Annotated in this window: 93 protein-coding genes and 24 pseudogenes (2 of these 117 only partly in view); 40 read left to right on the top strand and 77 right to left on the bottom strand. The window is 71.1% G+C overall.

What is annotated here, in order from left to right; genetic code table 11:
* From MTP03_RS00905 to MTP03_RS00895, 3 genes and pseudogenes are all read right to left on the bottom strand, one after another.
* Positions 1 to 278, bottom strand: a pseudogene (locus MTP03_RS00905) (Re/Si-specific NAD(P)(+) transhydrogenase subunit alpha) (it extends 1,247 nt beyond the left edge of the window).
* A 261-nt stretch (positions 279 to 539) separates the two neighbouring features.
* Positions 540 to 1,061: a MarR family winged helix-turn-helix transcriptional regulator gene (locus MTP03_RS00900; protein ID WP_248490176.1), complete on the bottom strand. Its 522-nt coding sequence runs from the start codon at positions 1,059 to 1,061 to the stop codon at positions 540 to 542.
* Position 1,062: 1 nt separating this feature from the next.
* Positions 1,063 to 1,976 (bottom strand): annotated as a pseudogene (locus tag MTP03_RS00895) (D-isomer specific 2-hydroxyacid dehydrogenase family protein).
* Positions 1,977 to 2,085: 109 nt separating this feature from the next.
* On the opposite strand from MTP03_RS00895, the gene MTP03_RS00890 reads away from it, so the two are divergent.
* Complete coding sequence (locus tag MTP03_RS00890) at positions 2,086 to 2,700, top strand: hypothetical protein (protein ID WP_248490175.1); 615 nt, start codon at positions 2,086 to 2,088, stop codon at positions 2,698 to 2,700.
* Here MTP03_RS00890 and MTP03_RS00885 read toward each other — a convergent pair.
* A complete protein-coding gene (locus MTP03_RS00885; RefSeq protein ID WP_248490174.1) occupies positions 2,676 to 2,987 on the bottom strand; it encodes a LuxR C-terminal-related transcriptional regulator in 312 nt (103 codons plus the stop codon). The two genes, MTP03_RS00890 and MTP03_RS00885, sit on opposite strands and share 25 nt — an antisense overlap.
* A gap of 185 nt (positions 2,988 to 3,172) precedes the next feature.
* Here MTP03_RS00885 and MTP03_RS00880 point away from each other — a divergent pair, with 185 nt between their 5' ends.
* Complete coding sequence (locus MTP03_RS00880) at positions 3,173 to 3,904, top strand: response regulator (protein ID WP_248490173.1); 732 nt, start codon at positions 3,173 to 3,175, stop codon at positions 3,902 to 3,904.
* An 87-nt stretch (positions 3,905 to 3,991) separates the two neighbouring features.
* On the opposite strand, the gene MTP03_RS00875 is transcribed toward MTP03_RS00880, so the two are convergent.
* The 4 genes and pseudogenes from MTP03_RS00875 to MTP03_RS00860 form a co-directional block, all read right to left on the bottom strand.
* Positions 3,992 to 4,249 (bottom strand): HPr family phosphocarrier protein, encoded by a 258-nt coding sequence (locus MTP03_RS00875; RefSeq protein WP_068523395.1) that lies wholly within the window; start codon positions 4,247 to 4,249, stop codon positions 3,992 to 3,994.
* Positions 4,250 to 4,320: 71 nt separating this feature from the next.
* Positions 4,321 to 6,388 (bottom strand): annotated as a pseudogene (locus MTP03_RS00870) (fructose-specific PTS transporter subunit EIIC).
* 45 nt (positions 6,389 to 6,433) lie between these two features.
* A pseudogene (locus MTP03_RS00865) lies at positions 6,434 to 7,374 on the bottom strand (1-phosphofructokinase family hexose kinase).
* Entirely contained in the window at positions 7,371 to 8,141 is a 771-nt protein-coding gene (locus MTP03_RS00860) for a DeoR/GlpR family DNA-binding transcription regulator (protein WP_248490172.1), read from the bottom strand. Before MTP03_RS00860 ends, MTP03_RS00865 begins: the two are co-directional and overlap by 4 nt.
* 102 nt (positions 8,142 to 8,243) lie before the next feature.
* Here MTP03_RS00860 and MTP03_RS00855 point away from each other — a divergent pair.
* From MTP03_RS00855 to MTP03_RS00845, 3 pseudogenes are all read left to right on the top strand, one after another.
* Positions 8,244 to 9,922 (top strand): annotated as a pseudogene (locus MTP03_RS00855) (phosphoenolpyruvate--protein phosphotransferase).
* Positions 9,923 to 9,996: 74 nt separating this feature from the next.
* Positions 9,997 to 10,364: pseudogene (locus MTP03_RS00850) on the top strand (VOC family protein).
* Positions 10,365 to 10,473: 109 nt separating this feature from the next.
* A pseudogene (locus MTP03_RS00845) lies at positions 10,474 to 11,009 on the top strand (YceI family protein).
* Between the two features lie 155 nt (positions 11,010 to 11,164).
* On the opposite strand, the gene MTP03_RS00840 reads toward MTP03_RS00845, so the two are convergent.
* The 4 genes from MTP03_RS00840 to MTP03_RS00830 form a co-directional block, all read right to left on the bottom strand.
* Complete coding sequence (locus MTP03_RS00840) at positions 11,165 to 12,097, bottom strand: CoA ester lyase (RefSeq protein ID WP_248490171.1); 933 nt, start codon at positions 12,095 to 12,097, stop codon at positions 11,165 to 11,167.
* Positions 12,098 to 12,211: 114 nt separating this feature from the next.
* Positions 12,212 to 12,481 (bottom strand): hypothetical protein, encoded by a 270-nt coding sequence (locus MTP03_RS22510; RefSeq protein WP_256465199.1) that lies wholly within the window; start codon positions 12,479 to 12,481, stop codon positions 12,212 to 12,214.
* The gene (locus tag MTP03_RS22505; RefSeq protein WP_256465198.1) at positions 12,463 to 13,173 is read right to left on the bottom strand and encodes an alpha/beta hydrolase family protein; all 711 of its coding nucleotides are present in this window, start codon (positions 13,171 to 13,173) and stop codon (positions 12,463 to 12,465) included. Before MTP03_RS22505 ends, MTP03_RS22510 begins: the two co-directional genes overlap by 19 nt.
* Before the next feature lie 298 nt (positions 13,174 to 13,471).
* The gene (locus MTP03_RS00830) at positions 13,472 to 14,347 is read right to left on the bottom strand and encodes an alpha/beta hydrolase family protein (RefSeq protein ID WP_248490170.1); all 876 of its coding nucleotides are present in this window, start codon (positions 14,345 to 14,347) and stop codon (positions 13,472 to 13,474) included.
* A 462-nt stretch (positions 14,348 to 14,809) separates the two neighbouring features.
* On the opposite strand from MTP03_RS00830, the gene MTP03_RS00825 reads away from it, so the two are divergent.
* Positions 14,810 to 15,298 (top strand): GAF domain-containing protein, encoded by a 489-nt coding sequence (locus MTP03_RS00825; RefSeq protein ID WP_248490169.1) that lies wholly within the window; start codon positions 14,810 to 14,812, stop codon positions 15,296 to 15,298.
* Here MTP03_RS00825 and MTP03_RS00820 read toward each other — a convergent pair.
* Positions 15,234 to 15,680 carry a nuclear transport factor 2 family protein gene (locus tag MTP03_RS00820; protein ID WP_248490168.1) on the bottom strand — a complete coding sequence of 149 codons (447 nt, stop codon included), beginning with the start codon at positions 15,678 to 15,680 and terminating at the stop codon, positions 15,234 to 15,236. The genes MTP03_RS00825 and MTP03_RS00820 overlap by 65 nt on opposite strands.
* Before the next feature lie 84 nt (positions 15,681 to 15,764).
* On the opposite strand from MTP03_RS00820, the gene MTP03_RS23045 reads away from it, so the two are divergent.
* From MTP03_RS23045 to MTP03_RS00805, 3 genes are all read left to right on the top strand, one after another.
* Positions 15,765 to 16,208, top strand: coding sequence for a TetR/AcrR family transcriptional regulator (locus MTP03_RS23045; protein ID WP_305852776.1), 444 nt, complete (start codon positions 15,765 to 15,767; stop codon positions 16,206 to 16,208).
* A gap of 84 nt (positions 16,209 to 16,292) precedes the next feature.
* The gene (locus tag MTP03_RS00810) at positions 16,293 to 16,445 is read left to right on the top strand and encodes a hypothetical protein (RefSeq protein WP_248490167.1); all 153 of its coding nucleotides are present in this window, start codon (positions 16,293 to 16,295) and stop codon (positions 16,443 to 16,445) included.
* A gap of 12 nt (positions 16,446 to 16,457) precedes the next feature.
* Positions 16,458 to 17,342: an LLM class flavin-dependent oxidoreductase gene (locus tag MTP03_RS00805; protein ID WP_248490166.1), complete on the top strand. Its 885-nt coding sequence runs from the start codon at positions 16,458 to 16,460 to the stop codon at positions 17,340 to 17,342.
* Positions 17,343 to 17,356: 14 nt separating this feature from the next.
* On the opposite strand, the gene MTP03_RS00800 is transcribed toward MTP03_RS00805, so the two are convergent.
* The 11 genes and pseudogenes from MTP03_RS00800 to MTP03_RS00750 all read right to left on the bottom strand — a co-directional run bounded on the left by MTP03_RS00800 (position 17,357) and on the right by MTP03_RS00750 (position 33,102).
* A complete protein-coding gene (locus MTP03_RS00800) occupies positions 17,357 to 18,706 on the bottom strand; it encodes an FAD-binding oxidoreductase (protein ID WP_248490165.1) in 1,350 nt (449 codons plus the stop codon).
* A 13-nt stretch (positions 18,707 to 18,719) separates the two neighbouring features.
* Positions 18,720 to 20,294, bottom strand: coding sequence for an acyl-CoA carboxylase subunit beta (locus MTP03_RS00795; RefSeq protein ID WP_248490164.1), 1,575 nt, complete (start codon positions 20,292 to 20,294; stop codon positions 18,720 to 18,722).
* Between the two features lie 19 nt (positions 20,295 to 20,313).
* Positions 20,314 to 25,512: pseudogene (pks13, locus tag MTP03_RS00790) on the bottom strand (polyketide synthase Pks13).
* Between the two features lie 83 nt (positions 25,513 to 25,595).
* Positions 25,596 to 27,505: pseudogene (gene fadD32, locus MTP03_RS00785) on the bottom strand (long-chain-fatty-acid--AMP ligase FadD32).
* Positions 27,506 to 27,732: 227 nt separating this feature from the next.
* Positions 27,733 to 28,713, bottom strand: a complete 981-nt coding sequence (locus MTP03_RS00780) for a TIGR03621 family F420-dependent LLM class oxidoreductase (RefSeq protein ID WP_248490163.1) — start codon at positions 28,711 to 28,713, stop codon at positions 27,733 to 27,735.
* 267 nt (positions 28,714 to 28,980) lie between these two features.
* Positions 28,981 to 29,754: a cutinase family protein gene (locus MTP03_RS00775; RefSeq protein ID WP_248490162.1), complete on the bottom strand. Its 774-nt coding sequence runs from the start codon at positions 29,752 to 29,754 to the stop codon at positions 28,981 to 28,983.
* A complete protein-coding gene (locus MTP03_RS00770; RefSeq protein WP_248490161.1) occupies positions 29,745 to 29,933 on the bottom strand; it encodes a hypothetical protein in 189 nt (62 codons plus the stop codon). The genes MTP03_RS00775 and MTP03_RS00770 overlap by 10 nt, the downstream gene beginning before the upstream one ends.
* Positions 29,934 to 29,952: 19 nt before the next feature.
* Entirely contained in the window at positions 29,953 to 30,963 is a 1,011-nt protein-coding gene (locus MTP03_RS00765; protein ID WP_248490160.1) for a cutinase family protein, read from the bottom strand.
* Between the two features lie 3 nt (positions 30,964 to 30,966).
* A complete protein-coding gene (locus tag MTP03_RS00760; protein ID WP_248490159.1) occupies positions 30,967 to 31,443 on the bottom strand; it encodes a DUF732 domain-containing protein in 477 nt (158 codons plus the stop codon).
* Positions 31,444 to 31,567: 124 nt separating this feature from the next.
* Positions 31,568 to 31,927: an LGFP repeat-containing protein gene (locus MTP03_RS00755; RefSeq protein ID WP_248492343.1), complete on the bottom strand. Its 360-nt coding sequence runs from the start codon at positions 31,925 to 31,927 to the stop codon at positions 31,568 to 31,570.
* On the bottom strand, positions 31,813 to 33,102 hold the full coding sequence (locus MTP03_RS00750; RefSeq protein WP_248490158.1) for an alpha/beta hydrolase-fold protein: 1,290 nt from the start codon (positions 33,100 to 33,102) through the stop codon (positions 31,813 to 31,815). Before MTP03_RS00750 ends, MTP03_RS00755 begins: the two co-directional genes overlap by 115 nt.
* A gap of 171 nt (positions 33,103 to 33,273) precedes the next feature.
* On the opposite strand from MTP03_RS00750, the gene MTP03_RS00745 reads away from it, so the two are divergent.
* Entirely contained in the window at positions 33,274 to 34,149 is an 876-nt protein-coding gene (locus MTP03_RS00745; protein ID WP_248490157.1) for an alpha/beta fold hydrolase, read from the top strand.
* A gap of 18 nt (positions 34,150 to 34,167) precedes the next feature.
* Here MTP03_RS00745 and zomB read toward each other — a convergent pair whose 3' ends face one another.
* The 8 genes and pseudogenes from zomB to MTP03_RS00705 all read right to left on the bottom strand — a co-directional run bounded on the left by zomB (position 34,168) and on the right by MTP03_RS00705 (position 45,248).
* Entirely contained in the window at positions 34,168 to 36,174 is a 2,007-nt protein-coding gene (gene zomB, locus MTP03_RS00740; RefSeq protein WP_305852775.1) for a flagellar motor control protein ZomB, read from the bottom strand.
* Positions 36,152 to 37,072 (bottom strand): decaprenyl-phosphate phosphoribosyltransferase, encoded by a 921-nt coding sequence (locus MTP03_RS00735; RefSeq protein ID WP_248490155.1) that lies wholly within the window; start codon positions 37,070 to 37,072, stop codon positions 36,152 to 36,154. Before MTP03_RS00735 ends, zomB begins: the two co-directional genes overlap by 23 nt.
* Positions 37,072 to 37,626: a phosphatase PAP2 family protein gene (locus MTP03_RS00730; protein ID WP_248492342.1), complete on the bottom strand. Its 555-nt coding sequence runs from the start codon at positions 37,624 to 37,626 to the stop codon at positions 37,072 to 37,074. The genes MTP03_RS00735 and MTP03_RS00730 overlap by 1 nt, the downstream gene beginning before the upstream one ends.
* 38 nt (positions 37,627 to 37,664) lie before the next feature.
* Positions 37,665 to 39,662, bottom strand: coding sequence for a glycosyltransferase (locus tag MTP03_RS00725; RefSeq protein ID WP_248490154.1), 1,998 nt, complete (start codon positions 39,660 to 39,662; stop codon positions 37,665 to 37,667).
* Positions 39,659 to 40,864, bottom strand: a complete 1,206-nt coding sequence (gene glf / locus MTP03_RS00720; protein WP_371821010.1) for a UDP-galactopyranose mutase — start codon at positions 40,862 to 40,864, stop codon at positions 39,659 to 39,661. Before glf ends, MTP03_RS00725 begins: the two co-directional genes overlap by 4 nt.
* Before the next feature lie 61 nt (positions 40,865 to 40,925).
* Positions 40,926 to 42,464, bottom strand: a complete 1,539-nt coding sequence (locus MTP03_RS00715) for a SpoIID/LytB domain-containing protein (RefSeq protein ID WP_248490152.1) — start codon at positions 42,462 to 42,464, stop codon at positions 40,926 to 40,928.
* Between the two features lie 1,074 nt (positions 42,465 to 43,538).
* Positions 43,539 to 44,360 carry an HAD family hydrolase gene (locus MTP03_RS00710; protein WP_248492341.1) on the bottom strand — a complete coding sequence of 274 codons (822 nt, stop codon included), beginning with the start codon at positions 44,358 to 44,360 and terminating at the stop codon, positions 43,539 to 43,541.
* Between the two features lie 124 nt (positions 44,361 to 44,484).
* Positions 44,485 to 45,248: pseudogene (locus tag MTP03_RS00705) on the bottom strand (lysophospholipid acyltransferase family protein).
* Positions 45,249 to 45,339: 91 nt separating this feature from the next.
* On the opposite strand from MTP03_RS00705, the pseudogene MTP03_RS00700 reads away from it, so the two are divergent.
* The 3 genes and pseudogenes from MTP03_RS00700 to MTP03_RS00690 all read left to right on the top strand — a co-directional run bounded on the left by MTP03_RS00700 (position 45,340) and on the right by MTP03_RS00690 (position 48,762).
* Positions 45,340 to 46,927 (top strand): annotated as a pseudogene (locus MTP03_RS00700) (Rieske 2Fe-2S domain-containing protein).
* A gap of 121 nt (positions 46,928 to 47,048) precedes the next feature.
* Complete coding sequence (locus MTP03_RS00695; RefSeq protein WP_248490151.1) at positions 47,049 to 48,167, top strand: hypothetical protein; 1,119 nt, start codon at positions 47,049 to 47,051, stop codon at positions 48,165 to 48,167.
* A gap of 34 nt (positions 48,168 to 48,201) precedes the next feature.
* On the top strand, positions 48,202 to 48,762 hold the full coding sequence (locus MTP03_RS00690; RefSeq protein ID WP_248490150.1) for a hypothetical protein: 561 nt from the start codon (positions 48,202 to 48,204) through the stop codon (positions 48,760 to 48,762).
* 55 nt (positions 48,763 to 48,817) lie between these two features.
* Here the strand turns inward: MTP03_RS00690 and serS are convergent, their stop codons facing one another.
* Positions 48,818 to 50,071, bottom strand: a complete 1,254-nt coding sequence (gene serS, locus MTP03_RS00685) for a serine--tRNA ligase (RefSeq protein WP_248490149.1) — start codon at positions 50,069 to 50,071, stop codon at positions 48,818 to 48,820.
* Between the two features lie 88 nt (positions 50,072 to 50,159).
* Here serS and MTP03_RS00680 point away from each other — a divergent pair.
* The 3 genes and pseudogenes from MTP03_RS00680 to MTP03_RS00670 all read left to right on the top strand — a co-directional run bounded on the left by MTP03_RS00680 (position 50,160) and on the right by MTP03_RS00670 (position 52,343).
* A pseudogene (locus tag MTP03_RS00680) lies at positions 50,160 to 51,277 on the top strand (septum formation family protein).
* 2 nt (positions 51,278 to 51,279) lie between these two features.
* On the top strand, positions 51,280 to 51,624 hold the full coding sequence (locus tag MTP03_RS00675; protein ID WP_248490147.1) for a metallopeptidase family protein: 345 nt from the start codon (positions 51,280 to 51,282) through the stop codon (positions 51,622 to 51,624).
* Between the two features lie 147 nt (positions 51,625 to 51,771).
* Positions 51,772 to 52,343, top strand: a pseudogene (locus MTP03_RS00670) (purine-nucleoside phosphorylase).
* Here MTP03_RS00670 and MTP03_RS00665 read toward each other — a convergent pair.
* Together MTP03_RS00665 and MTP03_RS00660 are read right to left on the bottom strand one after the other, a co-directional pair.
* A complete protein-coding gene (locus MTP03_RS00665) occupies positions 52,336 to 53,310 on the bottom strand; it encodes an alpha/beta fold hydrolase (protein WP_248490146.1) in 975 nt (324 codons plus the stop codon). The pseudogene MTP03_RS00670 and the gene MTP03_RS00665 sit on opposite strands and share 8 nt — an antisense overlap.
* Positions 53,311 to 53,363: 53 nt before the next feature.
* Positions 53,364 to 53,954: a TetR/AcrR family transcriptional regulator gene (locus tag MTP03_RS00660; RefSeq protein ID WP_248490145.1), complete on the bottom strand. Its 591-nt coding sequence runs from the start codon at positions 53,952 to 53,954 to the stop codon at positions 53,364 to 53,366.
* 30 nt (positions 53,955 to 53,984) lie between these two features.
* On the opposite strand from MTP03_RS00660, the gene MTP03_RS00655 reads away from it, so the two are divergent.
* The gene (locus MTP03_RS00655) at positions 53,985 to 54,557 is read left to right on the top strand and encodes a hypothetical protein (RefSeq protein ID WP_248490144.1); all 573 of its coding nucleotides are present in this window, start codon (positions 53,985 to 53,987) and stop codon (positions 54,555 to 54,557) included.
* Here MTP03_RS00655 and MTP03_RS00650 read toward each other — a convergent pair.
* Positions 54,554 to 55,177 (bottom strand): histidine phosphatase family protein, encoded by a 624-nt coding sequence (locus MTP03_RS00650; RefSeq protein WP_248490143.1) that lies wholly within the window; start codon positions 55,175 to 55,177, stop codon positions 54,554 to 54,556. The genes MTP03_RS00655 and MTP03_RS00650 overlap by 4 nt on opposite strands.
* Positions 55,174 to 56,106, bottom strand: a complete 933-nt coding sequence (pheA, locus tag MTP03_RS00645) for a prephenate dehydratase (protein ID WP_248490142.1) — start codon at positions 56,104 to 56,106, stop codon at positions 55,174 to 55,176. Before pheA ends, MTP03_RS00650 begins: the two co-directional genes overlap by 4 nt.
* Positions 56,107 to 56,192: 86 nt before the next feature.
* Here pheA and MTP03_RS00640 point away from each other — a divergent pair, with 86 nt between their 5' ends.
* The gene (locus tag MTP03_RS00640; RefSeq protein ID WP_248490141.1) at positions 56,193 to 57,164 is read left to right on the top strand and encodes a hypothetical protein; all 972 of its coding nucleotides are present in this window, start codon (positions 56,193 to 56,195) and stop codon (positions 57,162 to 57,164) included.
* Here MTP03_RS00640 and MTP03_RS00635 read toward each other — a convergent pair.
* A complete protein-coding gene (locus tag MTP03_RS00635; protein WP_248490140.1) occupies positions 57,161 to 57,556 on the bottom strand; it encodes a hypothetical protein in 396 nt (131 codons plus the stop codon). The genes MTP03_RS00640 and MTP03_RS00635 overlap by 4 nt on opposite strands.
* Positions 57,557 to 57,650: 94 nt before the next feature.
* On the opposite strand from MTP03_RS00635, the gene MTP03_RS00630 reads away from it, so the two are divergent.
* Positions 57,651 to 58,385 (top strand): DUF2470 domain-containing protein, encoded by a 735-nt coding sequence (locus MTP03_RS00630; RefSeq protein ID WP_248490139.1) that lies wholly within the window; start codon positions 57,651 to 57,653, stop codon positions 58,383 to 58,385.
* A gap of 229 nt (positions 58,386 to 58,614) precedes the next feature.
* On the opposite strand, the gene MTP03_RS00625 is transcribed toward MTP03_RS00630, so the two are convergent.
* Together MTP03_RS00625 and MTP03_RS00620 are read right to left on the bottom strand one after the other, a co-directional pair.
* Complete coding sequence (locus tag MTP03_RS00625) at positions 58,615 to 60,138, bottom strand: MFS transporter (protein ID WP_248490138.1); 1,524 nt, start codon at positions 60,136 to 60,138, stop codon at positions 58,615 to 58,617.
* The gene (locus tag MTP03_RS00620; protein ID WP_248490137.1) at positions 60,135 to 60,686 is read right to left on the bottom strand and encodes a TetR/AcrR family transcriptional regulator; all 552 of its coding nucleotides are present in this window, start codon (positions 60,684 to 60,686) and stop codon (positions 60,135 to 60,137) included. The genes MTP03_RS00625 and MTP03_RS00620 overlap by 4 nt, the downstream gene beginning before the upstream one ends.
* Positions 60,687 to 60,764: 78 nt before the next feature.
* Between MTP03_RS00620 and MTP03_RS00615 the strand changes: the two genes are divergently transcribed.
* A complete protein-coding gene (locus MTP03_RS00615; RefSeq protein WP_248490136.1) occupies positions 60,765 to 61,433 on the top strand; it encodes a hypothetical protein in 669 nt (222 codons plus the stop codon).
* 39 nt (positions 61,434 to 61,472) lie between these two features.
* Here MTP03_RS00615 and MTP03_RS00610 read toward each other — a convergent pair whose 3' ends face one another.
* On the bottom strand, positions 61,473 to 62,957 hold the full coding sequence (locus tag MTP03_RS00610) for an NCS2 family permease (protein ID WP_371821009.1): 1,485 nt from the start codon (positions 62,955 to 62,957) through the stop codon (positions 61,473 to 61,475).
* A 39-nt stretch (positions 62,958 to 62,996) separates the two neighbouring features.
* On the opposite strand from MTP03_RS00610, the gene MTP03_RS00605 reads away from it, so the two are divergent.
* The 3 genes from MTP03_RS00605 to MTP03_RS00595 all read left to right on the top strand — a co-directional run bounded on the left by MTP03_RS00605 (position 62,997) and on the right by MTP03_RS00595 (position 66,033).
* Positions 62,997 to 63,776, top strand: coding sequence for a CPBP family intramembrane glutamic endopeptidase (locus tag MTP03_RS00605; protein ID WP_248490134.1), 780 nt, complete (start codon positions 62,997 to 62,999; stop codon positions 63,774 to 63,776).
* 508 nt (positions 63,777 to 64,284) lie between these two features.
* Positions 64,285 to 65,364, top strand: coding sequence for an LCP family protein (locus MTP03_RS00600; RefSeq protein ID WP_248490133.1), 1,080 nt, complete (start codon positions 64,285 to 64,287; stop codon positions 65,362 to 65,364).
* A gap of 9 nt (positions 65,365 to 65,373) precedes the next feature.
* The gene (locus MTP03_RS00595) at positions 65,374 to 66,033 is read left to right on the top strand and encodes a TetR/AcrR family transcriptional regulator (RefSeq protein WP_248490132.1); all 660 of its coding nucleotides are present in this window, start codon (positions 65,374 to 65,376) and stop codon (positions 66,031 to 66,033) included.
* On the opposite strand, the pseudogene MTP03_RS00590 reads toward MTP03_RS00595, so the two are convergent.
* The 8 genes and pseudogenes from MTP03_RS00590 to MTP03_RS00560 form a co-directional block, all read right to left on the bottom strand.
* Positions 66,034 to 66,929: pseudogene (locus MTP03_RS00590) on the bottom strand (DUF5926 family protein).
* A 65-nt stretch (positions 66,930 to 66,994) separates the two neighbouring features.
* Positions 66,995 to 67,751 (bottom strand): annotated as a pseudogene (locus MTP03_RS00585) (glycerophosphodiester phosphodiesterase).
* 6 nt (positions 67,752 to 67,757) lie between these two features.
* Positions 67,758 to 67,922 (bottom strand): hypothetical protein, encoded by a 165-nt coding sequence (locus MTP03_RS22500; protein ID WP_256465197.1) that lies wholly within the window; start codon positions 67,920 to 67,922, stop codon positions 67,758 to 67,760.
* A gap of 11 nt (positions 67,923 to 67,933) precedes the next feature.
* A complete protein-coding gene (locus MTP03_RS22495; protein ID WP_256465196.1) occupies positions 67,934 to 68,563 on the bottom strand; it encodes a DUF4328 domain-containing protein in 630 nt (209 codons plus the stop codon).
* Positions 68,563 to 68,901, bottom strand: coding sequence for a rhodanese-like domain-containing protein (locus MTP03_RS00575; protein WP_248490131.1), 339 nt, complete (start codon positions 68,899 to 68,901; stop codon positions 68,563 to 68,565). Before MTP03_RS00575 ends, MTP03_RS22495 begins: the two co-directional genes overlap by 1 nt.
* A 131-nt stretch (positions 68,902 to 69,032) precedes the next feature.
* Positions 69,033 to 69,865: pseudogene (locus tag MTP03_RS00570) on the bottom strand (S49 family peptidase); the annotation flags it as partial.
* Positions 69,866 to 69,986: 121 nt separating this feature from the next.
* Complete coding sequence (locus MTP03_RS00565; RefSeq protein ID WP_248490129.1) at positions 69,987 to 70,406, bottom strand: DUF2752 domain-containing protein; 420 nt, start codon at positions 70,404 to 70,406, stop codon at positions 69,987 to 69,989.
* Positions 70,407 to 70,436: 30 nt separating this feature from the next.
* The gene (locus tag MTP03_RS00560; protein WP_248490128.1) at positions 70,437 to 70,835 is read right to left on the bottom strand and encodes a hypothetical protein; all 399 of its coding nucleotides are present in this window, start codon (positions 70,833 to 70,835) and stop codon (positions 70,437 to 70,439) included.
* Between the two features lie 298 nt (positions 70,836 to 71,133).
* On the opposite strand from MTP03_RS00560, the gene MTP03_RS00555 reads away from it, so the two are divergent.
* Both MTP03_RS00555 and MTP03_RS00550 read left to right on the top strand, forming a co-directional pair.
* On the top strand, positions 71,134 to 71,283 hold the full coding sequence (locus MTP03_RS00555) for a hypothetical protein (RefSeq protein WP_248490127.1): 150 nt from the start codon (positions 71,134 to 71,136) through the stop codon (positions 71,281 to 71,283).
* 135 nt (positions 71,284 to 71,418) lie between these two features.
* A complete protein-coding gene (locus MTP03_RS00550; RefSeq protein ID WP_248490126.1) occupies positions 71,419 to 72,021 on the top strand; it encodes a superoxide dismutase in 603 nt (200 codons plus the stop codon).
* A 126-nt stretch (positions 72,022 to 72,147) separates the two neighbouring features.
* On the opposite strand, the gene MTP03_RS00545 is transcribed toward MTP03_RS00550, so the two are convergent.
* Positions 72,148 to 72,747, bottom strand: a complete 600-nt coding sequence (locus MTP03_RS00545; RefSeq protein WP_248490125.1) for a hypothetical protein — start codon at positions 72,745 to 72,747, stop codon at positions 72,148 to 72,150.
* On the opposite strand from MTP03_RS00545, the pseudogene MTP03_RS00540 reads away from it, so the two are divergent.
* Positions 72,629 to 73,240, top strand: a pseudogene (locus MTP03_RS00540) (TMEM165/GDT1 family protein); the annotation flags it as partial. The gene MTP03_RS00545 and the pseudogene MTP03_RS00540 sit on opposite strands and share 119 nt — an antisense overlap.
* Positions 73,241 to 73,406: 166 nt before the next feature.
* Complete coding sequence (locus MTP03_RS00535; protein WP_248490124.1) at positions 73,407 to 74,165, top strand: SDR family NAD(P)-dependent oxidoreductase; 759 nt, start codon at positions 73,407 to 73,409, stop codon at positions 74,163 to 74,165.
* 3 nt (positions 74,166 to 74,168) lie between these two features.
* On the opposite strand, the pseudogene MTP03_RS23210 reads toward MTP03_RS00535, so the two are convergent.
* From MTP03_RS23210 to MTP03_RS00505, 5 genes and pseudogenes are all read right to left on the bottom strand, one after another.
* Positions 74,169 to 75,217, bottom strand: a pseudogene (locus MTP03_RS23210) (MAB_1171c family putative transporter).
* 53 nt (positions 75,218 to 75,270) lie between these two features.
* Positions 75,271 to 75,783 carry a hypothetical protein gene (locus MTP03_RS00520; protein WP_248490121.1) on the bottom strand — a complete coding sequence of 171 codons (513 nt, stop codon included), beginning with the start codon at positions 75,781 to 75,783 and terminating at the stop codon, positions 75,271 to 75,273.
* Positions 75,784 to 75,827: 44 nt separating this feature from the next.
* Positions 75,828 to 76,310: an XRE family transcriptional regulator gene (locus tag MTP03_RS00515; RefSeq protein WP_248490120.1), complete on the bottom strand. Its 483-nt coding sequence runs from the start codon at positions 76,308 to 76,310 to the stop codon at positions 75,828 to 75,830.
* Positions 76,311 to 76,399: 89 nt separating this feature from the next.
* Entirely contained in the window at positions 76,400 to 77,362 is a 963-nt protein-coding gene (locus MTP03_RS00510) for a hypothetical protein (protein ID WP_248490119.1), read from the bottom strand.
* Between the two features lie 157 nt (positions 77,363 to 77,519).
* A pseudogene (locus MTP03_RS00505) lies at positions 77,520 to 79,065 on the bottom strand (TM0106 family RecB-like putative nuclease).
* A 97-nt stretch (positions 79,066 to 79,162) separates the two neighbouring features.
* On the opposite strand from MTP03_RS00505, the gene MTP03_RS00500 reads away from it, so the two are divergent.
* Entirely contained in the window at positions 79,163 to 79,858 is a 696-nt protein-coding gene (locus tag MTP03_RS00500) for a DUF6474 family protein (protein ID WP_248490118.1), read from the top strand.
* Positions 79,859 to 79,877: 19 nt separating this feature from the next.
* Here the strand turns inward: MTP03_RS00500 and MTP03_RS00495 are convergent, their stop codons facing one another.
* The 3 genes from MTP03_RS00495 to MTP03_RS00485 all read right to left on the bottom strand — a co-directional run bounded on the left by MTP03_RS00495 (position 79,878) and on the right by MTP03_RS00485 (position 82,699).
* Positions 79,878 to 80,051, bottom strand: a complete 174-nt coding sequence (locus tag MTP03_RS00495) for a hypothetical protein (RefSeq protein WP_248490117.1) — start codon at positions 80,049 to 80,051, stop codon at positions 79,878 to 79,880.
* Positions 80,048 to 80,914 (bottom strand): D-alanyl-D-alanine carboxypeptidase family protein, encoded by an 867-nt coding sequence (locus MTP03_RS00490; RefSeq protein WP_248490116.1) that lies wholly within the window; start codon positions 80,912 to 80,914, stop codon positions 80,048 to 80,050. Before MTP03_RS00490 ends, MTP03_RS00495 begins: the two co-directional genes overlap by 4 nt.
* A 234-nt stretch (positions 80,915 to 81,148) precedes the next feature.
* On the bottom strand, positions 81,149 to 82,699 hold the full coding sequence (locus tag MTP03_RS00485) for a succinic semialdehyde dehydrogenase (protein WP_248490115.1): 1,551 nt from the start codon (positions 82,697 to 82,699) through the stop codon (positions 81,149 to 81,151).
* 139 nt (positions 82,700 to 82,838) lie between these two features.
* On the opposite strand from MTP03_RS00485, the gene rraA reads away from it, so the two are divergent.
* On the top strand, positions 82,839 to 83,330 hold the full coding sequence (gene rraA, locus MTP03_RS00480; RefSeq protein ID WP_248490114.1) for a ribonuclease E activity regulator RraA: 492 nt from the start codon (positions 82,839 to 82,841) through the stop codon (positions 83,328 to 83,330).
* Here the strand turns inward: rraA and MTP03_RS00475 are convergent.
* Positions 83,327 to 83,545, bottom strand: coding sequence for an RNA-binding S4 domain-containing protein (locus tag MTP03_RS00475; RefSeq protein WP_248490113.1), 219 nt, complete (start codon positions 83,543 to 83,545; stop codon positions 83,327 to 83,329). The genes rraA and MTP03_RS00475 overlap by 4 nt on opposite strands.
* Between MTP03_RS00475 and MTP03_RS23205 the strand changes: the two are divergent.
* From MTP03_RS23205 to MTP03_RS00465, 3 genes and pseudogenes are all read left to right on the top strand, one after another.
* A pseudogene (locus MTP03_RS23205) lies at positions 83,520 to 83,948 on the top strand (alpha/beta fold hydrolase); the annotation flags it as partial. The gene MTP03_RS00475 and the pseudogene MTP03_RS23205 sit on opposite strands and share 26 nt — an antisense overlap.
* A 37-nt stretch (positions 83,949 to 83,985) precedes the next feature.
* Positions 83,986 to 84,423: an alpha/beta fold hydrolase gene (locus tag MTP03_RS00470; RefSeq protein WP_248490112.1), complete on the top strand. Its 438-nt coding sequence runs from the start codon at positions 83,986 to 83,988 to the stop codon at positions 84,421 to 84,423.
* A 302-nt stretch (positions 84,424 to 84,725) separates the two neighbouring features.
* On the top strand, positions 84,726 to 85,247 hold the full coding sequence (locus MTP03_RS00465) for a DUF937 domain-containing protein (protein WP_248490111.1): 522 nt from the start codon (positions 84,726 to 84,728) through the stop codon (positions 85,245 to 85,247).
* 91 nt (positions 85,248 to 85,338) lie between these two features.
* On the opposite strand, the gene MTP03_RS00460 is transcribed toward MTP03_RS00465, so the two are convergent.
* Both MTP03_RS00460 and gltB read right to left on the bottom strand, forming a co-directional pair.
* Positions 85,339 to 86,805: a glutamate synthase subunit beta gene (locus tag MTP03_RS00460; RefSeq protein ID WP_248490110.1), complete on the bottom strand. Its 1,467-nt coding sequence runs from the start codon at positions 86,803 to 86,805 to the stop codon at positions 85,339 to 85,341.
* Complete coding sequence (gene gltB, locus MTP03_RS00455) at positions 86,798 to 91,432, bottom strand: glutamate synthase large subunit (protein ID WP_248490109.1); 4,635 nt, start codon at positions 91,430 to 91,432, stop codon at positions 86,798 to 86,800. Before gltB ends, MTP03_RS00460 begins: the two co-directional genes overlap by 8 nt.
* 199 nt (positions 91,433 to 91,631) lie before the next feature.
* Between gltB and MTP03_RS00450 the strand changes: the two are divergent.
* Positions 91,632 to 92,410 (top strand): annotated as a pseudogene (locus MTP03_RS00450) (ABC transporter permease).
* 77 nt (positions 92,411 to 92,487) lie between these two features.
* Here MTP03_RS00450 and MTP03_RS00445 read toward each other — a convergent pair.
* The 5 genes and pseudogenes from MTP03_RS00445 to MTP03_RS00425 all read right to left on the bottom strand — a co-directional run bounded on the left by MTP03_RS00445 (position 92,488) and on the right by MTP03_RS00425 (position 97,282).
* A pseudogene (locus MTP03_RS00445) lies at positions 92,488 to 93,359 on the bottom strand (aldo/keto reductase family oxidoreductase).
* Between the two features lie 58 nt (positions 93,360 to 93,417).
* On the bottom strand, positions 93,418 to 94,716 hold the full coding sequence (locus tag MTP03_RS00440; RefSeq protein WP_248490108.1) for an FAD-dependent oxidoreductase: 1,299 nt from the start codon (positions 94,714 to 94,716) through the stop codon (positions 93,418 to 93,420).
* Positions 94,713 to 96,062, bottom strand: a complete 1,350-nt coding sequence (locus tag MTP03_RS00435) for a flavin monoamine oxidase family protein (protein ID WP_248490107.1) — start codon at positions 96,060 to 96,062, stop codon at positions 94,713 to 94,715. Before MTP03_RS00435 ends, MTP03_RS00440 begins: the two co-directional genes overlap by 4 nt.
* Before the next feature lie 96 nt (positions 96,063 to 96,158).
* A complete protein-coding gene (locus tag MTP03_RS00430; protein WP_248490106.1) occupies positions 96,159 to 96,761 on the bottom strand; it encodes a TetR/AcrR family transcriptional regulator in 603 nt (200 codons plus the stop codon).
* Between the two features lie 59 nt (positions 96,762 to 96,820).
* Positions 96,821 to 97,282: a GbsR/MarR family transcriptional regulator gene (locus MTP03_RS00425; protein WP_248490105.1), complete on the bottom strand. Its 462-nt coding sequence runs from the start codon at positions 97,280 to 97,282 to the stop codon at positions 96,821 to 96,823.
* Positions 97,283 to 97,347: 65 nt separating this feature from the next.
* Between MTP03_RS00425 and MTP03_RS00420 the strand changes: the two genes are divergently transcribed.
* A complete protein-coding gene (locus MTP03_RS00420) occupies positions 97,348 to 98,235 on the top strand; it encodes an ABC transporter ATP-binding protein (RefSeq protein WP_248490104.1) in 888 nt (295 codons plus the stop codon).
* Positions 98,232 to 99,812: an ABC transporter permease gene (locus MTP03_RS00415; protein ID WP_248490103.1), complete on the top strand. Its 1,581-nt coding sequence runs from the start codon at positions 98,232 to 98,234 to the stop codon at positions 99,810 to 99,812. The genes MTP03_RS00420 and MTP03_RS00415 overlap by 4 nt, the downstream gene beginning before the upstream one ends.
* Before the next feature lie 408 nt (positions 99,813 to 100,220).
* On the opposite strand, the gene MTP03_RS00410 is transcribed toward MTP03_RS00415, so the two are convergent.
* The 5 genes from MTP03_RS00410 to MTP03_RS00390 are packed head-to-tail and all read right to left on the bottom strand — an operon-like array spanning position 100,221 to position 103,767.
* Positions 100,221 to 101,021: a glutamate racemase gene (locus tag MTP03_RS00410; protein WP_248490102.1), complete on the bottom strand. Its 801-nt coding sequence runs from the start codon at positions 101,019 to 101,021 to the stop codon at positions 100,221 to 100,223.
* Positions 101,006 to 101,494, bottom strand: a complete 489-nt coding sequence (locus tag MTP03_RS00405) for a sensor histidine kinase KdpD (protein ID WP_248490101.1) — start codon at positions 101,492 to 101,494, stop codon at positions 101,006 to 101,008. Before MTP03_RS00405 ends, MTP03_RS00410 begins: the two co-directional genes overlap by 16 nt.
* The gene (locus tag MTP03_RS00400; RefSeq protein ID WP_248490100.1) at positions 101,491 to 102,447 is read right to left on the bottom strand and encodes a HAMP domain-containing protein; all 957 of its coding nucleotides are present in this window, start codon (positions 102,445 to 102,447) and stop codon (positions 101,491 to 101,493) included. The genes MTP03_RS00405 and MTP03_RS00400 overlap by 4 nt, the downstream gene beginning before the upstream one ends.
* Entirely contained in the window at positions 102,444 to 103,145 is a 702-nt protein-coding gene (locus MTP03_RS00395; RefSeq protein ID WP_248490099.1) for a response regulator transcription factor, read from the bottom strand. Before MTP03_RS00395 ends, MTP03_RS00400 begins: the two co-directional genes overlap by 4 nt.
* Positions 103,117 to 103,767 carry a phosphatase PAP2 family protein gene (locus tag MTP03_RS00390; protein ID WP_248490098.1) on the bottom strand — a complete coding sequence of 217 codons (651 nt, stop codon included), beginning with the start codon at positions 103,765 to 103,767 and terminating at the stop codon, positions 103,117 to 103,119. Before MTP03_RS00390 ends, MTP03_RS00395 begins: the two co-directional genes overlap by 29 nt.
* Before the next feature lie 143 nt (positions 103,768 to 103,910).
* Here MTP03_RS00390 and MTP03_RS00385 point away from each other — a divergent pair.
* Positions 103,911 to 104,677, top strand: a pseudogene (locus MTP03_RS00385) (DUF998 domain-containing protein).
* Here MTP03_RS00385 and MTP03_RS00380 read toward each other — a convergent pair.
* A complete protein-coding gene (locus MTP03_RS00380; protein WP_248490096.1) occupies positions 104,622 to 104,951 on the bottom strand; it encodes a helix-turn-helix transcriptional regulator in 330 nt (109 codons plus the stop codon). The pseudogene MTP03_RS00385 and the gene MTP03_RS00380 overlap by 56 nt on opposite strands.
* Positions 104,952 to 105,055: 104 nt before the next feature.
* Between MTP03_RS00380 and MTP03_RS00375 the strand changes: the two genes are divergently transcribed.
* Positions 105,056 to 106,276, top strand: a complete 1,221-nt coding sequence (locus MTP03_RS00375) for an MFS transporter (protein ID WP_248490095.1) — start codon at positions 105,056 to 105,058, stop codon at positions 106,274 to 106,276.
* A 319-nt stretch (positions 106,277 to 106,595) separates the two neighbouring features.
* Here MTP03_RS00375 and MTP03_RS00370 read toward each other — a convergent pair whose 3' ends face one another.
* Genes MTP03_RS00370 through MTP03_RS00355 form a run of 4 tightly spaced genes read right to left on the bottom strand, consistent with a single transcriptional unit; the run spans position 106,596 to position 109,738 of the window.
* A complete protein-coding gene (locus MTP03_RS00370; RefSeq protein WP_248490094.1) occupies positions 106,596 to 107,936 on the bottom strand; it encodes an Ig-like domain-containing protein in 1,341 nt (446 codons plus the stop codon).
* 31 nt (positions 107,937 to 107,967) lie between these two features.
* Complete coding sequence (gene bluB, locus MTP03_RS00365; protein WP_248490093.1) at positions 107,968 to 108,609, bottom strand: 5,6-dimethylbenzimidazole synthase; 642 nt, start codon at positions 108,607 to 108,609, stop codon at positions 107,968 to 107,970.
* Positions 108,609 to 109,127, bottom strand: a complete 519-nt coding sequence (locus tag MTP03_RS00360) for a GNAT family N-acetyltransferase (RefSeq protein ID WP_248490092.1) — start codon at positions 109,125 to 109,127, stop codon at positions 108,609 to 108,611. The genes bluB and MTP03_RS00360 overlap by 1 nt, the downstream gene beginning before the upstream one ends.
* Positions 109,124 to 109,738 (bottom strand): TetR/AcrR family transcriptional regulator, encoded by a 615-nt coding sequence (locus MTP03_RS00355; RefSeq protein WP_248490091.1) that lies wholly within the window; start codon positions 109,736 to 109,738, stop codon positions 109,124 to 109,126. The genes MTP03_RS00360 and MTP03_RS00355 overlap by 4 nt, the downstream gene beginning before the upstream one ends.
* A 140-nt stretch (positions 109,739 to 109,878) precedes the next feature.
* On the opposite strand from MTP03_RS00355, the gene MTP03_RS00350 reads away from it, so the two are divergent.
* The 3 genes and pseudogenes from MTP03_RS00350 to MTP03_RS00340 all read left to right on the top strand — a co-directional run bounded on the left by MTP03_RS00350 (position 109,879) and on the right by MTP03_RS00340 (position 113,858).
* A complete protein-coding gene (locus MTP03_RS00350; protein WP_248490090.1) occupies positions 109,879 to 110,271 on the top strand; it encodes a DUF5313 domain-containing protein in 393 nt (130 codons plus the stop codon).
* Between the two features lie 22 nt (positions 110,272 to 110,293).
* Positions 110,294 to 111,382, top strand: coding sequence for an alpha/beta hydrolase (locus MTP03_RS00345; RefSeq protein WP_248490089.1), 1,089 nt, complete (start codon positions 110,294 to 110,296; stop codon positions 111,380 to 111,382).
* A 236-nt stretch (positions 111,383 to 111,618) separates the two neighbouring features.
* Positions 111,619 to 113,858: pseudogene (locus MTP03_RS00340) on the top strand (heavy metal translocating P-type ATPase).
* A 299-nt stretch (positions 113,859 to 114,157) separates the two neighbouring features.
* On the opposite strand, the gene MTP03_RS00335 reads toward MTP03_RS00340, so the two are convergent.
* Positions 114,158 to 114,901: the 3' portion of a cytochrome c oxidase assembly protein gene (locus tag MTP03_RS00335; protein WP_248490088.1), read on the bottom strand. It continues 1,083 nt past the right edge of the window; the window shows 744 of its 1,827 coding nt (coding positions 1,084-1,827); its start codon lies off the right edge, out of view — the gene reads right to left on this strand; its stop codon occupies positions 114,158 to 114,160.

Here is a 114,901-nt window from a genome sequence, read left to right as displayed (position 1 = left end):
GCGCGGGGGCCGAGCCCGGCGACGATCGTGCCCGGCCGCATACCGTCGAGCTGCGCACTCGACGGGGCGTTGACGCCCAGCACGATGTCGGCGGCGCGCGCGTCACCGATCGACGCGCCGGCCTCCACGTAGGCCTCGTCCGCGAACGAGGACGCCGCACCGGCGCCCGAGTCCACGACCACCTCGTAGCCCAGCTTGATCAGCTGGGCCACCGTGGCGGGGGTGGCGGCGACACGGGTCTCGCCCGGCTGCGCCTCTTTCAAAGCTCCGATGATCATGCGCAGCACTCCCACTGCCGACCCGCACGGGTCATGGTCGGTTCACCGACGTTCATGCGTTTCGTTCCTTGTCGTCCCTACCGGGCGCCGCGGCTGCGGGCCGGAAGTTCCGGCACAGGGCGGACTCCACGCGCGTCAACGCCCCCGTCGCGGTGTGAACGGGGGCGGAATCCACGGGGCACCTGGGTTCGCCAGGCATCGGATGTACAACGTGGGTCGCCTGATGCTCAGAACAGTGGGCTGACCATAACACACCCAAACTTACTCGAAAGTAGGGTGCTTAGCCCCGCCAACGTCCTGGTGAGACGCGGTCTCGTCCGGTAGGTCGACCCGCATGTAGCGGTCGATCAGCGTCGCGAACGTCCTGAGATCCTCCCGCGGCCAGTCGGCCGTGCGCGCCTCGATCCGGGCCCGCCACTCACGGTCGGTCCGGGCCAACACCCGCTCGGCGCGCGCCGTCAGCCGCAGCCGCCGCGACCGCGGATTGGCGGGGTCCGCCTCCCGCACGATGAGGTCCCGCCGCTCCAGGCTCGCGAGCTGTCGGCTGGCGGTCGACTTGTCGATCGACACCGCCTCGGCGAGGTCGACCGCGCGCATCCCCGGGGTCTCGTTCAGCACGAACAGCAGCGTGAAGTCGACGTACGAGACCTCGTCGCCCATCAGCCGTGCGTCGGACCGGATCCGCTTGGCGAAACCGACGATCCCCCGGACGATGAGGTCGACGTCGTCGGGCGTCGGCCCGGTGGATCCGCCGCCCGCCGCGGACGACGGACCGTCGGGCATGTCAGTAGCCGCGCGCGGCGTCGATCACCGCGAGCGGCTCCATGTCGTTGGCGAACCGCCGGACGTTGACCTCGACGCGCTCGAGCAGCGCCGGCCGCAGGTGCTGCGGCGGGTTGGCCACGTGCGGAGTGATGATCGCGTTGGGGATCGACCACAGGGGGTGGTCCGCGGGGAGGGGCTCGGGATCCGTCACATCGAGGGCGGCGCCGCCGATCGTGCCCGCGCGCAGCGCGACCACCAGGGCGTCCGTATCGATCAGCGAGCCGCGGGCGACGTTGACGATCCACGAGTGCGGCTGCAGCCGGGCGAGGACCTCCGCGTCCACCGGGCGCGGGTCTCCGCGGTCGACGGTGCCGCGAGGATCACGTGGTCGACGGCGGGCCAGACCTCGTCGAGGCGGTCGGCGGTGACGACGACGGCGTCGGTGACGTCGGCGCCCGAGCGGTTCACGGCGACGACCTTGACGCCGAGCGCGCGCAACGCCGGGATCAGCGCGCGCCCGATGCCGCCCGCGCCGACGACGGCCACCGTCGAACCCCGAGGCGCGCGGTGCGCGGCCCCGAACCGGCGGGGTCCCACGAACTCGCGGTGCCACAGGCCGCGCACGCCCGCCAGGAGCATCGCGAGGGCGTGCTCGGCGACGGTGCCGGCGTACGCCCCGGCCGCCGAGGTGAACACCACCTCCGGGTACGTCGACAGCACGCCCGAGCCGACGAAACCCTCGACTCCGGCGAACGGGAGCTGGACCCAGCGCACCGTCGGGGGCAGGTCCGGCAGGGGCGTGCGAGAGTCGGTCCAGACGAGGCCGGACGCGGCGGCGAGTACGCCGGGCTCGCCTCCGCCGGCGGTGATCGCGGCGTCGAACTCGGGATCGGGGGCCGGACCCACGGCGATGACGGGCGCGTCCTTCAGCATGTCGCAAAGCCTAGTGAGCGGGCGTCCGGCACGGACCCCGCCGCGCCGATCCGACATGTGAAAACTGAGACTTGTGTTATCTAGTGAGTCTCAAGTTAAGATTGAGACTATGTCCACGCCCCTGTTCGACCACGCGCAGCCCCGGATCGCCGCGCTCCGTCGTCGCTTCGACGCGACGTCGGTGGGCCGGCGGCTCGGCGAGGTCCGGCCGACGCCCGCATGGAAGGCCGCCACGTCCGTCGTCTACTCCGGCATCATCGCGGTCCTGATCGTCGGCGCCGCGGCGGTGCTGCTCGGCGTCAAGCCGTCGGGCCCCGAAGTCGCGCCGGTGAGTGCGGTCGAGGTCGGCGACTGCGTCACGGTGGCGGGCGGGAACGTGACCCGGACCGGGTGCGACGGCGACGGCTTCAGCTTCGCGGTGGCCGAGAAGGCCGCGGCGAAGACGGCGTGCAGCATGCCGAGTTATGCGCGGGTCGAGTCCGGCGGCTCCACGCTGTGCGTCGTCCCTCGGATGACGCTGGGTGAGTGCTACCAGGTCAAGCCGGACGCCGCGGCCACCACCGACATCCGCCCGGTCTCCTGCCCCACCGCGCTCGGTACCGCGATGCCGAATGTGATCCGTGTGACCGAACGGGCGGGCGCGCCACTCACCTGCCGCGGATCGTCCGCGCTGAACTACGCGGCGCCGCAGCGGATCAGCTACTGCATCGCTCCCGTTGCCTGATCGATCCGGCGCAGCGCGTCGTCGAGGTCGATCCACCCGTCTGCGACCATCAGCAGCAAGAGCTGCACGCGGTTACCGACCGGTCGCCCCACCGCCGCGTACCGCTCCACCACACGCCGGTAGTGGGTGCGCACGGTCGCTTCGCCGATGAAGTGCTCGGCCGCAGTGACCGTCACCGTCGCACCCAGCACGTAGGTGGTCAGCACCTCGCGCTCGCGCGCGCTCATCCGGATCCGCTGCCGCTCCGGAGCGTGCCCTCCGGTCCTCACATCGTCGATGACCGTCATCGTTCGCCTCGTTTCCCCCGCCGCTCGAGCGCGGCCGCCGGTACTCAGTTTGGGTGACGGCCCGCCGCTGAATCAGGGGCCGGAAACACACTTCCGGCGCGGATACGCGTCGGATCCTCCCTCCGACCGGATGAATCGTGCGCGATCAGACATTCCGACGGTGTGCACGGCAGTACCTTCTCCTCGTGCCCCGCGGACTCCGGATACTGATCGCCTCTCCCCTCGGCCACGTCGTCGCGGCGCCGCTCGGCGCAGACGTCGCGACCGTGACGGTGGCCGGCACGGAGGCCGAGTTCCTGCGGGCGATCAGTGGCCAGGTCCGGTACGACGTGGTGCTCGCGGACCTGATCTGGAACCACCCGGAGTCGGAGTGGACGTTCGACGGGCTGGACGTGATCGATCGCCTCGACCAGACGGCACGGCAGGCGCCGGTGATCCTCGCGACCCAGGGCCACGGGATGGAGACCGACCACCTCGAGGAGGCGCGGCTACGTCCCGAGGTCTTCGGCGTCTTCCCCAAATCGGCGGGCCTGCACCACCTCATGGAGGCCGTCCAGGCGGTCGCGCTCGGGCAGCGCCTGGCCGAGCGCGCGGCACCGTCGAACCGGCGGACGCCGCTGTACGAGCTCCTGACCGGACAGCGCGGCCGAACCGCCGGCCGGATGGCGGGCGCGATCGCGAGCGGCCGGGCCGGCGACAACGCGACGCTCGCCGCGGCCGCGAAGGTCTCGCCGAGCACCGCCAACAAGGTGACCAGTCACTACCTGGGGCCGATGATCACCGCGCGGCACGAGCACGACGCCGCATTGCCCCTGACCCAGGGCGCCGTGTACCGGTGGTGCGGGCTGCACGCCCGCTACTTGGTCAGCTGGTGTCGCCGCAACGGGCATTCGGATGTCCTCGGTCCGATTCACTGACGGCGCCGTTGACCGGGTTGCCCGGCGGCGCGGACGACGGCGGGGCGGACGGTGAGCACCGTCCGCCCCGCGACGTCGTGACCCGGACTACGCGTCGAGGTCCTGGGCGACGAGGGCCGCGATCGCGTCGACGGTGCCCTGGTCCGCGGATTCGACGGTGACCTCCACGCCCTGTTCGGCGCCGAGCGTCATGATCATCAGGGCGGAGCCGGCGTCCACCGGCTCACCGCCGGCGACCGACAGGGTGACCTCGTGGCCGGACTCGTTGACGGCGTTGGCGATCACGGCGGCGGGGCGGGCGTGCAGGCCGACGGCGGATCCGACGGCGACGGTGGTGCTGGGCATGTCTCTCCTCGTGGGTGATGGGATTGTGCGGCCGCGCGGCGGGCGGCCCGCGGGAGTGGTCAGGACCAGTATTACGCGGCGACGGCCGCGGGCTGGGCGGAATCGGCAGCTGCGGCGCCACGGGCCGCGACCGACTTGGCGAGCACGACCGCCACGGCGCTCACGACCACGCCCGCCACCAGCGCGACGACGAACTGCGGCCACGTGCCGTTGGTCGCGAACATGACGAACACTCCGCCGTGCGGCGCGCGCAGCTGCACGCTGAGCGCCATCGACAGGCCGCCGGTGACCGCGCCGCCGAGCATCATCGACGGAATCACCCGCAGCGGGTCGGCCGCGGCGAACGGGATCGCGCCCTCCGAGATGAAGCACAGTCCCAGCGGCAGGGCCGCCTTGCCGTTCTCCCGCTCGGGCTCGGTGAACAGGCGGGGCCGCACGAAGGTGGCCAGCGCGAGCGCCAGCGGCGGCACCATACCGGCGGCCATGACCGCCGCCATGATCTCCCACTGGGGCGCGCCGGCGGTGCTCAGGCCGAGACCCGCGACGCCGAAGGCGTAGGACGCCTTGTTCACCGGGCCGCCGAGGTCGAAGCACATCATGAGGCCGATCACCACGCCGAGCGCGACCTTGCTGCTGCCGCTCATCCCGTTAAGGGCGCTGGTCATCTCCTCGTTCACCCAGCGCAGCGGGCCGGCCAGGATCATGTACATCGTGCCACCGGTGATGAGCGTGCCGAGCAGCGGGATGATCACCACCGGCTGCAGGCCACGGGCCCACTGCGGCAGCGGGATCCGCGAGAGCCACAGCGCCACGACGCCGGCGAGCAGGCCACCGATCACGCCGCCGATGAACCCCGCGTTCACGGTGACGGCGAGCACGCCCGCGACGAAACCCGGTGCGAGACCCGGCCGGTCGGCGATCGCGTAGGCGATGTAGCCCGCGAGCACCGCGACCATGAGACTCATCGCCGCGCTGCCGACGGCGAAGCACACCGCCCCCAGATAGTGCAGCAGCCCTTCCGGCGGAAGATTCCACAGCGAGTCGTGCAGCGCGATGTAGGCGCCGTTGGACATGCCGTCCTCGCCGTGTTCGCTGCCGATCTCGTAGCCGGCCATGAGGAACCCGAGCGCCATCAGCAGGCCGCCCGCGGCGACGAACGGGATCATGTAGCTCACGCCGGTGAGCAGGGCGCGCTTGAGCTGCCCGCCCAGGCCCACCGGCGCGGCGGCCGGCTCGGACTCGGCGGCGGCACCGTCGACCCTGGGGGCGTCCGGATCCGACGCGGCCGCAACCGCTTCGGCAATCATCGCGTCGGGCTCGTTGATGCCGCGCTTGACGCCCGAGGTGATCACCGGCTTGCCCGCGAAGCGCTCGCGGCCCTTCACGCCCACCTCGGTGGCGAAGATGACGGCGCCCGCCTCGACGATGGTCTGCGGCGCGAGCGGCGTGGAGCCGGACGAGCCCTGCGTCTCGACCGTGAGCTCGACACCGGCCCGTTCGGCGGCCAGCTTGAGGGCGTCGGCGGCCATGTAGGTGTGCGCGATCCCCGTGGGGCACGCCGTGATCGCCACCAGTGAGGGCCTGTCCGACGGTGCCTTCTCCACCGTCGTCTCCTGGCGCGGCCGGAGCCGCCGACTCCGCCGACTCCGCCGCAGCAGGAGCGGCGGGCTTCGGCTCCGCCGGCTTCGGAGTGATGACGTCCTCGACGAGGGCGACCACCTCCTCCGGCGTCGCAGCCGCGCGCAGCGACGCGGTGAACTCGGGCCGGACCAGCGCGCGGGCGAGCGCGCTGAGCAGCTTCATGTGCTGCGAGCCGCCGGAGGCCGGCGCGGCGATGAGGAACACGAGGTCGGCGCCGCCGTCCGGCGCGCCGAAGTCGACCTTCGGGTCCAGGCGAGCGAAGCCGAGGCTCGCGGCCGTGACCGATTCGGCGCGGCAGTGCGGGATGGCGATCCCGCCGGGAAGCCCCGTGGCGGACTGCGATTCGCGGGCGAGCGCGGCCTCGACGAGGCCGTCTACCGAGGTGGACCGGCCGGCATCGGTGATACGGCCGGCCAAGTAGGCGATGACCTCGGCCTTGTCGGCCCCGGCCGCGACGTCGAGCGCGACCAGTTCGGGCGCGATGATCGGATCGGGCATGGTGTTCTCCGGTTCTGCGGTGGATCGTGGTACGGCGGTGGATGTTCAGAGGGCGGTGACCCGCACGTCGGCGACGGCGAGTTCCTCCGGTCGGGGCGCCTGGGTGCCCGGCAGTGCTGCGGCTGCGGCGCCGTAGGCGACCGCGAGAGCGAGACGTTCGGGCGCCGAGGCGCCCCGTTCGTGAGCGATGAGGTAGCCGGCGAGCGCGCTGTCGCCGGCGCCCACGGTGCTGCGCACCGTGACCCGTGGAGGTACGGCGTGCCAGGCACCGTCCGGGGTCACCAGCAGCGCGCCGGCGGCCCCGAGCGTGACCAGCACGGTGGCCCCGGTGGCACGGTGCAGCGATTCGGCCGCCGCGCGGACCGGCGCGAGATCACCGGCCTCCGCACGGGTCTCGAAGTCGCTCCCGTCGACGCCGGCGAGCTCCGCGAGCTCCTCGCCGTTCGGCTTGAGCAGTGAGACGCCCGGGACTGCGGCGCCGGCGAGCGCGGCGCCGGAGGTGTCGACGGCGATCCGCGGGCCACCCGCCAGGCGAGCCGCGAGACGGGCGTACCAGTCGTCGGGGAGCCCGGGCGGGAGCGAGCCGCACAGGGCGAGCCAGGAGGCACCGTCGGCCGCGGCGACGATCGCCTCCTCGAAGGCGCGCACCACCTCCGGGGCGCGGGCGCGCCGGGCGCGTTCAGCTTGGTGGTGGTGCCGTCGGGCTCGGTGATGGTGATGTTGCTGCGCACCTCGTGCCCGACGGGAACTTCGATCGCGGGCACGCCGAGGCGTGCGAGGCCGGCGAGCAGCGGATCGCCCTGATCCGCGGGGAGCAGGGCGACGGTGCCCTCCCCCGCGGCATGCACCACACGGGAGACGTTGACGCCCTTGCCGCCCGGGTCGGCGGCGGCTCCGTCCGCGCGCTGAACGGCGCCGCGCCGCAGGGGCGACCCGAGGGCGACGAGCCGGTCCAGGCTCGGATTCGCGGTGACGGTGACGATCATCGGACGACCTCCACGTCGACGCCGTGGTCGGCCAGCGCCGCGGCGAGCGCACCCGTGGGGGCGGTGTCGGTGACCAGGACGTCGATCGAGTCGAGCCCGGCGAAGCCGACCAGGGACTCGCGGTCGAACTTCGCCGCGTCGGTGAGCAGAACGACGAAGTCGGCGGCGGCGATCAGCGCGCGCTTGATCGCGGCCTCGTCGGCGTCGGGGGTGGACAGGCCCCGTGCTGCGCTCAGGCCGTTCGTGCCGATGAGCGCGACATCCGCGTGCAGCGCGGCGACCTCGGCGACGGTTCCGGCGCCGACCGCCGCCTGGGTCAGGCCCCGTACGCGTCCGCCGAGCAGGCGCAGCTCGATCCCGTCTCGTCCGGCGAGCGTCGCGGCGACGGGCACCGAGTTCGTGATCGCCGTGATGCGCAGGCCGGCGGGCATCTCGCGCGCCGCGGCGATGGTGGTGGTGCCGGCGTCGAGCAGGACCGAGCCGCCCGCCGGCGGAAGGAAGCGACGGGCCGCGTGGCCGATCGCCCGCTTGGCGTCGGCGTTGGTGACCTCGCGCTCCCCCACCCCGGGCTCGGTGCCGGCGAGCACACCCGCCGCCACCGCGCCGCCGTGCACCCGGCGCACGCCGCCGAGCCGCTCGAGCACATCGAGATCGCGACGGACCGTCTCGGGCGTCACGTCGAACCGCTCCGCCAGCTCGACGACCGAGGCGCGGCCGCGGCCGCTGACCAGCTCACCGATCGCGCGCTGTCTTTCCTCCGCGTACATCGCCCCTCCGAGTTCGTTGCTTTCTGTGGTTTTCTCTTTGTCTAATCTGTTTTTACGCCTGTTCTTGTTGACAAGTCAAGAGGATTTCGTAATCTGGGTCACATGAGTCCACAGCAGTCGACCGCGTCCGGTACCCGCATCCTGACCGGCACCCCGGTGGTGCCGGGCGTCGCCTACGCCCCCGTCATGTGGCCGGGCGCCCGACCGGAGGTGCCGCCCGCCGTCGACCTGCCGGAGGACGACCGCGACGCCGAGGCCGCCCGGTTCTCGACCGCCGCGCAGGCGGTGGCCGACCGCCTGCGCCTGCGGGCGGCGCAGGCCCAGGGCGCCGCGGCCGAGGTGCTCGGCGCGAACGCCGGCCTGGCCTCCGACAAGGCGTGGATCGGCACCACGGAGAAGCTGATCCGGGCCGGCACCCCCGCGGCGAACGCCGTGGCCACGCCACCGAGCAGTTCGCGGACATGTTCACCAAGATCGGCGGACTGATGGCCGAACGCGTGACCGACCTGCGGGACGTGCGCGACCGCGTGGTCGCCGAGCTCCTCGGCGGCCCCGAGCCCGGCGTCCCGGTGCCGGACGCACCGTCGATCCTGTTGGCCGACGACCTCGCGCCGGCCGACACCGCCGGCCTCGATCCCGCACTCATGGTGGGCATCGGCACCCGGCTCGGCGGCCCCACCAGCCACACCGCGATCATCGCCCGGCAGCTCGGCATCCCGTGCATCGTGGGGCTCGCGGAGGCCGGCACCGTCGACGCGGGCGTGCCCGTGCTGCTCGACGGCGGGGCGGGCACCGTCACCGTCGACCCGGACGCCGTGGAGGCGAACGCCCTCGTCGAGCAGTCGGCGCGGCAAGCGGCCGAGATCGCCCGCTGGCGCGGGCCCGGTCACACGTCCGACGGTGCCGCCGTCGCGATCCTCGCGAACGTCCAGGACGGCACGACGGCCCGCGCGGCCGCCGAACGCCAGGTGGAGGGCGTGGGCCTGTTCCGCACCGAGCTCGCCTTCCTCGACCGGGCCGACGAGCCGTCGGTGGACGAGCAGGCGTCCCTGTACCGCGAGGTGATCGACGCGTTCCCCGGCCGGAAGGTCGTGATCCGCACGCTGGACGCCGGGTCGGACAAGCCGTTGAAGTTCGTCGAGCACGGCGAGGAGGAGAACCCGGCGCTGGGCGTGCGCGGCATCCGGATCGCCGACGGCGACCCCGGACTGCTGGAGCGGCAACTGGACGCGATCGCCTCGGCCGCCGAGGGCGCGCCCGCACAGCCGTGGGTGATGGCCCCGATGATCGCGACGGCGGCCGAGGCCCGGGAGTTCTCCGGAAGTGCGCGCCCGCGGGCTGACGGCGGGTGTGATGGTGGAGGTCCCGGCCGTGGCCCTGTGCGCAGACGCCGTGCTCGCGGAGGTGGACTTCGTCTCGATCGGCACCAACGACCTCACCCAGTACGCCATGGCCGCCGACCGGATGAGCACCGAACTGGCCGCGCTCACCGATCCGTGGCAGCCCGCGGTCCTGCGGCTGATCCAGCTCACGGCGAAGGCCGGCACCGACGCGGACAAGCCCGTGGGCGTGTGCGGCGAGGCCGCCGCGGACCCGCTGCTGGCCTGCGTCCTCGTGGGCCGGGCGTCAGCTCGCTCTCGTGCGCGGCCGGCGCCGCCGCCGCCGTCGGCGCGCGGGTGGGCGGCGTCACGCTGCAGCAGTGCCGGTGGGCCGCCGAGGCCGCAGTCGCCGCGCCCGATCCGCAGTCCGCCCGCGACGCGGCCCGGGCCGCCCTCGCCTGAGGAATCTGTCAGTGATGACTGCTACACCTCTCACACGGACGCGCCGCGCCCGCCCTGAACCGAGGAGACCCGGGATGATCGACCACTTCGGCATCAACTGCGCGGACCTGGAAGGCGCGAAGCGCTTCTACGACGGCGTGCTCGGCGTCCTGGCGCCCGGCGCGTCATGGATTACGACGTGGCGGTCGGGTACGGCACCACTACGCCCGACTTCTGGATCTCGGGCGCCGCGGAGGGCACCTCGAACCGGGAGGCGCACTTCGCGTTCACCGCGCCGGACACGGCGACCGTGGACGCGTTCCACGCGAAGGCGCTGGAGCTGGGAGCCGAGTCGCTGCACGCGCCGCGGCTGTGGCCGGAATACCACCCCGGCTACTACGGCGCCTTCGTCCGCGATCCCGACGGAAACAACGTCGAGGCGGTGTTCCACGGGGCGCAGTAGCTCGCCGCTCGACGGGTGATCGCGTCGAATTCACGAACTCCGGAATAGCTCGGACCGCAGTCCGGTTATGCTGGGTAAGTCTTGAGATTCAACGATCGAAGGAGCAACCATGAGCGCCACCCTCACCCCCGGAACGTACGTCGTCGACCCGGTCCACTCGTCCGTCGAGTTCTCCGTGCGCCACTTGATGGTCAGCAAGGTCAAGGGCCAGTTCGGCGAGTTCTCCGGCACGATCACCGTGGCGGAGGACGGCACCGCGTCGCTCACCGCCGAGGTCGACGTGACCACGGTGAGCACTCGCAACGCGCAGCGCGACGCGCACATCCGGACCGCCGACTTCTTCGACGCCGAGAACCACCCGAAGGCCACCTTCGTCTCGACCGGCGTCACCCAGAAGGGGTCGGACTTCGTGCTGGCCGGCGATCTCACGCTGCGCGGCGTCACCAAGCCCGTGGAGTTCGACCTCGAGTTCCTGGGCACCAACCCCGGCATGGGCCGGGCGAGGTCGCAGCCTTCGAGGCGAAGACCGTGATCACCCGGCAGGACTTCGGGATCTCCATCGAGATGCCGCTGGAGACCGGCGGCAAGGTGGTCGGCGACAAGGTCACCCTCACCCTGGAGATCGAGGCGCTGCGCCAGGCCTGATCGCCGCTCGCCGAGCTCCCGGCCGCCGCAGACCCTGGTGCGTGCGGGCCGGGAGTTCGTCGTTTCCGCGGCCGTCGCGCTCTCCGCGGGCAGGCACTCAGCGGCGCGGCTCGCCCGGCCGGCCGGGCGCGGCTCGCCCGGCCGGCAGACCGGGCTCAGTAGTGGAAGGTGTCCGACGGTGCCGGGGCGTGCTCGCCCTCGAGCCCCTCGGCGGCCTCGATCCCGTAGGCGCGCGCCAGGTCGAGGATCTTCGTGGCGCGGGCGATGCGCGGCAGGTCGGACCCGTTGCGGATCTCGCCGCCGGCGCGGTCGAACTCGGCGAAGAACTCGCGTGCCCAGCGGATGTCCTCCTGCGAGGGGCTCAGCCCCTCGTTGACCGGGTGGCACTGATCGGGTGTCAGGCAGATCTTGCCGGTCATGCCGAACTCGGCCGACACCGCGGTCGCCTCGCTGAGCAGCAGCCCCTTCGAGCCCACCGTCGGGCCGTCGATCGCACTCGGCAGATGCGCAGCCTTCGCGGCGATGGTGAACCGCGACCGCGCGTACGCGAGGGTGGCGGGCTCGCCGCCGAAGCCCGTGTCCCGACGGAAGTCGCCGATACCGAACGCCAGGCGGAATGTGCCCTTGGCGGACGCGATCTCACTGATCCGCTCGAGGCCCCGGGCCGTCTCCACCAGTGCGACGATGAGCGTGTCCGGCAGCCGCTTCGCCGTCTCGGTCACGTGGTCCATCGATTCGACCATCGCCAGCATCACGCCGCCGAGGTGCTTCGCGCCGCGCAGCGCCTCCAGGTCGTCCGCCCACCACTGCGTGCCGAACCCGTTCACGCGCACCCAGCCGTCGTTCGGCTTACCGTCGACGTCGCGGCTGAGCCACTCGACCACGTTCGCGCGCGCGGCGACCTTGTCCTTGGGCGCGACCGCGTCCTCGATGTCCAGCACCACGATGTCGGCCCGGGAGCGGGCCGCCGCGTCGAACCGCTCGGGCTGCGCCGCGTTGACCAGGAGCCAGCTGCGCGCGAGCACGGGGTCGATGCGGAAACCGACGGGCTCGTCGGCCTCGGGCGGCGTGGGGGACGGCGGGGTCATGGCTGCAACCTCGGGCTTCTCGTGTGGGGCTCGACAGACAACAGTACCGACACGCCGGAAGGCCCCGGGCGGGTGCCCGGGGCCTTCCTTGCGAACGTTACGTCAGCGCGGGGTTCAGTTGAACCAACCGGTGCGCTGCATCTGCCACACCTGGTCGCTCCAGTAGCCCCACGTGTGCGTGCCCACCGACGAGAAGTCGTAGTGAGCCTTGACGCCGGCCTTGTCAGCGGCGGCCTTGAAGGCCTCCGACTGCGACTTGGCCAGGATCTCCAGCGGCACGCCCTGGACGATGTCGGCCGGGGTCGGGTTCGGGGTGTACTTGCCGGGCTCACCGGTCGAGGCGGTGATCCACAGCGGGATGCCCTTCAGGCGCGCGGCCTGCACGGTCGGGTCGTTCTTCGCCCAGTTGGCGTCGAACGGGCCGCCCCACATATCGAGGACGTTGTAGCCGCCCGCATCCAGCATCGCGACACCGACGGCGACCGGCATGCCGGGGCCGAGGTGTTCAGGAAGCCCGACAGCGCAGCTGCGCGCTTGTACACGCCCGGGTTGTTCGCGGCGTTGATCAGCGCGGCGCCGCCACCCATCGAGATACCGACGAGGGAGATGTTGCTCGAGAAGCCGCGCGACTTGATGTAGTTCGGCAGGCTCGTCGCGAGGAAGTTGCCCCACGTGGCCTTGTAGGTGCCGTTGCCGTGCTTGGAGGTGTTCGCCCAGTTCGTGTAGAAGCTGGCCGTGCCGCCGACGGGCATGACGACGTTGATGCCCTTCTGCGACAGGAAGGCGACGTTGGAGTCGCGCTCCCAGCCGGAGACGTCCTGCGTGGCACGCAGGCCGTCGAGGAACACCACGGTGGGCGCCTTCGACGGGTCGGTCGTGGTGGAAGCCCACGAACGCACGGTCACGGCGGGCATGCCCGCGCCGTCGACCTTCTCGGACTTGAAGCCCTTCGGCGGGTTCTTCGCCGACCCCGGACCCCAAGCGCCGGCGACGCCGGCACCCATACCGGCGAGGGCGGGAACCATCGCCGCGGTGAGTACCGCCGCACCCGCTCGCTTACCCCAGGCTGCTCGCATAGCTGACCTCTCCTTTTTCACGCGTCTCCGCGCATCTGCTCGTGGACCGGACGGCCGGCCATGGAGCAGCCGAGCCAAGTCACAGGTGTCACTCTAACATCATTGGTCTCTCAAGTCACACTAATCACACGTGTCACATGAGCGATTCTTTCCCTGGATCTCATCGAGTTCACAGGGTTAGGCGTTACAGACGATCCCATATTCCTCAGGAAAGTCATCCCCATCACAATACGACAAGCGGCCCCGCTCGTCCGAACGAGGCCGCTTGTCGTGTGATCCGTTCGTGGGTCGCGACGAACTACTTCGAGAACCACCCGGTGCGCTGCATCTGCCACACCTGGTCCTGCCAGTAGCCCCACGTGTGAGTACCGGCCGGCGGGAAGTCGTAGTGGACCTTCTTCAGGCCCGCGCGCTGCGCCGCACCCTGGAAGGAGCGCGACTGCGACAGCGCGAGCCACTCGAGCGGCACGCCCTGGATGACGTCGGCGGGGCCCGGGTTCGGGGTGTACTTGCCGAAGACGCCGTTGCCGGCCGAGATCCACAGCGGGATGTTCTTCAGGCGGTTCACCTGAACGGTCGGGTCGTTCTTGGCCCAGCGCGCGTCGAACGGGCCGCCCCACATGTCCAGGCCGGCGTTGTAGCCGCCCGAATCCAGCGATGCGATGCCGACGGCGATCGGGATGCCCGGCGCCGAGATGTTGTTCAGGCCCGAAAGCGACGCGGCGCGCTTGTAGTAGCCGTTCGACTCGACCGTGTTGATGATGGCCGCGCTACCCGACATCGACAGGCCGACCAGCGACACGTTGTCGCTGAATCCGAGGCTCTTGATGTACTGCGGGAGGCTGTTCTTGAGGAACGACGCCCAGGTGTAGCGGTACGGCTGACGGTTGGTCGACGACGGCGCCTGCCAATCGGTGAACCAGCTCGACGTGCCGCCGACGGGCATGACGACGTTGATGCCCTTCTGCGACAGGAAGGCCACGTTCGCGTCGCGCTCCCAGCCCGACACGTCCCAGGTGGCGCGCAGACCGTCGAGGAACACGACGGTGGGGGCCTTGCTCGGCGCGGTGGTGGTCGAGGCCCAGCTGCGAACCTTCACGTTCGGCATGCCGGCGCCGTTGACGAAGGCCTGCTTGAAGCCCTTCGGGGGTTCTTGGCGCTGCCCGGACCCCAAGCGTTCGCGGCGCCCGTGCCGGCGATCGTCAGGGCCGGAATGGCAGCCACGGTGACCGCGGCGGCGGTGGCCTTCTTGGCCCAGCCGTTGCGCATACGCATTCGAGACTCTCTTCCTTGTTGTCCGCCCGGTGGGCGCGTCCTAACCGCCTGCGCGAACCCGGTTACCCGGGACCGGCCGATACCACAGGAAGACCCCGTGCCACGGCTTCACAAGCGGATCAGTGCTCGACAGGCACTGTATGCCAGATCTCAGTTCCTGACAAACTCTTAGTCGGACCGCCGTTCCGTGTCGTTACTCGGCAGCGCGAACTCAATCCATATTCGCAGGCACGGGACGTACGATAGGTGTTTTTCGGACATCGCTCACACTGCGTGGAACCTTGATCTCTCTCAGCCTGCACCCAGAATCAGCCCCGGCGGAAGGATGACGGCGCACCGTCGGACCCCGTAATTTGTGGGCGTGTCGTTCACGCTCCCCGACCTCTCCGCCGACCCCGCCGAGCGCTACGCCGAGCTCGCCGAGTACGCCCGGGCCCTCGTCGCGGGCGAGCCCGACCGGGTGGCTAACGCCGCGAACCTCTCGGCCCTCGTGATGGCGACGGTACCCGGGCTCAACTGGGTCGGCTTCTACTTCTTCGACGGCGAGGATCTCGTCGTGGGGCCGTTCCAGGGCCTGCCGGCATGCATCCGCATCCCGCTCTCGCGCGGGATCTGCGGCGCCGCGGCCCGCAGTCGCGAGACCCAGCGCGTGGACGACGTGCACGCCGTACCCGACCACATCGCCTGCGACGGGGCCACGCGTTCGGAGCTCGTCGTTCCGCGCATCGGGCCCGACGGTGCCCTCGTCGGCGTCTTCGACGTCGACAGCGATCACCCCGCCCGGTTCACCCCGGACGACCAGCGCGGCCTCGAGGCCATCGCGGCGGTCTTCGTGGACACGCTCGCCTGAGTCGACGACGCCGCTCAGGCGTCGGCGAGGGGCTGAACTGGATCCCGGCGATCCGCCAGGCGCCCGCCCGCTGCACCCAGGTCTGCGAGACGCGGGTCGCGATCCGGACGTCGTGCCCCGACGAGTCGGCGTGGTTGCGCTGCACGCTCCGGACGATCGCCGCGGAGGGGAACGTCCGCACGTCCATCTCGGACACGTCGAGTTCGTGGTACCGGAAGTGGTCGTGCCGTGCGATCCACTGCGCCTTGTCGAGCACGAAGCCCTTCGGGCCGATCGACAGGAAGCCGGCGTCGATCAGTTCATCGAGCGCCGCTCGGTCGTCACGGAGCTCGGCATCGTCGAACCGGCGCTGCGCGTCGGCGACGGCATCACGGTCGTTCATCGGATTCCTCCTTCGGTGGGATTCTTGCCGCCTCCATGATAGAGTCGCTCTAACTTTAGAGCAACAATAATTTTAGGAGGACGCGTGACGGAACAGGTCGGTCTGCGCGAGCAGAAGAAGATCGACACCCGGCGCCGACTGCAGGGCGTGGCGCTGGACCTGTTCGCCGCGCGCGGGTTCGACCGCGTCACCGTCACCGAGATCGCCCGGGACGCGCACGTCTCGCCGGCCACCGTCTTCAACTACTTCCCCACCAAGGAGGACCTGGTCCTGCACGGCATGACGGAGTACGGCGAGCGACTGATCGGCACGTTGCGCGACCGCGCGCCGGGCGTCTCGGTCCTCGAAGCGTTCCGCGCGCACCTGCTCGAACCGCGCGGCGTCCGGCCCACGACGACCCGGCCGCGGTGGCGGGTCTGGTCCGCGTGCGCGCGATCATCGCCGCGAGCCCCGCCCTGCGGGCCCGCGAGCTCCTCGTGGCCGAGGCCACCGCGTCGGACCTCGCGCTGCTCCTCGCCGAAGAGATGAGCGAGGGGGAGCTGAGCGAGGGAGCTGGCCGAGGGGGTCCGCACCCGGTCCCTCGCGATCGCGATAGTCGGCATCACGCAGGCGATGACGCTGGAGATCCACCGGCTCGCCGCCGCAGGGCGGAGTGGCCCCGAGATCGCCGCGACCGTGCTCCCCGAGGGCGCCGCTGTCGTCGACGTCCTGATCCGCGGCCTCGCACAGAACCCGGCCGACACCGACGGAGACGGCCCCACGTAGAAGGAGAGCGCAGTGAAGATCAGTCTGTCCGTGACGAACCCGTCGTTTCCCGACGGTCCGCTGCCCGGCCTGGCCCGGGTCGCCGCAGCGGCCGACGCCGCGGCCCTCGACACGCTGTGGGTGGCGGACCACCTGCTGCAGGTCGACCCGACCGCGCCGCCGGACGACCACGATCACCTCGAGGCGTCCACGACGCTGGGCTACCTCGCCGCGCGCACCGAGCGGATCAATTTGGGCGCCATGGTCTCCCCCGCGACGTTCCGCCCGCCCACCGTACTGATCGCGGCCGTGACCACGCTCGCCGTCCTCACCGAGGGCCGCGCCTGGCTCGGACTCGGCGCGGGACACCACGACGCTGAGGCGGCGGACATGGGCCTGCCGTTCCCCGCGGCCCGCGACCGCCTCGACGCCACCGAGGACACGCTGCGGCTGGCGCACCACATCTGGTCGGGGGACGACGGACCGTTCCACGGTGCGACGGTGCGCTGCGAGCGGCCCCGGCTCTCCCCGCTGCCGGCCTCCCGGCCGCCGATCCTCGTCGGCGGCGCCGGCGAGAAGCGCACCCTGCGTCTGGTGGCGCGGTACGCCGACGCGTGCAACGTCTTCGACATGCCCGACGAGGGCGCCACCGTCCGACGCAAGCTCGCGGTGCTCGCCGGGCACTGCCGGGAGGTCGGCCGCGCACCGTCGGACATCGAGACGACGATGAGCACGCGACTGAGCCCCGCGGAGAGTGCCGCCGACCTCGCCGCGCGGGCGCGCACCGCGGCGGGCTGGGGCGTCGACCACCTCGTGTTGGGCGTCTCGTCGCCCTGGACGGCTGAGGCTGCCGACGTGGCCGCGGCCGCCGCGAAGGAGGTCGCCGACGTACCCGCAACCCCCTGGCACTCGACCTGACGGGAGCGAGCCGGCTAGAAGCCGCGGCCGGGGTTGAGGAGGTTCTTCGGGTCCCAGACGGCCTTGATGCCGCGGTGCAGCTCGAGGACGTCGTCGGACAGTTCCTCGCCCACCCAGCGGGCCTTGAGCACGCCCACGCCGTGCTCGCCGGTGAGCGTTCCGCCCAACGCCAACGCGGCCTGGAAAACCTCGTCCGCGGCGTCCCAGATCGCCTGCGGCACTTCGTGATCGTCCTTCGGGTAGATCAGCGTGGGGTGCAGGTTGCCGTCGCCCGCGTGCGCGCAGGTGGGGATGTCGACGCCGTACTTCGCGGAGATCGCCTCGATCCGGGCGAACATCTCCGGCAGCTGCGAGCGGGGCACGCCCACGTCCTCCGAGAAGATGTTGCCCGCGTGCTCGTAGGCGTGGAAGGCGGCGCGGCGCACGGCGAGCAGCTCCGCGGCCTCGGCCGGATCGTCGGAGACCACCGTGTAATGCGCTCCGGCGGCGTCGAACTCGCGGGCCAGCACCGCGGCGTCGTCGGGCGTGGCGCCCTGGCCGATCAGCATCGCCCGCGTCTCGTCCTCGAGACCGAAGGGACGCAACGCCTCCACGCACTCGAGGGTGCGGCGGTCCATGAGCTCCATGAGCGCGGGCACCACGCCCGTGCCCACCACCGCGGCGACCGCGGCCGCCGCGCTCACCACGTCCGGGAACGACGCCGCGACCGTGGTCGGCGGGATCACCGGCGCGGGACGGAGCTTCACGGTGACCTCGGTGACGATGCCGAGCGTGCCCTCGCTGCCGACAAGCAGCTGGGTCAGGTCGTACCCGGTGACGCCCTTGACGGTGCGCCGCCCGGTCTTGATGATCCGCCCGTCGGGCAGCACCACGGTGAGCCCCAGCACGTACTCGCGCGTGACGCCGAACATGACGCAGCGCAGGCCGCCGGCGTTCGTCGCGACATTGCCGCCGATGGAGCAGATCTCGAACGACGACGGGTCCGGCGGGTACATCAGCCCGTGCTCGCGGACGGCGCGGTCGAGGTCGGCGTTGAGGACGCCCGCCTCCGCGCGGGCGTACTGATCCGCCACGTTGATCTCGAGCATCGCGTTCATCTTCGCGAGCGAGATGATCACGCAGCCCTCGATGGCGCTGGCGCCGCCGGCGAGGCCGCTGCCCGCGCCGCGCGGCACGATCACCACGTCGTTGGCGTAGCACCAGGCCGCCGCCGCAGCGACGTCCTCGGTGGTCTCGGCGAGCACCACCGCGAGCGGCACCGCGCCGTGCACCGGCGAGCAGTGATCGACGGCGTACGCCGCCGTCACGTCCGGATCGGTGAGCACCGCGCCCGTGAGCTGCGGAAAGCCGTCCATCGAGGCCATGGGGGGCATCGTCCTACATCGGCATGAGGTAGGTGCGGCGCGGCACGCGTTGCAGTTCCTTGTCGCGCAGCTGCGCGATGGACTTGCGGATCAGCAGGCGCGTCTCCTTGGGCTCGATCACGCCGTCGATGTACCCGCGCTCGGCCGCCAGCCACGGCGTCGCCATGAACTGGTTGTAGAAGTCGATGAAGGCCTGCCGGATCGCGGGGCCGTTCTCGCCGGCCTCCTCGATCTCGCGCCGCTTGATGATCGCGGCGGCGCCCTCGGCACCCATCACGGCCAGGCGCGCCGTCGGCCACGCGAACACGAAGTCGGCACCCAACTGCTTGGAGCCCATCACGGCCCACGCGCCGCCGTACGACTTGCGCAGGATGATGGTGACCTTCGGGACCGCCGCCTCGACGTAGCTGAAGATGAACTTGCCCGACCGGCGGATCGTGCCGATCTTCTCCTCCTCGACGCCGGGCAGGATGCCGGGGACGTCCACGAGGAAGACGAGCGGGATGTTGAACGAGTTGCAGAGGCGCACGAACCGGGCGGCCTTCTCGGACGCCTGCGTGTCGAGCGTTCCGGCCATGTGCATCGGCTGGTTCGCAACGACGCCGACGGGCTGACCGTCGACGCGGGCGAAGCCGGTCACGATGTTCGGCGCCCACAGCTCGGCGTACTCGAGGAAGTCGCCGTCGTCGAAGACGCGCAGGATCACATCGTGGATGTCGTACCCCGCGGTGTCGGCGTCCGGGATGATCGACTCGAGCGAGAGGTCCGACTCGGTGATCTCCGGCTCCAGGCCGGGGTTGATCAACGGCGCGCGCTGGTGGATCGAGTCCGGCATGAACGACAGGTAGCGCTTGACCCAGTCGAAGGCGGCCGCCTCGTCGACCGCGACGTGGTGCAGGTTGCCCCACTGGGCCTGCTTGATCGCGCCGCCGAGGTCCTCCGCAGAGGTGGTCTCGCCCGTCGTCGGCCGGATCACCTCGGGGCCGGTCACGAACATGTAGGTGTTGTCCTGCACGCCGATCAGCACGTCGGTGTTGGCGGGCGCGTACACGGCGCCGCCCACGCAGGTGCCGAGGATCATCGAGATCTGCGGGACCTGGCCGCACAGGCCGTCCTGGTGCCGGCCGAGCTCGGCGTACCAGGCGATCGACGTGGCCGCGTCCTGGATGCGCGCGCCCCCCGAGTCGTTGATGCCGACCACCGGCAGGCCCGCGGCCGCCGCGAAGTCGTACAGCTTGACCATCTTCCGGCCGAACATCTCGCCGACGGTGCCGGCGCCGACCGTCTGGTCGTGGCTGAATGCCGCGACCTTCCGGCCGTTGACCAGGCCGTAGCCGATCACCACGCCGTCCTTGATCTTGTCGTCGCCCGGCGACTTCGCCAGCTGGTCGAGCTCGACGAAGGTGCCCTCGTCGAACAGCATGCGCATGCGGGCGCGGGCGCTCGGCAGTCCCTTGGCGTCGCGGCGGGCCCGCGCCCGCTCACTGCCGGGATCCTTCGCCACCTCCAGGCGGCGGTACAGGTCCTCGAGCTTGCCGGCGGTCGTGCTGAGATCCACCTGGTCCGATACGTCCGTCACGTCTGTCACCCTATCCCCTGCCCGGAACTCACCGGCCGCCGTCGGCCCGGTCGAGCTCGTCCGCCATGTGTGCCGCGATCTTGCCGACGTACGGCTCGTCGATGATCTGCAGGTGGTCGCCGCCGATCTTGACGATCCGCAGGTCCTCGACCACCGGCGCCCAGCCGCCGTCCGGCGCGATATCGGCGAAGTTCGGCTCCAGCTCGACGGCACCGTCGTGCATGCGGTCCGCGCGGTACAGCGTGACCGTGCCCCCGAACTTGCCGTAGTCGGCGGGGTTCACCTTGATCAGCATGCGGTTGTCCACGAAGGAGGTGCGCTGGTGCTCGATCATCGACGTCGGGATCTTCTTGTCGGACAGCTGCACCAGCTCCATGATGATCCGGAACTGACCCTCGTCGTCGGCCGCGTTGAGGCGGTCCATGGGCAGCTCGATCTCGTCGCCGATGTCGTAGTTCTTGCGCGCGAACTTCTCCCAGCGCTCCAGGCGGGCCTTCTTCTCGGCGGGCTCATCGGTGAGCGGCACCTTCGGCGCCACCACGTCGAGCAGGCCGACGTACGCGACCTCCCTGCCCTCGTCCTCGAGCGCCCGCGCCAGACCGTAGGCGAAGGCGCCGCCGAGGCTCCAGCCCGCGAGCCGGTACGGCCCCTCCGGCTGGATCTCCTTGAGCTTCGGCAGGTACTCGGCGACCCGCTCCTCGATCTCGCCCTCGACGCGCTCGAAACCGTAGATCGGCAGGTCCTCCGGCAGCTTGCGCAGCAGCGCCTCGTAGGCGGTGGTGTTGCCGCCCGCGGGGTGGAACAGGAAGAGCGGCGCGCGATCCGAGTTCTCCGGCTTGCGGAGCGTGCGGACGAAGCCGTCCACGGGAGTCGCCTCGTTCATGACGGCGCCCACGTAGGTGGCCATCTCCTCGATGTTCTTCGAGTCGATGACGTCCTCGATATCGATCTCGCCGCCGGCGCGCTCGGACAGACGCGCGGTCAGCTTCTCCGCGACGTCCTCGGCGAGCACGTCGAGCTCGTTGAAGACTCCGCCCGGCGACTTGCCCACGACGATCGCGTAGGTGGCGAAGGTGAGGCGCTCCGCCGCGTCGCGCGGGGGCACGCCGTCGCCCACGGCCGCCGCGACGGCCGCGCCGTCGAGCAGGTCGGGTGTCTCAGCCTCGGTCTTCTCGCCCGACGGTGCCGCTTCGGCGGTCTCGGCGGGCCCAGTCTCGGCGGGCCCGGTCTCGGCGGGCGCGGCCTCGGCTGTGGGGGCATCGGCCGGCGCCGTGGCGGCGGACTCCGCCTTCGCCGCGGCCTCCGCCTTGGCGGCCTTCATCATCTCGGCCAGCTGACCCGCGTCGGCGAGTTCGCCGGTGCCGGACTGGTGTTCGGCCAGCGCGTCCACCTGATCGCGGTGCTCGACCGCGTACTCCACGAACTGCACCACGTCGTTGAATGAGGCGTCGCGCACCGCCTGGATCTGGATCGGCGGGATGTCGAACTCGTACTCGGCGCGGTTCTTGATGCGCATCGCGATGAGCGAGTCCATGCCCAGATCGATGAGCGGGATCTCCTTCGGGAGGTCCTCGATCTCGAAGCCCATGATCTCCGAGATGATCAGGCCCAGACGGTGTTCCACCGTCTCGCCCGAATCCGGGACCAGCGCTCGCCGCTGCCCTCGGGTGCGGGGGCCGCGGTCTCCTCGGAGACGGTGATCTCGGGCTCCGCCTCGAACTCGTCGAGCTCGTCCATCTCCTCCACCGCGGGGGCGGCCTTGGTGATGAGCGGCGCCGCAGCGGTTCCGGAGGCCTCGCCGCCGACCACGACTGCGTCCAGCAGCAGCCGGAATCGACTGGACGCAGCACCATTCGGCCCGCTCGCTCCGCTCCCGGCGCCGAGATTCTCGTGCACCTGGATCGACGCGCCGCCGGGGTGCGGGGTCAGCGTGGTGGTGAGGGTCAGCCCGTCCTCGGGCTCGCCGTGCTCGACCGCGGCGGTGACGGCGGCACCGTCGAGCACCTGAACGGCGGCGTGCTTGGCCAAGTCGACCAGGGAGATCTTCGTCTGGTCGCCCAGCGTGAGCGCACCGGCGTCGAGCTGCCAGACGTGCCGGCCGTCGGGCAGCGCTACGTGGCCGCCCGGGACCACGCCGGAGCCACCGTCGGGCAGCTTGGTCTGGATCCAGATGTGCTTGCGCTGGAACTTCGTTCGCGGCACCGGCGCGTAGCGGCCAGGGCCGAACAGCGAGGCGACGTCCACATGGTGACCGCGCGCGAACACGGTGGCGAGCGCGGTCATGATCGTGCCGGGCTCGTCCTCCTTGCGCTTGAGCGTCTGCACCAGCGCCGCGTCCTGGATGCCCGATCCGAAGGTGACCGCGGCGACGGAGATCAGGGTCACCGGGTTCGGGGAGAACTCGATGAACGTGCGGTAGCCGGCCTCGACAGCCTTCTCCACGGCCTGCGTGAACCACACGCTGTGGCGCAGGCCCTTGATCCAGTAGTCCACGTCGTGCACCGGGGCGTGGCCCGCGCGGTAGAACTCCTCCTTGTTCACGGTGGAGTACATGTCGTACTGCAGCGGGTGCGGCTCGATGCCCATGAGCTCGGCTTGCAGCTCACCGAGGAGCGGATCCATCTGCGAGGTGTGTGAGGCACCGCGGGTCACGAGCTTGCGCGCCATCAGGCCCTTGGCCTCGGTCTCCTCGACGATCTTGTCGATGACCTTGCCGGGGCCGCCGATGACGGTGTGCGTCGGCGCCGCGTAGACGCAGATCTCCAGTCCCTCGTAGTCGCCGAGCACGGTGTCGATGTCGGCCGCGCTGTACTCGACGAGCGCCATGAAGCGCTCCATCTCCTCGGGGAGCATCTCCTCGCCCTCGCCCATGAGGCGCGAACGGTTGCAGATGACCCGCACGGCGTCCTCGAGCGACAGGCCGCCGGTGAGCCAGGCCGCGGTGGCCTCACCCATCGAATGCGGCAGCACCACACCGGGTTCGATGCCGTGGTGGCGGAACAGACCGGCGAGCGCGACCTGGATCGCGAAGATGCCCACCTGGCCGGTCTCGATGTGGAAGGTCTGCGCGTCGTCGAGGATCATGTCGGCGTAGTCGTTGCCCGACTCGTCGATGATGAGCTCGTTGACCTCGTCGAAGTAGTGCTTGAAGACGGGGTTCTCGGTGTAGAGCTGCTTGGCCATCTTGCGGTGATGGCTGCCGAAGCCGGAGAAGATGAACGCCGGGCCCGCCGCGTCGGGCTGGTTGGCGGAGATCACGTTCGGGGCGTTCTTGCCCTCGGCGATCGCGCGGAAGCCCTTGATCGCCTCATCGAGATCCTTGGCCAGGACGACCGAGCGGACGCGGCCGTGGTTGCGGCTCGCCAGCGTGCGGCCGATCTCGGCGAGCGTGTACGACTTCGCCTCGTCGGACTCGAGCCACTCGACCAGCTCGGCGGCGGCGGCCCGTCGGCGCGACGGGACGTAGGCGCTCAGCACGAGCGGGACCGCGACGCCTTCGACGGTGGCGGCGTAGAACGCGGGCACGACGTTCGCCGCGGCCTCGTCGGATTCTGTGGCGCCGTCGACGATCTCGGGCGCGACGTACTCCTTGATCACGACGTGGGCGTTGGTGCCGCCGAAGCCGTTTCCGGTGACGCCCGCGAGTCGGCTGCCGGAGTACTTGGGCCACTCCGTGTTCCGCGCCGCCATGAGCAGACGGTTGGCCTCGAACTGGATGTACGGGTTGGGGCCCGCGAAGTTCAGCGAGGCGGGGATCTGGCCGTTGCGGATGCCGAGCAGCACCTTGGCGACGCCCGCGATGCCCGCGGCGGCCTCGAGGTGACCGAAGTTGGTCTTCGCAGAGCCCAGCAGCAGCGGCTTCTCCGCGTCGCGGCCACGGCCCAGGACGCGGCCGATGGCGTCGGCCTCGAGCGGGTCGCCCAGGATGGTGCCGGTGCCGTGCGCCTCGAGGTAGTCGACGGTGCGCGGGTCGATGCCGGCGTCGATGTAGGCGTCGCGCAGGTTGATGACCTGCGCCTCCGGGTTCGGCGCGAAGATGCCGTTGGACTTGCCGTCGGAGGTGACCGCGGAGCCCGCGATGACGCCGAGGATGTCGTCGCCGTCGCGCTCGGCGTCGGCGAGGCGCTTGAGCAGGACGACGCCGCCGCCCTCGGCGCGGATCATGCCGTCCGCGTCCGAGCTGAAGGCCTTGATCTTGCCGTCGGGCGCCTGCGCGCCGAGGCTGTCGAAGCCCAGCGTCGCGGCGGGGACGATGAGCATGTTCACACCGCCGGCGACCGCCATGTCGGTCTCCCCGTCGCGCAGGCTGCGGATCGCCTGGTGAATCGCGACCAGCGACGAGGAGCACGCGGTGTCGACGGTGACCGACGGGCCGTGGAAGTCGTAGAAGTACGAGACACGGTTCGCCACGATCGATGAGGACGTGCCGGTCAGCGCGTACGGGTTGGCCTTCGTCGGGTCGGCGACGGCCAGCATCTGGTAGTCGTTGGCGGAGCTACCCAGCCACACGCCCGTGCGGGTGCCCTTGACTGAGCTGGGAGGGATGTTGGCCTGCTCCAGCGCCTCCCAGGTGAGCTCGAGCGCGAGCCGCTGCTGCGGGTCGACCATCTCGACCTCGCGCGGGGTCATCTGGAAGAACTCGGCGTCGAACGAGGCCACGTCATCGAGGTAACCGCCGCGGACGTTCGCGTCGTCGAGAACGGCCTTCAGCCGCGGGTCCTGCTTGAACTCGAGCCAGCGGTCCTCGGGGAGGTCCGTGGTCGCGTCGCCGTTCCCGATCAGGAACTCCCACGTCGACTCCGGGGTCTCGCCGGCCTTGGGGAAGCGGGTCGCGAGGCCGACGACGGCCACGTCGTGGGTGCCGCGGTTCGCCTCGAACTCCTCGCCGCGGTCGTACTGCGCCGCCTCGGCCGCGAGGTCGTCGTCGGAGACCACCGGGTCACCGTCGATGATGCGCTGGCTGAGCAGGGCGATCGTCGGGTGCTGGAAGGCGACGGTGGCCGTCAGCTGCACGCCGGTGAAGTCCTCGATGTCGGACGCCATCGAGACCGCGTCGCGCGAACCCAGGCCGAACTCGTCGAGCGACTTGTCGTCGGTGATGTTCTCGACGGGCTGCTTGGTCGCGTCCGCGATCCACTGCCGCATCCACGCGCAGTTCCTCGAGGCTCAGATCCTCGCGGGCCTTGCCGGTCGGGCCTTCATGGGGGGTGTACTCGTTCTCAGCCATGTTGTGTCTACCCTTCGCGTCGAGACCGTGGGTTACGCAGTCGCGTGTGATGAAGTTGTGGTTCCGCCGTGCGCTGGTGGGCGCTACTGGACGTTGTTCGCGTCGGCGTCGGGGAACGCCGTCTGGGTGTAGCCGCCGCGCAACGTGCCGTCGATGTAGGCGGCGCGACCCGCGCGCCGGGCGATCTTGCCCGAGCTGGTACGGGGCAGCGAACCGCCGGGCACCAGCAGGACGTCGCGGGCGAGCACGCCGTGCGCCGAACCGACCGCCGAGCGGATCCCGTCGGCCAGGGCCTGCTGGTCCTGCTTGGCGCCGCCGGCGCCGAGCTCCGCCACGATGACCAGCTGCTCGCTCTGGTCGTTCGGGTCGAAGGTGAGGCCGGAGTGCGCGTTCTCGAAGACGGCTGCCGGGAGCTCGTTGGCCGGCACCGAGAAGGCGGCCACGTAGCCCGTGCGGATGTACTTGGTGTTCGACTCCTGCGCCGTGAACTCCAGGTCCTGCGGGTAGTGGTTGCGACCGTCGACGATGACCAGGTCCTTGACGCGGCCGGTGATGTACAGCTCGCCGCCGTGGTAGACGCCGAAGTCGCCGGTGCGCATCCACTTGGCCTTCTCGAGGTTCTTCACGCCCTCGGAGTGGCTGCCCTCGGAGAGGGGGTCAGGTAGTTCTGGAAGGTCTCGCGGGACTCCTCGTCGCGCTCCCAGTAACCCGAGCCGATGTTCATGCCGTGGAGCCAGATCTCGCCCACGGAATCGTCGGGCACCTCCTTGCCGGTCTCCGGGTCGACGATGCACGCCCACTGGCTCAGCGCGACGTCGCCGCAGGAGACCTGCGGGACGGCGCCCTCGGCCCCCTCCTCGGAGACGACGAAGGTGCCGGCTGCCAGCTGGTCGCGGTCGACGTAGACCACGCGGGCCTCGTTCTCGACGGGGGTCGAGCTGACGAACAGCGTCGCCTCGGCCATGCCGAAGCAGGGCTTGATCGCCTTCGGCGAGAGGCCGTAGGGGGCGAAGGCCTCGTTGAACTTCTTCATCGACGAGACGGTGACCGGCTCGGAGCCGTTGATCAGGCCCTTGACGTTCGACAGGTCGAGGGTCTCGCCCTCCTTGGGCAGGCCGCGGGCGGCGGCGTGCTCGTAGGCGAAGTTCGGGGCGGCGGCGAAGGTCTCCGCGCCGTCCTCGACGGCGGCCAGTTCGTTGATCCAGCGGCCGGGGCGGCGGACGAACGCCGACGGGCTCATGATGGTGATGAACTTGCCGCCGAGCGCGGGGAGGATCACCGTGAGCAGGCCCATGTCGTGGAACATCGGCAGCCAGGTGACGCCGCGGGAGTTCTCGTTGAGGTCCAGCGCGTGGATCATCTGGATCACGTTCGTGCCGACGGCCTCGTAGGTGATCTGCACGCCGGCCGGGTTGCGCGTGGAACCCGAGGTGTACTGCAGGTACGCGATGGTGTCGCGGTAGATCGGGAAGGGCTTGAGCGTCGAGCCGACCGAATCCGGGACGGCGTCGACGGCGATGATGCGCGGGCGCTCCTTGGCCGGGAGGTGCCGGAAGAAGTTGCGGCAGGCCTCGGCGGAGCCGGAACTGGTGAGGATGGCCGTCGGCTTGCAGTCCTCGAGGACGATGCGCAGGCGGTCGGTGTGGCCCGGCTCGTCCGGGCTGAACAACGGCACCGCGATGTTGCCTGCGTACAGCGCGCCGAAGAACGCCGTCACGTAGTCGAGGCCCTGCGGGGCCAGGATCGCGACGCGGTCCTCGCGCTTGGTGATGTGCTGCAGGCGGGCGCCGATCGCGCGCAGGCGGGCGCCGAACTGCGACCAGGTCAGCTCGTGGACGACGCCGTCGCGCTCCCGGCTGTAGTCGATGAAGCGGTACGCGAGGGTGTCGGCGCGCTCCCGCGCGTTGCGCTCGACGAAGTCGACCAGCGTGGTTCCGGGGCGGAAGAAGATGTTGCCGTCTTCGTCCAGAAACTGGTCAAACTCGTTGTTCATGCATCGCTCCTCGTAACCGGCGCCGGGCGGCAGACGGTCATACAGTGGTACATCGCGTGGCGGGCACGACCCGTTGCGGGTCTGTGCGCCACCTCATAGTGCGTGAAGTCCGCAACATGTTTCACCCGTTCGGGGCGTTCGCACGCTGTGAAAATCCGCAAACCCGACTATCGTACCGCGCGCCCTCGGGCTGGACGAAAACCGTGAGGTCGGGCATCGGGCGAACGTCACTCGCCCTTGAGCTGCTCCAGGACGGGCGCGAACGCCTCCATCTGGGTGGGAACTACCCCGACGTAGGACATGCCGGTGGCGGCGCGGGTGGCGCGCACCTGGTCGGCGATCTCGTCGAACGTGCCGATCGCCAGGTAGGGCGAGCCGAGCACGTCGTCGATCGTGACTTCCTTGTCGACCTCGATGTTCGCCGAGAGACCGCGCTCGATGGCCTTGAGCGCGAAATCGGCGACCTGCTCGCGGTCGTCGGTGACGACGATCGTCGCGATCGACCAGGAGAGCTCCAGCTCCGCGAAGCGCTCCCCGGCGGCGGCCTTGACGATCTCGACCTTGTTCTTCACCGCGTCCATCGACATGTCGGAGATCTTCAGCTTGCCCTCGGCCGAGCTGCGCGGGTTGATCGAGACCACATCGGCGCGGCGGGCGGCCAGCTCCAGCGTGCGGCGCGCGCCGGCGCCGATCGCGATCGGCGGGCGCGGCCCCTGCCGCGGCCGCGGGTAACCCTTGAGGTCTTTGACCCGGAAGACCTCGCCCTCGAACTCGGCCTCCTGGCCGCGGAGCAGCGCGTCGAGCACCGTCAGGCCCTCGTCGAGGCGCTGCAGGCGCCGGGCCGGCTCCTCGAAGTCGATGCCCGACTGGTCGAAGTCGTCCTTGAACGCGCCCAGTCCCAGGCCGATCTCGAGGCGCCCCTTCGACAGCACGTCGATCGTGGTCAGTTCCTTGGCCAGCACCGCCGGGTGCCGGAAGGGCATCGCGAGCATCGACGTCGCGAGGCGGATCTTATCAGTGCTCACGGCCAGCGCACCCAGCGCCGCCAGCGGTCCCACCTGGGCGTCGAGCCGGTCCGGGATGGCGAACGTGTCGAAGCCCAGCTCCTCGGCCTCCTGCGCGAGCTTGACGAACTTGCGCGCGCCGCCCTCGTCGGCGTTGCCGGCGCCGCCGGCCGCGAACCGGAACTTGCGGGGCTCAGTGCTCACGTGTGGATACTCCTGGTCGGCTGTGGTGCGGTCGTGAAACGTTGCGCACAGCCTAACCGCTGCCCGACGGTGCCCGGTCCGGGAAGGGCACGGCGGGGGTGGTCGTCCCCCGCGCCGCGCCGAATCCCCCGCCCGGGCTTCGCTCCCTACTGGACGCCGTTCCTCCAGTGAGGGACCGGCCGTCCCCCACTCGGCGCCGAGTCCCCCACGTGAAGCCGGCTCTCCCCCGCCACAAGCCGGCGTTCCGTGGGGACCGCAGCTCGGGTGCTACTTGGTCTTCGGCGCCTTGTCGATGACGCCGATGGCCCAGCCGGTGAGCCACTGCGGGGCAGTCTTGCCCTCGTAGGACCAGTTCGCGGTGGTGCCGTACAGCGCGTGCGAGTTCTGCGTGATCGTCGAGATCACCTGCGGCAGGCCGGTGGCCAGGCCCAGCAGCCCGCCCTTGGGCTGGTTGCAGATCGGGTCGTTGGAGCCGCAGATCGTGACCACGCGGTCGTTCACCGCGCCGAACCCGCCGTTGCGCCGGCCCTCCAGGTCGACGCCGGAGAAGTTGAAGCCGCCGAACGTGACCTCCACGCCCTCGCCGGCGGGATCCGGACCGATGGCGCGGCCCTCACCCTGGACCCGCCGACCGTCGGAGATCAGGCCCACGCCGAGGAGCCGGTCCTCGACGATCGGCCCCTTACCTGCGCCGATCTGCGAGGCGATGTTGCCCGCGATCACCGCGCCCTGCGAGAAGCCCATCAGCACGAAGCCGGTGCGCGGGCACCTGTCCTTGACCTCGGTGATCTTGGCGATCGCCCGGTCGGTGCCCTGCTGCCGCGACGCGGCGTACGTCATCTGGCCGTCCGGCGGGACCGCGATCGGATTGTGGAACTGCGCCGTGTACGGGACGGTGTACACCGACGCGCGCAGCGGCTTGTAGCGCTTCTGCAGCGGTCCCGTGACCTGCAGCATCAGCGAGCGCGGGTTGGCCTTCGGGTTGATCGGATCGTCGTTCGCCGCGGACTCCCAGGTCCCCGGCACCGAGATCACCTGCACGTCCGGGCAACTCGCCGCCTGCGGGCCGTGGGCGGCCCCGGCGGGGTGATCTCGGGCTTGCGCCACATCGACCACAGGAGCGTGCCCACCACGATGAGCGCGATGATCGCCGCGACGATGACGGCGATGCCGAACACCCGCCCGGCCTTCCGCGCTACCTGACTCTTCGTGCCTGCCATTCCTACGTGGATACCAGGGCTAGCTGTGCGGAGGCTTGAGCGCCTTCTCGATCACACCGCGCGCCCAGCCCTGCAGCCATTGCGTGGCGGTCTGCCCGTTGTACGACCAGTCGGTGGTCGTGGCGTACAGCGCGTGCGAGTTGCCGGCCAGCACCTTCTGCAGCTCGGGCAGGGTGGTCGCGATCTGCCCCACCTGGAAGATGTCCTTGGGCTGGTTGCAGATCGGATCCTTCGTGCCGCACAGCGATACCGTGCGGTCGGTGACCGCGCCGAAGCCGCCCTCGCGCTCGCCCCGCAGAGACAGGCTGCCGAAGCTGAAGCCGCCGTACGCGACCTCGACGCCCACGCCCGGCGGGTTCGGCCCGACGGTGCGCGCATCGCCCGGCTCGCGCCGGCCGTCCGAGATCAGGCCCACGCCGAGCACGTTGTCCGCGGGGATCACGCCCTTACCGGCGCCGATCTCGTTCGCGATGTCGCCCGCGATCACGGCGCCCTGCGAGAAGCCCATCAGCACGAAGCCGGTGAGCTTGCACTTGTCGTAGACCTTCTTGATCTGCGCGACCGACTTCTCATAGCCCTCGGTGCGCGACTTCTCGTACGACGCCTGACCGTCCGGCGGGATCGCGACGGGGTTCGACAGCTGCGCCACGTACGGGGTGGTCCACACGTCGGCGCGGGAGTCCGGGAACGCCGCCGCGAGCGGAGCGGTCACCTTGAGCATCAACGAGTTCGGGTTGAACGTCGGGTTGTACGGGTCGTCCTTCGAGGAGGACTCCAGCGTGCCCGGCACCGAGATCACCTGCACGTCGGGGCAGTCCGCCGGCTGCGACTTCGGCCGCGGCGCGGCCGTCGAGCTGCCGGGGCCGGAGCTGTCCGGCGACTCCGGCGGCATCGTCGGGCCCGGGCGCAGCCACGTACCGATCATGATCGCGAGGAGCACCAGCGCGATCACCACGATCAGGCCCACCACGATGGTGAGGGGCGAGAACCGGCGTCCCCGGGGCTTACCGTCGGGCTGCTGGTGCGTCACGGGCTACGCCTTGCAGTAGGAGGCGCGGGCCTCCGCGATCAGCTTCGTGGCGTCCGCCGTGGCGGCCTTGTCGGCGTCTGCGGCGCTCACTCCCTCGCGCACCCGGGACTGGCCGATCATGGCCTTGACGTAGGTGGGCAGTGTCTTCTCGATGTACGTCTTGCTCGGGTTCTGGTCCAGCGCCGCACACACCATCCCGGCAGCGCCCACGATGTTCTCGTCCGAGGCCACGAGCCCCTCCGCGCGCAGCTTCGCGATGAACGCGGTGTCCTTGGCGTTCTTGGCGGGCGACGCCGAGCCCGAGGCCGACGACGGCGCCGTGGCCGGCAGTGTGGTCGGGCCGGACGACGCGCCCTCCCCACCGCCGTCGATGGCGGTGGTGGGGGCGGTCACCGTCGAACTGCCGCCGCACGCGACGGCTCCGAACAGCACCGCACCCGACATCACCGCGACCGTGAGGGCTCCGCGAACTCCAGCCATGTCTTCTCTCCTTGAAGTACCTGCGCACGCAACGCTGCCAGGCTACCGGCAGATGTGACCGACAACCCACGGCCGGGCGTGGTCCCGGGCTATCGAACCGTCGTCGCGCCGTTGACGAGGGCGATCACACCGTGCTCGAAGCGCTGCTCGAACCCGCCGGGGATCGGGGTCGAATCCGCGATCGGATAGCCGAGGCGGCCCGCCTCGTAGCCCTGGCGGCCCCACTCGGCGAAGATCGGGCCGTTGTTGACCACGGTCGCGGGGTCTTCGGCGTCCAGTAGATCTGGCCGCCCTGGAACCGCTGGAACGCGCCCGCGCGCAGCTTCGTCTCATCGCCGGCGGGCAGCCCGAGGGCCGACCGCTCGTAGTTCAGCGCGGCGTACTTGTCGCCGATCGCGCCGCGCACCGCCCGCGCGCCGGTCTGCGGCGACCAGTACACGGTGCCGTGCTGGAACTGCTGGTACCGGCCCTTACCGCCGGGCAGGGCCTGCTCGGCCCCGTCGGGTAGCCGAGCGGGCCGCCGGGTCCGCCCGCGCCCAGGTAGGCCCCGCCGATCGCGCCGCCCACGACCTGCGCGCCGGTGTCGTTGGACCAGAAGATCTGGCCGCCGCGGAAGTCCTGTGCGCGCCCGCCGGGTACGGCGTACTCGACCGTGACGCATGATCCCAGCGCCCGGCTCCTCGGCGCCAGCTCGCCGATCACGCCGCCGGTCTGGCAGGGCTTGGGATTCCCCACCCCGAGCGCGGCCTGCACCTGCGGCCACGCCTCGCCGTTCTCGAACTGCCAGTACGGCCAGCTGTGGTTGCCCGACGGCCGGTACACGGCGTTGGCCGGGATCCCGAGCCGGTTCAACTCGACCGCGAACGCCTGGTTGGACGAGCGCGACAGCACCTCGAGCGCCATGGCCTGCAGGTCCGTGGGCGCGCCGTCGGCACCGGTGCCGTTGCCCGAGCTGAAGTACAGGCTCATGCCGCGTAGCTTCTCGGCCAGCTTCAGCGGGTCGTGCTGCGCCCACGCAGGATCCGTCGGCGGGCCGTACATGGCGTCGGCGTTGAAGTTGCCGGCGTCCCGCATGGCGATCGCGATCGACTCGGGGGTGCCGGGCGTGCTCGTCGACAGGATGCCCGAGTACGAGCCCGCGAACCGGTACAGCCCCTTGTTGCGGGCGGCCAGCGTGAACGCCGCGGTGCCGCCCATCGAGACGCCGGCCGCCGCCCGCACGTCGGTGGCCCGCCAGCCCTGCTTGAGCAACGGCGGGAGCTCCTTCGCGAGGAACGTCTCCCACTTGTAGTTCTTGCCGTTGTCGGGGCGGCGCCAGTCGGTGTACCAGCTGGACTGGCCGCCCACCGGCAGCACCACGGTGACGTTCTTGTCGCGGTAGAAGTCGGCCGCATTGGTCTCCAGCAACCAGCCGTTCTGGTCGTCGCGGGCCCGCATCCCGTCCAGCAGGTACAGCGTGGGGAATCTCGCCTTGGGGTCGGCGTGCCAGTCGCGCGCGAGCAGCAGCTGGACCTTGATCGTGTCGTTCGCGGCGGCCGAGTAGACCGTGAGGTCCACGCGGTGGTCGCCCGTCCACTGGACGTCCGTGATGCGCGGCTTCCCCTGGGAGGCCGGCGCCGGTGCCGGGGTGGGGTCCGCGAGGGCGGGTGCGGGGCTCAAGGCCGACGGTGCCGTCACTCCCCGGCCGCCAGCACGAGGGCGGCGAGCAGCGTTCCGGTACGACGGTTGCGAAGCATGGGACCAGTGTTACACGTGTGTGATTCAGGGTCTCGGTGCCGCGCGGAGGGTGGCCCGGGTCACTGCCGGCCGCCGCCGTGGTACGACTATTCGATGACCGAATCGTGTGGATCGCTGCCGGCCGCGGAATCGTTCACCGTCGAGGTCGACGGGCAGACGATCGCGGGTGACCGCTGGAGCACGGGGACCGGCGCGGGTGCGCCGATCGTGCTGCTGCACGGCGGCGGCCAGACCCGTCACTCCTGGGACCGCACGGCCGCGGACCTGGCGCAGCGGGGGCGCACCGTCATCACCCTGGACGCGCGCGGGCACGGCGACAGCGCGTGGGCGGCCGGCGGCGGGTACGCGCTCGGGGACTTCGTCGGGGATCTGCTGGGCCTGCTGGGCACGCTCGACGGTCCGCCGGTGCTGATCGGGGCGTCGCTGGGCGGCATCACCAGCCTGACGGCCGTCGGCGAGAACCCCGGGATCGCCGCCGGTCTGGTTCTGGTGGACGTGGTCGTGGACGTCGAGCGGGAGGGCGTCAAGCGGGTCACCGACTTCCTCGCCGCACACACCGACGGCTTCGCCACGCTGGACGAGGTGGCGGACGCCGTCGCCGCGTACAACCCCACCCGTCAGCGCGGCCGCAACCTCGAGGGGCTCAAGAAGAACGTGCGGCTGCGCGAGGACGGGCGCTGGTACTGGCATTGGGACCCGGCGTTCATGCGCGGCGACGACGCCGACGAGACCCGGATCCAGGACAAGGACCGACTCGGCGCCGCGGCCGCGGAGGTCACGATCCCCACCCTGATCGTGCGCGGCGGCAAGTCCGACGTGGTGAGCGACGCGGGCATCGCGAAGATGCTCCAGCGGGTGCCGCACGCCGAGGTGGCCGACGTCAGCGGGGCGGGACACATGGTGGCCGGCGACGACAACCAGGTGTTCGCCGCCGCGATCGAGGGGTTCCTGGACCGGCACGGCCTGTGACTCCGGGCCCGCGACCGGTCAGTTCTTCGGCATCGTCATCTGCTCGGGGGTGAGCGGCGCGGGCACGTCCAGGCGGCACATGCGCAGCGTGTACTCGGGCACCCGGTCGATGCGGAGCTGCATGTTCGCCAGCGACAGCTTGATGTTCCGCTTGAACAGGTCGAACGTGAGCGGCGCGGCGTAGGAGTCCTGCAACTGCCGCAGCTGCGGGCACTGCAGCGCCGCCGACGCCTGGTTCACCCAGTTCGGGTCGATGAACGGCGGCACGGCCGGCTTCTTCGGATACGCCTTGGCCTCGGCGATGGCCCAGTCCGGGAACATCTCCTTGTCGTGGCCGATGCGCCCGTCCTCGAGCCGCGACGTGTGCGTCGCGACGGGCCAGGCCAGGCCCACCTGGTCCCACACCCGCACGTCGAGCCCCAGGTTCATCGAGGTCATGCCCAGGTTCGTGAAGAACACCGTCTGCCGCAGCGGCACATCGTCCGGGCGCGGGTACGGCAGCGGATCGATGAACCACCAGTCGTAGTCGAACGACGGCAGGTACACGCCGCCGCGCGGGGTCTGCCGCAGGATCTCCTGCAGCGCCTTCATGCGCGGGTAGTCCAGGTAGTCGTCGGCGGTGATCGGGTGCGCGTGGCCGGTCTGCAGCGAGTAGAACGCCCGCTCGTCGACGATGCCGGTCTTGCCGATCGCGGTCCCGTCGGGCTGGCCGCGGAACGTGGTCGCGTGCAGCGCCCAGCCGATCACCAGCACCCACAGCACGGCCGCGATGGCCGCGCCCGCGGTGCCCCCTGCGAGCCGGGCGATGCCGCGCACCGTCGAATCCTCCGGGCGGCGCGCCGGGATCCGCAACGGGATCACCATCACCGGTAGGAGCAGCAGGAACAGCGGCGCGAGCAGGACGCGGCCGGACATGAAGTCGCCGCCCTGGCGCAGCCAGTACAGCGTCTCCGCCACGCCGCCGAGGAACATCACCGCCACGATCACCGACGGCCGCTGCAGCTGATCGCGCAGGCCGCGGGCGCCGCCGCGCGGAAGCCGGAACCGGCCGGTGAGTGGGGTGCGGGCGCCCTTCGTGGGCAGGAGCAGCAACGGCATCGCGACGAGCAGCGCGAGCACGGGCAGCCACAGCGAGTACGGCTCCACGAGGTTCATCAGGTACGTGAAGCCCTGGTCCCACTTGGACCCGCTGGCGTCCTTGGCGATGGCGGTGTTCGGCACCGGCAGCCCGTAGTAGCCCATGCGGAAGATCTGGTAGCCGACCGGCAGCAGGCCCGCGGCCGCGGTGATGCCCAGCCGCATCCGCAACCCGATCGGGGCCGCGAACATCACCAGCAGCACCAGGCCGCCGACCAGCGCCATCTCGGGGCGTACGAGCCACGACAGCCCCGCCACGAACGCGGTCGAGAGGGTGAGGACCCGGGTGCGCAGCACGTCCCGTCGTTCGACGGGGTCCCGGTCGGCCTGCGACCAGGCGAGCGCGAGGTACCACAGCAGGGCCACCCAGAAGATGGTCAGCGACACCTCGAGGCCCGACGTCGCGAAATCGCGCGCGGGCGGCAGGGCCATGTAGACGAGGCCGCCGGCCGGCAGGAGCAGCAGGCCCGAGCCGCGCAGCCGCGACCAGCCGGGGCCGCCCTGGTAGAGGCGGGCGGTGCCCACCATGGCCAGCGGGATCGCCGCCACCGACAGCACCAGCGCGACGGTGAGCACCACGTACTCGGTCTGCACGCCGCTGATCCAGGAGAAGAACCAGATGAGGTACGTCCATGCGGCGGAGGTGTTGACCTCGACGCGCTCACCCACGTTGAAGACGGGGCCGTTGCCGGCCAGCAGGTTGCGCACGGTCCGCAGGACGATCAGCCCGTCGTCGGCGATCCACCGTCGCTGCCACGCGCCGTAACCGAACAGCACCGCGCACGCGAGCACCCCGAGCCACAGGGTGACTCGGGGCAGCGGAAAGGACGCGGCGCGGGCGGGCCGAATCGTGTCGGCCGGGGCGTCAGGCGAAGTAGACCGCGGCAACGACGGTTCCAATCCACGCGATCGCGAGCACCTGCAGCACGCGATCCCCCAGGGCGATCTCCTCGGGCTCGCCCGCCTCGCCACCGTCGACGTCGACCGCGTAGCGCAGGATCGCGATGGTGAAGGGCACCATCGACAGGGCGTACCAGATGTTGTCCGGGTGCACCGTCTTGTCGAAGGCCCACAGGCCGTAGCAGAGCACCACGGCGGTGGCCGCGAGCGTCCAGACGAAGCGCAGGTAGGTGGTGGTGTAGTACTCCAGCGACTTGCGGATCTTGGCGCCGGTGCGCTCGGCGAGCTGCAGCTCCGCGTACCGCTTGCCCCCCGCCATGAACAGCGAGCCGAACGCCATCACCAGCAGGAACCACTGCGACAGGCCCTTGGGCAGCTCGGCGGCCACACCACCGGCGACGGCGCGCAGCAGGAAGCCCGAGCTCACGATGCAGATGTCGATCACGGCCTGATGCTTGAGGCCGAAGCAGTACCCCAGCTGGATCACGATGTACACCGCGATCACGATCGCCAGTTCCTCGTTCGCGACGAGCGAGACCGCGATCGCGCCGATCCCGAACAGCGCCGAGAGCACGTACGCCAGGTTCACCGGCACCACGCCGGCCGCGATGGGGCGGAACCGCTTGGTGGGGTGCGCCCGGTCGGCCTCGACGTCGAGGGCGTCGTTGATCAGGTAGATCGACGACGCGGCCAGGCAGAATGCGATGAACGCGATGCCCACGCCCGCGAAGTCGACGTGCTCGAGCTGGTCGCGGCCCGCGGCCAGCGGGGCGACCACGACGAGGACGTTCTTGACCCACTGCCGGGGCCGGATCGCCTTGATCAGTCCGGTGGCGAGGTTCGACGGTGCCTTCGGCTCGCCGTGCTCGATCGGCTCCTCGCTCATCAGCTGTTCGATCCCTTCGTCCGGTTCTTCGAGCCGCGCCGCGCCGCTCGATCGACCCACAGTCTCTCACCCTCGATCGCGGCGAGCGCGGTCGCGGCACCGATCGCCGCGCCCGCGGCGACGTCGGTCGGGTAGTGCACGCCAAGGACCATGCGGGAGGTGAGCATCGGCGGGACGACGGCGGCCGGGGCGAGCAGCGCGCCGCCGGGGATGCCGGACGCGCGGCCCAACAGGATCGCGCCGGCGGTCGAGCTGGTCGCGTGCGAGGACGGGAAGCTCAGCTTGCTCGGCGTCCCCACCCCGACGGTGATGTACGGGTGGTCGGGCCGCTTGCGGCGCACGATCCGCTTGATCACCACGGACGCGGCGTGCGCGACGAACGCGCCGGCACCCGCCGTGACGTACTCGCGCCGGCGCTGCGGCTGCAGAACCGCGCCGAGGGCGGCGAGGCCGAGCCAGCCGAGCGAGTGCTCGCCGAAGTGGCTGAGGCCGCGGGCGGCCGGCAGGACCCCCGGCCGGCCGGCGAGCTGCGCCTGCACGCCGACGAGGATCATCTCCTCGGGGCTCAGGGCCTGCTCCGGGGCGTTCGCGCTCACTGGACGTCCTCCTTCGCGGATGCGGCGTCGATCCGGCCCGCTCGCTCCGCTCCCGGCGCCGCGGCGTCGATCCGGCCCGCTCGCTCCGCTCCCGGCGCCGAGGGCTCGAAGATCTTCGACCAGGCCTCGCGGCTGGTCAGGTCGGTGTACGCGGCGCGGTAGCGCTGCTTCATCTCGTCGAACCGGCGGTCCACCTCGCGGTGCACGGCCAGGCTCTCGCGCATCAGCGCGAACATCTTCTCCCGGTCGCGCTGGCGGTAGACCACGCCCCGTCCGTCCGCGGTGGTGACGGTGACCCCGTCGACGCGGCCCAGGCTGAACCAGCGGGCCTCGAGCGGCGGGTAGTTGGCCTGCGGCACCTCGTGGTTGCGCGGATCGGCGGCGCGGAGGTTGTTGCGCACGGCCTTGGCCAGCGTCGCGACCTTGGTGATCGGGTTGAGCGGGATCTTCGAGCCCAGCGCCGTCGCGGCGCCGGTGGTGCGGGGCAGCTCGGTCGCGCTGGGCAGGACCACCGCGTCGGGGTACTCCTTGCGCATGGCGGCCACCTTGGGCAGGGCGGTCGGCAGCAGCTCGTAGAGCGCCTCGGGGCCGCGCAGGAAGTCGCGCATGGCCTCGATCTGGATCGCGACCGTCGAGTACTCCAGGCACAGCAGGTGCTTCATGAGCGCCTTGATCGAGCTGGTCATGATGCCGCGGGTGCTGCCCTCGTGGTGGATCGCGGCCACCACGAGCCGGTTGCGCAGGTGGAAGTACGCCTGCCAGTCGATCGCGTCGTCCTTGTCGGACCAGGCCATGTGCCAGATCGCAACCCCGGGCACCGTCGCCGTGGGGTAGCCGGCGCGTGCGGCGCGCAGCCCGTAGTCCCAGTCGTCCCACTTGATGAACAGCGGCATCGGCAGGCCGATCTGCTCGGCGGCGACGCGCGGGATGAGGCACATCCACCAGCCGTTGCCATCAACATCAATGCGTCGATGCAAATTCTTGCTGTTCTCCTTGTCCTTCAGCGGGTACTCGGAGAAGTCGTGGTCGTACTCGACGAACGGCGCCGCGGTCCACATGAAGGCGTTCCGGTCGATGACCTCGCCCATGCAGTGCAGGTGGCTGCGGTCCTGCAGGTTGAGCATCTGGCCGCCGACCAGCATCGGGGTCTTCGCGAACCGCGCGAACTGCAGTGCGCGCAGGATCGAGTCGGGCTCGATCGCGATGTCGTCGTCCATGTACAGCACGTACGGGCTGTCCGTCAGGCGCAGCGCCTCGTACATGATGCGGCCGTAGCCGCCGGAGCCGCCCAGGTTGCCCTGCTCGAAACGGCGGTAGCGGTCGCCCAGCGGCGCGATCGCGGCCTCGTAGTCGGGGTGGTCGATGACCTTCTTGTTGCCCTGGTCGGGCATGAGCACGGCGTCGATCACCTCGTCGACCAGCGGATCGCTGGTCAGCGCCTGCAGGGCGGCGACCGCGTCGTCGGGCCGGTTGAAGGTCGGGATGCCGACGGTGACCCGCTTGTCGGGCAGGCCCTCCTCGCCGATCGTGGCGTACCAGCCCGCCGAGATGATCTCGGTGTCGCTGTCGGCGGTCACGTCGAACCAGATCCAGCCGCCGTCCTCGAACGGGCCGAGGTCGGTGGCGAACTCGGCGACGCCGTAGCCGCTCTCGTCGGTCGCGACCAGATCGCCGCCCAGGCCGATGCGGGCACCGTCGACCTTGGAACGGTAGAGGTCCACCCGGGCCGTGCCGCGCAGCTCGATCCGCAGCACCACGTCCTTCAGGACGGTCCAGCGGCGCCAGTACGACGCGGGGAAGGCGTTGAAGTACGTGGCGAAGCTGACCTCGGACTCACCCGCGATGCTCAGCGACGTGCGGGTCGGGGCGTGCGAGCGGCGCGAGTTGGTCTCGGCCTCCTCGATGTACAGCGAGCGCACGTCCAGCGGCTCGCCGGCGCGCGGCAGGATGACGCGCTGCAGCAGGGTCTTGGCCCGGGTGTCCGTGGAGCTCACTGGCCCGCCTCCTCGATGAGCGCGGCACCGGTTTCGAGATGCGGACGCAGGGTGTTGTCGAACATCGACAGCGCGCTGGCGATGGCCATGTGCATGTCGAGGTACTGGTAGGTGCCGAGCCGGCCGCCGAACAGCACCTTGGCGTCCGCGGCCTCGGCCTTGGCCAGTTCGCGGTACGCGCCGAGCATCTCGCGGTCGGACGGGGTGTTGATCGGGTAGTACGGCTCGTCGTCGTCGTTCGCGAACCGGCCGAACTCGCGCATGATGACCGTCTTGTCGGTCGGGTAGTTCGTGCGCTCGGGGTGGAAGTGGCGGAACTCGTGGATGCGCGTGTACTTCACGTCGGCGTCGTTGTAGTTCATCACCGGGGTGCCCTGGAAGTCGCCCGTCGGCAGCACCTCGGTCTCGAAATCCAGTGTGCGCCAGCCGAGGCGGCCCGCGGAGTAGTCGAAGTAGCGGTCCAGCGGGCCGGTGTAGACCACCGGCGCGTCCGGGGAGGCGGCGCGCAGCTCGTCGCGCACGTCGAACCAGTCGGTGTTCAGGCGCACGTCGATCAGCTCCGACGCGGCCATGTTCTCGAGCCAGGCCGTGTACCCGTCGACGGGCAGGCCCTCGTAAGTGTCGTTGAAGTACCGATTGTCGAAGTTGTATCGCACCGGCAGCCGCGTGATGTTGCCCGCCGGCAGGTTCTTGGGGTCGGTCTCCCACTGCTTGGCGGTGTAGTGCTTGATGAAGGCCTCGTAGAGCGGGCGGCCGATCAGGCTGATCGCCTTCTCCTCGAAGTTCTGCGCCTCCTTGGAGTCGAACTCGGAGGCCTGCTCCTGGATCAGTGCCCGCGCCTCGTCGGGCGTGAAGTAGCGGCCGAAGAACTGGCTGACCAGCCCGAGGCCGAGGGGGAACTGGTAGGCCTGGCCGTCGTGCATCGCGAAGACGCGGTGCTGGTAGCCGGTGAAATCGGTGAACTTGTTGACGTACTCCCACACCCGCTCGTTGGAGGTGTGGAACAGGTGCGCGCCGTACTTGTGGATCTCGATACCGGTCTCGGGCTCGGCCTCCGAGTACGCGTTGCCGCCCAGGTGCGGGCGGCGCTCGACCACGAGCACCCGCTTGCCCAGCTCAGCGGCCGTCCGTTCGGCGATGGTCAGGCCGAAGAAGCCGGAGCCCACCACGATGAGGTCATAGGTCTGGGAAGAGGAGGTCACCACGGACGTTCAGGGTACCGGCCGGACGACGCGCATGACGCCACCCCGTCCGGCCGTGTGATCAAGCCGGGGCCCCGGGCACCGTCGGGACCGCGAGCGGGGTGGAGCCGCCCGACGGTGCCGGGGCGGCCGCCGCGGGCGTCGTCGCGGCAGCGGGCGCCGACGGTGCCGCGGCTGCGGACGAGGTGGCCGGTGCCGACGGGGCGGCGGCGCTGGACGGGGTGGACTCGCCCGGCGCCACCGGCACGGCCGGGACGCCCGTCGGTGCCGCCTCCGCGGTCGGATTGATGCCCAGCAGGTCGCCCCAGCCGGGGATGAGGTTGAGCAGCGGCAGCGGCGGCAGGCTGGGCGCCCCGCCCGAGGCGAACGCGGTGGCCCAATTCAGGAACGTCGCGGGCGCGGCCACGCCCGACGGGACGACCTGCGCACCGTTCGCCTTCGTGTAGTAGATCGTGCCGTTCTGATACGACTGGAACATCGAGCCATCGGGGAACGTGATCGGGTTGGCGACGGCCTTGCCCAGCGTGCCGTTCGCGCCGCCGGCGGCGGCGTAGGCGGCGGCGACGGCGGCCTCGCCGGTCGCGGCCTGCACCGGGGCGGCCGTGGGCGGCGCGGGGACGCCCGGGATCGCGGGGGCCGCCGGCGCGGTCGGTACCGCGGCGGCGGTCGGGGCAGCCGGAGCGGCAGGGGCGGCCGGGGCGGCACCGGGCACCGTCGGGACGGCGGGCGCCGCCGGGGCTGCGGGCGCGGCCGGGGCTGCGGGCGCGGCGACGGCGGCCGACGGGTTCACCGTGGCCGTGGTCGCGCCCTGCGGGGCGACCTGCGAGGCGTTCGGTGCGGTGGGAACCGGGTTGAACGGGTCCACCGGTGCCGCGACGATCGGCTGGTCCACGACGCGTCCCGGCACCGGCGCGACGGTGGTCGCGCTCGCCCCGGACGACGGCGTCCCCGGCCCGGCGGGCCCGGAAGACGGCGCCCCGGGCGCGGAGGGCGCCGACGACGCGCCGGACGCCGGGGCCTGGCCGTTGACGGTGAACCAGTCGGAACGCAGGCCCAGCTTCTTTCGGACGTCCGCGCCGGTCGCGGTGACGGTGCGGTCCGCGCCCACGATCTCGACGGCCTCGACGCGGCCGGCCTGCGCCGACTGCACCTTCGTGACCCGCACCGATTTCAGCGCGCCGACGCCGAACTCCTGGGAGATCTTCGCGGCGGGCACCGTCTGGGTCCAGTTCTTGTACGGGGACACCACGTCGCCGGCGTCCTTGACCGGAGTGAAGTCGCCGCCCGCGGTCCAGCCGCCGGTGGAGCTGGAGAACTCGGTGGAAACGGCGTAGCCGTTCTTGGCCATGACCAGGCCGGCGGTGCTCGCGACCGCCTTGTCGGTGCGCGGGTCCTCCTTGCCGGCGCCGCCGTAGACCTGGGAGTCCTGGGTGTCGTTGTACCGGTCGCCGCGCTTGGCGCTCTCGGCCAGCGCGTACGAGCGCGCGGCGATGGCCTGCGCGCGCAGGGCCTCGTAGCCCCCCTGATCGGCCCAGTCGACCTTGCTCTCGACCGGCACCACGCCGCGCACGTAGTCCTCGATGTTGACGACGTTGAACACCTTGCCGTCCTTGGCGGCGATCGCGCCCCGATAGGGGCGTTGCTGCCGCAGAACTTCAGCAGCTCGCCGACCGGGCGGTTCGCCTGCGCGTTGAGCGGTTCGATGGTGGCGTCGGCGCCTGCGGGAACGGTCTTGACGACGGGGCCGCCGCAGCCGGTGGTGATGACGGCGTTGCCACCCTCGATCTTGACGGCCTGGCCGGGCGCGACCTGCTGGTCGCCGATCTTCGCGCCCGCCGGGGCCAGCACGTTCGCGGCCTTCTGCGTGGTGAGGTGGACGCGGACCGGGAGGTTGACGTCGGCGCGGGCGAGCTGGGAGCCGCCGTAGTAGTGGGCCACGATCTGCTCGGCCTTCCAGCCGGACTTCGCGTAGCCGAAGGCGCCCCACTGGCCGAGTCCCCGGCCGTGGCCGTTGCCCTGGCCGGTGAAGGTCACGTCATTCCCCGCGGTGAGCATCGGGTCGCCGACGAGGTTCGTGGTGCCGAGCAGCGCCGCAGCGCCGCCCACGGCCAGCGCCGGGAGCATCGCGAGGGCGACGGTACGCCGTACGCGGCGGCGACGGGGACCGCCGTCGATCCACACGGGCATGGTTTCTCCTTAGCTCGACAGCTCATCAGTGGGCCCGCCCCGGAAAGGGCAAAGCTCAACGTGAGGTCGAGACTAACACCATCTACAACATCCGTCACGTAAGCAACATCAGTCACATCTGCCACAGGGTGCGCCGGCCGCGCCGGGCTCCTGCTCCCTATAGGGAGCCGACCTCCCAGCCGTCGCCCGGCTTCCACCCCGCCGTCGCCCGACCTCCGCTCCCTACAGGGAGCCGGACTCCCCGACCGCAGCTGGCGTCCCCACAACTGCAGTTGGTGGGATGCCGGATTTCGCCGGGGACGCCGGCTCCCCGGTGGGAGCGGGCCGGTGTGCGATCCCGTCCCCAGTGGGAGCTGGCATCCCTGGCTCAATCTGGTCTCCCCCTTGCTGCAGCGAGGGGGACACCAGCTCCACCCAGGGACGCCGGCTCCCCCGGGGAGCCGAGGCCTTGCACAGCGCGCCCGGCGGCGGACCGTCGAACCCGGACCTAGAACCAGCGCTCCAGCACCCGGGCGACACCGTCGTCGAGATTGGTGGCGGTGACGGTGTTCGCGGCACCACGGGCCACCGGGTGGGCGTTGCCCATCGCGACACCCACATCGGCCCAGCGGAGCATCTCCGCGTCGTTGGGCATGTCGCCGAAGGCGGCGGACCGCACCCCGTCGGTCAGGCCGAGGTGCTCGATCGCCCGCCGGATGCCGGTGGCCTTGGTGACGCCGGGGACATGGAACTCGATGAGCCCGTTGTTCGTGGCGTACGTGACGTCGGCGAGGCCGCGTACATGGGGGGCGATACGGGCGTGCATCTCGTCGGAGGTCATCCCCGGCTGCCGGACCAGCAGCTTCACGGCCGCGTGGGCGAGGACCTCGGCGTCCGCGGCCGTCACGGTGTCGGGCTCGAGCCACGCGTGCTGATAGCCCGTGGACGCGGCGAACCGCGGCGTCGCCGCGTCGTGTTCGCCGTGGGCCACTCGCTCGGCGGCGAACCCGGCGCCGGGCAGGTGCCGGCGGACCAGCTCGGCGACGGTCTCCAGCAGCTCCGGCGACATGAGCGCCGCCGAGACCACCCGGCCCGAACCGGTGTCGTAGAGTACGGCGCCGTTCGCGCAGACGGCGAGCGGCGCGAAGTCGAGCTGGTCGGCGATCGGGTCGACGGCCCGCGGCGGGCGGCCGGTGGCCAGCACGAAGTGGCCGCCGGCGGCGCGCACCGCGTTCACGGCGACGTGGGTGCGCAGCGTGAGCCGCTCATGATCGTCGACGAGCGTGCCGTCGACGTCGCTCGCGACCAGCAGCGGCGCCGCGCCGAGCAGATCGAGCCCCGGCGCGTCCACCCCGGACACCCCGGTCACGTGGACCTGGCCCGACGGTGCCCCGCTCACCTCCTCGCCCGACGGTGCCCCGCTCACCTCCTGGCCCGACGGTGCACCCGCGCCGTCAGGCACCGTCGCCCAACCGTTCCTCCCGCTTGCGGCGGCGCTCGTCGATGTCGGCGGCGTCCATCGCGTCGGCCTCCTCCAGCGTGGGCGCGGTGCCGCCGAGGCGGCGGGGCACCCACGGCGCGCCCTGCGGGTGCGGGCCGTAGAGGTCCTGCAGCTGCAGCAGCATGGCCTGCATCGACTCCTTGAGCCGCGCGGTCAGCTCCTCGGGCGGCCCGACGGGATCGAGCGGGTCGCACACGCCGATCATGATCCGGAACTTCTTGCGGCCAAGCTGCTTGGGCAGACCCTTGGTCCAGATCTGCTGCGCGCCCCACACCACCACCGGGACGATCGGTACGCCCGCCTCGATCGCCATCCGCGCGGCGCCCGACTTGAAGCCCTTGAGCTCGAAGCTGCGGCTGTGCGTGGCCTCGGGGTAGACGCCCACGAGCTCGCCCGACTTCAGCGCGTCGACGGCGGCGGCGTAGGCCTCGGCGCCGGCCTCCCGGTCGACGGGGATGTGCCGCAGCGCCCGCATGATGGGCCCCGACTTGGAGTTGTCGAAGACCTCCTGCTTCGCCATGAAGCGCACCTTGCGGCGGCCCGCCGCGTACGCGGGCTTCCCGGCGAACGGGAAGTCCAGGTAGCCGGTGTGATTGATGGCCACCACCGCCCCTCCCGAGCGGGGAACTTCTGGAAGTCCACCTCGGTGAACTTGATGCCTTGGAAGGCCCACATACCGCGGGCAACTTCGAGAATCGTTCCGTAGACGGGTTCCACCCCGCAAGCGTAACCGTGGGGACGCGGAGCCGCGCACGCGTCACTCCCATTACCCTGTAGCGGTAACGACACGTAGGCGAAAGGCTCCACTGTGCAGGTCACCAGCGTCGGGCACGCGGGTTTCCACATCTCCACCGCCGCAGGCACCATCCTGTGCGATCCGTGGGTCAATCCGGCCTACTTCGCGTCGTGGTTCCCGTTCCCGGACAACACCCAGCTGGACTGGAAGGCGCTCGGCGACGTCGACTACCTCTACGTCTCCCACCTGCACCGCGACCACTTCGACGCGAAGAACCTGGTCGAGAACGTCAACAAGGACGCCACCGTCCTCCTGCCGGACTACCCCGTCCCGGACCTGCGGCGCGAGCTGGAGAAGCTGGGCTTCACGAAGTTCTTCGAGACGCAGGACTCGGTGAAGCACACGATCAGCGGCCCCAAGGGCGAGCTGGACATCATGATCATCGCGCTGCGCGCCCGCCGACGGACCCATCGGCGACTCGGGCCTCGTCGTCTCCGACGGCGAGACGGTGCTGTTCAACATGAACGACGCCCGCCCCGTGGACATGGACGTGCTCGACGAGTTCGGCGGCGTCGACGTGCACCTGCTGCAGTACTCCGGCGCCATCTGGTACCCGATGGTCTACGACATGCCGAAGGGCTCCAAGCGCCGCTTCGCCGAGCAGAAGCGCCAGCGCGGCATGGACCGCGCCCGCAGCTACGTCGACCAGGTCGCCGGCACCTGGGTGGTGCCGTCCGCGGGCCCGCCGGCCTTCCTCGACCCCGAGCTGCGCTACCTCAACGACGAAGGCCGCGTGGACCGCGAGACGCTGGGCGGCGACCCGTCGAACATCTTCCCGGACCAGATCACCTTCCTGGACCAGATGAAGCGCAACGGCAACGACGGTGGCCTGCTGTTCATCCCGGGCACCGTCGGCGACTTCAAGGGCAAGGAACTCGTTGCCCTGACGCACCCGGTCCCGGAGGCCGAGGTGATGGACATCTTCGAGAACAAGACGGCCTACCTCGACGCCTTCGCGGCTCGCCAGGCGTCGGTGCTGGAGGCCGAGAAGGCCACCTGGGCCGAGGACGACGGTGTCCCCCTGCTCGGCGCGCTCAAGGCCAAGTTCGAGCCGATCATGGCCGCGTCGCCGCTGATCAGCGAAGGGATCGGCTACCCGGTCGGGCTGGAGATGGCCTCGTCGGACGGGTCGGTCGAAACCGTGGTGCTCGACTTCCCCGCCCGCACGGTGCGCGAGCCGCAGGAGGGCGACGGCAAGTACCGCTACGGCTTCCGCATCGCCGCGGAACTGGTGCGCACGGTGCTGCGCGACGACGAGCCGGACTGGGTGAACACGATCTTCCTCTCGACCCGGTTCACCACCTGGCGCATCGGCGGCTACAACGAGTTCCTCTATACCTTCTTCAAGTGCCTCACCGACGAGCGCATCGCCTACGCCGACGGCTGGTTCTCCGAGGCGCACGACGACACCGCGTCGACCGAGCTGGACGGCTGGGAGGTGCAGCGCCGCTGCCCGCACCTCAAGGCCGACCTGTCGAAGTTCGGCGTGGTCGACGGCGGCAAGCTCACCTGCAACCTGCACGGCTGGCAGTGGGACCTGGAGTCGGGCCGGTGCCTCACCTCCAGCGGCCACGAGCTGCGCGCGAAGAAGCTGACGTGACCGGACGGAACCCCCAGCGCCGTCCTCCGAGCAACCGCCAGCGCGTCGAGGACTACTACGGCGTCCACGACACGGGCATGGGCTCGCGCCCGGCGGCACCGTCGCCTCCCCGGGCCCGACGGTGCCTCCCCGCCCGGTCCCGCCGCCACCGCCGCAGCGGCAGGTCGCGCCCCCGCGGCCGGCCGCCGAGACCCCCGCGCAGCCGAGCGCCGCCCAACCGGACGCCGCGCGACCGGGCAGCGCGGAGCAGGGACCGCGCCCGTCGCGGGTGATCCCGCCGCCCGAGGAGCAGGTCGCGGCCAAGGTCGCGGCGGCGCAGGGCGCCGCCGGGCCTGGTGCTGCACCGTCGGCGCCGGAGCCGCCCCGCAGCAAGCCCGACCCACTCACGGATCCGCTGACGTCCGAGACCTTCCAGGGCGTCGCGCCGGAGCCGGACACGTTCGAGGCCGGCCGGTCCGGCGGGTTCGGCTACAGCACGTCGTCGACCACGGCGAGCGGGTTCGACGGCGGGTTCGACGGGGGCTTCGACCAGTTCGCACCACCCAAGTTCGACCCGTCGGCGCAGCCCACGTTCGAGCGCCCCGCCTACGAGCCCCCGCGGTACGAGGCACCGTCGGCGCCCGGGACCGGCACGGACGGAGCCGACGCGAGCACCGCGGCGGCCGAGACGCTCGACGAGCCGGACGAGTCGTACATCGACGTCGAAGTGGTCGACGTGGTGCATCATGCGCCGGAGCCGCCGCGGCTGCCGGAGCCGCTGGCGATCGACCCGTTCCCGTACACGCAGATCGACGAGACGTACGTCGACGCGGAGACCCTGCAGAGCCTGCACACCCCGACCACCCCGCACGAACCCGAGGAGCCCGGCGATATGACCGACTTCAACGAGTCCCTGAACGAAGCCATGGCGATCGACGGCGCGCTGGGCGTGGCGCTGGTCGACGCGGCCAGCGGCATGGCGCTGGCCACGGCGGGCGACCCCGCCGAGTTCAACCTCGAGGTGGCGGCCGCGGGTAACTCGGCGCTGGTCCAGGCGATGGGGCGGACGCTCGGCGACCTGGATCTCGACGATCACATCGAGGACATCCTGATCACGCTGGGCACGCAGTACCAGATCGTGCGCCCCATCAACCAGGGCACCGACGACCTGTTCCTCTACCTCGTTCTCGACCGCTCGCGCGCCAACCTCGCGATGGCCCGCTTCCGCCTGACCAAGCTTGCGGAGCAGATCGAGGTCTGATCCGCGCCAGCGACGCATGGGTTAATCTTGGCGAATGTCGCCCGGTAGTCGTACCCTCGCGCGGGTCGGGTGGGCCCTCACGGTCCTCGTCCTGGCGAACTGCGCCTTCTGGCTGCGCACCCTGATGCTCGGCGTCAACGACGCCACGGCCACCTGGCCATGGGTCCTCGGCGTCATCCTGATCGTCCTATGGCTGGCGTACCTGGCCGTCTGGTTCCGGCGCACGAAACGCTGCTCGTGGCGGCTGCTCCCGATCCCGCTCATCGGGGTTCTCGCCCTGGCACTGGCCGTAACCGATACCCCACGACGATGGCAGTGGGCCTACGACCAGCCCCGGCTCACCACCGCCGCCCAGCAGGTCCTCGCCGACCCGCGCACCGACTTCACCGACCACGGCGATCGCCGAATCGGCACGCTGCGCATACACCGGACGTCCAAGCGGGCCGGCGTCGTAGCCTTCGCGATCCCTCCCACGGACAACACGACCGGGATCAGCCACCTCGAGTACCGACCCGACGGCAGCGAACCGCCCTCGGGCAGCGTGTTCGTGGTGAAGGGACTCGGCTCCGATTGGTGGCACGTGATCGGATTCTGATGTCCGCGCCCATCGCTCCGCCCCGAAGCACGGCTGCAGCGTGCGGAAACGCCTCCTACGGGCGCAGCACGTCCGTGCCGAGGAACGGCTGCAGCGCGGCGGGCACACGGATGGAACCGTCGGGCTGCTGGTGGTTCTCCCAGATCGCGACGAGCCACCGCGTGGTGGCGAGGGTGCCGTTGAGGGTCGCGGCGATCTGCGGCCGGCCGTCCTCGTCGCGGTACCGGATGCCCAGGCGCCGGGCCTGGAAGGTCGTGCAGTTCGACGTCGACGTGAGCTCGCGGTAGCGGCCCTGCGACGGCACCCACGCCTCGCTGTCGTACTTGCGCGCCGCCGACGAGCCCAGGTCGCCCGCCGCCACGTCGATCACCCGGTAGGGCACCTCGACGGCCGCGAGCATCTCCTTCTCGAAGTCCAGCAGCCGCTGGTGCTCGGCCTCCGCGTCCTCGGGCTTGCAGTAGACGAACATCTCGATCTTGTCGAACTGGTGCACGCGGATGATGCCGCGCGTGTCCTTGCCGTACGACCCGGCCTCCCGCCGGAAGCAGCTCGACTGCGCGGCGTACCGCACCGGGCCGTTCGACAGGTCGATGATCTCGTCCATGTGGTACCCGGCCAGCGGCACCTCGGAGGTGCCCACGAGGTACAGGTCGTCGGCCTCGAGGCGGTAGATCTCGTCGGCGTGCGCGCCGAGGAAGCCGGTCCCGGCCATCACCTCGGGCCGCACCAGCACGGGCGGGATCATCAGGGTGAAGCCGTTCGCCACGGCCTTCTGCACCGCGAGCTGCAGCAGCGCCATCTGAAACAGCGCGCCGTGGCCGGTCATGAAGTAGAACCGCGAGCCCGACACCTTCGCGCCGCGGTCCATGTCGAGCAGGCCGAGGCCCTCGGCCAGCTCCAGGTGGTCCTTCGGGTCCGCGATCTCGGGGACCGTCCCCACGTGCTCGAGCACCTCGAAATCGTCCTCGCCGCCGGCGGGCACCCCGTCGATGATGACGTTGCCGATCTTCCGCGCGACCTCGTCGAACGCCGCGTCCGCGCGGTCCTGTTCGGCCTCCGCCTCCTTGACCTTCGCGGCAAGCTCGCCCGCGGCCGCCACCAGGGCCTTGCGGTCCTCGGGAGCCGCCTTGCCGATCGACTTCGACGATGCCTTGTGCTCGGCCCGCAGGTTATCGGCCGCCAGCACGGCCGCCCGACGGTCCGCGTCCGCGGACAGCAGGACGTCGACCAGCGACGGATCCTCTCCACGGGCGCGCTGCGAGGCGCGCACACGGTCGGGGTTCTCGCGTACCAGCTTGACGTCGATCACGCGCCTAAGCCTATTACGGCACCGTCGGACCACCCCAACCGATACACCGGCCACCGGACCGCGCCCCGGCCAGGCATGATGGAACGTGATGCCCGACGACAACGACACCCCCGACCCGTCCACGCCCGAACCGCAGGCCGAAACGCCCCCGGAGCCGGAGTTCGACCAGGAGTCCGAGCCGGAGCTCGACCAGGAGCCCGAGCTGGAACCCGAATCGGAGCCGGAGCCCGAGGCCCCCGCGCGGTTCCGCGGCGGGGCCTGGGCGGTGCGCGCCGTGCTCGCCGCGGTGGTCGTGGGCGCGATCGCGATCGGAGCGACCCTGTTCGCCACCGGCGCGTTCGAGCCGAAGAACGAGGAGAAGGCTCCGCGCCTGGCCGCGGCCGGGACGATCCTGGACCGGTCCAAGCCCGGCACGTGCCTGACGTGGGACAAGGACCCGACCACGCTGGCCCCCGTCGACTGCATGCAGCCGCACAAGTTCGAGGTCGCGGGCGAGCCCGCCCGCACGTTCCCGGCGGAGGCGAAATACCCGACCGAGACCGCGCTCGCCGCCCAGCGCGACCAGCTCTGCCCGCCCATCGTGACCGAGTACCTCGGCAAGCGCCTCGACCCGAAGGGCCGGTTCCAGACGGGCCTGCTCACCGCGGGCGAGAAGGCGTGGGAGTCCGGGGACCGCACGATGCGCTGCGGGGTCCAGGTGGTCGACGGTGCCGGCGCCGTCCAGGAGGTGCAGGGCAAGGTCGTCAACCAGGACGCGTCGCTGTCGTGGCCGCCCGGCACCTGCATCGGGATCGGCGACCGCGGCCAGGCGACGAGCCCGGTGGACTGCGCGAAGCCGCACGCCTTCGAGGTGACCGCGGTGATCGACCTGCGGCAGGCGTTCCCCGGGGCGTCCTGCCCACGCTGGGGCAGCAGGAGGAGTACCTGGCCCGGATCTGCCCGTCACGCACCACCGGATGGTTCGGCGCGCAGGACGGCCTGCGCAAGTCCGGGCTGCAGCTGCAGTGGAACAAGCTGTCGCAGCCGTCATGGACGGCGGGCTCACGCTCGGCGATCTGCTTCGTCGCATCCTCGCGGGACGGCCTCACGTTCACCCCCGTCACCGGTTCGGCGAAGTCTTCCGGCCTGCTCATCGACGGTAAGCCGCCGGTCATGCCGACCTTCCCGGGCGCGGCGCGGCCCTCGGCACCCAAGCCCGGCGGCTAGCCGTGCACGTATCCCGGAGGCTGTTCCAGGAGTGGGTCTCGGACGCCCTGGACGACGTCCCGCCTGAGCTGGCGAAGGCGATGGACAACGTCGTCGTGCTCGTACGCGACCGGAACGAGGACGAGCCGACACTGCTCGGCCTCTACGAGGGCATCGCCCTCACCGAGCGCGACTGGAATTACGTGGGCACCCTCCCGGACACGATCACCATCTACCGCGAGGCGTTGATGGACGTCTGCGAAACCGAGGAGCAGCTGCGCCACGAGATCCGCGTGACCGTGCTGCACGAGATCGGCCATCATTTCGGGATCGACGACCACCGCTTGCACGATCTGGGCTGGGCCTGAAGGGATTCGACACATGCCGACGCCGCACAACTCCGCCGCCCCCGGCGATTACGCTCCCGCCGTCCTCATGCCGGGTGACCCGCGGCGCGCGCGCGCATCGCCGAGACCCTCTTCGACGACGTCCGCCTGGTCAATGAGGTGCGCGGCATGGAGGCCTACACCGGCACCGTGGGTGGCCGGCCGATCTCGGTGATGGGCTCCGGCATGGGCCTGCCGACGATGACGATCTACGCCACCGAGTTGTTTCGCGAGTACGGGGTGCAGCGGATCGTCCGGGTCGGCACGTCGGGCGGCTATCCCGACGGCATCGCGCTGGGCGACGTGATCATCGCGACCGCCGCCCACACCGATTCAGCGATCAACGACCCGCGGATCCCGGGCGTGCGGTTCGCCCCGGCGGCCTCGTACCCCTGCTCCGCGCCGCCGCCGATGCCGCGGAACGCGCCGGGACGACGGTGCGCGTGGGCCCGGTGTACTCGTCGGACCACTTCTACCTCGCGCGCCCGGGCCTGCACGAGGGCCTGCGCGACCACGGTGTGCTCGGAGTCGACATGGAGACCGCCGCCCTCTACGCGGTCGCGTCCGCCGAGGGGCGCGAGGCCCTGACGGTGCTCACCGTGACGGACCACATGTTCCGCGAGGAGGCGCTCTCCCCCGACGAGCGGGAGAACGGCTTCACTGCCGCCGCCACCATCGCGATCGAGGCCGCGCTCAGTTGACCGCTGCGTGCCCGCGCACGGCGTCGATGTAGACCTGCGGCCGCACGAAGTGCACGAGGTGCCCGGACTTCACGCCGATCACGTTCTGCGGATGCAGGATCCGAGTCGCACGGTCCACGTCGTCGCGGTCCATCGCGGCCATCAGCACACCGCGCCGGTTGTAGGAGGAGCCGAACGTACGGAGCCAGAAGTCGGTGTGGAGCAACGTCGTCGGCGTCCCGGACGCGGCGACCGCGGCCAGGGCCTCGTCGGTGGCGAATCCGTCGTACCAGGCGCCCGACGCCCACGCCGCCCCGAACGCGGGATCGTAGTCGTGCACGCCCCGCAGGAACATGTTGAGATCGTCGGGGACGCCGCGTAATTGGACCGGTCGCTCCGGATCGGACCGCCGCTTGCGCACCGCGTTCGCCGCGATGATCCGACGGAGCGGGCCGAACAGCTCGAACAATGCAGTGCGACGCAGGAAGTACCGCTGGAAGTCGGGCTCCGCATCCTGGCCCAGGAAGTCCCGGCACAGCCCCGGCAGGTCCCCGCCGATCGTGGTCGCCAGTCGCGGCGGCACCGACGAGTACAGCGGCGGATCCTCGAGAATCAACCGTCGCACCGCATCGGGCTCGCGCGCCGCGACGGCGAGCGCGAGGAGCGCGCCCGACGAGTGCCCGGCCAGCACCGCCGGCCTCTCGACGACCGCGCGCAGGAACTCGCCGATCAGCTCGGCGACACGTTCGTTCGTGTACTCGCCCGGCCGCAGCCGCGCCGAATCCCCGTGTCCGGGAACGTCGACCGCGAACACGTGGTGGTCGCGCGCCAGCTCGGGCAGAACGCGCAGGTGGTCCTGCCACCGCGACGCCTGGCCGTGCAGCAGGACGAGCGGCGGGCCACCGTCGGGGCCCTCGGCGTAGGCGGTCGTGTGCCCGCCGGCCACCACCGTGCGCTCCACGAATCCCGCCGCACGAACCGCCCGCATGCCGCGGCGGTAGTACCCGTCCGCCGCCGACCGGTCCGTCCCGGCGAGGCGACTCACCGGTCCCCCAGCGCGAGCATCGCGGCCGTCGACGCGCGCACGGCATCGTCGAGCCACGGCGGGATCGGGACGGACGAACCCAGATACCGACGGACCAGCCCGTACGGGCTCTCGCGGCAGGCGGTGGCGAGCAGCGCGAGCCGGAAGTCGTCGACCTCCGGGTACCGCCGCGCGGCGACGTCCCGAGTGGCGTCGTCGACCCGGTCGTTCACGTGCCTGACCTCCTCCACCAGCCCCGACGGTGCCGACGCCACGAGGTCGGCCTGGCGGTACATCGTCATCGCGAGCGCGTCCCGCGGGTGCTCGCGGCAGAACCGCGGGATGTGCACGGCCGCGGCGATGGCCGCCTCGTTCGGGTCCGGCGCGGCCATCGCCTCGAGGAGCCCGACGTGGAAGCGACGGATGGACCGCAGCCAGAGCGAGACGAACAGATCCTCGCGGGAGGGATACCGGTGGTAGATGGAGCCGACCGGCGCACCGGCGGCCTTCGCGACCTGCGCGATCGTCGCTCCCCGCCCGGCGTCGGCGATCGCCGCCGACGCCGCATCCAGGATATCGTCCTCGCTGAACTTCGCCGCTCTTGCCACGGGACCAATATAGACGATACATTCTAGAATATGAATTCTAGAACTGCTTCGCGCCCTGCCACCGCCCTCGACGACATCGTCGACGACCCGGTCTTCGGCGAATACCACCACGGCGTCGCCGACGCCCCCATCGACGCGGTGTGGAACGCCCTGACGACCACCACCTGGGCGGACCTCCGCCTCCTCCGCACCCTCTGGCGGATCCGATCGCCGCTGAGCACCCCGAACGCCGGCCTGCCGTTCATGGAGACCCTCTCCTCGCACGCCGTGACCGTCGCGGATCCGCCGCGCACGTTGCTGTTCGCGCTCGTGGGCAGGCCGTGGTCGCCCGTCGCGCCGCACGTGGCCGAGTGCCACACCGTCGACGAGATCCGCGCGTTCGACGAACCCGGCTGGCTCGTCTACGGCATGGAATGGCGGCTCACCGCGCTGGACGAGCGCCGCACTCTGCTGGAGACGCGCACCCACTGCCGGCCGACGAGCACCGCCGCCCGGATCGCCTTCACGCTGTACTGGACCGCGATCCGTGCCGGCAGCGGACTCATCCGGCGGGACATGATCGCCACCGTCGCGCGCCGGTCGGTCGCCCGGCCCGGCTCCTAGCCCATCGGGTCCAGGTGTGACGGTGCGTCGGCCCAGCTGACCAGCTCCCACCCGTCCGTGCCCACCGGGCGCAGCACGACCTCTCCCGTGTTGGGCAGGTGGTGCCGGTGGGCGTAGGCACCGTCGACATCGGTCAGGTGGAACCCGACCAGCCGGATCGCGGCGCCGTGGCTGACGAGGTACGCATCGCCGTTCGGGAGGTGCCGGCGACGGATCTCGGAGACCGCGGGGAGGTAGCGGTCGAACAGCGTCCACGCCGATTCGCCGCCCGGCATCGCCGCATCGAGATCACCTGCGTACCAGCGCTTCACGACATCCTGAAAAACCTTGATCGAGCCCTCGTCGCTCAGCCCCTCGAGGTCGCCGGCCTGCACCTCGTGCACGCCGTCGATCACGTCGGCGGCCAGGCCCCACTCCGCGCCGATCAGGCCGGCGGTCTGCTGCGCGCGGCGCGCCACCGACGAGAGCAGCACCGCTCCCGGGGCGCGCGCGGCGCCGAACCGGCGCGCCTGTTCCGTCCCCTCCGGCGTCAGCGGCGCGCCGGGCGGGCGGGTGTCGAGGACCCTCCCGACGTTCGCGGTCGTCTGGCCGTGCCGGACCAGGTGCAGCAGCCCCGTCATCGCTCGCCCCTCCGCACCTGCTCGAGCCAGAGTGCGGCGTCGCCCGGCGGGGTCGGCGCGGTTCCCGGCCCGCCCGGCCGCGGCCACGAGCCGAGGAAGCGCACGTCGTCGCACACGCGGTGCAGCGCCTGCAGCGCCTCACCCACCGCCGGATCGTCGATGTGGCCGACGCAGTCGAAGTGGAACACGTAGCTGCCGAACACGGTTCGCTTCGGCCGCGACTCGATGCGGGTGAGATCGACGCCGCGCAGCGCGAACTCGGCCATCGCCAGCGCCAGCGAGCCCGGCCGGCTGGGCACGTCGATCATCACCGCGGTGCAGTCGCTGCCGGTGCGCGCGGGCGGCGGACCGGGCCTGCCGCACAACACGAACCGGGTCCGCGCGTCGGCCACGTCGGCGACGCCGGTGGCCGCCTCCGGCACGCCGTACATCCGCGCGGCCAGCGCGGTCGTCACGCCCGCGTCGACCCGGCCCTCGGCGACGTCCAGCGCGGCAGCGGCGTTCGACGCCGACGGAACCACCTGCGCCTGCGGCAGATTCGTCGCCAGCCACGCGCGGACCTGCGCCGCGGCCACCGGGTACGCGCCCACGGTGCGCACCTCCTCCAGCGGGAGCCGCGAGGCGACGGAGAACGCGACCGCGAGGTCCGTCTCCGCGAAGATCTGCAACGGCGCCCCGAAGCCCAGCGCGTCCACGGTGGGCGTCACCGGTCCCTCGACCGACGATTCGATGGGCACGCACGCGAGGTCGGCGGCACCGTCGGACACCAGGGTGAGCGCGGCCACCTGACTGGGGGCGCTGATCCGCTCGGCGCCCACCAGGTCGAACCCCGGCACCGCCATCTCCCCGCGCGCGGCCAGGTCCTGGCACTGCAGCAGCGCCATCTCGGTGAAGGTTCCCTCGGGTCCGAAGTAGGCGATGCGCGTCACGACACGAGCCTAACCGTGCCGCCTTGGGGAGGCGTCCACACCACGATTCAGTATCATCATGTCGAAATTTCACTAAGGGGGGCAGGGTGACGCAGGACGAGAATCCGCTGGACCGCATCAGCGCAGGTCCGCCGCCCACGGGGCCGAACCCGTGGCGGTCGAACCGGCTCCCCACCGGCAGCCCCTACGCCGGCGCCCGCTCCGGCGCGGGCGCCGCCCGCGGTCCTCGACGACTGGGCCGCGCGGGCTGGATCACGCTCGTCGTGGCCGTCGCGCTGATCGCGGGTGCCGTCGGCTGGGCCGCGGTCTCCAAGCCGGACGCGTCCCGGTTCGCCTCGCCGATCCTGGGCACGTCGGCCACGCCGCCCGCGCCGCCGAGCGTCGCGCAGGTGACGGGCAACGCGATGTTCGCCGTGCAGCTCACGTCGCCACCCACCTGCGCGCTGCCGCCGCTGGCCACGAACCGCGACGCCGTGCAGGCGTTCGCGACGGCCGGCACCGTCTGCCTCGAGGCGGCGTGGGGCGCGCGCCCGAGCCGCGTAGAGGCGTTCAGCACGCCCGACGGTGTGCCGCCCGGCACCACCTGTTTCTCCCGCGGCCGCGTCTCGTCGTACGGAACCTGCGGGGAGAACACGTATCTCAACGCCGACGCGGCGATCGCCGGCGCCGGCAACCAGGCCGCGGTGCTGCTGCAGTGGCTCTCGCTCGCGGTCGCCGACCACGTCGAGTCCGCGTCCGGCCAGAGCGCCGACGTGCGCGCCCTGATCCTCGCGACCGGCGAGTCCACGCCCCTGGCGAACGAGTACCGCCGCCGCGCCCACGTCCAGACCCTGTGCCTCGCGGGCGCAACGATGCACCGCCTCGTCGACCACGGCATCACCGCCGCCGACCTCGCGCAGGCCTCGGAGCAGGCCGGGGTGTGGACGGTCCCCGTCAACGCGCCCGACGTCCGTCTCAAGCCCGCGACAGCGCGCAGCTGGTTCGACCGCGGCAGCCTGTCGCCCACGGTCGAGGTGTGCCGGACGGCGTGGACCGTGCCCGGCGAGCAGGTCTCTTAGTTCAGGCCGAGCGCGCGCAGGCGGTCGGTGACGGCCTGTGGATCCGGCACCACGACGTGCCGCAGGCGCTCCCGCACGGCGTCCTGCGCCATCGGGTTGAGTGCGGCCAGCCGCTGCTCGTCGGGCGCGGCGAGCGCGCCGGGGATGTCGTCGCCCGTGAGCGCGGCGACCACCGCGCACAGCACGGCCACGGCACCGTCGGCATCGGCGGCGGCCACCTCGAAGCCCGGCCCCTCGGCGTGCACGCCGTGCACCAGGAACTCCGCGAGCGCGGTGGGGGCGCCCGGCTCGTACGTGCAGCTCGCCAGGCCCGACGGTGCCGCAATCGCCAGCCCGTCGACCAGGGACATCGGCTCGCGCGGGGGCGCGAGCAGCTCCAGTTCGATCGCCATCACCTTGACGATAACCCTTGCCCGGACTTGCTCGCCCCATTAGGTTAGGGTTACCTTCATAGCGATCTGATCCACCGAAGCGAGAGGAGTCGTCATGAGCGCCCCCACCATCGCCGAGCCGACCCCGGCCGAGCGCGTCCGCACCGTCGCCGCCGTTCCGCACGCCGCGGTCCTCGTGGCCGACGGGTACGAGCCCATCACCGTCGCGCTGCATCACATGCTGGGCGACCGGCTCGTGGTGGCGATCCCCGACGACGCGCCGTGGCTCGAGGGCACCCGCGCCATGGTCGAGATCAACGACATCTCGCCGCTGCCGTTGCGCGAGCGGATGCGCTCGCTCGTCTGGCTGTCCGGCCGCCTGTCCGAGGTCGCCGACGGTGCCGCGCTCGCCGCGCGTGTCGCGATCGAGAACCCGCTTGAGGAGCTGCTCGACGTGGGCAACGGCTCGCGCCTGCTGACCATGCCGATCGAGTCGGCCGTGCTGGCGGACACCGCCGGCGCGTCGTCGGTGACGGGCGATCAGCTGGCTGCAGCCGAGCCGGACCCGTTCGCCGGCTACGAATCCGCGTGGCTCGCGCACGTGGAGACCGGGCACCCCGAGATGGTGGGCCAACTGGCCCGCCGCCTGCCCGGCAAGCTCCGCAATCACCGGATCCGGCTGCTGGGCATCGACCGCTTCGGCATCCGCCTGCGCGCCGAGCATCACGAGCTCTCCGACGTGGACGTGCGGCTGAACTTCGCCCAGCCCGCGGACGACATGGCCGCCCTGCAGCGCGGTATCCGCATCCTGCTGGGCTGCCCGTTCCTCAACGGCCTGCGCGCAAGCTGACCTCTTCACGATGTCGGGTGTCGGGGTGGTACGTGTGCGCTGATTGCGGTTCGACTACGACGACGTGATGTTCCGCTGGAACACCGTGTTCGCGGAGATCATGCACATCGTCCGCACCCATCGCCACCGCGCACCGCGACGCAAGCCGCTCACGATGTCGGGTTCCACCGCTTCGGAAGTGTGCCACGCACCTCCGACGCACCAGGACCCGACATCGTGAGCGCGGGCCTCAGTGCGCCTGCTGCGTGATGTCGGTGTCCTTGGGCGTCAACGCGTACACGCCGGCGGCCACGAGCAGCAGAAGCACGCCGCCCACGAGGCCGGTGGTCTGCAGCGATGCAGTGAAACCCGCCGCCGCGTGCTCCGCCAGCGCGCCCGAGCCCGTCTGCTGCGCGATGGCCATCGCCGCGCCCAGCGACTCGCCCGCAGCCTCCGCCGTCGCCGGATCGATGCCCGGGACGGACCCGAAGTCGGCGTCCGCGGTGTACAACATCGCGGCCACGCTGCCGAGGACGGCGACGCCCAGCACGTTCCCGAGGTCGTACGACGTCTCCTCGAGGGCGGCGGCATTGCCCGCCTTCTCCTCCGGCGTGCCCGACATGATCATCGCCGAGGCCACGGTCATCGCGCCCATGCCCGCGCCCACGAACGCCAGCGGCGCCACCAGGGTCGCGTAGTTCAGCGGGCCCGAGGCGTCGATCAGGATCATCCCGATCCCGGCCACCACCAGCCCGCCGGACAGCACGATGCGCGCGCTCGTCACGCCGGCGAGCCACGGCGCCGCGATCGAGGCGAGCGTGGCGGTGATCGCCACCGGCAGCAGCCGGACGCCGGTCTCGATCGGCTCGTAGCCCTGCACCAGCTGCATCCACTGCGCGAGCAGCAGCAGCGCCGCGGCCATCGCGAACATCACGCCCAGCGCGGCCACGATCGCGGCGCTGAACTGCCGCCGCCGGAACAGTCGCACGTCCAAGAGCGGGTCGGACCGGCGCAGCGAGCGGAACACGAACGCCGCCAGCACGATCACCGCGACCGCGAGCGCGATCAGGGCGGGCGCCGACGCCAGTGTGTGGTCCTTCGCGAACCGCTTGATCGACCACACCAGCGCCACCATGCCCGCGATCGACATGCCCGCGCCGAACCCGTCCCAGCGCCCCGGTGAATCCACCGTGGACTCCGGCAGGATCGCCAAGCCCGCGATCAGCACCGCCGCCATGAACGGCACGTTCACCAGGAACGCCGCCCGCCAAGAGAAGTGCTCCAGCAGCACGCCACCGGCGATCGGTCCGACCGCGGCCCCGACGCCCGCCACCGCGGCCCAGAGCCCCAGCGCCTTCGCCCGCTCCGCCGGGTCGGTGAAGATCACGCGCAACAGCGACAGGGTGGTCGGCATGATCATCGCTCCGCCCACGCCGAGCAGCGCGCGCAGCGCGATCACCTGTCCGGGCGAGTCCGCGACCAGTACCAGCGCGGAGGCGATCCCGAACACCGCGTAGCCCAGGAGCAGCATCTTCTTGCGGCCGAACCGATCCCCCAGCGACGCAGTCGACACCAGCAGGCCGGCCAGCACCAGCGAGTACGCGTCGATGATCCAGAGTTGCTGGGCCGCAGAGGGCCTGATGTCGGCGGCCAGATCCGGGATGGCGATGTTGAGGATCGTCAGGTCCACCGTGATCACCAGCAGGCTGATCGAGAGCACCGCCGCCGACGCCCACCGCCGCGCGAACGACGGCCCCGCCGTCACGGCGGTCACCGCAGTCCCCACAGCGCCGCGACGGCCCGCTCGACGGAGTCGAGTTCCGGTGCGCGCCCCTGGATCACCGCATGCATGGCGGCGCCGTCGGTGTACACCGCGACCGCCTCGGCGGCGGCCCGCGCGGTGTACTTCGAAAGCACTCCCACGAGGCTCGCGGTCCACGCCCGGCTCAGCTCCAGTAACTCCGGGCTCGACGGCGCCGCGCACGTCAGCGCGAAGTCGCCCCGCACCAGCTGCGGATCGCTCAGGTAGCGGTGCAGCGCGGCCGCGTAGGCCGACGGCGACGCCCCCTCGGCCACGAACCGTTCCTCCAGCTCCGCGAGCCAGGCGTCGGTCTCATCGAGGATCGTGCGCAGAGCCGCGGCGCGCAGGTCCTCGAGGGTGGCGAAGTACTGCGTCGTCGAGCCCAGCGGCACCCCTGCGCGGGCCGCCACCTTGCGGTGGGTCAGCGCGTCCGGCCCCTGCTCCAGGACGATCGCGACGGCACCGTCGACGATCTCGCGCCGGCGGCGCTCCGGATCGCGCCTGCGGATCTGTTCGGTCATGTCGCCTCCAAAATGTACGTCTGTACATGTACAATCGTACATCAGGTGCGGATGCACACGAGCCGCTAGATTGGCGGCATGAACACCCCGGCACCCGATCCCGTCCCGACCGAGAAGCGGCCCGTCGGCGAGCGTGCCGGCGAGATGGCCAAGAAGGGCGTGCGCCAGGCGGCGATCTGGGCCGGCATCGCGGTGCTGGCCGTGATCGTCTACTTCATCGCCGCGGCGTTCATCCCCCGCTGGTGGGCGAACACCGTGGGCCGCTGGGTGGGCAAGAGCATCGCGACCGGCACCGGGCTGGGCCTGGCCTTCGGCATCATCTGCACCACGGTGCCGCTGCTGCTGCTCTACTTCGCCGTGCGCCGGATCCGCTCGTCGCCGCGGCTGGCTGCGGGCGCGGGCGTCCTGGCCGTGCTCGTCTCGGTGCCGAACCTGCTGACCGCCAGCGTCGCCATGGGCATCAGCGGCGCTGCCCGCGCGGGGCGCGACGTGATGAACGTGGACGCCCCGATGTTCCGCGGCGCCACCATGTGGGGCGCGATCATCGGCCTGGCCCTCGCCCTCGCGATCCCGGTGGCGCTGAAGATCTACGGCAAGCGCCGCGCCGAGCGCAAGCTGCAGAAGGCCGCCGACAAGGCCGCCGTCAAGCAGGCCAAGGCCGAGGCCAAGGAGGCCGCCAAGGCGGAGAAGGCCGCCGCGAAGGGCGAGCGCCGTACGTCCGACGGGCCGGACGGCACCGCCGAATAACGGCGCGGCGACGGCACCGTCGGGCTGTGTGACCGCAGGTCAGAGCCCGAACAGGACCTCGATCGGCTCCTTGGCGAAGTACACCGCGAACAGCGCGGCCACGATCCACAGCAGCGGGTGGATCGACCGTGCCTTGCCGCGCGCGACGGCCATGATCACCCAGGTGATGAAGCCGATACCGATGCCGTTGGCGATGGAGTAGGTGAACGGCATCGCGACCACCGTGAGGAACACGGGCAGGGCGATGTCGAAGCGAGACCAGTCGATGTCCTTGAGCTGGCCGATCATCATGGCGCCCACGATCACCAGCGCCGGCGCCGCGGCCTCGGACGGCACCATCTCGTAGAGCGGGGTGAAGAACATCGCGGCGAGGAACAGCACGCCGGTCACGATGTTCGCCAGGCCCGTGCGCGCGCCCTCCGCGATGCCCGAGGCGGACTCCACGAACACCGTGTTCGACGACGCCGACGCGCCGCCGCCCACGATCGCGCCCACGCCCTCGACGGTGAGCGCCTTGCCGATGTTCGGCACCGAGCCGTCCTCGCGCATGAGGTCCGCCTCCTTGGTCAGGCCCGTGATCGTGCCCATGGCGTCGAAGAAGTTCGACAGCACCAGCGCGAACACCAGCACCGACGCCGCGAGCACGCCGATCCGGGTGAACGCGCCGAACACGTCCACCTCGCCCACCAGCGACAGGTCGGGCAGGCCGCCGAGCGACGACGGGAGCTCGGGGATGTTCAGGCTCCAGCCGTGCGGGTCCTTGAACGACGGGCCCAGGCCGGCCACCTTCTGCACGATGAGGGCGACGATCGTAGTGATGACGATGCCCAGCAGGATCGCGCCCGGCACCCTGCGCACCACCAGGATCCCGATGAGCAGCACGCCGAACACGAACACCGCCGTCGGCCAGGCCGCGACGGAGTTGCCGATGCCGAGGCCGACCGGCACCGTCGTCCCCGCGGCGTCCGGGATGCGCCGGACGAAGCCCGCGTCGACGAATCCGATGAAAGCGATGAACGCGCCGATGCCCGCGGCGATCGCGGCCTTGAGCTCGGCGGGGATGGCGCGGAAGACCGCGGTGCGGAAGCCGGTGACGCCCAGGATCACGATGATGATGCCGTCGATCACCACGAGGCCCATCGCCTCGGGCCACGTGACCTGCGGCGCGACGGACACGGCCAGCAGGCTGTTCACGCCGAGGCCGGCGGCGATGCCGAACGGGTAATTGACGATCGCGCCGAACACGATGCACATGACGCCTGCGGCGAGCGCCGTGACCGCCGCTACCTGGGCGGTGGGCAGGACGTTGCCGAGCACGTCCACGTTCTTCGAGTTGCCGACGACACCGCCGATGATGATCGGGTTCAGCACCACGATGTAGGCCATCGTGAAGAAGGTGACCAGGCCGCCGCGGAGTTCGCGCGGCACCGTCGAGCCGCGTTCGGAGATGCGGAAGTACCGGTCGATGGGCCCCAGCTGGGGCTCGGTGGGAGCGGACACGTCGGGACCCTTCACTCGCTGCAGGACCGGGCAATCGTATCGGCGTCCCGATAGGGTGTCCCGGTGACCGCCCCCGAGCCCCTCGCGCCGCGCGAGCGCCGCCTGCTGCGCGCCGAGATCGCGGTGGTGTTGACGGTCACTTTCGCCTGGTCGGGGCTGTATTCGCTGGTGCGGTTGATCGGCTACCAGCTCGGGCCCGGGGTGCGCGATACGACGGTGACCCTCAACCCCGTCCGGAGCCCCCACGCCGTCGTCGACTTCCTCCTGCAGTGCCTCGGCGCGGTGCAGCTGTTCGGGTGGGCCGCGCTCGCGCTGTACCTGCTGGCTCGGTCCGGCATCGGGTTCGCCGACATCGGGTTCGCGCTGCGCCGCCCGCGCCGGGAGGTACTGCGCGACATCGGCCTCGGCACCGGACTGGCCGCGCTGATCGGGCTGCCGGGCCTCGCCCTGTACCTGGTGGGGCGCGCGCTGGGGATGACCGCGAACCTGGTGCCCGCGTCCGGCGACACGCAGTGGTGGCGGATCCTCGCCTACATCCTGCTCGCGGCCGGGAACGCCGTGGCCGAGGAGGTCGTGGTCGTGGGCTACTTCATGACCCGGCTGCAGCGGCTGGGCGTGGGCCGCGTGGGGCGGGTGGCCTCGTCGGCGGTGCTGCGCGGTTCGTATCACCTGTATCAGGGGTTCGGGGCCGGCCTGGGGAACCTGGTGATGGGCGTGGTCTTCGGCGCCGCCTACGAGCGGTGGCGGCGGCTGTGGCCGCTGGTGATCGCGCATTTCCTCATCGACGTGGTGGCCTTCGTCGGGTACGCCCTGCTGCGCCCGCACCTGGGTTGGCTGGGGTGACGGGCGCCCGGTCCACGGAGGTCGATTGTTCCCCGAAGCGTCATACAGAAAGCACATAACCGCAGGTCCTCGCGACAGCGAACCCGCTAACCAGGCGTTATTCACTATCTGTATAGCTCGCGCGTCGGCACACGTCCTTCGGTCGCCCACCCACACCGCGCGATTCGACCGACGTCGCTGAGACGATTTCTCAGTTCCGGCCCGTACAGTCGATGTGCGTGAACGACGAACGCCCCCGCGACCGGCGGAACCTCGCCTGGTCGCAGGTACCGGACGGGGATCCGCGCGCCCGCGATCCCCGGCCGCGACATCCGCAGGGCATCCGCCGTCCGCAGCCCGCGCAGCGGCCCGCCGACCAGCGCCGTGTCCAGCCCCCGCCGGACAACCGCCCCGTCGGCCCGGCCCGCCGCAGCCGCGCAAGGACTGGGCGCCCCGTCAGGAGCCCGAACCGCTCCCCCCGAACGCGATCAAACGTCCCGTCGGATCCCGCGGCAGCACGGACGGCCGCGTGCCGCCCCCACCCCGGCCGCCCCGCGGCGCGCGGGGACGGCGCACCGTCGAACCCCCGGCGCCGAAACCCGTCAAACCGAAGCGGCCCCGGCGCAAGCTGCGGATCCGGCCCTTTCGGGTCCTGGCGATCCTCGTGGTGCTGCTGCTCGTGGGCACGGTGGCGGGCACGATCTACTTCGACAGCAAGCTCACCCGGATCGACGCGCTGGCCGCGTACGAGGGCCGGATCGCCGACACGCCGGGCACGAACTGGCTGCTCGTGGGCACCGACGCGCGCGAGGGGCTGACGCCCGCGCAGCAGAAGGCGCTCGCGACGGGCGGCGACCTGGGCGGCGCCCGCACCGACACGATCATGCTGGTGCACATCCCCCGGTCCGGCGACGCGACGGTCGTGTCCATCCCCCGCGACCTGTCGGTCTCGATCCCCGGGCAGGGCGAGCACAAGATCAACGCGGCGTACTTCCTGGGCAGCACCTCCGGTGCCGGCGACGCGGGCGGCGCGCAGCTGCTGTCGCAGACGGTCGAGACCGCGACCGGCATCCGGATCGACCACTACGCCGAGATCGGGTTCGGCGGTTTCGCGGCGATGGTCGACGCGCTGGGCGGGATCGAGATGTGCCCGAAGTACCCGATCAACGACCCCAAGGCCGGGATCCGGCTCAAGGCCGGTTGCCAGGAGCTCGACGGTGCCCAGGCCCTCGGGTACGTCCGCACCCGGGCCACCCCGAACGCCGACCTCGACCGGGTGGTGCACCAGCGGGAGTTCATGTCGGCGTTGATGAAGGACGCCACCTCCCCCACCACGCTGCTCAATCCGTTCGCGCTGTGGGGCCTGTCGAACGCGGTCGTCGACGCGCTCAACGTGGACACCGACACCCACCTGTGGGACCTCGCGCGCCTCGCCTGGGCGATGAGCAGCGGCACCGTCACCACCACGACCCCCACCGCCGGCAGCGAGTGGACCAACGACGGCGACTCCCTCGCCTGGGGCAAGAACACGACCGAGTTCTTCGGACTGCTCGCGGCCGACCGGCCCATTCCGGATCGGTTGCTGAGCGGGACGCCCGGTACCGGATAAGCTGGCGCAATGAGTCCGCAGGGCCGAATCGGCCGTCCGCCCAAGGTGAACCGCGAGCAGGTCGTGGCCGCCGCCGCCGACATCCTCGCCAACGACGGCCCGCTCAAGTTCTCCATGCGCACGCTGGCCGCGCGCCTGGACATCAGCGCGATGGGCATCTACCACTACTTCGATTCGAAAAACGACCTGCTGGGCGCCGTCCTCGAGCATCAGTCGTGGAACACGCCGATCCCGGACCTGCCGGACGACCCGCGGGAGCGTCTGATCGCGCTGCCGCTCGCCGTGATCGAGCACCTCGAGCGGCACCCGTGGGTGATCGACGTGCTCTCCGCCGACGAGATCATCGACGCCTACTCGGCGTGGTCGTTCGACGAGTTCCTGCAGACCACCGACGAGCTCGGCATCCCCGAGGAGGATTCGCTGCAGCTGCTCCTGGGCCTGTGGCGGATCGTGATCGGCGAGGTCACCGTGCGCACCAACACCGCGATGCGCGATTCGCGGCCGAACTCGTCGCCCTGGTACACCCGGGAGATCCCGCAGCACGTGCTGGACCGCCCCCGGCTGCTGCGCACCCTCACCCAGCTGGACCCGAGCCTCGATGGCTACGACATCCGCAAGACGCTCGTCGCGTACCTGTCCGGCCAGCTGGGCGAGAAGTTCACGGGCTGACTACAGCGACACCTGCCGGCCGCGCAGGCCGTCGCGCGAGCGCCGCTGCGCGGCGGTGAGTTCGGTGGTGTCGGCCAGGGCCTCGGCCAACCGCTTGCCCAGTTCGACGGTGCCGGCCACCCACTCGTCGGGGTGCGACTCGCGGTCGAGGTCGAAGACCGGAACCAGCAGGCCGTCGGCGCGGAACGAGCCGGCGAACCGCGAGCCCTCGCCCACGGTGAGCCCGCCGGCGGCGTGCACGCGCGCCGGGCGGCCATCAGCTCGTCCTCGGGCGCGGGGTGCACCCAGCGCAGGTGCGCCTTCGAGCCGGTGTCGGCCCACCACGGGGCGCCCACCCCGTCGGCCCCGAGGTCGATGCGCGCGGCGGGCGTGATCAGCGAGTTCGCCTGCTCCACGAGCTGGCGGGTCGACGCGTCCACATCGCCCGAGAGCCACCAGTCGAAGTCCTTGTGCACGGTGATCTCGAGCGGCGCGGCCGCGTCGAGGACCTCCAGCAGAGCACCGTCGACGGGCTCGGCGAGGGCCTCCCCGACCGGGGCGTCCGCGGCGAATCGGGCGGCCCCGGCCAGCGCGGCACCCGGCTCGGCGGGGCGGGTCGAGGTCTGCAGCGCGGCGTACCCGACGACACCGTCGTCCTCCTCGCGGACCATCGCGTACGAGGCGCCCGGGAGCACGGTGGCGAGGCGGACCTCGCGGTTCGCGCCCGCGACCTTCAGCGGCGCGGTGGCGCTGGGGACGAACTGCCGCAGCGCGACGATGTCGCACTCGGAGGCCATGCCCTCGAAGGGGCGGCTGCCCGCGGCGGCGCCGGCCTCGGCGCGGGCGCGCTGCGCCGCGAGCTTCTCGGCACGGTTCGATCCCTCGCGGGGAGTGGCATTGCGTTCGCGTCTACCCATGCCCCGCAGGGTACTGGAGCGCGCCGCGCGCGGGCGCGCCCGCACCCCCGCTCACCGCCCCGCGCTCAGCCCCGCAGCCAGGAACGGGTGCGGGCCGGGTGGTTGGTGGCGATCCACTCGACGCCGAGGCCGTTGCACAGGGCCACGTCGGCCTCGAGTCCACCGTCCAGCAGTACGTGAACCGCCCGGCGGCCCGGGCCTTGGCGACGGTGTCCGGCCGCTCGCGCAGCGAGTCCACCGAGGGCCCGATGCCCTGGGCTCGCACCGCCGTGGCCGCGCCGCCGCCCAGCCGGCGCGAGGCCTCGCCCAGCAGCACCGCAGGCACACCGGGGGCGTTGCGGCGCACCCGCCAGACCGCGGAACCGGAGAACGAGATGACGGTGACGGGCGCGTCGCGCAGGTCGCCGGGCCGGGCGAGCCCGTGCCGCTGCAGCGCCGCGAGCAGCTTCTGCTCGACCATGCCGCCGAACCGCACGGGGTGCTTGGTCTCCACGAACAGCTTCCGCCCGGTGGACCGGGCCAGGTCGATCAGCTCGTCGAGGGTGACCACCGGCTCCGGGTGCCCGGGCGTTTCCACGAGCCGAAGTCCATCGCCTTGAGGTCGGCGAGGTCGAGCTCGGAGACGGCGCCCGTGCCGTCGGAGGTGCGCTCGACGGTGCGGTCGTGCAGGCAGACGAGGTGCTGGTCGCGGGTGAGCCGGACGTCGCACTCGATCGCGTCGGCGCCCTCCGCGACGGCGGCCTCGAACGCGCTCATGGTGTGCTCGGGGAACTCGCCGCTGGCGCCCCGGTGCGCCACGATGCCCGCTACGCCGCCAACCATCGCGTGTCATCCTCCCGCCGGGGGCCCACGGCCCCGCTCGATCATCCGCACCAGGCGCGCCGTGGCCAGCAGGAACGCGCCGGCCAGCAGGTACGTCAACGTGGTGTAGACCATGGCGTCCGCCCCGTGCTGCAGCCCACCCGCGGCGCGGGAGTACGCCACGCACCCCACGGTGACGATAGTCAGCGCGACCCACGCCGCCCACCACCGCCGGATGAACACCACGCGACCATCCACCCCGGCCGCTCCGAACGGTCCTGCGCGCGCACGGTCTCGAGCAGCAGCACCGGCGCGGCCACCAGGTTCACCACGGGGACGAGGCAGTACGCCCACAACTGCCACACGGGCCGCGGCTCGGCGGTGCCGAGCGCCGCGTAGGCGCGGTCGCGCACCGCGCGCAGCCACAGCGCGAGCACCACGGCCACGCCGACCACCGCGAACACCGCGAGCCAGCCCAGCGCGAACACCGCGACGGTGGCGGGCCACGCGAGCCACATCGACACCGGGCCGGAGCGGTTGATCACCAGCAGCAGGTACGCCACGAGCTCGGCGAAGGCGGCGAGGAACACGATGCCCGTCGCGAGCCGCAGTGCGAACGGCGTGAGCCCGGCCGCGCTCTCGGCCGCACTCTCCCGTTCGGGAGCGTCCGGGGTGAAGTCCTGGCGCAGGCCCCAGCGCGGGGGCGCCGGGTAGCGCGGCGTCGGCTTCGGGCCCGACGGTGCCCGCCGCGGCACCGGCAGCGTCTCCGGCGGGCGCCGCGCCAGCCAGCGCAGGCGCGGTCGCTGGACGCGCGTTCGCCCGGCGGGGTGCATCAGACGGCCCCCGGGCTGCCGTCCGGCCGCACGACGGGGCGTTCGGCGGAGGCCCAGGCGATCATGCCGCCGTCCACGACCACGGCCTCGACGCCCACGGTCTCGAGGTAGCGGACGGCCTTCTCCGAGCGCCCGCCGCCGCGGCAGATCACGTACAGGTCGGAGTCGAGGTCGAGTTCGCCGTAGCGGATCGGCAGCTCGGCGAGCGGGATGTGCACCGCGCCCGGGGCGTGACCGAGGTCCCATTCGTCCAGCTCACGAACGTCGAGCAGCGTGATCGTCGCGATCTCGGGCAGGGCGTCGACGGGGATCGGACCGTCGCCGGGGTAGTCCGTCATGGCATCAGTCTTTCATGTGCGCCCGGGTACCCCCGGATTCATCCACAGTTTCCACAGGCTCATCCACAGGTCGAGGGTTCTCGGAACCCTGGGTCACCAGCGCGGATCCGAGCGTCTGTGGACCGTTTGCCTCACGAACCGAAATTCGCCCACAGGCCGCGGCGGTGCAGCGCCGACAGCGCACCGTCGAACACGCCGGACGTGACCGCGGCAGCGAGGCCGGCACCGTCGACCGCGGCGCCGCCCCCGAGCACCTTGGCCAGGAGGGCTTCGGGGTGTGCATCGCCTGGACGTCGGCATCGGGGAAGCGCTCGGCGAGCACGCCGCGCAGCGTGCCGATGCCGTCCGCGAGGCCCAGCTCGACGGCCTTGCGGCCGATCCAGACCTCGCCGGCGAACAGCTCCGGATCGGTTCCCAGACGGGCTCCGCGCCGCTCGACGACCCACTCGCGGAAGGCGGTGTGGATGTCGCGCTGGACGCCGTGCAGCCACTCGACGTCCCCGGGAGCGACGTCCTCGAACATGTCCAGCCGGTGCTTCGCGTCGCCCTCGGTGAACACGCGGCGCTCCAGGCCGATCCGGCCGATCAGCTCCTTCGCGCCGAAGCTCGCCGAGATCACGCCGATCGAGCCGACGATCGACGTGGTGGTCACGTAGATCTCGTCAGCGGCGCAGGCCAGCCAGTACCCGCCCGACGCGGCCACGTCCTCGCAGAAGGCGAGGACCGGGAGCTCGTGCTTCGCAGCGAGCTGCCGGATCCGGGTGCCGATCAGTTCCGACTGAGCCGGCGATCCGCCAGGGCTGTTGAGGGCCAGCGCGACCGCGACCGCGTCGTCCGTCTCGAACGCGCGGCGCAGCACCGACTCGACGCCGGCGAGGTTGAGGGCCCCGCGGCCGAGGCCGCCCGACATCGCGGGCGCGGCGATCGGGCCCTCGAGGCGGACGACGGGGACGACGCCCCGGCCCGGCCGAGGGCGTGGCGGACACGGTGGTTCGCGGACTTGGCCGCGTCCTGCAGGTCGGTGACGAATCCACTCATGGTCCCGACGGTAGCGGTCGCCACCGACGCCACCGCATCGACGCAGGTCAGGGCGCGAACGGAGAGCCGGGGAGGTTGCGCGCCACGGTCCACACCGCCACCAGCACGCCGACGGTGATCCACAGGTACTTGTTCTTCGGCACCGCGGGCACGTCCACCCCCACGCGGCGGCCCAGCCACCACACCCACAGCCACACCAGCACGACCCCGGCGGGGAAGATCAGCGCGTTCGAGCCGAAGGCGCCGGCGAAGTCGCCGTTGGTGATGTCGTTGACGGCGCGCAGGCCGCCGCACCCCGGGCAGTACACGCCCGTGGCCGCGAAGAGCGGGCAGACTCCCCAGCTGTACTGCTCGTGCGGGTCGCGCAGGTGCAGGGCGAGCGTCAGCGCGCCGATCCCGGCCGCGGTCGCCAGCGGCGCTGCGGCGGCGCGCAGGTTCACTCGTGCGCCGGGCGCGGTATCCGTCATGGGTTCAGGCTAGCGCCGTCGGCGGCGGTGTCAGAACGCGGCGACCCAGGCCAGGCCGCCGAACAGGCAGCCCAGCGAGATCACGGCGTCGAGCATCGCGTACGCCCAGGCGTTGCGGCGGTTGAGCATGTTCAGCACCGCTCGGGCGCCGAACGTCGTCCCCAGCAGCAACGACGTGAGGAAGGTGATCGCGAAGACGTCGAAGGCGCCGCCGTAGCTGCAGGCCATCGCCGCGCAGTCGCGGAACGAGGGCAGCGCGCGCAGAGCCAGGACGACGTTCACGGTTGTCGCGGTGAGCGAGGCGACGAGCAGTGCGGTCGACACGATGATGTCGGCGCGGGTCTGGCGGCCGCCGACGAGGGTGCGAATGCGGCGGGCCCGACCAGCGTGCGGGTGCATGGTGCGCACCCCGATGCTGAATCCGGTCATGGCAACCATGATCCGCGTCTCGCCGCCGGATTCCAAGCGTTTGCGATAGAGATGCGGGTCCTGCCTATCGACGCCTGCCGTGATGCGCCAGGTGAGGGCCGCAAAGCGACCGCTCAGCCTAATACGTCACATTCACTTGAGTGAACAACAAACTCCGGGCATACCGCCCGCAGAGGGCCGTGTACGAATCGTCGGCATCCTTTATCAGCGGATGATTTTCTACACGGGCGAAGTTCCGCTATGGTGGTCGACATCACAGGCTGTGATCCCGTTCACAGCCGCAACACCGGAGGGCGCAATGACGGTCAAGCACACCCGGGCGACCGCGGCGTCGCCGACGGCGACCCGAGGCTCGTGCACCGTCTACTTCTCGCGCTCGCTCACGCGCACCTTGCTCACGGTGACGGCGCTGGCCATCGCGCTGGCGCTCATCCTCGTCCTGGGCTGACCCCTTCCCAGAACCTCAACCGCGCTTCATGCGCATTCGGGCATCCTTATTGCGGAACCATTCCAGATAAGAAAAGCTGGAGCGGTACGTAGGACCAATCAGGGGGCGAGAAGCTCCCGCAACGAAGGGAAAGACGTGGCCGTCTACACTCTGCCGGACCTCGACTACGACTACAGCGCTCTCGAGCCCTACATCTCGGCCGAGATCATGGAGCTGCACCACAGCAAGCACCACGCCGCGTACGTCGCCGGCGCCAACCAGGCCCTCGAGCAGCTCGCGGAGGCCCGCGAGGACGGCTCGATCGCCACCAAGGCGCCGCTGCTGAGCAAGAACCTCGCCTTCCACCTGGGTGGCCACACCAACCACTCGATCTTCTGGAAGAACATGTCGCCCAACGGCGGCGACAAGCCGGTCGGCGACCTCGCCGCGGCCATCGACGAGCAGTTCGGCGGCTTCGACAAGTTCCAGGCGCACTTCAACGCCGTCGCGATGACGCTGCAGGGCTCGGGCTGGTCCGTGCTCGCCTACGACCACATCGGCCAGCGCCTGATCATCCAGCAGCTGACCGATCAGCAGGGCAACATCTCTGAGGCTCTGACCCCGCTGCTCCAGCTGGACATGTGGGAGCACGCCTTCTACCTGCAGTACAAGAACGTCAAGGCCGACTACGTCAAGGCCTGGTGGAACGTCGTGAACTGGGACGACGTGGCCGCGCGCTACGCCGCCGCCACCGCCTGACCTCTCCCTCCTCAGCCTCGAGACCCCGTCCAGCGCGCCCGGCGCCGGCGGGGTTTCGTCGTTCCCGCACCTCCCCAGGCCCGACGGTCCGCCGCGCGCACCGTCGGCGCGGAGCATCCGTCTTCGTCAACCGCGATCGCCATCCCCGGCGACCAGGCCACCGCCCGCCGCCGGATCTTCTCGGGGACATCGGCTCCCCCGTGGGAGCGCGTCGAGTCGCCCCGGGGCCGCGACGTCCTCACGACGTACGTCATCACGCTGGATCACAAGCGCGGGTGGCTGATCACGGACGTCGACGGCCTGGACGCGGCGAAACGGTAGCCCGGCACCGTCGGATCCGGGGTCCCGAAACCTGCGCACCAGACGGATGAAGAACCCCGTCAGGCTTCCAAAACTTAACTCCCACTTGTAGATTCGTGCGCCGCCCGGTACTGTGGGCGGTGCACGAAGGTAGCCCCCAATCGCATGGTCGACATACTGGCGCCAGCCCGGCCGCGCGAACCGGACCTCGATCCGGTGGGCGAGACCTTTGTGCCACTTGCGCGGTCCGAACGTCGGATCCGTGTGGCACAGGTCTTTCGGGAGGTTCGCGGTGCTCAGTGCAGTCCTGATCAGTTTCGCCGTGGTGTTCGTCGCCGAGCTGGGCGACAAGTCGCAGCTCATGGCCATGACCTTCGCGGCCCGGTTCAAGTGGTGGGTCGTGCTCGCGGGCATCACCACGGCCACCGCCCTCACCCACATCGCCTCCGTCGGCATCGGTTACGCGCTCGGTTCCGCGATCCCCACCCACCTCATCACCGCCGTGGCCGGCGTCTCGATGCTGGTGTTCGCGTTCTGGACGTGGCGCGGCGACACCCTGTCCGACGACGAATCCGCCACGGCGGACCGGGTCACCCGGTCGGTGTTCCTCGCCGTGACGTCGGCGTTCTTCCTGTCCGAACTCGGCGATAAGACGATGCTCGCGACGATCACCCTGACCACCCAGCACGACTGGTTCGGCGTCTGGATCGGCTCCACGGCCGGCATGGTCGCGGCCGACGCGCTGGCGATCGCCATCGGCGCGCTCCTGGGTTCGAAGCTGCCCGAACGGGCGATCGCCATCGGCGCGACGGTCCTGTTCTTCGGCTTCGGCGGCTGGCTCCTCGCCGAGGCGTGGCCCGAGCTGAGCGCGCTGTCGCGCACCGTCACCGGGCTGGCCGTGGCCGTCACCGTCGCGGGGGACTGGTGGCCGTGCGCCGGGCCCACCGTGCGGTGGCCGCCTCGGCCCCGCAGGCCGACGACGCCCTGTCCGACACCCCCGCCCGGTGAAGAACGGCCGTTCACTAGTGTGAGATGCGTCGCACCGCCCACCGGCGGTCGCGCTCCACTACAGAAGGGAACCCGCCATGGACGTCTCCGGCTCCTCCGTCATCGTCACCGGTGGCGCATCCGGCCTCGGCGCCGCCACCGCGAAGCGCTTCGCCGACGCCGGCGCCACGGTCTTCGGCATCGACCTACAGCCGTCGATCGACAAGGCCACCCCCGTCGAGAACGTGCATCTCGTGGCCGCCGATGTGACCAAGGAGGACGAGGTCCTCGCCGCGATCGCCGAGGCCGTCAAGGCCGGCCCGCTGCGCGTGGCCGTGAACTGCGCGGGCGTCGGCTGGGCCGGGCGCGTCCTCTCCAAGAACGGACCGCACCCGCTCGATCTGTTCCAGACGGTCATCAACATCAACCTCGTCGGCACGTTCAACGTGATGCGCCTCGCCGCCGACCAGATGAGCAAGCAGGACGCGCTCGACGAGCAGGGCTCGCGCGGCCTCATCGTCAACACCGCGTCGGTCGCCGCGTTCGAGGGCCAGGTCGGCCAGATCGCCTACGCCGCGTCCAAGGGCGGCGTGCACGCGATGACCATCTCCGCGGCCCGTGACCTCGCGCAGTTCGGCATCCGCGTGAACACCATCGCCCCCGGCGTCATCGCCACGCCGATGCTCGCCGGCGTCACCCCCGAGTTCAAGAAGACGCTCGAGGCCGGCGTCCCCTTCCCCGCTCGCCTCGGCGAGCCGAGCGAGTACGCCCAGCTCGCGTACTTCATGGCCGAGCACGATTACCTCAACGGCGAGACGGTGCGCATGGACGGCGCGCTCCGGATGGCCCCGCGGTAGCTCTCAGAGCTGCAGTTCCTCCGCCGGCGTCGCCCTGACCGCGTCCGACAGGACGAGGAGCGGGGCGGCGTCGTCGTCGATCGAGGGGCCCTCGGGCGGCAGTACCATGCTCGACGGTGCCGGGGCGGCCCCGGCCTCCGTTCGCAGGTCGATCGCGACGAGCAGGTTGTGCACGTTCTCCTCGGGGATCGAACCGCCGAAGTCGTCGGGCAGATACGGGCTGAGCTGCACGAGCACGTCGCGGATCTCGACCACCCGGCGCTGGAACCGCAGGTGCGGGTCGCGGCCCGCCTCGCGCGCGTCGAGCACCACCTCGGGGACGGCCGTGGTGAGCAGCTGCCACAGCGGCTCCAGCCGCTTGTAGTCCCGCCGGTGCCGCTTGCGGTACTCGCGCTGCACGAAGAAGCCTCGCACCCCGGGTAGCTGAGCCCGACGACGAACAGCACGATGCCGATCGCCGTGCAGGCCCGCGAGAACGTCAGCAGCACCGGCCAGGACACCACGTGCACCAGGCTGGTCAGCACGAACGAGACCTGCGTCAGAGAGCCGATCGCGGTGAGCCCGAGTCCTCCTGCCATGAGCCGCAGCGACGCCACGAGGTATCCGTCGGCGAAGGGCAGCAGCCGCCAGAGCGACAACACGCAGTCCGCGAGGCCGTACATGAGGTACCCGCCGGAGATCGCGAAGAACACCGCGAAACCGAGCTCCTGCACGGTGAGGGAGTCCAGGTTGGCGTCGCGGAGCGACGGCGGCATCACCGTCATCGCGACGGACAGTCCGATCACCGCGGCCAGGAGCGGCACCGCCTCCATACCGGCGCGGCGCTGCCGGGCCGACTCGGTGGGGCCGTAGAAGAACGCGACCGCGAGCGCGGCCACCGCCAGCGCCAGTGTGGCGTACCCGCCGAGGCGCGCAGCGCCGCGCCACAGCGCACCGTCGATCGTCGCGGCGACTGGCGAGCCGAGCAGCAGCACCGCCAGGGTGAACGCCGCGATCGCGACGGTCACGGCGACCGCCTGGATCCCGGCCTTGGCCCGGTACAGGCGATCCACGCGCCAACACAACACGATGGTGAAGAACGCGACGCCCAGGACGTTCACGAGCTTCACAGCCACCGGGAGTGGCCTCCCAACGCACGCTGGATGCCGCGGAGGCTGTCGTGCTTCGCCGTGCGGCCCGCGAGGGCGCCCGCCTCGGACGCCCAGCCGAGAATGATGGAGGCGATCATCTCGGCCTCCCATTCGTTGTCGTCGTCGTAACAGGTGCGGTGCAGTGCGGCGGCGGCCTCCGGCGACGACGGATCGGCCGCGGCTGCCGATGCAGCGGCGGGACCGGCGTGCTGATGCCCGGCGATGAGATGGCCGAACTCGTGGATGATGATCTGATCGCGATGCAGCCGCGAGGTGTTGGCCTGGTAGAAGAAATAGTCGGCATCGTCGCCGACGAGCCACAGCCCGTTGGGCATGCCGACGGGCAGCGGTTGGCTGATCACCAGGATGTCCCGGCCCCGCCGGGTGCCGTACTTCTCGCAGAGTTGGACCGCGTCGAACGGCAGGTCGAGATCGAGACTGCGCACCTCGCGTTCGCAGAGGCGGCGAAGTGCTTTGACGGAACGCACGCCCCTCCTTCGCGAGTCGGGAGGGGCGGGCCGTCCGTGGAAGGTTAGAGCCCCTCGGCTTCGCGCGAGTCTACGGGAAGTTCCGGCGGATCGGCGGGGAGGCCCTGCTGCACCCGGAGCACCTTGATGAGCTCGTTGACCATGTTCACCGAGTCCGGCGAAAGCCCGGCCAGGCGGAATGCGGCCATCTGCACCTTGGTGTCGGCCTGGAGCCGCATGAGGTGAATCTGGTCACGCGTGCGCTGCGCCGCCTCGTCCTCGAGGAAGTAGTGCACGTCCACCCCGAACGCCGCCGAGATGCCCTCGACCGTACGGAAGGACGGAGACTTCGCCTTGCCGGAGCGAAGCTGACTCAGGTACGACTCGCCCAGGCGGAAGCCCAGGGCGGTCGACCGCTGCGCGATCGCCTTCGCGGTGAACGCGCGGCCGTTCGGGCCCGGCACCGTGCGGAACAGCTCCTCGAGCCGACTCGCGAACAGACCCTGACCCACCAGGGCGTCGCTGTCGTACTTATTACCTGCGTCCACTTTGTGCCATCCCTCTCTCGATCCCGGCACGCTTGCCACTACCGGCTCCTGCAACAAACTTCTTTGCGGGTGCTACAAGCTCGATCACACTATAGCGTACTTTGCCACCCGGCACGACCTCTTCGTGATCGATTACCGGCAGTGCGCACGCGTACTGTATTCTTACCTACACGCGTGCGTAAATGATGAAAGGGGTGCTCGTGTCGACTCCGACGCACCTCACCAAGCGACTCAAAGCCGCCGTCATGGTCGCCGCCGCGATCGGCATGATCGCCTCCGCGCCCGCCTGGGCGGACCCGGATGGCAGCGACTCCCCCACGTCCGAATCGACCGGCGCAGCCGAAAACCACCGGCGACGAGCCCGCCGCGAACACGCCCGGAGCGAACGTAGAGAACCCGTCCGGCACCGCTAACAACGATCCCGCCGACGGTAACAGCGGCAAGGGCGACGACAAGGACTCGGGCAAGGGTGGCGGGCTGTTCGGCGGCATCCTTGACTGGGTCGGCGGCGGTTCGGGCGGCGGCTCAGGTTCGGGCTCCGGATCCGGCGCGGGCGGCGGGTCGGGTTCCGGTAGCGGCTCGGGCTCCACCTCCGGCAGCGACTCGACCGGCGGTTCGTCGGGCTCCACCTCGACGGGCAGCGGCAGCTCCACCGGCAGCACCGGCTCCGGCGGCGCGAAGATCGAGACCCCGGGTGTGCGCACGGGCAATCCGCTCCCGTCCGGCACCGACGAGATCAACGACGGTAGTGATTCCGGCGTCGCCGACGACTCCTCCGCCGCCCCGGCCCCGTCGAACGGCAGCGGTCCGGGCGCCGGCTCGGGTAGCAGCTCGGGCTCCGCGACGGCACCCGCCGCGCCGGCCGCCCCCGCGGCAGCCGCGCCGGTCATCGTCGCGCCGCCCGTCGTGGTCGGCCCGCAGCCCGCGGCACCGGCCGCACCCAAGCCCGCGCCCGCCCCGGCGAGCACGCCGGGCGGTGCGGCACCGTCGGACAACGACGGCGACGACGCGGCCCCCAGCAACGCGAACCACCGCGACACCACGGTCCTCACGGCCGCCTACTCCTCCGCGCAGCGGGTGGCGCCGGTGGCGGCCGAGACGGCGCGCCAACTGTCGCCCGCGATGATCGCGGTCCTGGGCGGTGTCGCGCTGCTCGGCAGCGGCAGCTTCGCCGACGCCCTGCGCCGCGCACACTTGCGCCGCGCAGGCCTAGCCGCCCACCACGGGCAGCGCGAGCACCTTCTCGCTCGACATGAACGCCCGCAGCGCGGCGGTCGCCTTCACGTCGTCCTCGTTGTACTCGAGGATGCGCCGGCGCTGGGCGGCGCGGTCGGCATCGTCGAACCCGGCATCGATCCCGACCCCGATGCGGTACCACAGCATCGAGGCCTCGCCACCGGCCTCCGGGTCGCGCCAGGCGAATCCGGCGACGGGCGCGACCTTCTTCAGGCCGCGGCCGTCGAGGAGAGGAACGCGTCGCCCACGGCGTCGAACATGTCGACCCACTCCGGCGAGGCGATGAACTCCTCGACGGCGCGGCGCGCCGGCACGCCCGGTTCGCCCGCGAATCGGTCCGCGGAGGCCAGCAGCCACTTGTTCTCGGCGTTCTGCGAGTAGCAGTACGCGGCGAAGGTCCTGCCCGTGGCGTGCGCCTCCGCGCGCCGGTCCATGAGGAAGGCCCAGAACTCGGCGAACGAGCGGGCCTCGTCGCGCGTCGGCACGGGGTCCCAGGTGACGAACGGCCGGTAGCCGAGGTCGACGCCGTCGCGCCGCAGCCAGGTGCCCCACAGGTAGGCGCCGTACTCCTGGTAGCTCTCCATATCGACGTCGACCTCGACGTCGGCCCGGCGCACCTTCACCTCGGGCTGCCGCCGCACCAGCACCTGCCCGTCCCGCCACGCGCGGGCCATGGCCCGCAGGTCGGCGATGGGCACGGGCACGTCCTCGGGCTGGGGCCCCGCGTACTCGGCCAGCTGGTCGACGGTGCCGATGCCCGCCTCGCGCAGCCCGGGCGCCGAACGCCCGTCGGCCACCAGGCTCACGTCCCGCGCCTCGGTGAGGGTCTGCGCGCACTGCGGCCACCAGGGCACCGCCGGCACTCGGCAACCCGCACCGGCTCGGTCGGGGCGGTGCCGGCGAGCACGTCCCGACGGTCCGCGAACCGCTCCTCGTAGGCGGCCAGTAGCGGGCCGACCTCGTGCACCACGATGCGCGCACCGTCGACCCCGATGCTGCCGCCGAGCAGCGTGCGCGACCCGCGACCGAGCTCCTGCAGCATCCGGGTGAGGTGGGCGAGACGCATCGCGTCGCCGCGGTGCGGGCGCGTGCGCACCGCCTCGTCCTCGCGGGGCTCCCACCGATCCAGGGGCGACGTGGTGGCGCCGGCGCCCGGGTCGCAGGTCTTGTGGTTGACCACGATGATCGGGATGTAGCCGTCGGCGAGGCGCAGCAGGAGTTCGCTGTGGCCGCGGCGGTCGTGCGCGGTGGGGAGCACGGCTCCCCAGATCCGCTCGGCTCCCGCGTCCATCGCGGCGAGCGTGCGGCGGACCGCGCCCTCCCCCGGTTCGATGACGGTGAGCCCGGGCAGCCGGTCTCGGACGGACGCACGGAAGACGGCGGCCGCCTCGACCCGGAGCGCCATGCCCGGGTCCGGATCGCCCTGCGGGGCCCGGGCCTCGAGCGCCAGACGGTGCCGGCAACCGGTGAGCGCCCGCGCGCTCACCGGAGTCGTCTTCACAGCCTGGTCGATGTCCACTGCCTAGCAGTATGGCGGGCGGCACTGACAACCGCGGAAGCCGCGCTGTGCAATGCTGTAGCGGACGGCAGGTACTGACCTACAAGGACGTGCACTGATGGGTTTGTTCGGCAAGAAGCAGAAGTCCTCCCGCGCGGAGCGCCGCGCGCAGGCCAAGGCGCTCAAGTCCAAGGCGCGCCTCGAGGCGAAGCTCGCCGCCAAGAACGCGGATCGCGACGCCAAGCGCATCGTGAAGAGCGCGTCGAAGAGCGAGCGCAAGGCACTCAAGGCGGATCTGCACCGCTCGAAGATCGTGGCGAAGGCGCAGGGCAAGTCGGATGCGGCCAACCTGAAGATCGCCGAGACGAACGCGCGCGCCGCCGTCGAGGGCAAGCTGCTCTCCGAGGCGCGGCTCAAGCGCTACATCTCCACCGCGCGCCTGCTGGCGCCGGTCGTGGTGCCACTCGCGTACCGCGCCGCGCAGGCCGGCCGCAACCAGCTCGACTCCGCGAAGGCGTCGCGCCTCGGCGTGCCCGTCGACGAGGTCGCTGCGTTCGCCGGCTACGGCGGCGGCCTATCGGCCCGCGTCGCGGCGGCCCGGCGCTCGCTCGATCAGCTCGCGGCCACCCACCCCGACGCCGAGACGAAGGCCTTCACCGCCGCCGTCGCGCAGCGCCTCGACGATCTGGCCACCGCGATCACCGCGTCCGAGTCGATGCCTCCCGCGCGGCGCCGCCCGGCGCACCAGGCCATCGCGCGCGAACTCGACGGCATCGACGCCGACCTGCTCAACCGCCTCGGCGTCAGCTCCTAGGTCCGTCCCCGCGCGGCGGTCATCGCCGCCGCACGGAGGCGTCGGGGACCAGCTCCGGGCAGGACGCACCGCTGCGAAGCTCGTAGTGCCACACCTCGTTCGCGTAGGTCCGGCACAGCCCGAACCGCTCCGAGTGACGGTCCATCCAGTACGCGGCGGCCGTCGGCCCCACGTCCACCGCGTCACCCGTCACGTGCTCGAGCTCGACGGGGACGCGACCAGCCGGGCCGCTTCCTCCGCACCGTCACGCCGCACGGCGTCGTCGTAGAGGTGCTGCTGATACCGCTCCGACCGCCAGCCCGACGTCAGGTGCATCGCGACGCCGTCGCGGGCGGCCGCCCGCGCCGCCGATCGGATCGCGGTGCGCAGCTTCGGATCGAGATTGGTCACCGCCGGCACGTCCGCATCCACCGGCACCCGGTCCAGGACCACGCCGTCGGCCTCCCCCAGTTGCCCGACGATGCCCGTCCGGGTCCCGATCGGGGTTCCGGCGAGCGTCTCCGAGCACGCCACGACCACCCCCGCCAGCGCGACCAGGGCGACAAGTGCCGCAGCCGACTTCGTGAGTACGTGAGCCATGTGCCCACGATCGGCCGCGTACGTCCCGGTACCATCGCCGACGGTCCGCGGTCCCGTCTCAGTCGCGCACCGAACGGAACACGAGGGAGTCTCACCAGCGCAGCGTGAGCTCGCCCCGTCCGGGAGTGCTGCCCAGCGCGGGGCGAAGTCGTCGTACCGGGCGAAGATCCGCTCGCGCAGCGCCGGTTCGATGTCCGCGTCCTCGAGGGCTCCGGGCCACGCGGGCTCCGGCTTCCGGTACCCGCGCTCGACTTCCCACAGCGCCGCGGTCAGCGAGGCGAGGTACTCCGAGCGGGCCATGTCCGCAGCCTGCGCGGCCGTGGGCTGCCGCTTGCGGCGGGACGCCTTGCGGCGCTCGGCCGGGTCGGCGGGCCAGAACAGCCCGTCGAGGCCGTTCGCGTCGGCGATCCGCCCGAAGACCCCGCCGCGCAGGCCCGCCTCGGCCTCGACGATGAGGTGCGCCGCGTCGTGCGGCACCGGCGGGCGCCCGCCCGGGCCCCGCGCGGCGCGAGCTCGGGCCCCGTCGCCCGGACGATCCGCACGTCGTACCCGTTCCGGCGCTTGACGAACGTGACCTCCATGCCTCCAGGGTCCCGCCCCCACTACCGCGTCGCAACCGGATTTCCGCCTCCTCCGTGCAATTGAACACTGTTTCGGACCCCGAAAGCGCAGGTCGCGGTGAACATGAACAGTGCTCAATTCCGGGCGGGGTCAGCGGCCGATCAGCTTGAGCGCCTTGATCGCCGACGGGACCACGTTGAGGAAGACGTTGCGGGGCACGCCCTTGATGCCGCCGATGCCGATGATCCGCTGCTGCGCGATGGTCTTCGACTCGCAGTACTTGAGCAGGCCCTCGGCGCCGTGACGGCGGCCGACGCCCGAGATACCCATGCCCCCCATCGGCGCGGCGGTGGAGCCCCACGCGGCGGCGTAGCCCTCGTTGATGTTGACGGTGCCGGCGTTGATCCGCTCGGCGATCTCCTGCGCCTGCTTGGCCGTCCCCGCGAAAACCGAGGCGTTGAGCCCGTACTCGGTGTCGTTGGCCTTCTCGACGGCCTCGTCCACCGAGTCCACCGGGTAGATGGACACGAGCGGCCCGAAGGTCTCCGACTTGAAGCAGACGGCCTCCTCCGGCACGTCCTTGAGCACGGTCGGCTCGTAGAAGAACGGGCCGAGGTCCGGGCGGGCCTTGCCGCCGGCGAGCACCGTCGCGCCCTTGGCGACCGCGTCGTCCACGTGCGCGGCGACGGTGTCGATCTGCGACTTCGACGCGAGCGAGCCCATCTCGTTCTCGAAGTCGTAGCCGGCGCCCAGCGCGAGCGTGGCGGTGCGTTCGGCGAAGACGCGGGCGAACTCGTCGGCGATCTCCCGCTCGACGTAGATCCGCTCGATCGAGATGCACAGCTGCCCCGAGTTCGAGAACGCGGCGCGGGCGGCACCGTCGGCCGTGTGCGCGATGTCGGCGTCCTTGGTGACCACCATGGGGTTCTTGCCGCCCAGCTCGGCGGAGAAGCCGATGAGGCGCTTGCCGCACTGCTCGGCGAGCGTGGCGCCGGTGGCGGAGGAGCCGGTGAACATGAGGTAGTCGGCGCGCTCGACGATCGCGGTGCCCACGACGCCGCCGGGGCCGGGGACCACGGCGAACAGGTCGCGGGGCAGGCCGGCCTGGTACAGCAGCTCGACGGCCGCGAGGGCGCAGTACGGGGTCTGCGAGTCGGGCTTGAGCACGACGGCGTTGCCGGCGGCTAGCGCGGCGACACCGTCGGAGACCGCAAGGGTGATCGGGTAGTTCCACGGCGCGATCACGCCGACCACGCCCTTGGGCTGGTAACGCACGCGGGTCTTGGTGAACACCGGCAGCATGCCGTCGGTGCTCTTCTCCGCCAGGATCTTCGGCGCGTTCTTGCCGTACCAGCGGGCCGTCATCGCGACGTCCAGCGACTCCTCCTGCGCGTACTGACGGGCCTTGCCGGTCTCCAGCTGCACCATGTCCATGAGCTCGGCGCGGTGCTCGTTCACCAGGTCGGCGAACTTCAGCAGCACGGCCGCGCGATCCTTCGCGCTGCGGGCCGCCCACTGCTTCTGCGCGAGGCGGGCCCGCTCGAAGGCCTTCTCCACGTCCTCGACCGTGCCCACCGGGATCGTGGTGACCTTCGCGCCGGAGAACGCCTCGAGGACGTCGCGCGACTCGCGCTGCTCCGGGTGGTCGATCGCCGCGAGGGCGCGAAGACGGTCGAACGTGGCCTGGGTAGGTGCTGGCATGCCGCCAGATTACCCGCTTGTTGATGCTCACTCAATAGCGTGGTTGGTTCACGATGTGGAGTTCTGCGCAGTCAGACGTGCTCCACGACGTGTCCACCGCACAAGATTGCGAAATCGTGAGCGCCGTTATGATCGCGGCATGAGCGACGTGCAGTTCACCCCCACCGCGGACCTGGTCGACGAGATCGGCCCCGACGTGCGCAGCTGCGACACGCAGTTCCGGCAGTTCGGCGGCCGCAAGCAGTTCGCCGGCGAGGTCGTCACCGTCAAGTGCTTCCAGGACAACGCGCTGCTCAAGTCGATCCTGGGCGAGCCCGGCGAGGGCCGCGTGCTGGTCATCGACGGCTCCGACGAGAACGGCGTCCCGTCGCTGCACACCGCGCTGGTCGGCGACCTCATCGCCGAGCTGGGCCGCGGCAACGGCTGGGCGGGCATCGTGGCCTACGGCGCGGTCCGCGACGCCGCCGTGATCGGCACACTGGACATCGGCGTCAAGGCGCTCGGCACCAACCCGCGCAAGTCCACCAAGACCGCGGAGGGGCAGCGCGACGTGCCGCTGACCTTCGGCGGGGTGACCTTCCACCCGGGCGACACCCTGTTCAGCGACGACGACGGCATCGTCCTCCGCTAACGGGAGACCCGGGCGGCCCGCCCGAAGACCTCCACCACGTCGCCCACCGCGAGCTGCCGCCCGCGCCGGGCGTCCACCTCGCCGTTCACCGTGACCTCGCCGTCGGCGATCACGGCCTTCGCCTCCGCTCCGGAGTCGATCAGCCCCGCCAGCTTGAGGAACTGCCCCAGCCGGATCACATCGTCGGAGATGGCCACGTCGATCGGATCGCTCACCCGACCATCATGCCCGACTACCCTCGCGGGTGTGCTGCTCGAACTCGCGGGTACCCGCACCCACGTGGTGGTCGACGGGCCCACCGGGCCCGCCTCGGGACCGCCGGTCGTGCTGTGTTCGGGCCTGGCCGGCAACTGGTTCGACTGGGACGCCGTCACCGCCCTGCTCGCGCCGAGCCGCACCGTCGTCCGCCTGGACCGGCCGGGCTACGGCCGCTCCGCCCCGTGGCCCGACGGTGCCGTCCCCACCCTCGCGTCCGAGGTCACCCGGCTGCGGGAGCTGCTCGACGCGTTGGACCTGGAGCGGGCCGTGATCTGTGCGCACTCGATGGCGGGCTTCTACGCCGAGGCGTTCGCGCGCGAGCACCGCGGGCGCACGGCGGGATTGGTCCTGCTGGACGGCAGCGTCGAGGACGACTCCCGTCGTCCGCTTCTGCCGGGTGGTCTGCGCACGCGCGCCGCCCGGGCTCGCGGTGGCGGTGGGGGTACACCGGATCGTGCCGGCGCTGTACGGGATGGCGGCGCCGCTGCCGGAGGAGTATCGCGATGTGCTGCGCTCCCCCGGCTATCTGCGGGCCGTGTTCCTGGAGAACGCCGGCTACCCGGCGCTGGCGGCGGAGCTGGAACGACTGCGGGCGACGACCCCACCGCCGGCGGGTGTGCCGGCGACCGTGGCGGCCGCGTACGCCGGCCGGCCGACGCCGTGGGCGGCGGCGTGGCTGGCGCAGCAGTGCGCGCTCGCCGATCTCCTCGACGCCCGGTTCGCGGTGATCGCGCCCAGCGGGCACCTGGCCATGCACGCGCAGCCCGCGCAGGTGGCGGCGCTGATCGTGGACGCGCTCAGCCCGCGCGCAGAATCCGCAGGTCCGAGGCGGTGACCAGACGTTCGCCGTCCTCGGCGAGCGTCCGCGCGAGCCGACGGTTCCGCAGTCTGGTGAGGGTTCGTCCACCGAATGCGGCGGTGCGGCGGTACAGCTTCACGGGAGTCTCCGAGGGTGCGGTCTCGATGCGGAACGATTGGTTACAGATACTGTATTCCTCGTTTCGGCGGGGGTCCAGTGCTGGCCGCCCGAGCGTGTCGCTCCTCACAACCGGGCCACGACGAGGACCGCCTCGAGGCGTGGCTACTGTATGGGTGGTCGGGAAGAATTTGCTTCCCCACATCCTCACGAGGAGAACCGTGTCCGACCTCGACGACCTGCTCAAGTCCATTCCGATCGACGACATCGCCGCGCAGCTCGGCGTCACTCCCGACGTGGCGTCGGAGGCCGTCAACCAGACCGTCCCGACGCTGCTCGCGGGCCTGCAGGCGCAGGACACCACGCAGCCGCAGGCGGAGCTCATCGACGCCGCCGAGGGCGGCAACGGCCAGGAGATCGTGGCCAGCCTGTTCGGCGAGAAGACCGACGACGTGGCTGCCGCGGCCGCCGCACCGCTGTCCTCGAACGTCACCGACGGCCTGGTCAAGCAACTGCTGCCGATCCTCGCGCCGATCGTCATCTCGTTCGTGATGAAGAAGCTCGCGGGCGGCGGCGCGGCGGCGCCGGAGCAGCAGGCCCCGGCCCCGCAGCAGGGCGGCGGCGACCTCCTGGGCAGCATCCTCGGCACCATGCTGGGTGGCGGGAACGCCGGCGGCTCAGCCGGCGGCGGCGCGGGCGACGTCCTGGGCAGCATCCTGGGCGGTCTGCTCAAGGGCAAGTAGTCCGCAGCGAACGCGGAAGGCCGGGCTCCCGTCGGGGGCCCGGCCTTCCGTCGTCCTGCCCGACGGTGCGCGGCGCACCGTCGGGCCGGGACTACCGCTGGGGCGCGGTGGTGGGGACGATCGGCGCGGGCAGCGCCGTCTCCCCCATGAGGAACCGGTCGACCGCGGCGGCCGCGCTGCGGCCCTCGGCGATCGCCCACACGATGAGCGACTGGCCGCGGCCGGCGTCGCCCGCCACGAACACGCCGGGGACGGTCGACTGGAAGTCGTCGTCGCGGGCCACGTTGCCGCGGTCGTTGTACTCGACGCCCAGCTTGTCGAGCAGGTCGTCACGCTGCGGCCCGACGAAGCCCATGGCCAGCAGCACGAGGTCGGCCTCGAGCACGAAGTCGGTGCCCTCGACCTTCTCGAACCTGCCGCCCTCGAACTTCACCTCATAGGCCTTCAGCCCGGTGACCTTGCCGTCCTCGCCGATGAACTCCTCGGTGCTCACGGAGAACTTCCGCTCGCCGCCCTCCTCGTGGGCGGAGCTGATGCGGTACATGAGCGGGTACGTCGGCCACGGGGTCGACTCGGCGCGCTCCCGCGGCGGCTCGGGCATGATCTCGAACTGGTGCACGATCTCGGCGCCCTGCCGCAGCGAGGTGCCGAGGCAGTCGGCGCCGGTGTCGCCGCCGCCGATGATGACGACCTTCTTGTCCTTGGCATGGATCGGGGGCAGCCCCGCCTCGTCGACCACGTCGTCGCCGACGGCGGCACGGTTGGCCCACGGCAGGAACTCCATCGCCTGGTGGATGCCGTCCAGCTCGCGGCCGGGGATCGGCAGATCGCGCCAGACGGTGGCACCGTTGGCGAGCACGACCGCGTCGAAGTCCTCGCGGAGCTGCTCGACGGTGACGTCGACACCCACGTTGACGCCCGTCTTGAAGACGGTGCCCTCGGCGTTCATCTGGGCGAGGCGGCGGTCGATGTGCCGCTTCTCCATCTTGAACTCGGGGATGCCGTAGCGGAGCAGGCCGCCGATGCGGTCGGCGCGCTCGAACACCGTCACCGTGTGGCCGCCGCGCGTGAGCTGCTGCGCCGCCGCGAGACCGGCGGGGCCGGAGCCGACGACGGCGACCTTCTTGCCCGACAGCTTCGTCGGGTGCTGCGGCGAGACCCAGCCCTCGTCGAAGGCCTTGTCGATCAGCTCGACCTCGACCTGCTTGATCGTGACCGGGTCCTGGTTGATGCCGAGCACGCAGGACGCCTCGCACGGCGCGGGGCACAGCCGCCCGGTGAACTCCGGGAAGTTGTTCGTCGCGTGCAGTCGCTCGATGCCGTCGTGCCAACGGTCCTTGTACACCAGGTCGTTCCACTCGGGGATCAGGTTCCCCAGCGGGCAACCGTTGTGGCAGAACGGGATACCGCAGTCCATGCACCGCGAAGCCTGCTTGCGCAGCGTGGTGCCGTCGAACGGTTTGTACACCTCGTTCCAGTCCAGCAGGCGGAGCGGGACGGGCCGGCGCACCGGCAGCTCGCGCGAGGTGTTCTTCAGAAAGCCCTGGGGATCAGCCACGAGCGGCCTCCATCACTGCGTCGTCGATGTTGCGGCCGTCGAGTTCGGCACGCTTGATGGCGGTGAGCACGCGCTTGTAGTCGCGCGGCATCACCTTGGCGAAGAGCTGTCGCTCCCGGCCCCAGTTGGCCAGGATCCGTTCCGCGATGGCGGAATCGGTGTACTCGTAGTGCTTGGTCACGGCCTCGAGCACGAACTCGATATCGGCCTCGCCCAGCGACTCGAGCTCCACCAGCTCGGTGTTCAGGTCGCGCTCGAACTGCCCGTCGGCGTTGTAGACGTAGGCCACGCCGCCGGACATGCCGGCGCCGAAGTTGCGGCCCGTGTCGCCGAGGACCACCACGCGGCCGCCGGTCATGTACTCGCAGCCGTGGTCGCCCACGCCCTCGACCACCGCGAGGGCGCCCGAGTTGCGCACGGCGAACCGCTCGCCGGCCTTGCCGCGCAGGTAGACCTCGCCCGAGGTCGCGCCGAACAGGATCACGTTGCCCGCGATGATGTTGTCCTCGGCCACGAACTCCGACGGGGCGTTGCGCGCCGGCCGGACCACGATCTTGCCGCCCGAGAGGCCCTTGCCGACGAAGTCGTTGGCATCGCCCTCAAGGCGCAGCGTGATGCCCTTCGGGACGAACGCGCCGAAGCTGTTGCCCGCGCTGCCCTTGAAGCTGATGTCGATCGTGTCGGCCGGGAGTCCCTCGGCGCCGTGCGCCTTGGTCACCTCGTGGCCGAGCATCGTGCCCACGGTGCGGTTGACGTTGGAGATCGGCGTCTCGATGGTCACCGGCGCGCCGGTCTCCACCGCGACCCGCGCCTGCGAGATCAGCTGCTGGTCCAGGGCCTTCTCGAGGCCGTGATCCTGCGGCTGGCTGCAGTACGGGTCCTGCTTCATGAACGGCGACTCGACCTGCGCGAGGATCGGCGCGAGGTCCAGCTTGCCGGCCTTGGCATCGCCCCAGTGCGCCTGCGCGGCCGCGGTGTCGAGGATCTGCGACTGGCCGACCGCCTCCTGCAGGGTGCGGAAGCCCAGCTCGGCGAGCAGCTCGCGCACCTCCTCCGCGATGTACAGGAAGAAGTTCTCCACGAACTCGGGCTTGCCGGTGAACCGGCGGCGGAGCACCGGGTTCTGGGTGGCCACGCCCACCGGGCAGGTGTCCAGGTGGCACACGCGCATCATGATGCAACCCGAGACCACCAGCGGGGCGGTCGCGAACCCGAACTCCTCGCCGCCGAGCAGCGCGGCGACGATGACGTCACGCCCGGTCTTGAGCTGACCGTCGACCTGCACGACGATCCGGTCACGGAGGCCGTTGAGCAGCAGCGTCTGCTGGGTCTCGGCCAGGCCGATCTCCCACGGCGCGCCCGCGTGCTTGACCGAGGTCAGCGGGGTGGCGCCGGTGCCGCCGTCGTGGCCCGAGATCAGCACCACGTCGGCGTGGGCCTTCGAGACGCCCGCGGCCACGGTGCCGACACCGATCTCCGAGACGAGTTTCACGTGAATCCGAGCGCTCGGGTTCGCGTTCTTCAGGTCGTGGATCAGCTGCGCCAGGTCCTCGATCGAGTAGATGTCGTGGTGCGGCGGCGGCGAGATCAGGCCGACGCCCGGCGTCGAGCCGCGGACCTCGGCGACCCACGGGTACACCTTGTGCGGCGGCAGCTGGCCGCCCTCGCCGGGCTTGGCGCCCTGCGCCATCTTGATCTGGATGTCGGAGCAGTTACTCAGGTAGTGCGCGGTCACGCCGAACCTGCCGGAAGCGACCTGCTTGATCGCCGAGCGGCGGAGGTCGCCGTTCTCGTCGGGCGTGAAGCGGGCGGGATCCTCGCCGCCCTCACCCGAGTTCGAGCGTCCGCCGAGGCGGTTCATGGCGATCGCCAGGGTCTCGTGCGCCTCGGCCGAGATCGAGCCGTAGCTCATCGCGCCGGTCGAGAAGCGCTTGACGATCTCGCTCGCGGGCTCCACCTCGTCGAGGGGGATCGACGGCCGATCCGGGTTGAAGGCGAACAGGCCGCGCAGCGATGCCAGCCGCTTGCTCTGGTCGTCGACCAGCTTCGTGTACTCCTTGAACACCTGGTACTGGCCGGTGCGGGTGGCGTGCTGCAGCTTGAACACCGTGTCCGGGTTGAACAGGTGGTACTCGCCCTCGCGACGCCACTGGTACTCGCCGCCCACCTCGAGCTCGCGGTGCGCGAGTTCCTCGGGGCGGTCGTTCATCGCGCGCGTGTGCCGCGCGGCCACGTCGGCGGCGATCTCGTCCAGGCCGATGCCGCCGAGCTGGCTCTGCAGGCCGGTGAAGAACTCGTCGACGATCTCCTGCGACAGGCCGATCACCTGGAACAGCTGGGCGCCGGTGTAGGAGGCCAGCGTCGAGATGCCCATCTTGGACATCACCTTGAGCACGCCCTTGCCGGCGGCCTTGACGTAGTTGGCGTTCAGCTTCTCCAGCGGGGTGCCGTTGAGCTCGCCGCGGATGTGCATGTCCTCGATCGTGGCGAACGCCATGTACGGGTTCACCGCGGCGGCGCCGCAGCCGATGAGCGCGGCCATGTGGTGCACCTCGCGGGCGTCGCCGGACTCCACGATGAGCCCGACCTTGGTGCGGGTGCGCTCACGCACCAGGTGGTGGTGCACCGCCGAGGTGAGCAGCAGCGACGGGATCGGCGCGAGCAGCCGGTCGGAGTTGCGGTCCGACAGGATGATCAGCCGCGCGCCGCCGTCGATCGCCTCGGACACCTGCGTGCGCACCGTGTCCAGCGCCTCGCGCAGGCCCTTGCCGCCCTCGGCCACGTGGTAGAGGCCGGGGATGACCACCGAGCGGAACTCGGGCAGGGTGCCGTCGTCGTTGACCTTGACCAGCTTGATCAGCTCGTCGTTGTTGAGGATCGGCTGGCTCAGGTGGATCTGCCGGCAGCTGCCCGGCGCCGGGTGCAGCAGGTCGCCCTCGCCGCCGATGGTGCCGCCCAGGCTGGTGACGATCTCCTCGCGGATGGCGTCCAGCGGCGGGTTGGTGACCTGCGCGAACAGCTGCTGGAAGTAGTCGAACAGCAGCCGCGGGCGCAGCGACAGCACCGCGACCGGCGTATCGGTGCCCATCGAGCCGATCGCCTCCGCGCCGGTCTTCGCCATCGGCGTGAGCAGGAGGTTCAGCTCTTCGGTCGTGTACCCGAACATCTGCTGGCGCTGGGTGACCCGGTCATGCGGCATCACGGGGTGCGGCCGGTCCGGCAGGTCCTTCAGGCGCAGCAGCCCCTCGTCGAGCCACTCCTGGTACGGCTCGGCCGCGGCCAGCTCGTCCTTGATCTCCTTGTCGGAGACGATGCGGCCCTGCGCGGTGTCCACCAGGAACATCCGGCCGGGCTGCAGGCGCGTCTTGTAGACGACCTCGCTGTGGTCGATGTCGAGCACGCCCACCTCGGAACCGAGCACGACGAGGCCGTCCTTGGTCACCCAGATCCGCGACGGGCGCAGGCCGTTGCGGTCCAGCACGGCGCCGATCAGGGTGCCGTCGGTGAAGCACACCGACGCGGGTCCGTCCCACGGCTCCATGAGCGAAGAGTGGTACTCGTAGAACGCCCGGCGGGCCGGGTCCATGTCCTGGTGGCGTTCCCACGCCTCCGGGATCATCATCAGAACCGCGTGCGGCAGGCTGCGGCCGCCCAGGTGCAGCATCTCCAGCACCTCGTCGAACCGCGCGGTGTCACTGCCGCCCTCGGTGCAGATGGGGAAGATCTTGTCCTGGGCGCCGGGGCCGAACACCTTCGGGTCGATGAGTGCCTCGCGGGCACGCATCCAGTTCTCGTTACCGCCGACGGTGTTGATCTCGCCGTTGTGCGCGACGCGCCGGTACGGGTGCGCCAGCGGCCAGCTGGGGAACGTGTTCGTGGAGAAGCGCGAGTGCACCAGGCCCAGCGCGGATTCCACGCGCTCGTCCTGCAGGTCCACGAAGAAGCCGCGCAGCTGCGGGGTGGTCAGCATGCCCTTGTAGACGAAGGTCTGGCCGGACAGCGACGGGAAGTACACCGACTCCTCGCCCTGCGAGCCGGCGCCCGCACCGTCGGTCCCGAGCTCCCGCTCGATCCGCTTACGGATCACGAAACATGCGCGCTCGAGATCCATACCGGACAGCGGCGCACCGTCGGAATCGGTTCCGGCGATGAAGATCTGGCGCATGGTGGGCATGGCGTCGCGCGCCAGCGCGCCCAGCGAGCCGTCGTCCGTGGGCTGCTCGCGCCAGCCGAGCACCGTCAGGCCCTCCTCGGCGACGATGCGCTCCACGCCCTCGGTGGCCCGCGCCGCCTCGGCGGCGGCCTGCGGGAGGAAGGCGATGCCGGTGGCGTAGGCCCCGGCGTGCGGCAGCTCGAAGTCGACGACCTCGCGGAAGAACCGGTCGGGGACCTGGATCAGGATGCCGGCGCCGTCGCCGGTGTTGGGCTCGGCGCCCGCGGCCCCGCGGTGCTCGAGGTTGACCAGGGCGGTGATGGCCTTGTCGACGATGTCACGGGACTTGCGCCCGTGCATGTCCACCACGAAGGCGACGCCACACGCGTCGTGCTCGTTCGCGGGGTGGTACAGACCCTGGGGGCCCGGGGGACGAAACGGCTCATCGAAACCTGCCTTTGCGCGGCGCCTCACGGCGGAACGGGTGAATCAAGGGCGGCGAGCGGTTCGTGTCCGCTGGACACGACTCACCTCAGGCATCGTTGGCTGTAGCGAGAATTCTAGATTCCCGACGGGGGAACACCAAATGAAAGGTCATCCTTACCAGTCTTGACCTGCGTCGATCCAACGAGCCGGTCTCAACATCCCCGCGTTTCGGCTAGGTTTCCACGACGTGACCGGAAGTGATCCGGGCGAGCTGCTCACGGTGGGCCCGGGGCTCGCCGTCGCCCTCATCGCCCTCGCCCTCACGGGCGCCGCCGTCGCGTGGCTGGGCGGCACGGGATTCGGCCGCGCGATCCTCGGTTCGACGGTGCGCGCGACCGTTCAGCTGGCCGTCCTCGGTGCGGCGCTGAGCCTGATCGTGCGGAGCCTGTGGTTCACGGCGGCGTTCGTGGCGCTGATGGGACTCACCGCGGGCTGGACGGCCGCGCGCCGCACGGTGGGGCGCCGGCCGCGCGGGTCCGAAATCGCCCGGACGACGGTGACCGTGGCCGCCCCCGGCGCGATACTCACGGTGGCGCTGATCCTCACCGACGTGCTGCCCGCCCGGGGCATCGCCGTGATCCCCGTGGCGGGCAGCGCGATCGGCGCCGCGATGGCCGCGGCCGGGCTGGCCGGCAATCGGGCGTTCGAGGAGCTCGCGGCCCGCCGGGGCGAGGTCGAGGCGGGACTCGCGCTGGGCCTGAGCCCCGGTTCATCCGGCTCGAGATCTGCCGGGCCGCAGCGGCTACCGCCCTGATCCCGGCGCTCGACCAGACGCGGACCGTCGGGCTCGTGGCGATCCCGGGCGCCTTCGTCGGGATGGTGCTGGGCGGCGCCTCGCCGCTGTCCGCCGCCGTGATGCAGCTCTACGTTCTCGTCGCCATCATGGCCGTCGCGCCGATCGCCGTGGTGGCGATGACCCGCCTCGTCGCCGACGGGCGGTTCGATGCCGGGCGGCAGCCCCGCTGACGTGTCGGCGCGGGCCTCCACCGCAGTCGTCCCCCGCGCGGCGCCGGCTCCCCGCCGGACGAGCACCACCCACCGCGCTACGAAGCGCCGATCGCGTCCAGCTCGGCGAGGGCGTCCTCCGGGAGCTCCAGCGCGGCGCCGGCGATGTTCTCGCGCAGGTGCACGATCGACGACGTGCCGGGGATGAGCAGGATGTTCGGCGACCGCTGCAGCAACCAGGCGAGCGCGACCGCCATCGGCGTGGCGCCGAGTCGCGCCGCGACGGCGATCAGCGCGTCCGACTGCAGCGGGCTGAACCCGCCGAGCGGGAAGTAAGGAACGTACGCGATGCCCTGCGCCGCCAGGGAATCCACCAGCTCGTCGTCGACACGGTGGGCGATGTTGTAGAAGTTCTGCACGCACGCCACGGGCGCGATCGACTGCGCCTCGGCGACCTGCTCCGAAGTCACGGTGCTCACGCCCAGGTGCCGGATCAGGCCCTGCTGCTGCAGTTCGGCGAGCACGGTGAAGGGCTCGGCGATGGAACCGGGGCTGGGGGTGTCGAAGTCGCCGACACGCAAGTTCACCACGTCGATCACGTCAAGCCCAAGCCGCTCGAGGTTCTCGTCGACGGCACGGCGCAGGTCGTCGGGCTCCAGGGCCGGGGCCAGCCGCCGGTGTCGTCGCGGCGCGCTCCGACCTTGGTGACGATGTGCAGCGACTCCGGATAGGGGTGCAGCGCCTCGCGGATGATCTCGTTGGTGACGAAGGGACCGTAGTAGTCGCTGGTGTCGATGTGCGTGATGCCGAGGTCGATCACGTCGTGCAGCACCTCGATCGCGGCCTCGCGGTCGGCGGGCGGGCCGAAGACGTGCGGGCCCGCGAGTTGCATGGCGCCGTAGCCGAAGCGGGTGACCGTGAGGTCGCCCCCGAGGTCGAAGGTGCCGCCGGGCGGGGTGGGTGCGGTCATGGGCAGGACTCCTTAGAGGGATCACGCGAAACGCCGGGTCGCCCCCATTCTCCGCCGATCAGGCGATCTCCGCGACCACGCGGTGGGCGGATTCGATCGCGCCCTCGATGTAGCCGGCGTGCTCGGCGGCGGTCTCCGAACCGGCCCAGTGGACGTCGCCGGTCGGTGTGTGCTCCACCGGATAGAAGCCCTCACCGGTACCCATGCGCGGCAGCACGGCGTAGCCGCCGTCCACGAACGGGTCGTGATGCCAGGCCTTCTCGTGCCAGCTCACCGGGTGGAGCACCCGGTCGCCGAAGTGTGCGGCCAGGCGGCGGAGCATCAGGTCCCGGCGGTCCGCCGCCGGTGCATCGCCGATGCGGCGGGCCGCCGCCCCACCGACGAGGACGGTGAGATGCCCCGGCCCGTCCGGCGGCGAGGAGTCGAAGACGGCGCACGCCGGCTCATCGAGCTCGATCAGCTCCGCGTCGGACCGGTCCCGCCAGAACGGCGTGTCGTACACCGCCAGGGCCTTGTAGACGGTGCCCATTCTCGTGGTTCTCTGCAACCGGATCCGGCTCTCCGGCAGGGCCGGCGAGAACGCGATGCGCGCGGCGCCGGGAGGCGGGACGGTGACGATCGCCTTCGCCGCGGTCACGCCCCCGGCGGGCGTCGTCACCGTGACTCCCGGATCGGAGGAGGCGATCGTGGTGACCGTCGCGCCCAGCCGCACCCTGTCGCCGAGTCGTTCCGCGAGGCGGAGAGCGATCGCACCCGCGCCCTCGATCAGTAGCGAGTCCTGTGCTCCTCCTGCGGATTTCATCATCGTGACCAGACCGCCCTGGTGCCGGACCAGGTGGAGGAACGCTGCCACCGAGAGCTCGTCGGTTCCGGAGCAGCAGATGGTGGCGACGATCGCCTCGACCAGGCTCCTCGCCCGCGCTGATGGCAGCCGGTGGACCCATCGCCGCAGGGGCGTCGCGCGCCACCGATCCGGGACGGGGCCGCGCGAGGCGAGATCCAGCCCGACGACGAACAGGTTCGCAAGGAGAGTCGGTGCCGACGCAACCCCGATCCGGTCGCCATCGTCGAAGATGCCCGGCGCCTTCGGGCTGTGCATCGGGAAGCGGGTGAGTCCGAGTTCATCGGCGAGGTCCTCGAACCGGTGGTGCCCCTCACCCACCCACTGCCCACCGAGGTCGACGGCGGAGCCGAGTGGGGTGGTCTCGACCATCGTCCGGCCGCCGACCCGGCCCGCCGCTTCGAGGACGAGCACGTCCACACCGCGGCGGTGCAGCAAGTCCGCCGCCACGAGCCCCGCGACACCCGCGCCGACGATCACGACCTCGGCGTGTGCCGGGAGCGGCCCGCCGGTCATCGCGGTTCCGCCAGAATCGCCTCCGCGGCGCGGTATCCGGACCGTACCGCCCCGTCCATGTACCCGTTCCAGACGTCGGACGTCTCCGCGCCGGCCCAGTGGATCCGGCCGACGGGCTCGGCGACGGCCCGACCGTAGTTCGTCCACACGCCCGCACCGAGCCGGCCGCCGTAGCAGCCGCGCGTGAATTGCTCCTCGTTCCAGTTCAGTTCGAGGAGATCGAGCGGCTCCCCGGCGCGCTCGCCGAAGTACTTCACCAAGTCGGCGAGCACCCGCTCGCGGCGCTCGGCCGCCGTGAGCTCGGCGGCCTCGCGAGCGTGCCGGCCCTCGAGGAAACCCACCAGGACGCCGCACGAGCCGTCCTCGGGCGAGTTGTCGAATACCACGTTGAAGGCGTCGTCGAGGCTCATCACGAAACCGTTCAGCCCGTCCTCGCGCCAGAAGGGCGTCGGGTAGGCGACGTTGACCTTGATCACCGAACCGGCGGGGAACTGCTGAGTGAGCGCGTCGCGGGCAGCCGGCAGCGGCGGTGAGTAGCGCAGGCGGCCCGCGAGTGTGGGCGGCATGGCGACGACCGCGTGGCCGGCGGCGATCTCGCCGCCGTCGAAGGCGACCACCACACCGCTCTCGGACTGCGTGATGCCGGTGACCTCGGTGTTCCGCCGCACCGTGTCGCCGAGGTCCGCCGCCATGCGCTCGGAGATCAGGTGGGCCCCGCCCACTACGCGGGATTCCTGGGCGCCGCCGGTGGTGGAGACCAGGATCGCCAGGCTGGTGCCCGACTTCAGGTAGAAGAGGAAGTGCAGCAGCGACAGCTCATGCGCTTCCGCCGAGAACACCGCAGGGACGAGGAGCCGGAAGAACCGGATGACGACCGAGTTCGTCGTCTCGCCGAGCAACCATTGGTCGAATGTCTGCCGGTCCAACTCGGGAGCGCCGGTGGTGGTCCACGGGGTCCCCAGATCGACGGTCTCCGCGGTCACGGTGATCGCCGCCCACACGCGACCGGCCTCTGCGGCGTCCTCGTCGGACAGGCCGAACGTCTCGTCCGAGTACCGGTGGGCGGCGCCGTCGTAGACGGTGATGGCGTCGCCGACGTCGTACGACGGGTACGTGCGCAGGCCGAGCTCGTCGATCAGGCCGAGTACCGCGTCCTGCGTGGGACCGACCCACTGACCGCCCATCTCGACCGGCACTCCGTTCCGGAAGACGGCTCCGTGGTTCCGGCCCGCTACCCGGTCGCGGGCCTCGAGCACGGCCACCGTCCGCCCCGCCCGGGTGAGCGTGCGTGCGGCCGCGAGCCCCGACAGGCCGGCTCCGATGACGACGACGTCGACGTGGTCCATGGCGTACTCCCAACTCTCCATTTTCAGTCATACGACTGACTGAAATTGAGAGTAAGCGGCTTCGGGGTGATCTGCAACACTTCTGCGGCCGTACCTCTAGGCCGGTCGGGGCGCGGCGAGGGCGACGAGCGTGTCGATGACGGTCTCGAGGTCGCGGTCCGCGCGGGCGTCGTCGGGGTCGCAGACGTACTGCAGGATCAACCCGTCGACCGAGGCGACGGCGATCCGCGCGAGCCGGTCCAGCGGGATCGCGGACACCTCACCGGCGGAACTCGCCGCCCGCGCGCACCAGGTGGCCACGACCCGGGTGTACGACGCGTACTGCCAGCGCGCGAGCTCCTCCTGGCCGGCGGTGCGCAGCGCGTAGGTCGTCAGTTCGTACTGCATGACCTGAAGGTTCCTGTTGCCCGCCAACCTGTTCCAGAACGCGCGTAGTCCGTCCCGCAGCGCCGGCTCCAGACCCGCGTCGGTGTGTTCGGTGTCGGCGAAGACGGCGTCGATCTCGTTGACCACGTCCTCGATCACGGCCCGCAGCAACGACTCCCGAGTGGGGAAGACGTACTGCATGGTACCGAGCGGCACGCCCGCCTCGGCCGCGACCGCGCGCAGCGAGGTGCTGGCGACGCCCTCGCGGGACAGGACCTCGCGCGCGGCCTCGACCAGTTGCCGGCTGCGAACGGCGGGGGCAACGCGCGCCATTGGACATCCTCCTCTGCCTTCCGGCACCAGACTATTCCGCACCGGACGGCGGACCGAGGTCAGTAGCCGTGCTTCTCCTCGCGGATCGTGCGCCAGCGCTCCATCATCACCGGCAACTCGGCGAGGATGAACTCGAAGAAGTCGCGCATCACCGTGACCCGCTCGGCGGCGGGACCGCCGGGCGGGAGCTCCTCGAGGCCAGCGTCGGCCACGGCCAGCCAGCGTTCCACGATCGGGTTGCGGGAGGTCAGCGCCTCGTACCAGACGTCGTCACCGAGCTCGATCAGGCTGTGCCGGGACCCCGGTACGTGCGTCCTGCGGATCATGCCCGCCTGCACGAGGTAGCCGACCGCGCCCGAGACCGCACCGGGCGAGACCTGGAGCTGTTCCGCGACCTCCGAGGGGGTGAGGGCGCCGTCGGGCGACGCGAGGACCGCCGAGAAGACCCGAGCGGCCATCCGCTGAGTGCCCGCCTCCACGAGACCGGCGGCCATGTTCTCCACGAAGTTCGGCGCGTCCATGCAGGTCACGATACCTAAAATTTGGACACTTCACAAATTTCTGAAATCGGCGTAGCGTCAGCCGCATGACCAATGAAGTCATCCGCGCCGAGGGCCTCACCAAGACCTTCGGTAGCGCACACGCACTCACCGGACTCGACCTGCACGTGACCCCCGGGGAGGTACACGCCTTCCTCGGTCCCAACGGCGCCGGCAAGTCCACCACCATCCGCATCCTGCTCGGACTGCTCAAGAAGACGTCGGGCACCGTCGAACTGCTCGGCGGCGACCCGTGGCGTCAGGCCCCCGAGCTGCACCGTCGCCTCGCGTACGTGCCGGGCGACGTGACGTTGTGGCCCAACCTCTCCGGTGGCGAGATCATCGACCTCATGGGCCGCCTGCGCGGCGGGCTGGACGAGGGCCGCCGGGCCGAGCTGATCGAGCGGTTCGCGCTCGACCCGAGCAAGAAGGCCCGCACCTACAGCAAGGGCAACCGGCAGAAGGTGGCGCTGGTGTCCGCCTTCTCGGCCCGCGCGGAACTGCTGATCCTGGACGAGCCCACCTCGGGTCTCGACCCGCTCATGGAGGAGGTGTTCACGCAGTGCCTCGCCGAGGCGAAGGCCGAGGGCACCTCGATCCTGCTGTCCAGCCACATCCTGTCCGAGGTCGACCGGGTGGCGGACACCGTCACCATCATCAAGGACGGTGCGTCGGTCGAGACCGGCTCGCTGGCCTCGCTCCGCCACCTGTCGCGCACCCGCGTCGAGGCGGTTCTCGCACGGCCCGTGCACGTCGACGGGGTGCACGACCTCCAGGTCGAGGGCGACCGGATCTCGTTCAGCGTCGAGTCCGCGGATCTGGGCCGGGTGCTCGGCGAGCTCGCGGCGGGAGCCCCGACGTCGCTGACCAGCCGCCCGCCCACGCTCGAGGAGCTGTTCCTGCGCCACTACGACACCGCGGGGGCCGTGCGATGACCGGGCTCGTCCCCACGCTCCGGCTGGTGCTGCGGCGCGACCGCATCCAGCTGATCGTGTGGCTGCTGCTGTACGTGTCGATGGCCGCGTCAGCGTACTCGGTTGCGAAGACCAACTACGCCGACCCCGCGGCGCTGCAGTCCGCAGCCCTCGCGGCCACCGAGAACCCGTCGCTGGTGGCGCTGTTCGGGCCGGTGTACTCGGCGACCGTGGGCGCGGTCGGCATGATCAAGATGGTCGTCATGATGGCCGCCGCGCTCGGCCTGCTCACCGGCCTACTGGTGATCCGCCACACCCGCGCCGACGAGGAGTCCGGTCGCCGCGAGATGCTCGGCGCCTCCGCGATCGACCGCACCGCGCCGCCGATCGCCGCGCTCATCGAGAGCGCGGGCCTGAGCCTCGCCATCGGCGTGCTCAGCACGCTGACGCTGATCGGGATGGGCGCCGACGCGCGCGGGAGCGTCGTGTTCGGGCTGCTCTGGGCCCTGGTCGGCATCGTCTTCGCGGCGTTCGCGCTGGTCTGCGCGCAGGTCACCGAAGGAGCGCGCGCCGCCCGCGGGCTGTTCGCCGTGGGCCTCGGCGGGGCGTACCTGCTCCGGGCGCTCGGCGACGTCTCCGTCCTCGATCCCGACGGTGCCGCCCCCGCCGAGCCCGGCTGGGCCTCCTGGCTGTCCCCGCTGGGCTGGGCGCAGCAGTTGCGCCCGTTCGCGGGTGATCGGCTGTGGCCGGCGATCCCGCTGATCCTGCTCTCGGTGGCGTTCGTGGCCGTCGCGCTGCGACTGGCCGCGAACCGCGACCTGGGCGCCGGGTTGATCCCCGTCGGCCGGGGCCGCGAGCGGGCGAGCACGCTGCTCGGCTCGGTGGAGGCGCTCACGTGGCGGCTGCACCGCGGCCAGCTGATCGGCTGGACGGTCGGTTTCCTGGCGGTGGGCGCGGCGTTCGGCGGCATGGGGTCGGCGATCGACTCCCTGGCCGGCAACGAGGGCACCCGCGAGATGCTCGAGCGGATCGGCGGATCGGGGTCCAGCCTGCTCGACGTCTTCTTCGGGGCCGAGTTCTCCATCATGGCCATGGCCACTGCGGCCCTGGGCATCTCGATCGTGAACACCGCGTGTTCGGAGGAGACGTCCGGGCGGGCCGAGTACCTGCTGTCGGCGCCGGTGCAGCGCCTGCGCTGGTACGTCTCACACCTCACGGCGGCCGTGATCGCCACCTCGGTGGCCACGCTCGCACTCGGCGTGGGCGTCTCGCTCACCGCGGGGCGCCAGCTGATCGTGCCGGCGATGGCGGCGCTCCCCGCGGTGTGGGTGATCACCGCGATCGCCGCGCTGGCCGGGGCGCTGTCCGCGCAATGGGCGTCGGTGGGCTGGATCGTGCTCGCCGCCTGCGTGATGATGCTGGTCGCCGACGTGCTCAAACTCCCCGACTGGGTGTCCAAGCTCTCGCCGTTCAACCATGTGGCCACGCAGCCCGGCGCGACGGTGCTCACCAGCGCCACCCTGGTGCTGGTCGCGATAGCCGCCCTGGGCCTGATCGCCGCGGCTACATCCGAATCCCGCCGGGATCTCGCGGCGTAGGCGGCGCAGGCGGTCGGGGCCGCACGGGCCCATCGCGGCCGGGCCGGCACGGCGAGGACATGGTGATCGCCCGCCCATACAGAAACCGAATATCCCGGGTCGCGTCCCGCTGAGGGACCGCCACCTGCGGGTATTCGGTTTCTGCATGGTCGGCGCAGGAGGACCGCTCACCCGACGCGACGAGCGAGAGCACCACCGCAGTCGGCAACGTCCGGGTCACGGCGGACGATCTCAGCCTTTGAGACACTTGAGGTTTCACCTGAGAGAAGCGGACCTAACTTGAATGATCAAAAGCCCTGCAAATGACTACTGACCGCAGCGAGCGGGTCAGCTGCGGTCAGTGCGCTCTCAGGATAACAGGAGAGTTGCGATCATGCATATATCTCATCGCGGTTTTTCCGCGCGTCGTTATCCGGCGCGATGGGGCACCGTCGGGCACCGCTCGAGTAGGAGGCGCCCCGCCGGATAGGCGGCCAGGGCCGCTGGCAGGCTTCCGGGCCGGCCGGACTCGAGCACGGCCACCACGGCCCCGAGCTCCGACGGTCCGCCGGGCTTTATGCCGAGCCGGCGGAGCGTCTGCCGGGCGACCGGTTCCGGCGAGTCGAACACCGCCACCTCGCGCCCCGTCCGCCCGCGCAGCGCGGCGACGATCGGCTCTCGGACCAGCCCGTAGTGGGTGCAGCCAAGGACCACCGACTCGATCTCGGCGGGGGTGCGCGCGGCGGCGTCCGCGATCGCGGCGGCGACCCTGCCCGCATCGCCCGAGTCGATCGCCTCGGCCAGCCCGTAGCACGGAATACGATGCGCGAGAACGGGGTCGGAGAACTTATCGATGAGTGAGGTCTGGTAGTCACTCACCGTCGCCGCGGCCGTGGCCCACACGGCGAAGGGGCGCCTCGTCGCCCCCGCGGGCCGGATGGCCGGCACGACGCCGACCACGGGGACCGCGGGCTCGAACCGCGCGCGGGCGGCCTCGAGCGCGTACATCGAACCGGTGTTGCAGGCCACGATGATCGCGTCCACCTCGAACCGCGCGGCCGCCCCCGCCATCGCGACCACGCACTCCGAGATCCGTGCTGGTTCGAGCAGGCCATAGGGCATGTTGTCCGGATCGCGGGCCAGCACCAGCTCGGTGTCGGGCCGCACGCGCGAGAGGGCGTCGGCGTAGTTGACCATCCCGAATCCCGAGTCGATCACCGCCACGCGCATGGCTCGAATCTACCGGGCGAACCACGCGCGGAAGACGGTGGACGTGCCGTCCCTCCGATAGTCCACGCCGCCGCCCAGCAGCCGCGCGTTGTCCCGCGCGATCGCCAGCCCCAGACCCGCTCCCCGCCCCCGCCCCGCGAGCGGGCCTCCTGCGCCTTCGCGAACCGGTCGAACACCCGCTCCTCGTCGCCCGCCGGCACTCCCGGGCCGGCGTCCCGCACCTCGACCATCGCTGCACCGTCGACGGCCGACACACCCACCGACACCGGCGGCGCACCGTGCCGCAGCGCGTTCCCCACCAGGTTCGTCACCACCGCGACTACCCGCCGCGGGTCGCTGACCAGGTCGAGTCCGGGCGGACCGTCGACGGTGACGGACCGCCAGCCGCGCGCGGCGAGGGCGTCGCGCACCGTCGGGACGAGATCGAAGGATTCGCGCCGGACCTCCGCGGCACCGGCGTCGAGCCGGGTCATCTCGAGCAGATCGTCGACGAGGCCGGCGAGCGTATCGACCTCGCCCGCGACGAGCTCGGAGGCGCGCCGCAGGTCGGAGTCCGGGGCAGCGTCGCGGCCTCCTCGCGCAGCACCTCGGCGGACGGCACCAGCGCGGCCAGCGGGCTGCGCAGCTCGTGGGAGACATCGCCGACGAAGCGACGCGACCGCGCGTCCTGGTGCCGGAGCACCTCGATGGACTCGTGCTGCCGATCGAGCATGGCGTTGAAGGTGTCCGTGAGATCACGCAGCTCGGTGACGTTCGTGGCGGGCAGGCGCGCCTCGGTGTCGCCGTCGGTGACGCGGGCGGCGACGGACTGGATCCGGCCCAGCGGACGGATCACCGTGCGCGCCACGACGAGCGCGACCAGGATGCCGAGCAGTGCGCTGCCCGCCACCGCGACCGCGACCAGCACCGTCAGCCGGTTCAGGCGCGGCCGGACGTCCTCGAGGGGCTGCACGTCGTAGACCACCACACTCTCCGCATCGAATATCGAAGGCCGCGGAACACTGTGCGCCACCAGGACCTTCCCGTCGGGCAGCCGCTGGAAGCGGTACAGCGACGGCACGCGCTCGAGCTCGCGGCGCATCGACGCCGGCAGGTCCTGCGGGCGCGCGGCGCCCTGCCGGACCGTGGCACCGTCGACGTCGACCGTGAAGTTCCCCGGCAGGTAGTCCCCGACGGCCGAGCGGGTGCCCCGCGGCTCGCCGCCGCTGCCGGGCACCAGCATTCCCCGGCGCTCGAAGGACTCCATGTCGTGCCGGAAGGTGGTCAGCACGGCGTCCTGCGCGTCCTGATACACCCAGTCGCGCACCACTATCCCCACCGCGAGACCGGTGATCCCCGCGGTCAGGCAGGTGACGATCACGATGATCGCAAGGATGCGGTTGCGCAGTCCGGCGAGCGGTCCCCGGCGCGGAGCGCTCCCGGTCACGGCGCGGGCCGGAACCGGTAGCCGAACCCGCGGACCGTCTCGATGTGGCTGGGCCCGTCGGGCGGATCGATCTTGGGGCGCAGGCGCAGGATCGCATTGTCCACCAGGCGCGAATCGCCCAGGAAGTCCTGGTTCCAGGCCATCGCGAGCAGCTGCTCCCGGCTGAGCACCTGCCCGGGATGGTCGGCGAACGCGTAGATCAGCCGCTTCTCGGTGGGCGTGAGCGGCAGGGGCGCACCGTCCCGCAGCACTTCGGCTCCGGCCCGGTCGACGGTCAGCGGGCCGTCGTTCGACGGTGCCGTCGCCTCGCTCGACGGTGCCGGCGCGGGTTCCGCGGCCGGGGCGGAACGGCGCAGCGCGGCCTTGATCCGGGCGTCGAGCACGCGGGGGCTCACCGGCTTGACCACGTAGTCATCGGCACCGGCCTCGAGCCCCGCGACGGTGTCGATGTCGTCGGAGCGGGCGGTGAGCATCAGGATCGGGACCGCGCTCGAGCGGCGGATCCGGCGGCACACGGCGAAGCCGTCCTCGCCCGGAAGACCGACGTCGAGGATCACCGCGTCGGTGGCCGCGACCCGCTGCTCGAGGTCCTCGGGCGCCGCCCCCAGGTGCTCGACCGTATGGTCGAGCCGGCCGAGCGACAGCGTCAGCGCGTCGACGATCGCCTGGTCATCCTCGATGAGCAGCAGCCTGACCACCCGTGAGGCTCCCTTCCACGTCGGAGGTCCAGGCCCAGGCGGCCTGACCGACCCGGACCACCGCGGCGGCGCCGACGGCCACCAACCATGCTCCCAGGACATCGCCGGGACGGTGCCACTGTTGGGCGACGACCAGCACCGAGACCACGCTCCCGGTCGCCGCCGCGACGAGGAACGCCGCGGTCCGATAGCGCCGGGCGGCGGAGCCGACCAGGATCACCGCGAGCGCCGCGACCACCGCGACGGTGTTCGACGGAAAGGAATTGAGCTCCGGGCCGATGCCGAAGGAGCGGCGCTCGAGCAGGGCCTTGAGCACGTACGCCCCCACGACCGTCGTGCTGAGCACGAGCACCGCGGAGACGGCGACGGTCTTCGCCCTGCGACTTGCGACGACCCCGGCCACGAGGAGGCCGCCGGCCGCGAGCATCGGGAGCTGGTACCGGCCCAGCGCGCCCTCGACGGGGCTCGTCACCCCGAACGCCGAGGAGATCATCCGCATGAGTTCGTGATCGACGAGCTGGCCCGCCTGCGTGTGGACGACGGCGAGGTAGAGCCCGGCGAACGCCAGCGCGGTGACGACGGCCGTCGTCGCGGCGGTCCAGGGACGTGTGGTTGCGAACATGACGCCGAGCATTGTCCACCATCGTCGCCCGCCCGACTCCGTACCGCCCCACGAATGTCACAGCCGTGTCGCAATCCGGGGCCGGCCGCTCGCGACGCCGGGGGCGTGAGGTTCACGAAGTAATACATACTAATAGCATGTGAATGTTCCGAAGCCGTTGGATGGTCACGATTGCGCCAGCGCTAGGTCCGTGCGTGGGTACGTTGGGGGCCATGCGCCGCGCCCGCCTCGTGCTCCTCGCCGGCGCGGTCCTGTACTCAGCGTGGCTGATCGCGCCGTCGCTGGGCTCGGAGCTGAGCGTGCTGCGCTCGTACGTCAGCGAGATCGGGGCCGCGGGCCAGCCGTTCGCGAAGCTGTTCCGGGCCACCGACATCCTGGCCGGCGCGTGCTTCGTGGTCGCGGCCGCACTGTGCTGGGGCGCTGCGCGACCTCGTCCCGGCCGGCGCGGATCGCGCTGGGCGGCATGGTGCTGCTGGGCGTCGCCACGATCTGCGACGCGCTGTTACCGCTGTCGTGCACCCCCACCGCGGATACGGCCTGCGCCGCGCGCGAGGCGGCCGGCCTGGTGCCGCTCACGCACGCCGGGCACGCCTTCTCGTCGGGTGCCGCGGGGTTCGGCGGGGTGGTGGCGGTGGTGGGGTGGATCCTGTGGCGGCGCGGGACACGCGGGCCGAATCCGCCCGGCGCCGGGAGCGGCGCGAGCGGGCCGAATCGAACCCGTCCCGGGTTCGACAGTGCCCTGGCCGCGCTCGCGGCGGGAATCGCGTACCTCGCGGCCACGGGGTGGACGCTGGCCGCGATGGTCGAACCCGCGCTCTACCTGGGCTTGGCGCAGCGCCTGCAGATCCTCGCGCTCACGGTGTGGCTGGCACTGGTGGCGCTGCGGCCGCTTCCTGGTCGGCGGCGGTGACGACTGCCTCGAGCAGGCCGGGGTAGGCGCGGTCCACGTCCTCCGCGCGGAGCAGTTGGCGGGCGTGGGCACCGATGTCGTCGCGGCGGGTGATGCCGGCCTCGCGCAGCACCTTGAAGTGGTGGCTGGCGGTGGCCTTGGTCACGCCGTCGTAGAGGTCGGCACATGCCGTCGCTCGCTGCGCGCGGTGCAGGCGGCGCACGATCTCCAGGCGCACCGGGTCGGCGAGCGCGGTGAGCACTGTGTGCAGCGGGGCGACGGGCGTGTCGGTCATGGTTCTCGTTCCCTGAGACAACGGTTTGATCCTCGTCGAACCAGGTGTACTGTGCGAGATGGTTCGATGATCGTCGAACCCAACCCTACACCGGAGGCAGTCCCATGAGCATCGCCGCGCAGACCGAGGGACCGCCGCTGCGCACCGTGCACCCGCAGCGCTGGGCGTTCGCGCTGCTGCTCACGCTGCTTGCATTGGCCCTCGGGGTGTCCGGCCTGCCCTCGCCGCTGTACCCGATCTACCAGCAGGAATGGCATCTCTCGGCGCTGTCGACCACCGTCGTGTTCGCGGTGTACGCGATCGGCGCTCTGGGCGCGGCGCTCACCGTGGGGCCGATCTCCGACGCCATCGGCCGCAAGCCCGTGCTGCTCGTCGCGGTCGCCACGATCCTCGCCGGCCTCGTGCTGTTCCTGGTCGCGGGCGCCGAGTGGCAGCTCATCCTGGCGCGCTTCCTGCACGGCGCCGCGATCGGCTCAATCACCGTGGTCGCCGGCGCGGCGCTGCTGGACGTCCGGCCGCACGACGGTGCCCGCAACGGCATGCTGTCCGGGGTGTTCCTGAACGTCGGGATCGCCGCCACTGCGATCACCGCCGCGGCGGTCGCGCAGTACGCACCGAACCCGCTCCGCACGCCGTTCGCCGCGATGGGCGTGGTGGTGCTGGTGATCCTGGTCGGCGTGATCGCCCTGATCGAGCCGCACACGGGCCGCACCGGCGGGCGCGTGCGGCTGTCCAAGCCGCAGGTGCCGGGCGAGATCGCCGCGGACTTCGTGTTCTCGGGCATCGGCATCGTGACCGCGTGGTCGGTGCTGGGCGTGTTCCTCAGCCTGTACCCGGCGCTGGTCCAGCACGTGACGGGGCACCATTCGGTGATGTTCACCGGGGTACTGGTGGCGACGATGGCCGTGGCTGCCGCGATCTCGCAGTACATCGGCGGCCGCTTCGCCCCGCGCCCCACCGCCATCGTCGGCGACCTGGGCCTCGTGGCCTCCCTCGCGCTCGCCGTGTTCGCGGTGCGTCACGGCGAGACGTGGTTGATCGTCCTGGACACCGTGCTGCTGGGCGCGACCTTCGGCCTCGCGTTCGGCGGCTCGCTGCGCCACCTGTCCGCGGTGGCTCCCGCGCACGCCCGCGGCCAGGTGATGAGCGCGTACTACCTGCTCGGTTACCTCGCGATGGGCGTCCCGACCGTGATCGCCGGATACCTCGCCACCGGGTACGGCACCGCCGCGATCTTCCCTTGGTTCGCCGCCGCCGTCGGATCCGGTTGCCTGCTGGCCGCTGTCATCGGCATCCGCGGTCGACGGTCCGCCGTCGCCGCGTAGGCGTCGCGGTCGCGCAGCGCGAGGTGACGCTGTTCGCGACGGCTACGGCGGGAACGTCCGCCGAGGGTGGCTAGGGCGATCCAACGCCCCTCGGATTCTGGCCTTTCCGGACATGTGTGACCTGACCGGGCCGCACGTGACGACCAGGCTTCCCATGGGGGACACGGCGATCGAGCCCCCACCACACGCCGCGTCCTCGGCCTCGCGCAGAGCGACGTGTCCTCACGCTGCGTGTCCTCAACGGTCAGAATCCGAGAGTCGCGCGTTCGCGGGTGCCGACCGTGCGCCGCAATGGCCCACCGATCGCGCCCGGTGTGCCCTAGTTCGGAACGTCCGCATTCGGATCGTCCGATGACGGCGCCGCCGACGGAGAGGGCGCCGCGGACGTGGTCTCGGCACCGTCGTCCTGCTCCCCCGCGGGCAGCGCGCCGCCGCCGACCCAGGTGGCCCACGGCACGGACCAGTCGCCGTTCTGCCACTGCTCGAGGGCGGGGCCGCCGGTGTTGCGGACCTCCACCACGTCGCCCGGCTGCGACAGGCCGAAGAACCACTGCGCGTTCGCGGGGCTCAGGTTGAGGCAACCGTGCGACTCGTTGCGGACGCCCTGCGCTCCGATGTTATCCAGCGCGTGCAGGTAGATGCCGTCGTTGCTGATGCGCGTGGCCCAGCCGATGGTCTGCTTGTAGCCCAACCGCGAGTTGATCGGCAGGCCGTAGGTGGACGAGTCCATGATCACGGGGTTCGCCTTGTCCAGCACGGTGTACACGCCGCGCTGAGTCCAGAAGTGGAACGTCTTGCCGTTGATCACCTCGTTGCCGCCCTGGCCCATCGACGTGGGCATGGACCGCACCATCTGGCCGTTGACAAAGACCTGCACCTGCTTGGTGTTGTCGTCGGCGATGGACACGTGCGATTCGCCGATGCTGAACGAGATCGCCACGTCCTTCTCGCCCCACAGCCCCGGGCTCACCTGCCTGCCGAACACGTTCGCCTCGATCGAGACCTTCGTGCCCGACGGGTAGTAGTCCCTGGGTCGCCACGCCACGGTCTGCGCGGTGGTCCACATCCAAGCGCCCTCGACGGCGGGGGTGGTGGTCACCTTCAGCAGCTTCTGCGCCGCGGCCTTGTCCTGGATCGGCTCGTCGAAGTGGACGACGGCCACCTGCCCGACCCCGTAGACGGCACCGTCGTTGAGCGAGAGCCCGCCCGTGTTCTCGAAGTACGGCAGCGTCTTGTTCGTCTCGTTCACGACGACGGTGGAGAACGTACTGCGCTTCTCGCGCTGCTCGCCCAGCGTCTCGTACTTCACGACCACCGTGTAGGTCGCGTTGTACGCGAGCGGCGCCGACGACTTCCAGGACAGCATGTCGGTCGACAGCGCACCCTCGACCTGCTTGCCCTCGGCGTCCGTGACGGTGACAGTGCCCAGCGTCGCCTTGGCGATCGACACCGTGACCGGAGCGATCGGCGCCACGTCCTTCGCCGCGTCCGCAGGCGCGAAGGTGACCTCCGCCGGATCGGGCGGCGGCGCGGTGGGGCCCTGACTCTCGCCCGACCCGCCCAGATCGCCGATCGTGCATCCCGCGACCGCCAGCGGAACCGCCGCGGCCGCGCCGACCAGTACCGCACGCCGGCCGACGCGCTCGTTGAACAAACTCACGTGGAAGATCCCCTCGCCTGGTTTCCGCAGTCTAGCGATCGGATCCGACATCCTCGTTCGCGAACCGCTCCCGATGCACCGCGTCGGCGAGTGGGCGCCGGTCACGCCAACCGAATCGTTCCAGGTCGGGGACGGTCTGGAGACTGGTGACGGGACCGACGCACAACCATGCAACGACGTGCACGTGTTCCGGCACGCCGACCAGGTCGCGCAGGAAGTCCTCGTGGTAGAACGACACCCAGCCGACGCCGACCGCCTCGGCCGTGGCCGCCAGCCACAGGTTCTGGATGGCGAGCGCCACCGACAGATGCCCCGTCTCGTCGACGGTGTGCCGGCCCAGGATGTGCGCCCCGCCGCGGGTCGGGTCGTAGGTGACCACCACGCCGGTCCGCGAGGCCTCGATCCCCTCGATCACGATCGGGTTGAACGTGTCCTTGCGGTCGGCCGGGAGCGACGCCGCGAAGTCGTCTCGGCATCGCCCGACGTGCGCGGCGAACCGGGCCAGCGTGTCCGGATCCTGCACCACCACGAAATCCCAGGGCTGGGTGTTGCCGACGCTCGGCGCGCTGTGCGCGGCCCGCAGGATCCGGGTGAGCCGGTCCTCGTCGATCACCTCACCCGCGAACTCGTTGCGTACGTCGCGCCGCCGCAGGATGGCCTCGAAGACGTCCATCAGGCACCGTCGGCGGCAACGGACGGGACGGCCGAGGCGGCGAGCGCCTCGAGGGCCTCACCGGTGAGCCGCTGGGTGGTCCACTCGTCCATCGGGACCGCACCGATCGAGCGGTAGAAGCCGATGGCGGGCGCGTTCCAGTCGAGGACGGTCCACTCCAATCGCTGGTACCCGTTCGCGGCGCACTCCTGCGCGAGGGCCGCCAGCAGCCGCTTGCCGTGCCCGCCGCCGCGGGCGCCGGGCCGCACGTACAGGTCCTCGAGCCAGATCCCGTGCGTCCCCGTCCAGGTGGAGAACGTCCGGAAGTACACGGCCATCCCGACGATCGATTCCGCATCGCCGGATCCCGTCGGCTCGGTGGCGATGCGCGCGAACACGGCCGGGGCGGGCCCGAACAGCGCGGCGTCGAGCTGCGCGGCGGTGGCGACGGCCGCGTCGGGTTCCCTCTCGTACGCGGCGAGCTCGGCGATCATCGTGAGGATCTCCGGGACGTCGGCGGGCCGGGCGGGGCGGATCACGGCGCGTCCCCCGAGGCCGCCGCGGTGTGGGCGGAGATCGCGGGCATCAGGCACTCGCGGACCACGCGGCCGGCGGTGTACGGATCGTCGAAGCTGATCAGGCCGTCGGGCGCGAGCAGCACCGAGTGCCCGATCCGCGCGAAGATCTCCGCGATCGGCTTCGGGTCGAACTCGGGGAGATCGCCCGTGGCCTGGAAGCCGGCGATGATGTTCGCGGCGAACTCCCGGCCGATCTCGATGAGCATGCCGCCGCCCTGCGCGATCATGGGCAGGCCCACGACCACGTTGCCGTCGCCGATGCCCCGGATCAGGGGCCGACGGTGCGCTTCGCGCAGGAACGCGACGAAGCCCTCGGTGAGGGCCTCCTCCACCGTCGGCAGGCCCACGACCTGCTGTTCCACCGTCTTGAGCAGCTGCTCGGCCTCGTATCGGATGGCCTGTTGGACGAGGTTGTCCTTGCGGTTGAACCGCCGGTAGACGGTGGCCACACCGATGCCCGCGAGGTTCGCCACGTGCTCCATCGTTGTGCGCGAGATACCGACGCTGCCGATGCTCGCCACCGCCGCAGACAGGATGCTCTGCGCGGTCTGATCGTTTCTGCCGGGACTCACAACGTCCGATTCTAGGCTTTCGAATGGTTCGGATGCCTTCTTGACGGCGATACGCGTCCGGTTTTCGTCGCTCACGGACGACGTCACAGCACGCGACACCCCCTCGCTTCCGCGGTGCCCGCGGTGGGATCATGAACGGTATGAGCAACGACCGGAGCAAGCCCAACCCTGTGCAGTACGTGCTGTACTCCTACGGGAAGAAGGTGCTGCCGGCGTCGATGCACGAGTGGGTCACCAACGACCTCGTGGGCCCGCGCGCCGCGCTGCGCACCGTCGTACGCTTCGCGATCCCCTGCATCCTGATCCTGATCCCGTTCTGGTTCTTCCCCACCACGATCCTGGTGAAGGCGACCATGACGCTGCCGATCTTCATCCCGTTCGTGTACTTCTCGATCGTGCTGAACAAGATCTATCGGCGCGGCCGGCTGCGCCACCACGGGCTGGACCCCGACATGATCGACAACGCGCAGCGCCTCAAGGAGGCGGAGTTGCATCGCGAGTACCTCGAGAAGTACGGCCCGCGCGACGCGTGACGCACGTCCTACTATCAACGGCATGGCGCTCACCGCACTCGTCCAGAAGCTGTCCCTGAAGATCCCCACCCCGCTGGTCGCGGGCGCGGCGAAGGCCCTTTTCGGCCTGCCCGTGCACGTGAAGCAGCGGCTGGGCACCCCGCGCACCGTCGAGGGCAACGAACTCGACGTCGATTCGCAGATCACCCTGTTCCTGCTCAAGGCGCAGGGAGTGCACGGCCTCGCGGGGCGGGCGGACCTCGGCATCGCGCACTCGCGGGCCACCATGAGCAAGCTCTGCGCCGCGGTCGGGCAGAACCCGGCCCCGTCCGTGGTCACCCGTGGGCTCATGGTGGACGGTGCCGCCGGCCCGATCCCGGCACGCCTCTACACGCCCGCCGGGCTGGACGCCGGCTCGCCGCTGGTCGTGTTCTTCCACGGCGGCGGCTTCGTCCTGGGCGACCTCGACTCGCACGACGCCCCGTGTCGGTACATCGCCGACCGCGCCCGCGTGCGGGTGCTCGCGGTGGACTACCGGCTGGCGCCGGAGGCGATCTTCCCCGCCGCGGTGGACGACGCGGTGGCCGCGACGAAGTGGGCGCTGGCGCACGCCGACCAGCTGGGCGCGGACCCGGCGCGGGTGGCCCTGTCCGGCGACAGCGCCGGCGGCAACCTCGCGACGGTCACCGCACGCGCGCTGTCGCTCGACGGTGGGCCGCAGCCCGTGCTCTCGCTGCTCTTCTATCCCGTGACCGGCGCGGATCCGGCGAACCGCAGCCGCGACACGTTCGCGTCCGGTTACTTCCTCACCAAGGCCGACATCGACTGGTTCCACGATCAATACACCCCGGACCCGGGCCAGGACACCGACCCGAGGTTCGACGTGCTGCACGCCGACGGCCTCGCCGCGATCGGCCGGACCCACGTCGTGGTCGCCGGTTTCGACCCGCTGCGCGACGAGGGCCTGGCCTACGCGGCACGGCTGCGCGACGCCGGAGTGGACGTCTCGACGCAATTGGCCCCGGGCGCGTTGCACGGCTTCCTCAACCTGGTCGGCGTGAGCGCCGACGCTCGGGTCGACGTCGACACCGCTCTTGACGTGCTTCGTGATGAACTTGCACAGCGGTCATGACAACAGCCTGTGAACTGGCGTGCTCAGACGCACCACGCCTCATCGCAGGAAAGTTGGCGAGCGTACGCGTACACCACGTATCGTGGGTTCTGCGGCCGCCATATGACGTCTCCCCCCACGTCGGTGGCTGCGTGATTGAGCCTTGATACCGGTTCCCCCTCCTCCCCCATTCCGGGAGCCGGTATCAAGGCCTTTCGCGTTTTCCGGCTCCGCGTCCCCGCGTGGATACTGGAGGGGTGACGGATCTCGACCACGCGCCGTCTTCGGCGGCTCCCGCGCAGCCGGAGCAGGCCCAGCGCACCTTCCTCGACGTCGGCGGAATGACCTGCGCCGCGTGCGTCGGCCGGGTCGAGCGCAAGCTCAACAAGCTCGACGGGGTACGCGCCGTGGTCAACCTGGCGACGCGGACGGCTACCGTCGAGCACGCGCCGACGGTGACCGTCGAGCAACTGACCGGCACCGTCGAGGCCGCGGGGTACACCGCGGCGCCCAAGTCCCGAACCCGCGCCGCGCGATCCTCGCCGAGGAGCGCGAGCGACGCGACGTGCTGCGCCGGCTGGTGGTCTCGCTGGTGCTGTTCGTCCCGGCGGCCGACCTGTCGATCGTGCTCGCGACCATCCCGTCCACGCGCTTCCCCGGCTGGCAGTGGGTGCTGCTCGCGCTGAGCCTGCCGGTGGTCACGTGGGGTGCGTGGCCGCTGCACAAGCGCGCGTTCCTCGGCGCGCGGCACGGCGCGGCGACGATGGACACGCTGGTCTCGGTCGGCATCATCGCGGCCACCGCGTGGTCGCTGGTCACGGTGCTCACACCGGGCCGGGAGCGGCCCGACCCGCATGGCCTGTGGAACGCGATCCTCACCGCCGACCCGATCTACCTCGAGGTCGCGATGGGCGTAACCGTCTTCGTGCTCGCCGGCCGGTACTTCGAGGCCGCCGCCCGCGCGAAGGCGGCGTCGGCGCTGCGGGAGCTCGCGACGCGCGGGGCGCGCGAGGCGACGGTGCTGGTCCGTGACGGTTCCGAACTGCGGATCCCCGTCGGGGAGCTGCGCGAGGAGCAGCTCTTCGTGGTCCGCCCGGGCGAGACCTTCCCGACGGACGGCATCGTCGAATCCGGGTCGGCGTTCGTCGACAACTCGGCCATGACGGGCGAGTCCCGGCCCGTCCCCGCGGGCGTCGGCGACGCGGTGGTCGGCGGCACGGTCTGCCAGGACGGTCGGCTGACGGTCCGCGCGACGGCCGTCGGCGCGGACACCACGTTCGCAGCGATGCTGCGGCTGGTGGAGGACGCGCAGGCCACGAAGGCGCGGATGCAGCGCCTCGCCGACCGGGTGTCCGCGATCTTCGTGCCGTGCGTCTTCGCCATCGCGGCGCTGACCTTCGTGGGGTGGTTCCTCGGCAGCGGCATCGACGCGGCGGTCAAGGCCGCCATCGCCGTGCTCGTGATCGCCTGTCCGTGCGCGCTGGGCCTCGCGACGCCCGTCGCGTTCATGGTGGCATCCGGCCGGGGCGCGCAGTTGGGCGTGTACGTCCGCGGGCACCAGGCGCTCGAGGCCACCGAGACCATCGACACCGTGGTGTTCGACAAGACCGGCACTGTGACCACCGGCCAGCTCGAGGTCGCCTCCGTGACGGTGGCGCCCGGCTTCACCGAGGACGCGGTTCTGCGCCTCGCGGGCGCCGTCGAGGCCGCGTCCGAGCACGCCGTGGCCCGGGCCGTCGTGGCCCGCGCCGCTGCCGACCTGCCCGCCGTCGACGAGTTCCGGGCCGTACCCGGCCTCGGCGCGTCCGGCACCGTCGACGGTACGACGGTGCGCGTCGGCTCGCCGCGGTTCGTCGAGCCCGGGACGCTCGCGGAGGCCGTCTCCGCTGCGGCCGAGTCCGGGCGGACCGTCGCCGTCGTCGAGGTCGACGGTGCCGTCGCCGCCGTCCTCGAGGTGGCCGACACGATCAAGGCGGACGCCGCGGACGCCGTCGCCCGGTTGCATGACGCCGGGATCCGGACCGTGCTGCTCACCGGCGACAACGCCGCCGCGGCTGCGAAGGTCGCCGCGCTCGTGGGCATCGACGACGTGCGGGCGGACGTGCTGCCGGACGGCAAGGTCGAGGCCATCCGTGCCCTCCAGGCCGAGGGGCGGCGGGTCGCGATGGTGGGTGACGGCGTCAACGACGGACCGGCCCTCGCCGCCGCCGACCTGGGGCTGGCCATGGGCACCGGTACCGACGTGGCGCAGGGCGCCGCCGACGTGGTGCTCATGCGCGAGGAGCTGTCCGCGGTACCCGACGCGCTGGGCCTCGCCCGCGCCACGCTGAAGACCATCAAGACCAACCTCGTGTGGGCGTTCGGCTACAACGTGGCGGCGATCCCCGTGGCCGTCGCCGGCCTGCTGAACCCGCTCATCGGCGCCGCCGCGATGGCCTTCAGCTCGTTCTTCGTGGTGTGGAACAGCCTGCGCCTGCGGAAGTTCGGCGCGACCTAGCCGCGCAGGCGTGAGGTGCAGACATGTTCGCCGAACACGCAATGCCAAGTCTGCATAGCCTTGTTCTCGCAGGTCAACGCCGTATTTGCTGAGGCACGTCATGCGGATTCCGCATAGCCCCCGCGAGCCCGACGACCCACAGATCAGGTGGGGTATGCCGATTCTGCATGACCTCACCGCCAAGAAGCACCGTGACCTGCGGAAACACGGGTATGCGGAACCGGCATAACAGTCGCCGTGAACAACCGCTCGATACCGGGCCGCACAGCACCGTCCGGACCGCGGGCAAGCGGGACGGCTCAGAGCAGCTCGGGCTCGGAGTCCTCGTCGCGGTTGGCCCAGGCCCAGTGCAGGACGAGGCCGAGGGTGACGAGGGCGATGGCCGCTTCGTCGGTGGCCCAGGCCACGACACCGCCGACGAACTGGTCGCGGTGCAGATCCGTCATCCACGCGAAGTCCAGGTACAGGTACAGGCGCGACCCGACGAGCCCGTCCATCGTCATCACGATCAGCGCGAACACCATGGTGATCGGCATCATCGCCAGCAACATCCCGATGCGGCCGATGAACGGCAGCTCGCCCGGCACCGGGTCGATCTGGAACACGCGCCAATAGAACAGGAAGCCCGTGAACAGCAGCGCCGCGTAGATCGCGAGGTGGCCCCAATGGTAGCGGCCGATGGCGTCGAACAGCGGGGTGAAGTACAGCCCGTACAGCACCGCGGCGAACAGACCGAGCTGCACCACGGGCCGCATCAGCACCGCGAACGAACGCGACCCGAGCACCGTCTCGAGCCACCGCGCGGGCGCCCCCGTGAGCGTGTCGCGCAGCAGCGTCACCGGTGCGCCGAGCAGCAGGAACACCGGCACGATCGAGGTCATCAGCATGTGCACCACCATGTGCACGCTGAACATCGCGTTGGAGTAGGTCCGCAGCCCGGAGCTGGTCAGAGTGAGCAGCGCGGCGCAGCCCGGTAGGAACAGCGCGGTGCGGTACCACGGCCAGTTCGTGGTGCGCCGCACCAGCAGCAGGTATCCGACAGC

The organism is Tsukamurella sp. PLM1, from assembly GCF_023168325.1.
GTDB lineage: Bacteria > Actinomycetota > Actinomycetes > Mycobacteriales > Mycobacteriaceae > Tsukamurella.
The sequence above is the reverse complement of the archived record's forward strand: the minus strand, read 5'-3'. Positions and strand labels throughout refer to the sequence as shown.

Excerpts from the sequence above, each read along its gene's own strand:
- MTP03_RS00375 (WP_248490095.1), top strand. The coding sequence starts at position 105,056 with ATGAGCATCGCCGCGCAGACCGAGGGACCGCCGCTGCGCACCGTGCAC.
- MTP03_RS00900 (WP_248490176.1), bottom strand. The coding sequence starts at position 1,061 with ATGCCCGACGGTCCGTCGTCCGCGGCGGGCGGCGGATCCACCGGGCCG.
- MTP03_RS00735 (WP_248490155.1), bottom strand. The coding sequence starts at position 37,072 with ATGAGCGAGGAGCCGATCGAGCACGGCGAGCCGAAGGCACCGTCGAAC.
- MTP03_RS00885 (WP_248490174.1), bottom strand. The coding sequence starts at position 2,987 with ATGACGGTCATCGACGATGTGAGGACCGGAGGGCACGCTCCGGAGCGG.
- MTP03_RS00380 (WP_248490096.1), bottom strand. The coding sequence starts at position 104,951 with ATGACCGACACGCCCGTCGCCCCGCTGCACACAGTGCTCACCGCGCTC.
- MTP03_RS00560 (WP_248490128.1), bottom strand. The coding sequence starts at position 70,835 with ATGACCGGATTCAGCATCGGGGTGCGCACCATGCACCCGCACGCTGGT.
- MTP03_RS00745 (WP_248490157.1), top strand. The coding sequence starts at position 33,274 with ATGACCGAATCGTGTGGATCGCTGCCGGCCGCGGAATCGTTCACCGTC.
- MTP03_RS00535 (WP_248490124.1), top strand. The coding sequence starts at position 73,407 with ATGGACGTCTCCGGCTCCTCCGTCATCGTCACCGGTGGCGCATCCGGC.
- MTP03_RS00650 (WP_248490143.1), bottom strand. The coding sequence starts at position 55,177 with ATGACGGGGCTGCTGCACCTGGTCCGGCACGGCCAGACGACCGCGAAC.
- MTP03_RS00875 (WP_068523395.1), bottom strand. The coding sequence starts at position 4,249 with ATGCCCAGCACCACCGTCGCCGTCGGATCCGCCGTCGGCCTGCACGCC.
- MTP03_RS00420 (WP_248490104.1), top strand. The coding sequence starts at position 97,348 with ATGACCAATGAAGTCATCCGCGCCGAGGGCCTCACCAAGACCTTCGGT.
- MTP03_RS00485 (WP_248490115.1), bottom strand. The coding sequence starts at position 82,699 with ATGCCAGCACCTACCCAGGCCACGTTCGACCGTCTTCGCGCCCTCGCG.
- rraA (WP_248490114.1), top strand. The coding sequence starts at position 82,839 with ATGAGCGACGTGCAGTTCACCCCCACCGCGGACCTGGTCGACGAGATC.
- MTP03_RS00630 (WP_248490139.1), top strand. The coding sequence starts at position 57,651 with ATGAGCGCCCCCACCATCGCCGAGCCGACCCCGGCCGAGCGCGTCCGC.
- MTP03_RS00345 (WP_248490089.1), top strand. The coding sequence starts at position 110,294 with ATGGCGCTCACCGCACTCGTCCAGAAGCTGTCCCTGAAGATCCCCACC.
- MTP03_RS22495 (WP_256465196.1), bottom strand. The coding sequence starts at position 68,563 with ATGCACCCCGCCGGGCGAACGCGCGTCCAGCGACCGCGCCTGCGCTGG.
- MTP03_RS00730 (WP_248492342.1), bottom strand. The coding sequence starts at position 37,626 with ATGATCCTCGTCGGCGTGCAGGCGCAGCTCGCCGGCCGGCCGGGGGTC.
- MTP03_RS00500 (WP_248490118.1), top strand. The coding sequence starts at position 79,163 with ATGGGTTTGTTCGGCAAGAAGCAGAAGTCCTCCCGCGCGGAGCGCCGC.
- MTP03_RS00810 (WP_248490167.1), top strand. The coding sequence starts at position 16,293 with ATGACGCTGGAGATCCACCGGCTCGCCGCCGCAGGGCGGAGTGGCCCC.
- MTP03_RS00415 (WP_248490103.1), top strand. The coding sequence starts at position 98,232 with ATGACCGGGCTCGTCCCCACGCTCCGGCTGGTGCTGCGGCGCGACCGC.
- MTP03_RS00425 (WP_248490105.1), bottom strand. The coding sequence starts at position 97,282 with ATGGACGCGCCGAACTTCGTGGAGAACATGGCCGCCGGTCTCGTGGAG.
- MTP03_RS00840 (WP_248490171.1), bottom strand. The coding sequence starts at position 12,097 with ATGACCCCGCCGTCCCCCACGCCGCCCGAGGCCGACGAGCCCGTCGGT.
- MTP03_RS00800 (WP_248490165.1), bottom strand. The coding sequence starts at position 18,706 with ATGGCCTCGATGGACGGCTTTCCGCAGCTCACGGGCGCGGTGCTCACC.
- MTP03_RS00405 (WP_248490101.1), bottom strand. The coding sequence starts at position 101,494 with ATGACCCGGCTCGACGCCGGTGCCGCGGAGGTCCGGCGCGAATCCTTC.
- MTP03_RS00440 (WP_248490108.1), bottom strand. The coding sequence starts at position 94,716 with ATGACCGGCGGGCCGCTCCCGGCACACGCCGAGGTCGTGATCGTCGGC.
- MTP03_RS00620 (WP_248490137.1), bottom strand. The coding sequence starts at position 60,686 with ATGACCGAACAGATCCGCAGGCGCGATCCGGAGCGCCGCCGGCGCGAG.
- MTP03_RS00575 (WP_248490131.1), bottom strand. The coding sequence starts at position 68,901 with ATGACGGACTACCCCGGCGACGGTCCGATCCCCGTCGACGCCCTGCCC.
- MTP03_RS00410 (WP_248490102.1), bottom strand. The coding sequence starts at position 101,021 with ATGCGCGTGGCGGTGATCGACTCGGGATTCGGGATGGTCAACTACGCC.
- MTP03_RS00565 (WP_248490129.1), bottom strand. The coding sequence starts at position 70,406 with ATGACGGATACCGCGCCCGGCGCACGAGTGAACCTGCGCGCCGCCGCA.
- MTP03_RS00860 (WP_248490172.1), bottom strand. The coding sequence starts at position 8,141 with ATGTACGCGGAGGAAAGACAGCGCGCGATCGGTGAGCTGGTCAGCGGC.
- MTP03_RS00770 (WP_248490161.1), bottom strand. The coding sequence starts at position 29,933 with ATGGCAGGCACGAAGAGTCAGGTAGCGCGGAAGGCCGGGCGGGTGTTC.
- MTP03_RS00555 (WP_248490127.1), top strand. The coding sequence starts at position 71,134 with ATGACGGTCAAGCACACCCGGGCGACCGCGGCGTCGCCGACGGCGACC.
- MTP03_RS00760 (WP_248490159.1), bottom strand. The coding sequence starts at position 31,443 with ATGGCTGGAGTTCGCGGAGCCCTCACGGTCGCGGTGATGTCGGGTGCG.
- MTP03_RS00655 (WP_248490144.1), top strand. The coding sequence starts at position 53,985 with ATGAATTCTAGAACTGCTTCGCGCCCTGCCACCGCCCTCGACGACATC.
- MTP03_RS00435 (WP_248490107.1), bottom strand. The coding sequence starts at position 96,062 with ATGGACCACGTCGACGTCGTCGTCATCGGAGCCGGCCTGTCGGGGCTC.
- MTP03_RS00430 (WP_248490106.1), bottom strand. The coding sequence starts at position 96,761 with ATGGCGCGCGTTGCCCCCGCCGTTCGCAGCCGGCAACTGGTCGAGGCC.
- MTP03_RS00350 (WP_248490090.1), top strand. The coding sequence starts at position 109,879 with ATGAGCAACGACCGGAGCAAGCCCAACCCTGTGCAGTACGTGCTGTAC.
- MTP03_RS00690 (WP_248490150.1), top strand. The coding sequence starts at position 48,202 with ATGTCGCCCGGTAGTCGTACCCTCGCGCGGGTCGGGTGGGCCCTCACG.
- MTP03_RS00820 (WP_248490168.1), bottom strand. The coding sequence starts at position 15,680 with ATGAACGACCGTGATGCCGTCGCCGACGCGCAGCGCCGGTTCGACGAT.
- MTP03_RS00390 (WP_248490098.1), bottom strand. The coding sequence starts at position 103,767 with ATGTTCGCAACCACACGTCCCTGGACCGCCGCGACGACGGCCGTCGTC.
- MTP03_RS00595 (WP_248490132.1), top strand. The coding sequence starts at position 65,374 with ATGAGTCCGCAGGGCCGAATCGGCCGTCCGCCCAAGGTGAACCGCGAG.
- MTP03_RS22505 (WP_256465198.1), bottom strand. The coding sequence starts at position 13,173 with ATGCGAGCAGCCTGGGGTAAGCGAGCGGGTGCGGCGGTACTCACCGCG.
- MTP03_RS00890 (WP_248490175.1), top strand. The coding sequence starts at position 2,086 with ATGTCCACGCCCCTGTTCGACCACGCGCAGCCCCGGATCGCCGCGCTC.
- MTP03_RS00635 (WP_248490140.1), bottom strand. The coding sequence starts at position 57,556 with ATGGCGATCGAACTGGAGCTGCTCGCGCCCCCGCGCGAGCCGATGTCC.
- MTP03_RS00615 (WP_248490136.1), top strand. The coding sequence starts at position 60,765 with ATGAACACCCCGGCACCCGATCCCGTCCCGACCGAGAAGCGGCCCGTC.
- bluB (WP_248490093.1), bottom strand. The coding sequence starts at position 108,609 with ATGGACGTCTTCGAGGCCATCCTGCGGCGGCGCGACGTACGCAACGAG.
- MTP03_RS00665 (WP_248490146.1), bottom strand. The coding sequence starts at position 53,310 with ATGCGGGCGGTTCGTGCGGCGGGATTCGTGGAGCGCACGGTGGTGGCC.